Source organism: Streptomyces sp. HM190 (assembly GCF_009857135.1).
Taxonomy (GTDB): domain Bacteria; phylum Actinomycetota; class Actinomycetes; order Streptomycetales; family Streptomycetaceae; genus Streptomyces; species Streptomyces heilongjiangensis.
In genome coordinates this window covers 6941257-7056599 of record NZ_CP047318.1, presented here as the reverse complement: position 1 = coordinate 7056599, position 115343 = coordinate 6941257, and the positions used below count along the sequence as shown (strand labels likewise).

Sequence of the window (115343 nt, the reverse complement as noted above, 5' to 3'; positions counted from 1 at the left end):
CGCCGCGGAGGCGGGCGGGCAGAGGTCGTACGCCCTGGTCGACGCGGTGCCCGCACCCCCCGTCGCCGTTCCCGCACCCTAGGAGCCCACCCGTGGACCGTCACCCGATGTCCGATGCCGAGGCGGCGCTCGGCGCCGAGCTGGGCGCCGTACGCCCCGAGCTGACACGGCCGTACGCGGAGGCGCTCCCCGGCGCGCGGGCGGCTGTGCTGGCGCGGCTGTGGCGGGGCCTCGTGCACGAGCCGCTGCCGTGGGTGGCGCGCCGGGAGGCGGCCGGGGGTGACGGCGTCACGCTCCTCCTGGCGGACGGCCGCCGGCTGCACGGCCCGGCGGTGGACCCGTACGCCACGGACGTGCCGGTGGAGCGGGTGTGGCTGGACGGGCGGCCCTACGACCGTCCGGCGCGGCTGATGAGCGCGCTGGCGGTCCCGCACAGCGCGGCCTTCGCCGGTGAACTCGACCACAGCGCGGCCTCGTTGGCGCTGTCGCGGGCCGGACGCCCGGAGCGGGCGGCGGAACCGGTGACGAGCCGGGAGTGGGAGCAGTCGGTGGTGGACGGGCACCCCTTCCACCCCAACTGCCGGTCCCGGCCCGGGTTCTCGGCGGCCGATCAGCTCGCCTACGGGCCCGAGCACCGGCAGGTCGTGCCGCTGGGGCTGGCGCCCGTGGACGGGGCGCTGGTGGTCGGGGAGTGGCCGGAGCGGTTCCGGGACGGCGGCCGGGTGCTGGCGCCGGTCCATCCGTGGCAGGCGGCGCACGTGCTCAAGTGTCCTCCGGGCGAGGTGGTGGAGGCGCATCCGCTGATGTCGCTGCGCACCCTCGCCCTCGTGGACGGCGGGGCGCATGTGAAGACGGCGTTGAGCGCGCGACTGACGTCCTCGGTGCGGGACATCTCGGCCTACTCGATCGAGACGTCGGCGATCGTGTCGGACTTCATGGCGGAGGTCGCCTCCCGCTCGGACGGTCTGCTGCACGTGACGCGGACGCTCGGCGCGGTCACCGCCGGTTCCCCGGATCTGGCGGCGGTGCTGCGGGAGTCACCGGAGCGGTACGCGGACACGGCCGGCGGTGAGCGGGTCGTCCCGGTGGCCGCCCTGGCGTCGACCGGGCTGCCCCGGTCGCCCTCGTGGCTGGCGGAGTTCAGCCGACTCGCGCTCACGGTCTGCCTCCGGCTGCTCGACCTGGGGGTGGCCCTGGAGGCGCACGGCCAGAACCTCCTGGTGGTGCTCTCGGCGTCGGATGCCCCCGTGCGGCTCGTCTACCGCGACCTCGCCGACATCCGCGTGAGCCCGGCCCGGCTGACCCGGCACGGGATCGCGGCGCCCGCGCTGACCGGCCGCATCGTCACGGACGACGAGACCACCCTGCGGCGCAAGCTGTTCGGCGCACTGATCACGGGCACGCTCGGGGCGACGGCGGGTTCGACGCCCGTGCTGCGCGAGGCGCTCGCCGCCGCCGTGCGGGACGTCCCGCCGACCGCCGATCTGGCCACGCTGACGGAGGGGCCGGTACCGACGAAGGCGTTGACGCTGATGCGTCTTTCGCCGGAGCGGCCGGGTGACATCTGGGCGGAGCTGCCGACCCCGCTGCGGTGAGGCACGTCCGGCCCACCGCGTACGGGACGCGCCGCCCGGCCCGGTACGGGACGCGCCGCCCGGCACCGTGCGGGGCCCGTCGCTCGGCGCGTCGACGCGCCGGTGGCCAGGTCGACACCCCCCGCACGCGGGGCGGTCGGTGGCGCGCGGCGGGCGCCGTCGTCCGGTGGGTGAACGGGCGGTCTCGTTTTGAAGCGCGGACCCTCCGATCAATAGGATCCGCCGATGATCACAAGACAACGGCTGGCAGCAGGGGTGTTCGTCCTGCTCGCCGCCCTGACGGCCGGGATCGCCGTCCCGTCGACGGCCGTCGCCGACGAGACCACGGCCACCGCGCCCAAGGTCAACCTCCTGCTGGACGTCAGCGGTTCGATGCGTGCGAAGGACATCGACGGGCAGTCCCGGATGTCCGCGGCGAAGCAGGCGTTCAACGAGGTACTGGACGCCACGCCCGAGGAGGTCCAGCTCGGCATCCGCACGCTGGGCGCCAACTACCCGGGCGACGACCGCAAGACGGGCTGCAAGGACACCGCGCAGCTGTACCCGGTGGGCCCGCTGGACCGCACCGAGGCGAAGACGGCCGTCGCCACGCTCACCCCGACCGGCTGGACCCCGATCGGCCCCGCGCTGCTGAAGGCGGCCGACGACCTGGAGGGCGGCGAGGGCACCAAGCGCATCGTCCTGATCAGCGACGGCGAGGACACCTGCGCCCCGCTCGACCCGTGCGAGGTGGCCCGCGAGATCGCGGCGAAGGGCATCGGCCTGACCATCGACACGCTCGGCCTGGTGCCGAGCGCCAAGCTGCGCGTCCAGCTCAGCTGTATCGCCGAGGCGACCGGCGGCACGTACACCTCGATCGAGCACCGCGACGAACTCACCGACCGGGTCAACCAGTTGGTGGACCGCGCGGCCGACCCGGTGGTCGTGCCGAAGGCCGTCGAGGGCACCGACGCGTGCGCCGGGGCGCCCACGCTCACCTCCGGGCTGTTCACCGACCGCGAGGAGTTCAACCAGCAGCGCTGGTACCGCGTGGACGTGAAGCCGGGCCAGGAGCTGCGGGCCTCGGTGAGCGTCGCGGCGGACCGTGACGTCAACCCGCACTACGGGGTGCTGCTGCGCGCGGTCACCGTCAAGAACCGCGAGATCGTACGCGGCGAGGCGGCCGGCAACGGCCGTACCGACGTCATCTCGACGGGTCTGCGCTATCCGAAGGCGGAGGCCGAGGACGAGGAGGACGAGGACACCGCCGAGACCGTGTGCCTGCAGGTGACCCACTCCTACGCGCCGGCCGGCGGGGTGAAGGCCACGCCCGGTCTGCCGCTGGAGATCACCGTCGACGTGGTGGACGGTCCGGACCAGGCCACGGACGTGGCGTCCTTCGGTCTCGGCCGCGGCTGGTGGCTGCTCGGTGTGCTGGTGCTCGTCGGGTTCCTGGCGGGTGTGCTGTGGGGCTGGCTGTCGCGCTGGCGGGTCGCGGTCTGGAGGACCAACTGATGCGGATCACTCGTGTGTGGGGCGCCGCCCTGCTGATGCTGGCCCTGGCCGTCTCCCCGGCGGCCGCGGACTCCTCCCCCTCCGCGAGCCCGTCGGAGAGCGGTGACGCGCCCACCGAGGCGGGCACCTCCTTCCGCACGGCGGCGGAGTTCGAGCAGGGGATGACCGCGACGGCGAGCGCCTCGACCGGCGACTACCTGTACTGGTCGTTCCCGGCGGACGCCGGCGGGCGCCCCACCGTGCGGGCGACGGTGAAGCTGCCGGAGGCGGCCGGGTCCGCCTCGACGTGGCAGGTCGACGTGTACGACGGGCTGCGGCGCCGCCAGGCCTGCCAGTACGGGGCACAGACGCGCACGGCCGACGCGGGGGCGGCCTCCGTGGAGCTGTCCTGCACGCTGCGCACGGTCCGCGCCTGGTCGGAGCAGTGGTCCGACGACCCGCTGCCGGGCACGTACTACGTCCGGCTGACGACGACGCGGCTGGCCACGGGCGACCTCGGACTGCCGGTGGGGGTCGAGGTGCGCGCCGAGTCCAAGGACATCGGCGGTGCCGCGGCGGTCGACGGCTCACTGGCGCAGCCGCTCGTGCCGGGCATCGCGGTGACCTCGGAGCAGGACGACGAGGACTCCTCGGCCGAGGCCGTGCTGTCCTCCCTCGAACCCGACGACGGCTGGGCGTCGGGCTGGTGGAGCGACCGCTGGGTGTGGACCGCGCTCGGCGCGGTGCTCGCCGCCCTCGCGGGCATCGGCGGCTACTCCCTCACCCGGGGCTCGGGCCGCCCGACGCGGGTGCCCCCGCCGGGCGCCTGACACTCCCGCGAGGGCCCGCCGAACCCTCCCGGTCCGGCGGGCCCTCGGCGTTCACGGGCCCTCACCCCTCCCGCAGTTCCTTCGCCAGGGCCCCCTCCCCCGACACCTCGACCCGGCCCGCCCGTACGGCGTCCAGGAGGGTCAGTTCGCCCCTGCGCACCGCCTCGCAGGTCTCCTCGTCCAGGGTCAGCCGGGCGTCCGGCTCGCCCGGCGCGGGGCCGTCGCCGTACACCGGTCCGTCCTCGGCGCCGGTCCACAGGTGGAACGTCCCCTCCTCCAGGCGGACTTCGGCGAGACCGGCGGCGCGGCCGTCGAGGTGCCGCAGGAGCGGCAGGGCGGACCAGTGCGCCCGTACGGCGTCCGTCGGCCGGCGCTCCCCCAGCGCGTCCTCGCCCCACTCCCCCAGCGCCTGCAGCACCGGGAGCAGATCCCGTCCGCGGCCGGTGAGTTCGTAGACGTACGCGGCGCCCGGCGGCGGCAGCCGGCGCCGGGTCGACAGACCGTCACGCTCCATGTCCTTCAGCCGTGAGGCGAGGACGTCCGTGCTGACGCCGGGCAGGTCCGCGTGCAGGTCCGTGTAGCGGCGCGGCCCGGCGAGCAGTTCGCGCACGATCAGCAGGGTCCAGCGGTCACCGACGAGGTCGAGCGCCCGGGCGGCGGAGCAGTACTGGTCGTAGCTTCGGCGTGGTGACATGCGACGCAGTCTAGACATGTCGTTGGACTTTCCAAGCGCCTACTTGGTAAAACCAAGCAACACACCGAACCGGAGGGCGAGAGCGCATGGAGTTCCGGCAGTCGAGCAAGCTCAGCGAGGTCTGTTACGAGATCCGCGGCCCCGTGATCGAGCACGCGAACGCGCTGGAGGAGGCGGGCCACAGCGTGCTGCGCCTGAACACCGGCAACCCCGCGCTCTTCGGCTTCGAGGCGCCGGAGGAGATCCTCCAGGACATGATCCGGATGCTGCCGCAGGCCCACGGCTACACGGACTCGCGCGGCGTCCTCTCCGCCCGCCGCGCGGTCGCCCAGCGCTACCAGACCCTCGGCCTGGCGGTGGACGTCGACGACGTCTTCCTCGGCAACGGCGTCTCCGAGCTGGTGTCGATGGCCGTCCAGGCGCTGATCGAGGACGGCGACGAGATCCTCGTCCCCGCGCCCGACTTCCCGCTCTGGACCGCCGTGACGACCCTCGCCGGCGGCAAGGCGGTGCACTACCTGTGCGACGAGCAGGCCGACTGGTACCCGGACCTCGACGACATGGCGTCGAAGATCACCGACCGCACCAGGGCCGTCGTCATCATCAACCCCAACAACCCCACCGGCGCGGTCTACCCCAAGGAGATCGTCGAGGGCATCCTCGACCTCGCCCGCCGCCACGGCCTGATGGTGTTCGCCGACGAGATCTACGACCAGATCCTGTACGACGACGCCGTGCACCACTCGGCCGCCGCGCTCGCCCCCGACCTGGTCGTCCTCACCTTCTGCGGCCTGTCCAAGACGTACCGCGTGGCGGGCTTCCGCTCCGGCTGGCTGGTCGTCACCGGCCCCAGGCAGCACGCCCGCGACTACCTGGAGGGCCTGACGATGCTGGCCTCCATGCGGCTGTGCGCCAACGCCCCCGCCCAGTACGCGATCCAGGCCGCGCTCGGCGGCCGCCAGTCCATCCGGGACCTGACCGCTGCGGGCGGGCGGCTGCACGAACAGCGGAACGTGGCCTGGGAGAAGCTCAACGAGATCCCCGGCGTGTCGTGTGTGAAGCCCAAGGGGGCGCTGTACGCGTTCCCGCGCCTGGACCCCAAGGTCCACAAGATCCACGACGACGAGAAGTTCGTCCTCGACCTGCTGCTGCGCGAGAAGATCCAGGTCGTCCAGGGCACGGGCTTCAACTGGCCCGCCCCCGACCACTTCCGCATCCTCACCCTGCCCCACGCGGACGACCTGGACGCGGCGATCAGCCGTATCGGACGGTTCCTGAGCGGCTACCGGCAATAGCAGGGAAGCGGCGCCGCCGTGCTCCCCGGGGGCGCGCCTCGGCGCCCGCCGTGCCGCGACTCCTCAACGGCACACCGGCTCGGCTCCCGCGGACCGGCGCCTTCCGGGGGCTAGGCGAGCCGGAGTTCGAGGAACCGGGGCGGTGGGCTCGTAGCCTGTGGGACATGGGTGATCTTTTTCTTGTGCGGCACGGGGAGACCGAGTGGTCGGTGTCCGGGCAGCACACCAGCTGGACGGACCTCCCGCTGACCGACCGGGGGCGGGAACAGGCGCGCGGCCTGGCCCCGCTGCTGACCTCGCACCGGATCGGGGCCGTGTTCGTCAGCCCCATGAAGCGGGCCCGCCAGACCGCCGAGCTGGCCGGACTGCAGGGGGCGCAGGTCGACGCGGACCTCTCCGAGTGGGACTACGGTGCGTACGAGGGGGTGACGACCCAGGAGATCCACCGGACGCGGCCCGACTGGTTCCTGTTCACCGACGGGGTGGCACCGGGACCGCCCGAGCACCCCGGGGAGGGACCCGAGGACGTCGGGGCGCGCGCCGACCGGATACTGGCGAAGGCACACGCGGCGCTCGGCAACACGGAGGGCTGTGTGGTGCTCGTGGCGCACGGCCATTTCCTCCGCGTCCTCACCGCACGCTACCTCGGACTGCCCGCGTCCGCGGGGGCGCTGTTCCAGCTCGCCACGGGCACGGTCTGCCGGCTCGGCACGGAGCACGGCCGTCCGGTGCTCGCGGCGTGGAATGTCAGACCCTCCTCGTAGGCTTCGAAGTCCCCGAGTGGGCTCACGCCGTCCCCGCGTGACGGCGCTCCTCGGCGAAGGGAGACCCGTCGTGGCCCGACCGCCGACCGCCGTCCAGCGGCGGATCATCGACGCCGCCGAGCCCGTGACCGGACGGCTCACGGGTACGCCGGCCCAGTTGGCGGCGCTGGTGAAGCGAGGGCTGGCGTTCCGCCACCCGCGCCCACCGCACGATCACTTCCTGACCCCGGCCGGACACCGCGTGCGGGAGGCCGGTCCGCCCGCGGCGACCCCGGCCCCGGCTCGGCCCGAGCCCGGCGCGTCGGGCGCCTTCGCGGCCCGGGTGGGCGGCGAGGAGGGCGCCGGGGACGGCCCGGCACGGGCCCGTGAGGTGCACAGCGCCTGGCAGGGACTGCTGGAACTGCGGCGGATGACGAACCCGGACGGCGCCACCGACCTCCCCTGCGGCTGGGAGCGCGCGCACCTCGTACGGGCCGCCGCGCTCGCCCTCGAAGCGGCGGGCCACCGCCCGGCGGGCCCGGAGGCGGAACGGGGCGGCTACCGGGTGCGGACCACCCCGCAGCCCGAGGCCGTCGCCGTGCACGAGCCGGACACGGGGGCCCTGCGCGACTGCGCCGAGACCCTTCGGCGGGCGGGCTGGCAGCCCAGCGAGCACACGGACCCGCGGACGCGGGAGCGGTATCTGCTGGCCTCCCCCAGGAAGGTGTGACCGGGCGGGGCCGGACCGCCGCCCCGCAATGAGCAAGCGCTCAGTAAGCTTGCGTCCGTCCTGTTCGCCGCTGAGGCAGTCGAGGGGTAGTCGTGTCCGAGCCGTTTTCCGTCCCGGTGACCGTCCGGGGATACGAGACCGACGTACAGGGGCACCTCAACCAGAGCGTGTACCTCCAGTACGGGGAGCACGCGCGCTGGTCGCTGCTCCAGGCCGCCGGGATCCGTCAGGCCGATCTGATGGCGAGGGGCGTCGGCCCCGTCGCGCTGGAGACGACGATCCGCTACCGGCGCGAGCTGCTCGCCGGTGACGAGGTCGAGGTGACGTGCGTCTTCTTCTGGGGCGAGGGCAGGACCTTCCGGATCGAGCAGACGATCCGCAGGACCGACGGCACGGTGGCCGCCGAGATCACCGGTGTGGGCGGCCTGATGGACCTCACGGCGCGCAAGCTGGTCGCCGACCCGGGTGCGTACTTCAGGGAACTGGCGGACGACCCAGCGCTGTTCGGGCTGTGAGCCCGGCCCGGGGCCCGGCCGGAGCGTGACCGTCGTCCGGCCGGCCGGCGCGCGGCCGCGGGGCGCATCCGCAGACGGCCACGACCACGGTCGGCGCGGACGGTGACACCCCGGACCGACCGTGGTCGTGGCCGCCGCGTACGTCGCCCGCAGGTCCGTTCACGGCTGGTTCTCCCCCTTGTGGCCGTGTGTCGGTGCGGAAGGACCGGTTCGGTGGGTATTCCTGCCACGGCGTACCCCCACTCGCACCCGGAGACACCATGCCGCTCGCCCGCCGTGCCCTTCTCGCCGCCTTCGCCGCCGGTTCGGCGGGGGCGGCGGTCGCGTGCTCCCCCGCCCGCGCGACGCCCTCGGACGACGCGCCCGGCGCGGACGGGCCGGGGGACACGGCGGCTACGGCGGCGGCCCGGCGGCTGCTGCCGGACCACTGGCGGCAGATCACGTTCGCCGGGGGGACCGAGCGGGACACCTTCCACCTCGCGGGCGGCACCGGGCGGATCACCGTCACCGGCGACACCCCGGCGACCCGGCTCACGGGTCTGAACTGGTACCTGCGGCACGTCGCGTACGCCGAGATCAACTGGGCGGGCGAGCAGACCGACCTCCCCCGCGCCCTGCCGGGTCTCGACGGCACCGTCACCCGGCGCGCGAACGTCCCCCACCGCTTCGCCCTGAACGACACCAACGACGGCTACACGGGCGCCTACCTCGACTGGTCCTACTGGGAGCGCGAGCTGGACGTGCTGGCCCTGCACGGTTACAACGAGATCTTCGTCCAGGCCGGCGCGGACGCGCTGTATCACCGGGTGTTCCAGGAGTTCGGGTACGGGGAGGAGGAGCTGCGGGCGTGGATCCCGGGCCCCGCGCACCAGCCATGGTGGCTGCTGCAGAACCTGTCGGCGTTCCCCTCCCCCGTCTCCCGGCAGCTCCTCGACGCCCGCGCGGCGCTCGGCCGCCGGATCGCCGACCGGGTGCGCGAGCTGGGCATGACCCCGGTGTTCCCCGGCTACTTCGGCACGGTCCCGCCGGGCTTCGCCGAGCGTGTGCCGGGGGCGCGGACGGTCCCGCAGGGCACGTGGATGGGGTTCGCCCGCCCCGACTGGCTGGACCCGCGCACGGACGCCTTCGCGCGGGTCGCGGCGGCCTTCTACCGCACGCAGGACCAGTTGTTCGGCGGGGCGTCGACCCTGTACAAGATGGACCTGCTGCACGAGGGCGGCGACCCCGGCGACGTGCCCGTGGCCGACGCGGCGAAGGGCGTCGAGCGGGCGCTGCGGCGGTCCCACCCCGACGCCACCTGGGTGATCCTCGGCTGGCAGCACAACCCGCCGCGCGCCCTCGTCGACGCCGTCGACAAGGAGCACATGCTCGTCGTCGACGGCCTCTCCGACCGTTTCCCCACGGTCACCGACCGCGAGGCCGACTGGGGCGGCACCCCGTACGCGTTCGGCTCGATCTGGAACTTCGGCGGCCACACCGCCCTCGGCGCCAACACCCGCGACTGGGCGGAGCTGTACGAGAAGTGGCGCACCGAGCCCGGCAGCGCGCTGCGCGGGATCGCGCTGCTGCCGGAGGCCGCGGACAACAACCCGGCGGCGTTCGCCCTCTTCTCCGAACTCGCCTGGCGCGAGGGCGAGCTGGACCTGAGAACCTGGTTCGCCGACTGGGCGCACGCGCGCTACGGCGCCCGCGACCCGCATGCCGAGGCGGCCTGGGACATCCTGCGCCGCACCGTCTACGGCACCACGCGCGCCGACGGGTGGAGCGAGGGCGCCGACGGCCTGTTCGGTGCGCGTCCGGCGCTCACCGTCGTCCGGGCGGCCCGCTGGTCGCCCAAGCAGCTCCGGTACGCGGCGGCGGACCTGGAACCCGCGCTGGGTGAACTGCTGCGTGTGCGGGCCGGGTTGCGCACCTCGTCCGCCTACCGGCGGGACCTCCTCGACGTGGCCCGGCAGACCCTGTCCAACCGCAGCCGCGTCCTGCTGCCGCGGATCAAGGAGGCGTACGACGCACGGGACGCGGCCCTGCTGAAGGAGCTGGCCGAGGTCTGGCTGTGCCTGATGGAGCTGCTGGACCGGCTGCTGGCCACCGACTCCCGGCATCTGCTGGGCCGTTGGGTCGCGGACGCGCGCGCCTGGGGGGCGGACGACGCCGAGCGGGAGCGGCTGGCGTACGACAACCTGTCGCTGCTGACCGTGTGGGGCACCCGCGCGGGCGCGGACGCGGGGCTGCGGGACTACGCGAACCGGGAGTGGGCGGGCCTGGTCGGCGGACTGTACCGGCTGCGCTGGTCGACGTACTTCGAGGAACTGCGGGCCGCGCTCGCCGCGGGGCGGGCGCCGGGGAAGATCGACTGGTTCGCCCTGGAGGACGGCTGGATCCGTGACCCGGGGCCGCTCGCCACCGAGCCGGCCGGGGACACGTACACGGTGGCCACACAGGTGTGGGAGCGGCTCACGGCACTCTCCTGAGAGGCCGGACGGCCACCCGCCCAGGCCCGGCCCGTGTGCCGAGGTCCGGCCGCCGTCGACGGGCGCGCCGTCGGGGCCCGGGGCCGCACGGCCGACCGCACCGTTCCGGGGCGCACCGCCGGGGGTGCGCCCCGGAGACGGGCGCCGCGGACCCCGCTCGGGTCCACGGCGTCCGGCCGAGGGCCGTCCCCCTCGGCCGGAGTCCGGCGCCGTACGCGCGGGCGTGGCTGCCGCCGCGGCGTCGGCGCGGGGTGACGGGGTCAGTGCCCGGCCGCGATCCGGGCCAGTCGGCGGGCCTCGTCCCGTGTCGAGCGGGCGATCGCGTCCTCGTCCACGTGCAGCAGGCGGCCGTCCTCCACGACGGCCCGGCCGCCCACCAGCGACAGGGTCACCGGGGCCGCCGCGCCGAGGACCAGGGCGGCCACCGGGTCGGCGATGGAGGCGTGGGCGAGGGTGTCCAGCTTCCACAGGACCAGGTCGGCGAGCTTGCCCGGCTCCAGGGAGCCGATCTCGGCGGCCCGGCCGAGGACCTGGGCGCCGCCGTAGGTGCCAAGGCGCAGCGCCTGGCGGGCGGTGAGGGCGGCTTCGCGGTGGGGGCCGAGCCGGTTGACGAGGAGCGCGTTGCGCAGCTCGGTGTGGAGTTCGCCGGACTCGTTGGAGGCGGTGCCGTCGACGCCCAGGCCGACCGGGACGCCGGCCGCCAGCATGTCGGGGACGCGGGCGATACCGGCGGCGAGGCGGGCGTTGGAGGACGGGCAGTGGGCGACTCCGGTCCGGGTGCGGGCGAAGGCGTCGATGTCGGAGTCGTTCATGTGGACGCAGTGCGCCATCCACACGTCCTCGCCGAGCCAGCCCGTGGACTCGAAGTAGTCGGTGGGGCCCATGCCGAACAGCTCGTGGCAGAACTTCTCCTCCTCGACCGTCTCCGAGCCGTGCGTGTGCAGCCGCACCCCGAGGCGGCGGGCCAACTCGGCTCCCTGCTTGAGCAGTTCGGTCGAGACGGAGAACGGCGAGCAGGGGGCGACGGCCACCTGGGTCATGGCGCCGAAGGAGGCGTCGTGGTGGGCGCGCACGGTCGCCTCGGTGGCGGCGAGCGCCCCGTCGAGAGTCTCGACGGCGAAGTCCGGGGGCAGTCCGCCGTCCTTCTCGCTGCGGTCCATGGAGCCGCGGGCGAGGGTGAAGCGGACGCCGGTCTCGCGGGCCGCCCGGATGATGGAGCCCGACAGGTCGCCGGAGCCCTTCGGGAAGACGTAGTGGTGGTCCATCGCGGTCGTGACTCCGCCGCGGGCCATCATCGCGAGGGAGCCCCGGGCCGCCGCGTACGTCATCTGCTCGTCGATGCGGGCCCAGGTCGGGTAGAGCGCGACGAGCCAGTCGAAGAGGTTGTGGTCGGTGGCGAGGCCCCGGGTGATCCACTGGTAGAAGTGGTGGTGGGTGTTGACCAGGCCGGGGGTCACCAGATGTCCGGTGGCGTCGATCCGGCGGACGACGTCCGTCAGGCCCTCGGGTGCCGGGCCCGCGCCGACCGACTCGATCACGTCGTCCGCGACGACCACGTGGCCCGACGCGTGCTCGGTGTCCCGCGCGTCCACGGTCGCGATCGCCGCGTTCTCGATGACGATGCGCTGTGCCATCGTTGTTCGTCCCAACTCCCGGTGTACGGTCCGGGTCCGCGTCAGAGGTTGGTGAGATCGGCCGGGATGCGTGCCTCGGCGCCGTCCCGCAGGACGGTCGCCTCGATGAGGCCGTAGGGCCGGTCGGCGGCGAAGTACACGGCTCCGTCGGCGGTGTCGTTCTCCAGGCCGAACGGGCCGAGGTCGACCAGGAAGTGGTGCTTGTTCGGCAGGGAGAAGCGGACCTCGTCGATCTCACCGCGGTGGTCGATGATCCGGGCGCCCATCGCGTAGAGGGTCTGCTGGAGCGACAGGGAGTACGTCTCCGCGAAGGCCTCCAGCATGTGCCGCTTGACCTGCTCGTACGACGTGTCCCAGGCGGGCGCCGGCTGCTCGTCGTCGGTCCAGTTGAACCGCCAGCGGCCGGAGACGTCGGTGGCGAGGATGCGGTCGTGCGCCTCGGGGAGGGTCGTGTACCTGTCCTTGACGTAGCCCCAGAACTCGGAGTGGGTCGAGTTCATGACGGTGAGGTCCTTGAGGCCGGAGACGACCTCCCACGCCGAGCCGTCGTAGGTGATCTGCGCGAGCCGTGTCTCCCGGCCCGCGCGGACGAACGAGTGCGCGCCCTTCCCGGAGTGCGCGATGCGCTCCCAGGAGTACTCCTCGATGCGTATGCGGGCCCGGTGGATGGCCGGCTGGGAGGTCACGAAGTGCCGGGCGAGATGGATGCCGAACTGTTCGGCGGACTCGATGCCGTGCTCCTTGGCGAAGGCGTACACCGTGTTCTTGGTGGTGTCCGTCGGCAGGACGTGCGCGTTGGAGCCGGAGAGGTGGACCTCGTCCATGTCGCCGGAGAGGGCCACGGAGACGTTCAGGTCCTTGATGTGGTGGGTGGCGCCGTCCCGCGTGATGCGTACGACGCGGTTCTCGGCCTTGCCGTACTGGTTCTGTCCAAGGATGGGCATGGGTGCTAACTCCCTCGGTATACGGAGTAGCCGAACGGGTTGAGCAGCAGCGGTACGTGGTAGTGCTCGCCGGCTTCGACGGCGAACGTGATGACCACCTCGGGGAAGAACACACCGCTGTCCCGATGCGCGGGGGCGTCCTGCTGTGTCTCGGCTCGCTTGGTCTCGAAGTACGGCTCCACGGCGAAGTCGAGCCGTACGTGGGTCGTCCCTTCCGGCAGCGCCGGGAGGTCCCTGCACCGGCCGTCGGTGTCGGTCGCGGAACCGCCGAGGGCCCGCCAGTCGGCGTCGCGTCCCTCACGGGCGGCGAGGCGGACGGCGACCCCGGGGGCGGGGCGGCCGACGCTGGTGTCCAGGACGTGCGTGGACACGGAGGCCGTGGTGCTGGTGCTCATGCTGCTCTCAGTCCTCTTCGACCAGTCGGGTCAGGCGGATGCGGTTGATCTTGCCCAGTTCGACGCGGACGATCTCCCGTTCCTCCTCCGGGGTGTTGCCGATGCGCTCGGCGACCGCGTCGCGCATCTGCTCGCCGGTGCGGCCGGTGGCGCAGATCAGGAAGACATGGCCGAACTTCTCCTGGTACGCCAGGTTCAGGTCGAGCATCTCGGCCCTGAGCGCGTCGGAGGCGCCGGCCATGCCGCGCTGTTCCCGGGCGGAGGTCGCGTCGCCCGGCGTGGGTCGGCCGATCGGCGGGTGTCCGGCCATCGCCTCCGCCAGGTCCCCGGCGGTCAGCTCGGCCATGGCGGCGTCACTGGCGGCGAGGAGGTCGCCGACGGTGGCGTAGGGGCGGCCGGCCAGGAGTCTGCGCCCCCACTCCGCCGAGGCGCACGCCTCGTGGAGCGCGGCGACGGCGGCTTGCCTCTCCAGGGTGTTGAACCGGGCGAGGCCGGGCGCCGAGGAACGCGAACTCACAGGAGCCTCCGTGGCCGTGGTGCTGGACTGGCTACGGCAAGCTAACGCCCCGCGACGACACCGCGTCAACAGTTTGTTGAAAAGACGCGGGGCGTACGGGAGTCGACGGAACCGCCCGTCAACGCCCCTTGGCCGCGTTCTCCCTGTTCAGGTAGTTGTAGACGGTGAAGCGGCTGACGCCGAGCGCGCTCGCGACGGTCTCCACGCCGTGCCGCACCGAGAACGCGCCGCGTGCCTCCAGCGTCCGCACGATCTCCTGCTTGGCCTTCCGGTCGAGGTCGGCGAGGGGCCTGCCGTGCCCCCGCTCCAGCGCGGCGAGGATGTGGTCCAGCGACTCGGCGAGCTGCGGCAGCCGGACGGCCACGACGTCGGCCCCCTGCCAGGACAGCACGACGTCGTCGGGGCCGGCCTCGCCCGGCGGCAGCATGACCCCGCCCATGGCGTCGACCAGCGGCTTGACGGCCGCGACGAAGGGGTCGTTCCCGGTGGCGGTCACCCCTGCTCCTCCCCCACCACGTTGACCTGGAGCGAGACCCGGGTGGCGCCCGCCGCCAGGGCCCGGCGCAGCAGGGCGTCGACCGCCGTGAGGACGGCGTCGGAGCCGCCCTCGGCGGTGTTGCCGAAGGGGCCCACGTCGACCGCGTCCAGCGCGGCGGCCTCGATGACGTCGCGGGCGACCACCGCGTGCCGGGGCGGCTCGTCCAGGTCGAACGGCTCGGTGGTGAACTCCACTCGCAATCGCACTACGCCCCCATGACCTCGGACCCGACCCGCGCGCTCTGTCGTCACACCGATGGTGTGCCCCAGTCGCTCGGACACGACCTTAACGGCGACCGGGGCGCGCCGAGGGACGCACGCGTCGGGTGGTGAGCCCGGCGAAACGCCGCCGGGGTCCTTCGCGGCCCTCCCGGAACCGGTCACCATTCCCCCTCATGGACATCCTGCTCGTAGCCAGCGCGCTCGACAGCCTCTCCCAGCGGGTGCACGCGGAACTGTCCGACCGGGGTCACCGGGTCGACGCCGTGCCGGCCTCGCACGGCGCCGACGCGGCCCTGGCCGCCGTCCGCGCGGCGCGCCCGGACCTGGTCGTCGCGCCGATGCTGAGGACGGCGCTGCCCGAGGAGGTGTGGCGCGAGCACACCTGCCTCGTCGTGCACCCGGGACCGCCCGGCGACCGCGGCCGGTCCTCACCGGACCGGGCGATCACCGAGGGCGCGACCCGGTGGGGTGTGACGGTGCTCCGGGCGGAGGCGGGGATGGACGCCGGTGACGTCTGGGCCGCCGAGTCCTTCCCGGTGCCTGAGGTCGGCAGGAGCGACCTGTACCGGGGCGAGGCAGCCGACGCCGCCTCGGCCGCCGTCCTGCCGGCCGTGCGGCGGTACGCCGACGGGTCGTCCAAGCCGCGGCCGCAGAGCGATCCCGGGACCGCGAAGGCCGCGGCCCGGCGGGCGGACGAGGAGCGGCGGCCGCTCGCGAAGTACCGGCGGGCCCAACTCGCCCGGATGCACGCCGTCTTCTTCGACCCGCACGCCCCGTACCACGCCCTGCGCTCGGCGTTCGTCCGCAAGCTCCCGCACGGCTCCGTCCGCCCCCTGGCGACGGGAGGCGTGCGATGACCGCGCGGCTGCTGGTGGCGGGCGTCGGCAACATCTTCCTCGGGGACGACGCCTTCGGCCCGGAGGTGATCCGCGCCCTGGAGGGGCGTCCGCTGCCGCCCGGGGCGCGGGTGCGGGACTTCGGCATCCGCGGCATGGACCTCGCCTACGAACTGCTCGGCGGCTACGACACCGCCGTCCTCGTCGACGCCTCCGCGCGCGGCCACCGCCCCGGCACCCTGTCGCTGATCGAACCGGACCTCCCCGACCGGGCCGCCGGCGGCCCCCCGCCGGAGGCGCACGGCATGGACCCGGCGAAGGTCCTGGCCCTGGCCGCCCACCTCGGTGACGAGCCGCTCCCCCGCGTCCTCGTCCTCGCCTGCGAGCCGGAGGCGCTGCCGCAGGCCGACGAGGACATCGCCCCCGGTGTCAGCGCGACGGTGCGCGAGGCTGTCGCGCGCGCCGTCACCGCGCTTCACACGGTGGTCCCGGCGCTGCTCGCCGACCCGGCGGCGACACCTGCGCTGACGCGGGCCGCGATGCCCGGTTGAGCCGCCCGGAGGAATCCGGGGGCCCGCCCGCGGCCCGTCTCCCCCGCCCGGCGGCCGGGGGCGCGCAGGATCGGCAGCGGTCCGACGCACCCGAGAACCGCGAGGAGCAGTGCCCATGTGCGAGTCCGTGGACGACGTGACCCAGGCCGTCCTGGCGAAGAACGACGGGCTGGCCGCGAGCCTGCGCGACGACCTCACCGGCCGCGGGGTGACCGTGGTCAACCTGCTGTCCAGCCCGGGCAGCGGCAAGACCGAACTGCTCGGCAGGGTGCTGGCCCGGGCTGTGGAGCGGGGCGTCCCGGTGGCCGCGCTCACCGCGGACCTGGCGACCGAGAACGACGCCCGTCGGCTCGCCCGCTCGGGGGCACCGGTGAAGCAGCTGCTGACCGACGGACTGTGTCACCTGGAGGCCCGGCAGCTGCGCGGCCACCTGGAGAGCTGGCTGCCCGCGGACACCTCGCTGCTGTTCGTGGAGAACGTCGGCAACCTCGTCTGCCCGGCCTCCTACGACCTCGGGGAGAGCCTGCGGATCGTCCTGATGGCGGTGACGGAGGGCGAGGACAAGCCGCTGAAGTACCCCACGGCCTTCGGCTCCGCCCATCTCGTCGTGCTGACCAAGTCCGACCTCGCCGAGCCCGCCGGCTTCGACGGGTCCGCCTTCCTCGCCCACGTCCAGCGGGTCAACCCGGGGGTGGAAGTGGTGCGGTCGTGCGCCCGCGACGGCGAGGGCGTCGACGCCGTCCTGGAGCGGGTGCTCGCCGTGCGGGACGGGGCGCCCGTCCACCGGCCTCCGCTGGCGCCGCGTCCGCACCACCACGAGGACGCCGCACCCGGCCTCGCGGCCGGCCGCGTCTCGTGACGGCGCCCGCCACCCGCGCCCCGCACGGGACCGGCGGCACCAGTGGCACCGACGGCACCTCGACGGTGCGCCGGCGCGTCACCGTGCGCGGAACGGTGCAGGGCGTGGGCTTCCGTCCCTTCGTCCACCGTCTGGCCACCGACCTGGAACTGGCCGGGTTCGTCGGCAACACGGCGGACGGCGTGCTCATCGAGGTGGAGGGCCCGCCGGACGGCATCGCCCGCTTCTGCGACCGGCTGGCCGCCGAGCCGCCGCCGCTGGCCGCCGTCACCGCCGTCGGCGTCGAGGAACTGGCCGCCACCGGCGCCGACGACGCCTTCACGATCCGTTCCACCGACCGCTCCCCGGGCCGCACCCAACTCCCTGCGGACGTCGCGACCTGCGCGGACTGCCTGCGGGAGCTGGCCGACCCGGCCGACCGCAGGCACCGGCACCCCTTCGTCACCTGCACCCACTGCGGTCCCCGCTTCACCATCGCCACCGGGATGCCCTACGACCGGGCCGTCACCACCATGGCCGGCTTCCCCCTGTGCCCGGCCTGCGCCCGCGAGTACGGCGACCCCGGCGACCGCCGCTTCCACGCCCAGCCCGTCGCCTGCCCCGACTGCGGGCCCCGGCTGCGGCTGGTGCCCGCGCCGGGCGGCGGCGCCCGGCCCGCCCTCGGCGCCGACGCCCTCGCGGCGGCCCGCGCGCTGCTGGCCGACGGCCGGATCGTCGCCGTCAAGGGCCTCGGCGGCTACCACCTGGCGTGCGACGCGACCGACGCGGCGGCCGTCGACACGCTGCGCGCCCGCAAGGCACGCGGCGGCAAACCGTTCGCGGTGATGTGCGCGGACCTCGATACGGTACGGCGGATCGCCGACGTCTCCGCGGCCGAGGCGGGGGCGCTCACCGGCCCCCGGCGTCCCATCGTCCTGCTGCGCCCGCGCGCGGACCGGCCGGTCCTCGCATCCGGTGTCGGACCCGGCAGCCCGCACCTCGGCGTGATGCTGCCGTACACCCCGCTGCACACGCTGCTGTTCGGGCTGCCCGGCGATCCGCCGGGCCCGCGCGTGCTGGTGATGACGAGCGGCAACCGCTCGGGGGAACCGATCGTCACGGACGACGACGAGGCGCTGACCCGGCTGGCGGGGCTCGCGGACGCTTGGCTCGCCCATGACCGGGCTGTCGCCGCGCCCTGCGACGACTCCCTGCTGCGGGTGCGCCCCGACGGCACCGAGCAGGTGCTGCGCCGCTCCCGCGGGTACGTGCCCCGCCCGCTGCGGCTGCCGGTCCCGGTGCGGCCCGCGCTCGCGGTGGGCGGCGACCTGAAGAACGCCCTGTGCCTCGGCGAGGGCGACCAGGCGTGGTTCGGCCCCCACATCGGCGACATGGGCGACCTGACCACGCTGGACGCGGCCGGGCGGGCGGAGAGGCGGATGCGGGACCTGACCGGCGTCAGCCCCGAGCTGGTCGCCGCGGACCGGCACCCCGGCTACCACTCCGCGCGGTGGGCCGCGCGGCTGGCCGGGGGCAGGCCCGTGCTGGTCCAGCACCACCACGCGCACATCGCCTCCGCGATGGCCGAGCACGGCCTGGACGGCACGACGCCCGTCATCGGTGTCGCGTTCGACGGCACGGGCTACGGCGACGACGGCACCGTCTGGGGCGGTGAGATCCTGCTCGCCGACTACGCCGGCCAGCGGCGCCTCGCCCGACTGGCCCCGGCCCCGCTGCCCGGCGGCGACGCGGGCGTGGCGAACCCCTGCCGCCTCGCGCTGGCCCGGCTGTGGGCGGCGGGCCTGCCGTGGGACCCCTCCCTGCCCTGCACGACCGCCTGCACTTCTGGAGAACTCCAGCTGCTGGAACGGCAGCTGACGCGCGGTCTGGCCTGTGTGGCGACCTCCAGCATGGGCCGTCTCTTCGACGCCGTGTCGTCCCTCGCCGGTGTGTGCCACCGGGCCGGGTACGAGGCGCAGGCCGCCCTGGAGCTGGAGGCCGCGGCGGCCTCGGCCTGGGACGCGGACACCTCGGCGTACGCCTTCGGCCTCGGTGACGGTGTGTGGGACCCCGCACCCGTACTGCGGGCGCTCGTCGCCGATCTGCGCCGGGGCACGCCGCCCGCCGTGCTCGCGGCGCGCTTCCACCGGGGTGTCGCGCGGGCCGTCGTGGAGTGGTGCGGACGGGCCCGCCGGGACACCGGTCTCGCCGTCGTCGCCCTGAGCGGCGGCGTCTTCGCCAACGCCCTGCTGGAGGAGGAGTGCGCGCGGCTGCTGGCCGGGGCCGGCTTCACGGTGCTGCGGCACGGCGAGGTCCCGCCGAACGACGGCGGGCTGGCCCTCGGCCAGCTGGTGGTCGCGGCTCACCGACGACAAGAGGAGTGACCCATGTGTTTGGCAGTGCCCGGCAAGGTCGTGTCCATCGACGACGGCGCCGACCCCCGTACCGGGCTGATCGACTTCGGCGGTGTGCAGAAGCAGGCGTGCCTGGAGTACGTGCCCGAGGTGCGCGTCGGTGAGTACGTCATCGTGCACGTCGGGTTCGCGCTCCAGCGGCTGGACGAGGAGTCGGCCCTGGCCTCCTTGAAGCTGTTCGAGGAACTGGGGCTGCTGGAGGAGGAGTTCGGCGACGCCTGGGAGCAGGCGGCGAAGGAGGCGGGAACCCAGTGAAGTACATCGACGAGTTCAACGACCCCGCTCTGGCACGGCGGCTGCTGGACGAGATCCGTGCCACCGTCACCCGGCCGTGGGCCCTGATGGAGGTGTGCGGCGGGCAGACCCACTCGATCGTCCGGCACGGCATCGACCGTCTGCTGCCCGACGAGGTGGAGCTGATCCACGGGCCCGGCTGCCCCGTGTGCGTCACACCGCTGGAGGTCATCGACAAGGCGCTGGAGATCGCCGCGCGCCCCGGAGTGATCTTCTGCTCCTTCGGCGACATGCTCCGGGTGCCCGGCACCGACCGGGACCTGTTCCGGGTCAAGGGCGGGGGCGGCGACGTCCGCGTGGTGTACTCGCCGCTCGACGCGCTGGAGCTGGCCCGCCGCCACCCGGACCGGGAGGTGGTGTTCTTCGCCATCGGCTTCGAGACCACGGCGCCCGCCAACGCGATGGCCGTGCACCAGGCGCGCCGTCTGGGCCTGAGCAACTTCAGCCTGCTGGTGTCGCACGTACGGGTGCCCCCGGCCGTCGAGGCCATCATGACGGCGCCCGCCTGCCGGGTGCAGGGCTTCCTGGCGGCCGGGCACGTGTGCAGCGTGATGGGCACGGCCGAGTACCCCGAGCTCGCCGAGCGGTACGGCGTCCCGATCGTGGTGACCGGCTTCGAACCGCTGGACATCCTGGAGGGCATCCGCCGCGCGGTCCGCCAACTGGAGCGCGGCGAGCACCGGGTGGAGAACGCCTACGCGCGTGCCGTGCGCGACGAGGGCAACCCGGCCGCCGTCCGCATGATCGAGGAGGTGTTCGAGGTCACCGACCGCAGCTGGCGGGGCATCGGACGCATCCCCGCGAGTGGCTGGCGGCTGACCGACGCGTTCCGCGCGTTCGACGCCGAGCACCGCTTCGACGTCACCGGGATCCGCACCGAGGAGCCGGCCGAGTGCCGCAGCGGCGAGGTGCTGCAAGGGCTGATCAAGCCCACGGAGTGCGCCGCGTTCGGCACCACCTGCACCCCGCGCAACCCGCTCGGCGCCACCATGGTGTCCAGCGAGGGCGCCTGTGCGGCGTACTACCTGTACCGCCGCATGAACGACGGCCCGACACCGCAGGCCGCTCCGGTCGCGCGGGAGGAGATGAACCCCGTTGCCTGAACGAGCCGATGTGATCGACCCCGCCCAGTGGACCTGCCCCGCCCCGCTGCGCGACCAGCCGGTCGTCGTCATGGGGCACGGCGGCGGGGGCGCGCTGTCGGCGGAACTGGTGGAGCAGGTCTTCGCCCCCGCCTACGGCAACGCCGTCCTCGCCTCGCTCGCCGACTCCGCCGTCCTCGAACTGGGCGGCGCGCGGCTGGCGTTCTCCACCGACTCCTACGTGGTCCGGCCGCTGTTCTTCCCGGGTGGCTGTCTGGGTGACCTCGCGGTCAACGGCACCGTCAACGACCTGGCGATGAGCGGTGCCCGTCCCGCATACCTGTCCGCGGCCTTCGTGCTGGAGGAGGGCGTGGAGCTGGCGGTGGTGGACCGGATCGCCCGCGCCCTGGGTGCGGCGGCCGACACCGCCGGCGTGGTCGTCGCCACGGGGGACACCAAGGTGGTGGAGTCCGGGCACGGCGACGGCGTGTACGTCACCACCGCCGGGGTGGGTCTCGTCCCGGACGGTGTGGACATCCGGCCGCAGCGGGCGCGGCCCGGCGACGCGGTCATCGTCAGCGGACCGATCGGTCTGCACGGGGTGGCCGTCATGAGCGTGCGCGAGGGGCTGGAGTTCGGGGTGGACGTCGCCAGCGACACGGCGCCGCTCGCGGACCTGGTCGCGGCGATGCTCGCCGTCTGCCCCGACGTCCATGTGCTGCGCGACCCCACCCGGGGCGGTCTCGCGGCGTCCCTGAACGAGATCGCCCGTGCCTCCGGGACCGGGGTGCGGCTCCGGGAGCGCGCGATTCCGGTGCCGGACGCCGTGGCCAACGCCTGCGGCTTCCTCGGGCTCGACCCGCTCTACGTCGCCAACGAGGGCCGCCTGGTGGCCTTCGTGCCGCCGTCGGCGGCGGAGGAGGTGCTGGCCGCGATGCGCGCCCATCCGCAGGGGACCGGGGCCACGCTGATCGGCGAGTGCGTCGCCGACCATCCGGGGATGGTCGTGGTCGCCACCGGCCTCGGCGGCACGCGGGTGCTGGACCTGCCGCTCGGCGAGCAGTTGCCGCGCATCTGCTGAGAGGGACGACAGCGCCCGAGGGCCCCGCCGGTGCCGGCGGGGCCCTGCCGGTGCCGGCGGGGCCCTCGGGCTAGTGCCGCGACGGGCGAACGTCGCCTGCCGCGGCACTAGGGCGTGTATCGAATGTGCTGGTCACAGCCATTCATTGATGGCCGCTACGAGGACGGTCGCCTCGTAGCGGACCGCGAGCTTGTCGTACCTCGTGGCCACGGCCCGGTGCCTTTTGAGGCGGTTGATGCCGCACTCGACCGCGTGCCGAGCCTTGTAGTCCTGCGGGTCGAACTTCGGCGGTCGGCCGCCGCGCGAGCCGCGTTTCTTGCGGTTGCGGGCCTGGTCGGCCTTGTCCGGGATGGTGCAGCGGATCCTGCGCTGCCGCAGGTAAGCGCGGTTCTTCCGGGAGGCGTACGCCTTGTCGGCGCGCACACGATCGGGCCGGGTGCGCGGCCTGCCTGGGCCAAGACGCGGGACGCGGATCTTGTTCAGGACAGGCTCGAACTGCGGGGAGTCGCCCCGCTGGCCGGCCGTGATCACGATGGACATGGGCTTCTGGCCTTGTTCGACGGCCAGGTGCAGCTTGGTGGTCAGGCCACCGCGCGAGCGGCCGAGGCCGTGGTCGTCGGGCTCGACGCCGACGCCGCCGGGCGGCTCCTTCTGCAGCTCCCCTTTTTCCTTGCCCCGGCGGCGTGCTGGTGGGCCCGACACACCGTGGAGTCGACGTTGATGTCCCAGGTGATCAGCTCTTTCGCGTCGGCCCGGGCCTGGAGCGCGGTGAAGATCCGATGCCAGGTGCCGTCCCGCTGCCACCGCCGGAACAAGTCGTACGCCCGGCCCCACGGCCCGTACTCGGCGGGCAGGTCCCGCCACGGAACGCCAGTACGGACCCGGAACCGTATGCCGTCGATCAGCTGCCGCCTGGCCCACGTCGGCGGCCGTCCGGGCTTCTTGCCCTTCGGCAACAGCGGTTCCAGCACCGCCCATTGCGCGTCCGTCAGATCTCCACGTGCCACGAAGCAAGATCATCTCACGTTCAAGATCCACTTTCGACACACACCCTAGGGGGAGGCCGGCTCGATCGCGGTGATCTCCAGTTCCCGGCCGCTGCGCAGCTCGGTGGAGGGCCGGTCGCAGCGCGGGCACCAGAAGAACGGCGGCATGCCCACCGCGAACTCCTCGGCGCACGGCCCGCACCAGGCCTGTGCGGGGACCTGCTCGACCTGGAGCCGGGCCCCGGCGAGGGCGGTGCCGTCACGGGCCACCTCGAAGGCGAAGCCGAGGGCGTCGGGAACGACGCCCGCCAGCTCCCCGACCCGGACGGTCACCGCCGAGACGGCGTCCGTGCCGTCCGCGCGGGCCATGTCACCGGCCCGTTCGATGATCGCGGTCGCGATCGACAGTTCGTGCACGGCCGGCTCACGGATAGCGGCGGCCGGCGCGGAAGCCGCCGGCCATCCGCCAGATCCGCGCCTCGCGCCGCAGGCTGGGCAGCTCCCACAGGAGCAGCACCAGGGCGAGGCCGCCGACCAGGGCGGCCTCGGCCATCAGGACCCGCTGTCCGGTCATCCCGCCGCGTCCGCGGGGGGCGTCGGGCGTTCGTTCACACGTGTACCTCTTCATTGCGGCGACTCCCTGCTGTCTCATCCCGGTGAGATGTTCGGCATGGTCTCCGCGAGGGTGTCATGCCGCTTCCAGTGGATCCCGGTGGAACGGCGCGCGTCGGCGGTGCCGTCCTCGTGGTGTCCCTGCTGGTCCTTGTACGGTCCCCGGTTGCCCTGGTGCATGCCGGTGATGTGGCGGGGCGTGTCGGGCCTGGCCTGGGCCCGGCCCACTCTGATGCTGCCCATGGTGTTCTCCTTCCTCGCCTCCGGTTCCGCGGAGTGCGTGGTCATGGCCGCTCGGTGAGGTCCTCGAAGAACTCCTCGACGGCCGGCCAGACCCGGCCCCCGCCGGACAGGCCGCGCCATTCGCGGCGTACGACGGCGACCATCCGGTAGCAGTCGTCGATCGGCACGATCCAGTGGTGGTCGAGGCCGTGGACGGTGTTCACGAGGAGGGCCTCCACGTCGGGTTCCATGCCGGCGAGCTGTGGACAGGTCCGGGTCAGTTGTGCCCAGGCCGAGGCGTCCACCTCCCACCGCATGGCGCCCGCGGGGCTCGGCCCCTCGGCGGTGACCGTGCCGTCCGTCCGGGGCACGAAGAACACCAGCCCGACCGGCACGCCCAGGACGGTGGTGTCCAGGTGGGGCAGCCGCTCCCGGCGCCGGGGCACGAGCCGGTGGTGGCCGTCCGCCGCCTTGGCGTCGGCGAACAGCACCGAGCAGGGGCCGCACACGCAGCGCACCTGAGCCTGACCGGTGTCGTAGAGGTGGGCGTGCTCGTCGGCGACCGGTGCGGCGCACAGGTCGCACAGTTCCGCCCCGGCCGCCGCGGTGCTGTCGGCCGAGGACCGGATGAGGCGGGCCAGCGCGCCCTCGGTGGTCATGGGGCGTCCCGGCGCTTGAGCGTGGTCAGCGGCACGAACGCGGGGGCCGGGGCCTGCGGCACCGGTTCCACCGCCGTCAGCTCGGGGGCCATGGCGAGCACCGCCTCGCGGACGGCGTCGCTCACGTCGCCACCGCCGCCTCCGCCGCCGCACCCGGATCCGCAGCCGCCGCCCGACGTCAGCCGCACCCGGGCGACGTCCCCATCGACGCCGGCCCATTCGACGTCGCCGCCGCGTTCCCGCACGGCGGGCCGCAGGCGTTCGACGGCGCGGGCCGCCCGCTGCTCGGGGGGCTCGGGGTGGATGTCGTGCAGCACCAGCAGGTGGCCCAGCAGTTCGTCGTCGGTGAGGCGCGCGGCGAGCGGGGCGTCGGCGTGGTCCAGGACGCGGGCCAGGGCCTCGCCGTAGACCTCGGTGAGCAGCCGTACCGCGTCGGTCGCCGCGCGCGCGGCGGGGCCGGGCGCGGACTCGACCTCCTCCAGCAGCGCGTCGAGCCGGGCCAGCCGGGCCTCGACGTCGGGGCCCGCGAGGCGCGCGGGGGCGGTGGCCTCAGCCATGGTTCGCCCCGTACGTCGGCGAGTGCAGCGTGGTCAGCGTCTTGCCCTTGCCGACGTACATGTGCACGCCGCACGGCAGACAGGGGTCGAAGCTGCGCACGGTGCGCATGATGTCGATGCCCTTGAAGTCGTCGGGCCCGTTCTCCTCGAAGATCGGCTGGCCCTGGACGGCGTCCTCGTACGGGCCGGGGGTGCCGAACTTGTCGCGGGGGCTGGCGTTCCACGGGGTGGGCGGGTACGGGTGGTAGTTGGCGATCTTCTTGTCCTTGATCACCAGGTGGTGGGAGAGGACGCCGCGCACCGCCTCGTGGAAACCGCAGCCGATCGCCTCGTCGGGCACCTCGAAGTTCTCGAACACCTTGGTCTCGCCGGCCCGCACCAGCCCCATGGCCTCCTCCAGGAACTGCAGGGCCATCGCGGCCGCGTAGGCGACGAAGTAGGGCCGGGCGCGGTCGCGTTCGATGGTGTTGCTCCACTGCGGGATGCGCCACTCGAAGGTGGTCTCCGGGAGCTTCTCGCCCTTGGGCAGGGAGATGCGCACGCTGTGGCCGGTGGCCTTGACGTACGGGGTGTCGACGATGCCGCTGAGCGCGGTCGACCACAGGCGGGCGAGGGGGCCGCCGCCGGTGTCGAGGGCTAGGTGGTCGCCGGTGCGCGGGTCGAGCCAGCGGGGGCTCATGACCCAGCTGTACTTGTCGTCGAAGTCCCGCTTCTGCGGCACCGGGACGGTGGTCTGGTTCCACGGGTGGCGCATGTCGACGGGGTTGCCGAGCGGGTCGTGGGTGACGAACGGCTTCTCGCCCACCCAGTCCTCGTAGTACGAGCTGCCCAGCATGATGCGCAGGCCGAGGTTGATGTCGATGAGGTTGTTGGTGACGAGTTCGCCGTCGACGACGATGCCCGGGGTGACGTACATCTGCTTGCCCCAGGTGTTCATCGTCTCGTAGCGGTAGTCGACGGTCATGGGGTCCTGGAAGGCGCCCCAGCAGCCCAGCAGGACGCGGCGGCGGCCGACCTCCTCGTAGCCGGGCAACGCCTCGTAGAAGAAGTCGAAGACGTCGTCGTTCATGGCGACGGCCTTCTTCACGAAGTCGATGACCCGCATGAGGCGGCTGAGGTAGTCGGTGAAGGTGGTCGGCTGCGGCATCGTGCCGACGCCGCCCGGGTACAGCGTGGAGGGGTGGACGTGCCGCCCCTCCATCAGGCAGAACATCTCGCGGGTGATGCGGCTGACCTTCAGGGCCTCCTTGTAGACCTCGCCCTCGAAGGGGTTGAAGGCCCGCATGATGTCGGCGATCGTGCGGTAGCCGTGGACGTCGCCGCGCGGGGCCGAGGTGCTCTCGGCGCGGGCCAGCACACCCGGGTTGGTGGACTTGACCATCGCCTCGCAGAAGTCCACGAAGACCAGGTTGTCCTGGAAGATCGTGTGGTCGAAGATGTACTCCGCCGCCTCGCCGAGGTTGACGATGTAGTCGGCCAGCGGGGGCGGCTTGACGCCGTAGGCCATCTGCTGGGCGTAGTCGGAGCAGGTGGTGTGGTTGTCGCCGCAGATGCCGCAGATCCGGGACGTGATGAAGCCCGCGTCGCGGGGGTCCTTGCCCTTCATGAACACCGAGTAGCCGCGGAACAGCGACGAGGTGCTGTGGCATTCCACGACTTCCCTGTTGGCGAAGTCGATCTTCGTGTAGATGCCCAGGTTCCCGATGATCCGGGTGATGGGATCCCAGGACATGTCCACGAGTTGTGGCGGCTTGCGCTCGGTGGGCCGGGCCTCGGTGGTGGTCATGTGCGGTGCTGCCCCTCGCTGTCGGCGTGGTGTGGGTGGGGGGTGGGGTGGGTGCTGGGGGTGGGGTCGTGTGGGGGTGGGGTGGGTGCCGGGGAGGTCGGGGGTGGTCGGCCCGTGGCGGCAGGCACCCGCCGCGCCCGGTGTCAGGGGCGGTAGCGCGGGTTGTAGCCGCTGGTCAGCTTGCGCTTGTTGTGGCGCCACCTGGGCTCGTGGTTCACCAGTTCGTTGGTCATGCCGCGCAGCCGGCGGATGACCGCGCCGTACGGCTTGATGACCAGCGACGACAGGGTGCCGCCCGGCGGCTCGTCCATGAACGGCATGAACGCGTCGGGGAAGCCCGGCATGGTGCAGCCGATGCAGATGCCGCCGACGTTCGGGCACCCGCCGATGCCGGCCATCCAGCCGCGCTTGGGCACGTTGCAGTTGACCACGGGCCCCCAACAACCGGTCTTCACCAGGCACTTGGGTGAGTTGTAGTCCTTGGCGAAGCCGGCCTGCTCGTAGTACGAGCCCCGGTCGCAGCCCTCGTGGACCGTCTTGCCGAACAGCCACTGCGGGCGCAGCATGTGGTCCAGCGGGGGCGGGGGCGCGGAACCGGCCGCGTGGTAGAGGACCCAGACCAGGGTCTCCATGAAGTTCTCCGGCTGGATGGGGCAGCCGGGCACGTTGACCACGGGCAGCCCGCCCTGGGAGGTGTAGTCCCAGCCAAGGTAGTCGGCGAGGCCCATGCAGCCGGTGGGGTTGCCGGACATCGCGTGGATGCCACCGAAGGTGGCGCAGGTGCCGGCGGCGACCACCGCCCATGCCTTGGGGGCGAGTTGGTCGATCCACCAGTTGAGGGTCTGCGGCTCGCCGGTCTCCGGGTCGTTGCCGAAGGACGTCCAGTAGCCGTCGCCCTCGATGATGTTCTGGTTGGGGATCGAGCCCTCGATGACGAGGATGAAGGGGGCCAGGTCGCCGCGTGCCGCCGCCCGGTAGGGGGCGAGGAAGTCCTCGCCGCCGAGGCTGGGGGACAGCACCTTGTTGACGAGGTTCACCTTCGGCAGGCCGGGGATCAGCCCGAGGACCACGTCCTCGATGGAGGGCTGGTCGGCGGCGGTCAGCGAGACGGTGTCGCCGTCGCAGCTCATGCCCTCGGAGATCCACAGGATCGTGATCTCGTCGAAGCCCTCGCGGTCCTCGCCGCGGCCGGGTTCGTCGCTGACGTCGGTGGTACTGCTGCTGGTGGTCATGTCATCGGCCTCCGCTGCGGTGGGTCTCGGAGTCGGTCGTCGTGTGCCGCGCCGGAGCTGCGGCGGGAGCCGGTTGCGACGGCTCGTCCGGGGATGCGGCGGGCTCCAGTGGTTCGAGCTCGTCGGGCCGGAAGTAGAGGAAGCGGCCGTACCAGGTGTGGAGTTCGGATGCGGGGTCGTCGTCGAGGGTGACGGCGAGATGCACGCTGCCGTCGACGTCGTGGAAGACGGCGGCCACCTCCGCGGTGCGCCCGGCCAGGAACATGTCCTGGGCGTCGGCGCTCCTGCGGGGCCGCAGCCGTACGCGGCTGCCGCCGCCGACGGAGACCCCGTCGACGAGCACGGTCTCGGTGGTCGGCGAGAGCCCGTCGTCGGCCCCCTCCTGCCACCAGACGGGCCGCTCGGACGCCGAGGCCACCGGGGTGGCGGCGGGGGGCGGCATCGGCGTGGCCGGGGGCGGGGCGACGGGAGCGGCGGCCGGGGCGGGACCGGCAGGCGCCGGTGGCGGGGTCGGCCCGGCAGACGCCGCGGCCGGATTCGGGCCGACAGGCCAGGCGGCCGGGGTCCCGCCGGGAGGCGCGGCGGCCGGGTTCAGGCCGGCAGACAGGGCGGTCGGCGCCGGACCGGCGGACGCTGCCGCCGGGGGCGGGCCGAAGGGCGCGGTGGCCGACGCCGGACCCGCAGACGCGGCGCCCGAGGGCGAACCGACAGGCACGGCGGTCAGCGCCGCACCCGCAGGCACGGCGGTCGCCGCCGGACCGGCGGACGCTGCCGCCGGGGGCGGGCCGAAGGGCGCGGTGGCCGACGCCGGACCCGCAGACGCGGCGCCCGAGGGCGAACCGACAGGCACGGCGGTCAGCGCCGCACCCGCAGGCACGGCGGTCAGCGCCGCACCCGCAGGCACGGCGGTCGCCGCCGGACCGGCGGACGCTGCCGCCGGGGGCGGGCCGAAGGGCGCGGTGGCCGGGGTCAGGGAGCGGACCGCGCCGTGGAGGCGGGCGAAGATCTCCGGGGGCATGGTGTCGACCCGGTCGAGGATCGCGGCGGCCCGCGGGTCGGTGGCGCGTGCCTCCCGTTTCTCCTCGTCGGTCAGCAGCATGGTGCGCAGTGTGAGGATCTCGTCGATCTCCGCCGCGTCGTGCAGGTCTCCCGGGCTCTCCGGGGCCACCTGGGGGTGGTCGGGCAGGATGATCGGCGCGGAGAGCACGACGGGGCCGGCGGGCGGCTCGTCGGCGAGGACCGGGAACGTGAACTCGTTGCGGCAGGCCCGCGCCTGGTCGGCCAGGTCCGCCGGCGGGTCGATCAGCGACACGAACTCCACGCCGTCACCACCGATGAGCGTGTGCGTGGCGACGAGCGCCCGGCGCAGCGCCTCGTCGCGCGGGGCCCGCGGCTCCAGGGCGCCGACGGCGTTCGCGGTGCGCACGCGGAGCCGGAACACATCGTCCGCGAGCCGCTCGGCCGTCAGCGCGACGCTCGCCCTGACCTCCTCGCGGCGGCGCACCACCCGCCCGGCGCGGCCCGGCAGCGGTTCGACGTCCTCACCGGCCGCCGCCTCCACCGGGACCGTGCGCTCGCCGCGCAGCAGGTCTGCCAGCGGGACGACGATGTCGGCCTCGCGCGGAACGGCCTCGTCGAACGTCAGATGGACGGTGCCGTCATCGGTCCGCAGCGACGGGACGGGGCGGTGGCCGCCGTCGGGGCCGGCCTGCTCGATCTGCTTGTGCTGCGTCTGCAGGTGACGGAGCCTCACCCGGACGGTGGCGCCGGGTCGCCGGACACGCAGCAGGACCTCGGTCCGCTGGTACCAGGAGTCGGCGGAGCCGGACACACCGGGGACGACCGGGCCGTCCGCCTCCACCCACGGCCGGGGGAACAGCACCCCGAACTGCCAGCGGACGCGGTTCTTCGCGGAGGACCGCCGGTAGGGGTACAGGAGGTAGCCCTCGTAAAGGACGGCGTCGGCGACGGCGGTGATCTGCCCGAACACGCCGCGGGACGGGTCCGTCGGCAGGCCGGTGTCCATGCCCGCGGCCGGGCCCACCGTGCCGCTGTCGACCGGTCCGTACGCCATCGCGCCCTCCTTCTGCTCGTGTGCCGGCTCATCCCTTCCACCACCGTCACACCGCTCACGCTCTCCCGCCTCCTCCGGCGGAGCGCGCTGAGCCGTTCGAGGGGCCTCCGGCGCGCCGGCTTCCGCGCCCTCTTGACAGGCCCGGACCATGAACGGCAGTCTTCCGTTAAGCAGAAATCAGATTCCACTATACGGAATCACGGGAGAGCGCTACTCGTACGCGGCACGGAAGGGAGCGTCTGAGGCCCCATGGGATTCGCAGCGCAGCGCTTCAACGTCAACCTGTCGATCCTCTTCACGGAACTCCCGCTCCTGGAGCGCCCCGCGGCAGCCGCCGCGGCCGGCTTCACGGAGGTCGAACTGTGGTGGCCCTGGGTCGACTCCCCCACCCCCGGGCAGGCGGAACTGGACGCCCTCAGGCACGCGCTCGACGACGCCGGTGTCCGGTTGACGGGGCTCAACTTCTACGCCGGCCGGCTGCCGGGCCCGGACCGCGGCGCCCTGTCGATCCCCGGCGAGGAGTCGGAGCGGTTCCGCGCCAACGTCGACGTGGTCGCCGACTTCGCGCGGTCGGTGGGCTGCACCGCCCTCAACGCCCTGTACGGCAACCGCGTCGAGGGCGTGGACCCCGCCGAGCAGGACGCGCTCGCGCTGGAGAACCTGGTCCTCGCCGCGCGGGCCGCCGACCGGGTCGGCGCGATCCTGCTGGTCGAGGCCCTCAACAGGGTGGAGTCACCGCTCTGCCCGCTGGTCTCGGCGCCCGCCGCGGTCGATGTCGTCGACAAGGTCAACCGGGCCTCCGGCCTCGGCAACGCCCGTTTCCTGATGGACCTCTACCACCTGTCCATGAACGGCGAGGACCTGCCGTCGGTGATCGAGCGGTACACCGACCGGACGGGCCATGTGCAGATCGCCGACAACCCCGGCCGGGGCGCACCGGGCACGGGCTCCCTCCCTCTGGCCGACCTCCTGGACCAGCTCGCCGAGGCGGGTTACGAGGGCCGGGTCGGCCTGGAGTACAAGCCGGGCGACCGGCCGAGCGCCGAGGCGTTCGCGTGGCTTCCCCGAGAGGCCCGCGCGGCGCACTGAGCGCCACCGACCAGACGGAGCAGAGCAGTCAGAGAGGCACCCTCATCATGCGCAGCAGTCTTCCCAAGGTCGCCTGGATAGGACTCGGCATCATGGGCTCCCCCATGTCCGAGAACCTGATCAAGGCGGGTTACGACGTCACGGGCCACACCCTGGAGCAGGACAAACTCGACCGGCTGACGGCGGCCGGCGGCACCGCGGCGGCCTCCGTCGCGGAGGCCGTGCGGGACGCCGACGTCGTCATCACGATGGTGCCCGCGTCACCGCAGGTCGAGGCGGTCGCGTACGGCCCCGAGGGCATCCTGGAGAACGCGCGCGCCGGGACCCTGCTGATCGACATGTCGTCCATCACCCCGCAGACCTCGATCGACCTGGCGAGGGCGGCGCAGGACAAGGGCATCCGTGTCCTCGACGCGCCCGTGTCCGGTGGCGAGGCCGGGGCCGTGGAGGCCGTGCTGTCCATCATGGTCGGCGGTGAGCAGGCCGACTTCGCCGAGGCCCGGCCGCTCTTCGAGGCGCTCGGCAGGACCATCGTGCTGTGCGGCCCGCACGGCTGCGGACAGACCGTGAAGGCCGCGAACCAGCTGATCGTCGCCGTGAACATCGAGGCGTGCGCCGAGGCCGTGGTCTTCCTGGAGAAGTCCGGGGTGGACCTTGGGGCCGCGCTGGACGTCCTCGACGGCGGGCTCGCCGGCTCGACCGTACTGACCCGCAAGAAGGACAACTTCCTGAACCGGGACTTCACGCCGGGCTTCCGGATCGACCTGCACCACAAGGACATGGGCATCGTCACCGACGCCGCCCGCAGCGTCGGTGCCGCGCTCCCCGTCGGCGCCGTGGTGGCCCAACTGGTGGCGTCGCTGCGCGCGCAGGGCGACGGGGGCCTGGACCACTCGGCCCTGCTGAGGGCCGTGGAACGCCTCTCGGGCACCCCGCTCTGAGATCGGAGCCTCCCCCCTGTTCTCCCCCTCCGCAAACTTCCGGTCCGCGGCGGCGCCGACATCTGTCCTGTCGCGCCCAGGCACCGCCGCGGACCGGAACCCCGACGCAACCGAGGAAACCGCCGAAACCGACGTTCTCGATGAACTCTCCGAACTCGCCGAACCACTGGACTGCGTCCGGTTCCTGATCGCCCAGCAGGGAGGTCTGGCACGGACGCACCGCCCGCGCATCGCGCCGGACCACCGGGATGAGGGGTCGTCCGGTCCGGCGCGCGCGGGCAGGGCGAGGACCGCGGCGGCGTGCACGCCAGTGCGGTGGCGCAAGGCGTGGGCCCCCGTCTCGACGTGAGGGACGCCGGGCCGGCACCGTCGTGCGCCGCCGCGGTCCCCGTCGCCCCCCTCCCGGCCACAGGACCGGTGGCAACGGCAGCGGCTCCCGTCGGGCCGACGAGGCCGCGCACCGCAGGCTCGCACCGGGCGACGAGGTCGACATCCCGCTGATACGGGGCGACGGCGCCCTGCACATCCTCGATGTGAAACGCTCGACGGGCCTCAGGCACCCCTGATCGTCCGCCACCGCGGTGCCTGGGCGCCCGGGGCTGAGGTGCACACAGCGGTGGGCCGGGCCGTCGACTACCTGGTCGGGCTGGACGAGGACCGCCACCGCATCCGCGAGGAGTCCGGCATCGGGACCCGCCGGGCCGGCGCCCTCGTGCTCGTCGGCCCCCCGCGTCGCGCCCCGAGGTGCCCGAGGGGACGAACCGGCCGCCCACGATCCGGTGCCGGCCCTCCAGGGCCCGCCCGCTGGAGATCCCGCTTCGAGGCGTCGGAGTCCTCGACCACCGCGCGCAGCTCGTCGAGTCCGGCGGCGCGACGACGCCACGACGCGACTCGGCCGCCCGGATGACGAGTCGGCCGTTGCGGTCGGCCGCGAGCAGGGTCAGCGCCTCCGGCGAGACGGCGACGTCCCGGGCGGCGAGGGCGGGATTCCCGATGCCGACGCGGCCGTCCGTCCCGGAGGACGCGTTCCAGCCCCAGTGCCGTCTCGGCCCGGCCGCGCGGGATCACCCAGCGGCCCGGCCCGTCCTCGGGCGCCTCCTTGAACAGGGTGTTCTCCCCCTGGGCGTGGAAGCGGTCCAGGAACTCCGCCATGCTCACCCCCGGACGCGTCCGTCCCCGACTGTCTACGCAAGGGGGCGTAGCGCGGCTACGGAACCCTCAAATCAACCTCTGAACCACTGTCGAAGGGCTTCAACTACCCCTGGCTGCGGGCACATCCTCGACACACGAGGCCCGCCGGCACGGGGGCGGCGGGCCTCGACGGGGAGAGAGTTCCGTCGTGGGTACGGGGGAACGCGCCCTCGCGGGCACGGGGGGGGACCGAGGGGTCCGCGGGATCGCGGGTTCCGCGAACGGGGGACACGGGGGTTCGCGGGACCAGGGGAAACGGGGGGCACGGGGGAAGCGGGGACCGTGCGGCGGTGTGGCAAAGCGGCTCGCGTCATGCGAGGCCACACCGGCGCACGGCCCCCGTCCCGTTCGGGACGAGCCCTCCGATCAGACCTTCAGCGTCCTGATCGACGTCGGCGCGTGCCACGGCTCGGTCGCGAGTTCCTCGAACTCCACGACGGCGCCGATGTCGTTCGTCGTGGACATCGCGATGTCGGTGACCCGTTCCAGGATCGCCTCGACGACCACCGGCACCCGGTACTCCGCCGCGAGCTTCTTCGCCTCCTCGAAGGCGGCTCCCAGGTCGGCCGGGTCGGTCACCCGGATCGCCTTGCAGCCGAGGCCCTCGGCGACCTTGACGTGGTCGACGCCGTAGCCGCCCAGCTCGGGCGAGTTGACGTTCTCGAACTCCAGGTTGACCTGGAAGTCCATGTCGAAGGCGCGCTGAGCCTGCCGGATGAGGCCCAGGTAGGAGTTGTTCACCAGCACGTGGACGTACGGGATCCTGTGCTGCGCCCCGACGGCCAGCTCCTCGATCATGAACTGGAAGTCGTAGTCGCCGGAGAGGGCGACGACGGACGCCTCCGGGTCGGCCTTGGCGACGCCGAGCGCGGCGGGGACGGTCCAGCCGAGCGGGCCCGCCTGGCCGCAGTTGATCCAGTGGCGCGGCCGGTGGACGTGCAGCAGTTGGGCGCCGGCGATCTGGGAGAGGCCGATGGTGGTGACGTACCGGGTCTCGGGGCCGAAGGCCCTGTTCATCTCCTCGTAGACGCGCTGCGGCTTGATCGGGACGTCGTCGAAGTGCGTACGGCGCTGGAGGCGGGCCCTGCGGTCCTGCGTCTCGGCGGCCCACGCGGAGCGGTCGGGCAGCCGGCCCTCCGCCTTCAGCTCCCGCGCCACCCGGACGAAGAGGTCCAGCGCGGCCCCGGCGTCCGAGGCGATGCCGTAGTCGGGGGCGAAGATCCTGCCGATCTGGGTGGGTTCGACGTCGACGTGGACGAACGTGCGCCCGGCCGTGTAGACGTCCAGCCGCCCGGTGTGCCGGTTGGCCCAGCGGTTGCCGATGCCGAGGACGAAGTCGGAGGCGAGGAAGGTGGCGTTGCCGTAGCGGTGCGAGGTCTGCAGGCCGACCATGCCGGCGTTCAGCTCGTGGTCGTCGGGCAGGACGCCCCAGCCCATGAGGGTGGGAACGACCGGCACGCCGGTCACCTCGGCGAACTCGACGAGCAGTGCGCTCGCGTCGGCGTTGATGACGCCGCCGCCCGCGACGATCAGCGGCCGCTCGGCGGCGTTGAGCATCCCCATCGCCTTCTCGATCTGGGCGCGGGTCGCGGCCGGCTTGTAGACGGGCAACGGCTCGTACGTGTCGGGGTCGAACTCGATCTCGGTGAGCTGCACGTCGACCGGCAGGTCGATGAGGACCGGTCCGGGGCGACCGGAGCGCATCAGGTGGAACGCCTGCTGGAAGACGCCCGGGACCTGCGCCCCCTCCAGGACGGTCACCGCCATCTTGGTGACCGGGCGGGCGATGGAGGCGATGTCGACCGCCTGGAAGTCCTCCTTGTGGATCACGGCGGTGGGTGCCTGGCCGGTGACGCAGAGGATGGGGACGGAGTCCCCGGTGGCGGAGTAGAGCCCGGTGATCATGTCGGTGCCGGCGGGCCCGGAGGTGCCGACGCAGACCCCGATGTTGCCGGCGTGGGTGCGGGTGTAGCCCTCGGCCATGTGCGCGGCGCCCTCGACGTGCCGGGCGAGGGTGTGGTGGATGCCGCCTGCTGCCTCCAGGGCGGCGTAGAAGGGGTTGATCGCGGCGCCGGGGACCCCGAACGCGTCGCTGACGCCCTCGCGCTTGAGGATCTCGACTGCCGCGCGGGCAGCGGTCATACGAGCCATTGCGTACTCCTGCTTCAGCTGCCGGACTCGCGCTCCCGTCGCGCCCCGCCGCGAGCACTTCCGTTGGCCTCGTTTTCCGTATTTCGGAAACTGGTTTCTGCTATATGGAAGCAATGTAGGAGCCGGGGTGGAGGCAGTCAAGGGCGGGACCGCCGAATCTCCCGGGCCCGTCGTCGTGTTCCCCTGCCGGCCCGCCCCCGGCTGGAGGACGATGAGGGGACTGTGCGACGGGACCCGGTGAACTCGGTGGTGGGGTGGGACATGAGCGGGACCATGGCGGTGCGATGCACGGAATGCGGCCGGGAGCACGAGTACGCCGCGCCCGCCTACCCCTGCGCGTGCGGCACCCCGGTCGCACCGCCCCTGAACCGGCGCGCCGCCCCCACCCGCGTCACCCACCGCACCTGGGAGGGCGACTGGGTCACCGTCCGCTGCGGGAGCTGTGGACGCGCGGACCAGTGGCCCCACCCGGAGCTGGGCTGCTCCTGCGGGACCGTGCTGCGCGTGCCCGTCATCTCCGCCGCCCGGCCGCCGACCACCGGGGGAGGTGACCCGGGCGAACCGCCCGTGGCGGAGCCCACCGCGTCACGTGCCGCGTTCCGGCCCGTCACCATCCGCACCGCGCGCGACGCGGTCACCACCGTCGCCCGCTATCTGCGCTGGCTGGGCCACCAGGACATCCGCCGGGCCGACCAGCGGCAGCCGCACGGCATCGGGCTCGCCGCGCGGGGCGTCGTGGTGCGGGTGCATCCGCTGGTCGAACCGGCCTCGCCCCGTGACGTCGAATGCCTGTGGCTGACCGCGATGGCCGCGTCCTGCGACGGTGTCTGCTTCTCGCTCGCCGGATACACGGACGACGCCCGTGACCGCGCCGACGGCCTGGGCGTCGCCCTGTTCGTCCTGGACCTCACGGGCACCCCGCAGCCGGTGAACGCGGCGGCGGTGGGGCTGGTCGCGACCGGCGCGGGGAGGTGACCGGCGGCAGCCGCGGCGGTTCCGCACGCGGCGCCGGACGCCGGGCCCCGTCCGGGCCCGCGCGCGAGCACCGGCGCGGGGCCCGGCCCCGGAGGCCGCCTACTCGGCCGCGTACCGCTCCCGCAGTTCGATCTTGCGGACCTTCCCCGACACCGTCATCGGGAAGGAGTCCAGGATGCGCAGCGCGCTCGGGATCTTGTAGTGCGCCAACTGCCCCTCGCAGAAGGCCCGCAGTTCCTCCAGCGTGGGCGGCCGCTCGGGGTCGCGGGGGATGACGCAGGCGAGGACCTCCTCGCCGTACCGTTCGTGCGGCAGGCCGACCACCTGGACGTCGGCGATCCCCGGGTGGCCGTACAGGAACTCCTCGATCTCCCGCGGGTAGATGTTCTCGCCGCCCCGGATGATCATGTCCTTGATCCGGCCGACGATCTCGACGTACCCGTCCTCACGCATCACCGCGAGATCCCCGGTGTGCATCCACCGGCCCGCGTCGACGGCCTCGGCGGTCTTCTCCGGCTCCTCCCAGTAGCCGAGCATCACGCTGTAGCCGCGGGTGCACAGCTCGCCCGACGTGCCCCGCGGCAGGGTGACCCCGGTGGCCGGGTCGACGATCTTCACCTCGATGTGCGGGAGGACCCGGCCGACGGTGCCGGTGCGGTGCTCCAGGTCGTCGTCGCGCCGGGTCTGGGTGGAGACGGGCGACGTCTCGGTCATGCCGTAGCAGATCGACACCTCGGCCATGTGCATGTCGGCGACGACCCGCTTCATCACCTCCACCGGGCAGGGCGAGCCCGCCATGATGCCGGTGCGCAGGGACGACAGGTCGTACGACGCGAAGTCGGGGAGGTTCAGCTCCGCGATGAACATCGTCGGCACGCCGTACAGGGACGTGCAGCGCTCCCGCTGGACGGCGTCCAGGGTGGCCCTCGGGTCGAAGGACGGGGCCGGGATGACGACGCAGGCGCCGTGCGAGGTGGCGGCCAGGTTGCCCATGACCATGCCGAAGCAGTGGTAGAAGGGGACCGGCACGCACACCCGGTCCTGCTCGGTGTAGGCGATCGACTCGCCCACGAAGTAGCCGTTGTTGAGGATGTTGTGGTGGGAGAGGGTCGCTCCCTTGGGGAAGCCCGTGGTGCCCGACGTGTACTGGATGTTGATCGGGTCGTCGCAGGACAGCTCCTCGAACGCGACGGGCGTGCCCCGTGCGATCAGCGCGTCCCAGCCCGGGTCGCCGATGTACACGGTCTCCCGCAGCCGCGGGCAGTTCCCGCGCACCTGCTCCACCATCGCCCGGTAGTCACTCGTCCGGTGGGTGAGCGAGGCGAACAGCAGCGAGACACCGGCCTGGTTGAGGACGTACTCGACCTCGTGGGTGCGGTAGGCCGGGTTGATGTTCACCATGATCGCGCCGATGCGCGCGGTGGCGTACTGGACGAGCACCCACTCCGGGCAGTTGACCGCCCAGATCCCCACCCGGTCGCCCTTGGCGACGCCGCTCGCGACCATCCCGTACGCCAGCCGGTCGACGTCCGCCGCGAACCGGGCGTAGGTCCAGCGCCGCCCGGACGGCACGTCGACGAGCACCTCGCGCTCCGGCCAGGCGGCCACCGCGCGGTCGAGGTTGGCGCCGATCGTGTCGCCGAGGAGGGCCGTGCCGCTCGTGCCGTGCGCGTACGACGACGTGCCCGCCGGGCCGCCGCGCCCGCTCACCGGAAGTCCTCCTCGCGGTACTCGGCGTCCGAGCCCTCGGCGGTGGCCTCGCGCAGCTCGATCCGGCGGATCTTGCCCGACACGGTCTTCGGCAGGTCGGCGAACTCCAGCCGCCGCACGCGCTTGTACGGGGCGAGGACGGACCGGGAGTGCTCGAAGAGGATCTTCGCGGTGTCCGGGCCCGGCTCCCAGCCCGCCGCCAGCACGATGTACGCCTTCGGCACGGCGAGCCGCAGCGCGTCCGGCGCGGGCACGACGGCCGCCTCCGCCACCGCCTCGTGCTCCAGCAGGGCGCTCTCCAGCTCGAACGGGCTGATCTTGTAGTCGCTCGCCTTGAACACGTCGTCGGCGCGGCCCACGTAGGTGATGTAGCCGTCCTGGTCGCGGGAGCCGATGTCGCCGGTGCGGTAGTAGCCGCCCGCCATGGCCTCCGCGGTGCGGTCGGGGTCGCCGTGGTAGCCGGTCATCACGCCCACGGGGCGGTCGGACAGGTCGAGCGCGATCTCACCCTCGTCGACGTCGGGGGCACCCGAGACGGGGTCGAGGAGGACGACCTTGTAACCGGGGCTGGGGCGGCCCATCGAGCCGGTCTTCAGCTGCTGGCCGGGGCTGTTGGAGACCTGCACGGCGGTCTCGGTCTGGCCGAAGCCGTCCCGGATGGTGACCCCCCAGGCCCGCCGCACCTGCTCGATGACCTCGGGGTTCAGCGGCTCGCCCGCGGCGACGACCTCGCGGGGCGGGGTGCGCAGCTGGGTGAGGTCGGCCTGGATCAGCATCCGCCACACGGTGGGCGGGGCGCAGAAGCTGGTGACGCCCGCGCGTTCCATCTCCGACAGCAGACGGCCCGCGTCGAAGCGGGTGTAGTTGTGGATGAAGACGGTGGCCTCCGCGTTCCACGGGGCGAACAGGTTGGACCAGGCGTGCTTGGCCCAGCCGGGCGAGGAGATGTTGAGGTGGACGTCGCCCGGTTGCAGGCCGATCCAGTACATCGTCGCCAAGTGGCCCACGGGGTACGACACATGGGTGTGCTCGACCAGCTTCGGCTGGGCGGTGGTGCCCGAGGTGAAGTACAGCATCAGCGGGTCGGAGGCGTTGGTCTCGCCGTCCGGTGTGAAGGCGGCGGGGGCGTCGCCCGCGTCCTCGTAGGGCCGCCAGCCGTCCGCGGCGCCGCCCACCGCGATCCGGGTGTAGCGGCCGGGAACCTCGTCGAACTTGGCGGTGTCCTCGGCCCGCGCGATCACATGCCGGACGCGGCCCCGCTCGACGCGGTCGCGCAGGTCGGCGGGGCCGAGCAGCGGGGTGGCGGGGATGACGACGGCGCGCAGCTTCATCGCGGCGAGGGCGGTCTCCCACAGCTCGACCTGGTTGCCGAGCATGACGAGGACGCGGTGGTCGGCCCGTACGCCCTGGGCGCGCAGCCAGTTCGCGACGCGGGAGGAGCGCTCGGACATCTCGGCGAAGGTCAGCCGGGTCTCGGTGCCGTCCTCCTCGACGATGTGCAGGGCCGTGCGGTCGTTCCCGCGTGCGATCTCGTCGAACCAGTCGAGGGCCCAGTTGAAGAAGTCGGGGCGCGGCCACCTGAAGCCCTTGCAGGCCGTGTCGTAGTCCTCGCGGTGGGCCAGCAGGAAGTCCCTGGCCGCCCGGAACTCCTCCGTGGCGCTCGTCCTCGCCGACATGTGTCCTCCTCATTGCCGGACCGTCGCCTGACATCGTGTAATGCGTGATACGCGTCTCACCACCCCCGAACGGGGGTGCGCCGCGGGGAAAGGGCGTGTTCGTGGCAGTGGATTCCTTCGGTTCCGTCGATCCTGCGTCATCCGGTTCGGCGGACATGCGCGCCGCGCTGAACCGTTTACGGCTGGTCACCGGGCTGCCGCTGGCCTTCGCCGGGCTGGTCGAACTCGGCCCCGGGCACCTGCGCATCAGCGAACTCCAGGGCAACCGGACGACCTCGCTCAGCGGGCTGTCCGTGCACTCCGGGAACGGGCTGGGCGGCAAGGCGGTGGCGCTGGCCCGCCCCTGCTGGGTGACCGACTACTCCTCGTCCCGGCAGATCAGCCACGAGTACGACGCCGCCGTCGCCGCCGAGGGCATCCGCTCGGTCCTCGCCGTCCCCGTCGTCGTACGGCGCGAGGTGCGCGGAGTGCTGTACGGCGCCCTGCGCGCGCCCCAGCCGCTGGGCGACCGCACGGTCGGGGCGGCCATGGAGGCCGCGCGGGACCTGGAGCAGGCCCTGGTGGTGCGGGACGAGGCCCGCGATCTGCTGGCGGCGGCCCGGCCCCCGGAGGACGGGGCGCCGGGGGCGTGGGAGGAGGTCCGCGAGGCGCATGTGGCGCTGCGCGCGCTGGCCCCGCGCATCGACGACCCGGAGCTGCGGCAGGAGCTCCTGCGGGTGTGCGGCCGGCTGGCCGGTGCCGCCGCCGCGGACACCGCCGGCGCCGACCCGGCCGCCCCGAAGCCCGGTCCGCGGGTCGCCCTCACCCCCCGCGAGCTGGACGTGCTGTCCTGCGTGGCGCTCGGCGCGACCAACGCGGCCACCGCCGGCCGCCTCGGTCTGCGCCCCGAGACGGTCAAGGGCTACCTGCGCTCCGCCATGCGCAAGCTGGAGGCCCACACCCGCCTGGAGGCGGTGGTGGCGGCCCGCCGGGCGGGGCTGCTGCCGTAGGACTCCGCCGGGCGCCCGCCACGCGCCGGGACCGAGGGAGGATGCGTGCGGGAGCGGCGTCCGCCGTCGGCCCGCACGGGCGGACGGAAGCCGCTGCCGGCCCTTGCCGGGCCGAACCGGGTCGTTCATGGGCGGCGTACGTCGGTCCGCACGCGATCAGGGACGGGCCGAGCCGTGAGGGACCGGCCGGGCAGTCAGGGACGGGCGGTGAGGGACGGGCCGGGCGACGGCTCGGGATTCATGTTTCGGGCGTGTGAAATTCCTTATGCCGTACCCTTCCTGTTATTTCCCTCACCACGCTGCGTTCCGAAATTCAAGGACTGGTTGCCTAATATTGGCCCGGACACACACAGAGGGGAGCGGTGGCCCGTGCATCGGGACTTCAAGGAGCCTGGGAGACCCCGCCCCGACCTGGTCATAGGCAGGGAGGAGCTGTTCACCGCGGCGCGGGAGCAGCTCGCGCGCGGCGGCAGCGTCCTCGTGCACGGCTCGGCAGGTATCGGGAAATCGACCGTCCTGCGCGCGCTGGCCGCTGAATACGACACCACGGCCCGCACCGTCCTGCGGTGCTCGGCCACCGAGTCCGAGTCTCACCTGCCGTTCCTCGCCCTGACCGATCTGCTGGGCCTCGTCGTCGACGAGGTCTCCGACCAGCTGCCCGCCCCCCAGCGCACCGCGCTGGAGTCCGCGCTCACCGGACGTGGCGAGTCCACCCTCCAGCGTGACGGCCTGGCCCTGCGCCTCGCCGTCCTGTCGGCGCTGCGCGCCCTGGCCGCCAAGGGCCCCGTCCTGATCGTCGCGGACGACCTGCAGTGGCTGGATCCGGCCAGTGTCGAGCTGCTCGGCTTCGCCGCCCGCCGCCTGGGCGAGATGCCGGTGCGCATGCTGTGCGCGGTCCGCACCTCGACGGACCCCCAGGGCCACGAGCAGGACAGGTATCTACGCGCGTCCCCGCCGGACACCCTGGCCCTCCGGGTCACACCGCTGTCCCGGGCCCACGTCGCCGAGCTGCTGGAGAACCGCGGCTACACCGGTCTGCCCCGCTCCACCGTGCGGGACATCCACCGCACCAGCGGCGGCAACCCCCTGTTCGCGCTGGAGCTGGGCCGGGCCCTCGCCGACAGCCCCACCCCGCCCCGTCCCGGGGAGCCGCTGCCGGTGCCGACCTCGCTGCGGACCCTCGTGCTGAACCGGCTGGACATGCTCCCGGCGGAGGCCCGGCGCACCCTGCTCGTCGCCAGCGCCGGTGCCCGGCCCACCCTGGCGCTCCTGCGCGCCGCCGGGCGGGAGGATGCCGAGGCGGAGACCGCGCGGGCCGTCGAGCTGGGCCTGCTGGCACCGGAGCGGGAGAGCCCCGGCGTGCGCTTCGCACACCCCCTGGTCTCGGCCGCGCTGTACGCGGAGGCCACCGCCCAGGAGCGGCGGGCCGCCCACGCCGCGCTGTCCACGGCCGCCGTCGATCCCATCGAGCGGGCCCGGCATCTGGCCCTGTCCACCACCGGCGCCGATCCGCAGGTCGCCGCCCGGCTCGGCGAGGCCGCCGCGGTGGCCCGGGACCGGGGCGCGCCCTCGGTCGCCGCCGAGTTGGGGCTGCTCGCGGCCCGGCACACCCCCGCCGACGCGGCGCCGTCGTCGGACGAGCGGCGGCTCCAGGCCGCTGAGGACGCGCTGACCGCCGGCGAGAACGACCTCGCCCGGGACATCGCCCGCGAGGTGCTGGGCCGGGCCACCGAGCCCGCCGAGCGCGTCCGCGCCTGGATGGTGGTGATCGAGGCGGCCGGCCAGTCGATCGCCGAGGTCGACGCCGTGTACCCGCAGGCCCTCGCCGACGCGGGCGACGACCCCCGGCTGCTCGCCCTGGTCCACTACCAGCTGGCCTGGCGGGCGCTGGTCATCGACGGCGACTTCGCGGCGGGCCGCGCGGAGGCCGCGTGCTCCGCGGAACTGGCCGCGCGGGCCGGGGACCGGCGCACCGAGCTGCTCGCGCTCGCCCACCAGGCGCAGGTCGAGACGTTGATGGGGCACCCGGACGCGCCCGCGACGATCAAGAAGGCGCTGAAGGAACCGCAGGACCCGAAGCTGGCCTGCCACCACAACGGCGCGGGCGCGACCCGCTTCCGCTGGCTGATGATGAGCGACCAGTTCGGCGACGCCCGGGCCACGGCCACCGCGCTGCTGCGCGAGGTGCGGCGTCGCGGCATGGTCGAGAGCGAGGTGCACTACGTGCGCTTCCTCGCCGAGATCGAACTGCGCACCGGGCACTGCGGCCGGGCCCTCGACCTCGCCCGCGAGGGCTACGGGCTCGCCCGCGACTCCGGTATCGGCGAGGGCGCCTCCGCCATGCTCACCTCGCTCGCCGAGGCCGCCGGCGGCGACGTGGAACGGGCGCAGGCACTGGCCCGGGAGGCCGCCGAGCACGCCGAGCAGGACGGCGACCTGATGTACCTCTCGCGTGCCCTGGGCGCGCTCGGCCACGCCCAGTTGGTGGCCGGGGACGCGGCCGGCACCGTGCGGTCGCTGCGCCGGGTGCGGGAGTTGGAGGAGGGGCTCGGGGTCACCGACCCGGCCCGTGGCCGCTGGCAGGCCGATCTCGCCGAGGCCCTGGTGCGGGTCGGGGAGATCGCCGAGGCGCAGGACGTCATCGACGTCACCCGGCAGCGGGCGATGCGCCTGGGCCGCGAGAGCATCCTCGCCGTCCTGGACCGGGCCGAGGCCCTCGTGCGGGCGGCGCAGGGTGACCACGACGCCGCCGTGCGGCAGTTGACCTCGGCTCAGGACCGGCTGGCCAGGCTGGGCTGCGGACTGGAGGAGGCGCGGGCCTCGTACGCCCTGGCGCGTCTGCGGGCCATGCCCCAGTCCCTCGGTGTCCCTGCGCGGCCAGGGGTGGCCCCCGTGCCCGGTCCCGCCGCGTACGACGAGGCGGCCCGGCTGTTCCGCCGCTGCCGTGCCCTGCCGTGGCTGCGTCAGGTCGAGCAGGTCGCGGCCGCCCCGGCGCCCGTGCCGCAGCCCGCGATCGCCCCGTCGGCGCTGGACGCCCTCGCCGGGCTCGCGGCGACGGAACGGCAGGTCGCCGAGCTGGTGATGGAGGGCGCCACCAACCGGGAGATCGCCGGGAAGCTGTACATCAGCGTGAAGACGGTCGAGGCGACACTCACCCGCGTCTACCGGAAGCTGGGAATCCGGTCGCGGGTGGACATCGTGCGACTGGCGGCGGGACACCGTACGAACTGACCTCCCCGGGACCGGTGGACGACCCCTCCCGGGGACCCGTGTGCGAAGGTTTCACGTCGACCCTGGCGCGCCCCTGCCCAGGCGGGGCTCCGGCCTGCCACCGGCCAGGGTCCTTCCGGCTCCAGCCTAGGCTCACACCGGGGCCCGGGTCATCGAGGGTTTTCCCTCCCCAACTCCCTTAGGGGGATCCCCCATTGGGGCCCGTTCACGCGGGGTCATACGTTGGGCGCCGTGCCGCACGCCAGGGCACAAGGACCGGCCCACCGTCCCCGCTCGGCTCCCCCGGGCGGGGGCGGTACCCGCGGGTCTCCGTACTCCGCCCCCCACCCACGTGTCCCCCACCGGCAGCTCCCTCCCCCACGAGGAGACCCATGTTCGGGTTCGACCGCCAGGAAGACGATCGTCGCCGCCGCGGCGACCGCCGCGGCCTTCGCGGTCGCCCTGCCGACCGCTCCCGGTGCGGGCACCGTTCCTCGGGCCGTCATGGGGGGTACGACCACCACCCCGAGCGCGTGCCCGTACGTCACGCGGATCACGAGCGCCTCGCAGCGCCCGTTGCGCGGCGGCACCCTGCGGACCGCGGTGGGTCCGGTTCCCGCGGCTCCGCCCTCGGGGCGAGCGACATGGTGTGCGCCGGTCACAGGTCCGGCGGCCTGGACACCTGCCAGGGCGACAGCGGCGGTTCCCTGATGATCTGGGGCGTCCTGGCAGGTATGACTTCTTGGTGTCACGGCTGCGCCGACGCGCGGTACCCCGGTGTCCGCACCCGGCTGACCACCTCCTCCGGCACAGTGGCCGCGCAGGGCGGCCCCGGAGCGGAGCAGGCCGGCCCATGAGCTCCTGAGGCACGTCCTCAGGTGATGCCAGGGGGCGTTGCGAACCTGCCACGAGCGGTTCGCAGCGCCCCCTCTCCACGTCCCCGGTCGGCTCAGTTCGCGACGGTGTCGAAGCGGATGTCGTACGCGTCGCCGCCGGTGTCGTCGGCTGCGCCGGGCAGTGTCCGCAGGGTGCGCTCGGCCTCCGCGACGAGGTCGGTCCGCTGCTCCGCGGTGAGACGGACGAAGGGCTCCAGGACGAGGGCGGGCCCGTCGAACGTCCAGATCCCCGCGAGGAACCCGTCGACGAGGAAGGTGCGGTACGCCTGATTGCCCTGCCAGCTGCGGCCCTTGAGGTCGGGCGGGACGACGCGGGAGCGGTCGGCGTGCGAGAGGAGCAGGTTGTCGAACTCGGGCAGCAGACGGGGCGGGGCCGGGGTCCGCGGGTCGGGGCGGGGCGCGTCGGGCAGGTCGAAGAGTTCGACGCCGTTCTCGTCGCGGAAGGTGATCAGCTCCGGGCGCAGCCGTTCGAACGCGGCGCGCAGGCGGGTGAGCCCGGCCCAGGTCTGCATGTCCTTGACGGAGGCGGGCCCGAACGCGGCGAGATAGCGGCGTACGACGGTCTCGGGCGCCGGGGCGGGTGCGGCGGGGCGACCCAGCCAGTGCTCGGCGGTGGTCAGCGCGACCTGGCCGCTCCGGCCCCACAGCCCGCGCGGGGTGACCTGGACCAGCGGCAGCCGGCAGCGGGCGGCGACGCCGAGGGCGAACGGATCGGCGTCGGGCCACTCGACGAGCAGGGCCTCGCGCAGCTGCTTGAGGGTGCGGGGCTCGTCCTCCACCAGCTCCCGCGCGAGGGCGGTGAGCCGGTCGAGGTCGACGCCGACGAGGCCCGCGCGGAACTGGTGCAGTTCCCGTTCGCGGGCGGGCTGTACGAGGGGCCGCAGGGTGAGGCAGTCCTCGGCGGTGTGGGTGTGGATGGTGGAGCGCATCGTGACGATCCGGACGACGGCGCGCTCCGCCATCAGCGCCGACAGCTGCTCGGGGGCGAAGCCCTCCAGCCGGGCGGCGAGGGCGTAGTACGGCGGTTTGACGTTCTGCGCCTGGAGCCCGAGCAGCTGCTCGACGGCACGGCTCACCGGCAGCTCGGCGACGGGGGCACGGCGCAGCAGCAGCTGCCGGGCGAGGGTGGCGCGGTTGAGGGCGCGGGTGCCGAGCAGGGGTGCGGTCGAGGTCGGCTTCTTCGTCATGGGCCACACGCTAACGACCCTTGCGGACAGGTTCTGTCCTCGACGCCCCAGCGGTATCGGAACGCCGGGGCCCGGCACACGGTTTGCCCCGGATATCCTGCTCGAAGATCACATAGACAGATGTGCGACTCCGGAGGCGAACCGATGGCCGAACGACGTGCCCGCCCAGCCTCGAAGAGCACCAGGGGACCGGCCTGGCGCCGCGCGCTGACCCCGCCCGCACCGCCGGCGGGCCGACCCCCGGCGCCCCGCCCCGGGCCGGCGGAACCGGAGCGGCAGGAGCGGCCGGACCGGGCCGCCAGTGTCGTGCGGGCGGTCCTGTACGAGGACGGCGTACGCGTCGCGGCACCCGCGACCCTCGCCGAGACCTACCGCGCGCTGCGGGAGGCTCCCGCGGGCATGGCGTGGATCGGGCTGGCCCGCCCCACCGAGGGGGAACTGCTGTCGCTGGCCTCGGAGTTCGACCTCCACCCGCTCGCCGTCGAGGACGCGATGGAGGCGCATCAGCGTCCCAAGCTGGAGCGCTACGGCGACACCCTCTTCGTCGTGCTGCGCGCGGCCCGCTATCTCGACGCCTCCGAGGAGGTCGACTTCGGCGAGCTGCACGTGTTCGTGGGCCCGGACTTCGTCATCACGGTCCGCCATGGCGCGGCGCCGGACCTTTCGGCGGTGCGCCGCCGCATGGAGGAGGCACCGGAACTGCTGAGGCTGGGCCCGGAGGCGGTGCTGTACGCCATCCTCGACGCGGTGGTGGACGACTACGTGCCGGTCGTCGCCGGCGTGCAGAACGACATCGACGAGATCGAGACCGAGGTGTTCCGGGGCGACCCGGAGGTGTCCCGCCGCATCTACGAACTCTCCCGCGAGGTCGTCGAGTTCCAGCGCGCCACCCGCCCGCTGGTCGGGATGCTGCACGGGCTCATGGCCGGTTTCACCAAGTACGAGACCGACGACGAACTCCAGAGCTACCTCCGGGACGTCGCCGACCACGTCACCCACACCAGCGAACGCGTCGACGGCTTCCGCCAGGCCCTCACGGACATCCTCACGGTGAACGCGACGCTGGTGACCCAGCAGCAGAACGCGGAGATGCGGGCCCTGGCGGAGGCGGGCTTCGAACAGAACGAGGAGATCAAGAAGATCTCCTCGTGGGCGGCGATCCTCTTCGCCCCGACACTGGTCGGGACGGTCTACGGCATGAACTTCACGCACATGCCGGAGCTGCACTGGGTGTTCGGATACCCGTTCGCGATCGCCCTGATGGGGGTGGTGTGCACGAGTCTGTACGTCATCTTCAAGCGGCGGGACTGGCTCTGAGTGCGTCCTGCCGAGCTCAGTACGACCTTTCGTCAGCCGTGAGAACACCACCCGTCCCCGCAGGCGCCCTGCACGCCGGCAGCCTGGAGCCATGCCTGCGATCGTTACCGTGCTGACGGATGCGCCTTCCCGAAGTCCACGACGAGAGTGTCACTGGGCCAGGTGTGCCAGCGCCAATGAACTGGGTCAAGAGGAGAACCGGCCGCCGATTCCCTATGACTTCAGAGGCCAGAGCGCCGCACCTGCCGACCATGTCGTCGGCGCTCAACCTGCAGGGCCACGGCCACCTGCTCGGCCGTCAGGCCGTACGGGGCGCCGCGAACACGTCCGGGTCACGTGGCACGGTGGAGTTCCACGAAGGAACGGCTGTCGGCGCGCCAACGGCCGGTGAGGATCCAGCCGGCGGTGTCGGCCGCGCGGAGCAGGGCGGTCGCGCCGACCCGGGCCCAGGGGAAGGGGCGGCCGTGGTGGCCGTGGGCGTCCTCCACGCGGACGGTGAGTCGCTGGTCCACGTCGTCGTCGGCCGCCTCGGCCAGGAGACGGCCACCGGGGCGGACGACGTCGTGCAGGCGGGCGAGCAGCGCCGAGGGGTCGCCCCCGATGCCGACGTTGCCGTCCATCAGGAGGACGGTGCCCCAGCGGCCCTCACCGGGCAGTCGGTCGAAGACGGAGCGGCGCAGGGCGGTTCCGCCGTGGTGCCGGGTTCGGGCCACGGCGGCGGGGCTGACGTCCACGCCGAGGGCGGTGACCCCGCGGGAGGACAGGGCGGCCACCAGGCGGCCCGGTCCACAGCCGACATCGAGGACGGGGCCCGCGCAACGGCCCAGTACGTCGGTGTCGGCGGCGTCCGGGGCGGCGCACCAGCGCTCCACCTCCAGCGGAATCAGCTCTGCCTCCCCGTGGGCGCGCGGTCCCAGGCGGCGCAGGTACAGGGGGCCGCGCCCCGCGCGCAGGGCCTGTGTGTAGGGGTCGTCCGTCCAGGGCTCGCCCGGCGCCGTGGACGTAGCGAACCGGTCGGCGGACGGCGGGGGCACGATGAGGCGGCCGGGCAGCGGGGCGCCGGTCTGCGGCGGGAACGCCGGGTCGCTTCGTCCGTGCGGCTCTACGGCGGTGTCCGTGCCGAGGGCGCCGCTCACCGGGCCACCTCCGCGAGGGAGTGCAGGACGGTGGCGAAGGCCGATCCGGAAGGACACACACGGGCCACCGAGGCGGCGTCGGAGGCGGTGTCGACGTCCCGCAGCAGCGGCAGGTCACGGACCGTCAGACCCGCCTCGACGAGTCTGCGCCGCTGGATCGCGCCGGTGCGGTGGGTGGACATCGGGACGCCCCGGACGAGAGGGCCGGCCTCGGAGGGGTCGGCGAGGCCGAGGGCCCAGAAGCCGCCGTCGACGGCCGGACCGAACCATGCGTCGTGGCCGCCCCCGCCGACCAGCGCCAGCATGTCGGCCGTGAGCTGCGGGGTGTCCATGCCGACCAGCAGGGCGGGCCCGTCGTCGCAGACGGCGAAGGCGCCCGCGATCCGCTCGTCCAGCCCTCCGGCCACCTGCGGGACGACGTCGAAGCCCGGCGGCAGCCAGGGGCCCGGTGTTCCGTCGAGGACGAGCACCCGGCGCCGGGCCGGAACCCGCAGCGCGGTGCGGAGGGTGTCGGCGAGGGCGGCTTCGGCGAGGGCCGACGCCTCGTGGGGCGTGTAGGGCGGCGTGAGCCGGGTCTTGACGCGGCCGGGCACCGGTTCCTTGGCGATGATCAGCACGGTGGGCGCCGCAGTGACGGCGGTCATCGCGCGCCCCCCGCGACCCGGGCGTCCGGGCCGGTGGAGTGCCGGTCGGCGGCGGTCGGCGGTTCGGCGAGAACGGCACGCATGTCACGGACCGCCTGCCAGGTGCCCCGCCAGGTACCGGTGACCTTCGAGCGGCCCGCGCGCGGGTGGTACGGCACGTCCGTCTCCCGTACGCGCCAGCCGGCGTCGGCGGCACGCACCACCATCTGCAGCGGGTAGCCGGAGCGCCGGTCGCTCAGGCCCAGCCCCAGCAGCGCCTCTCGGCGGGCCGCGCGCATCGGGCCCAGGTCGCGCAGGCGCAGCCCGGTACGGCGGCGGACCAGCCGGGCCAGTTCGACGTTGGCGAGCCGGGCGTGCAGGGGCCAGGCGCCGAGCGCGGTGGGCCGGCGCCGGCCCAGCACCAGGTCGGCGGAGCCGTCGAGGACGGGTCCGGCGACGACCGGCAACAGGCGAGGGTCGAGGGAGGCGTCGCAGTCGCAGAAGCAGACCACGTCGGCCGTGGCGGCGGACAGCCCGGCGTGACAGGCCGCGCCGAAGCCGCGCCGCGGCTCGTGCACCACGGACGCCCCGTGGGCACGGGCGATGTCGGGAGAACCGTCGGTGGAGCCGTTGTCGACGACGATCGCGCGCCAGCCGGGCGGGATCCGGTGCAGCACCCAGGGCAGCGCTTCGGCCTCGTCGAGGCAGGGCAGCACGACATCCACGGAAGGAGGGGTTGTCTCGGTCACCCCACCGAGCCTACGAACACCGAGCGGACAAAAGGGACGTGACATCCTTACGGATCACTGACATCGCCGTTCCTTACGGATCGCTGACGTCCGCGGCCGCCCTCCCCGGGCGAGGGGACGCCGGTGCGAGACTCGGTCGTGTGAAACGCGTACTTGTCGTGGACGACGATCCCACCGTCTCCGAGGTCGTCGCGGGGTACCTGCACCGGGCGGGCTTCGCCGTCGACGTCGCCGCCGACGGGCCGACCGGCGTGGCGACGGCCGCCGCCCGGTCACCCGACCTGGTGGTGCTGGACCTGATGCTGCCCGGAATGGACGGGCTGGAGGTCTGCCGCCGGATACGCGCGCACGGACCGCTGCCGGTGATCATGCTGACCGCGCGCGGGGACGAGGAGGATCGTATCCTCGGCCTGGAGGTCGGAGCGGACGACTATGTCACCAAGCCCTTCAGCCCGCGCGAACTGGTGCTGCGCGTGGAGTCGGTGCTCCGCCGCGCCGGCAGCCTGGCCGCCACCCGGACCGAGCCCTCGGCGCCCCGGCTGCGCAGCGGTCCGCTCGCCCTGGACCCCACCGCACGACGCGCCACCCGCAGCGGTACCGAACTCGCGCTGACCACACGGGAGTTCGATCTGCTGGAGTTCTTCCTGCGGCACCCGGGCCGGGCGACGAGCCGTGAGGAACTCATGCGGCAGGTCTGGGGCTGGGAGTTCGGCGACCTGTCGACCGTGACGGTGCACGTCCGGCGGCTCCGGGAGAAGGTCGAGGACGACCCTGCCCGGCCCTGCCTCATCAACACCGTCTGGGGTGTCGGGTACCGCTTCGACCCTCCCCCGTCGGACGGCCCGCACGGGAGAGGAGCCGACGGTGATCGGTGACACTCTGCTCATCGCCCTGTACGCGGCTGTCGGCGCGGCAGCCGCCGGGCTGACCGGCGCGGCGGCGCTGCGGCTGCTCCGCGACCGGTCGGTCGCCCTGTCGCTGGCCGTCGTCGCGGCCGTCACGGTCGCCGCGATGCTGGCCGGGACGATGCTGGTGTCCTGGGCGATGTTCCTGTCGGAGCACGACCTGTGGGTGGTGACGATGGTCTGCGTCATGGCCGCCGTCGTCTCCTTCGCGGTCGCCCTGCTGCTGGGCCGCAGTGTCGTCCGGGGAAGCCGGGCCCTCGCGGAGGCCACCCGTGCTCTCGGTGACGACGGCAGCTTCGTCCCGCCCACCACCGCGCTCACCGCGGAACTCGCCGAGCTGAGCCGTCAGCTGGCCGCGACCAGCGCCAGGCTGGCGGCGTCCCGGGAGCGGGAGCAGGCGCTGGAGGCGTCCCGTCGTGAGCTGGTGGCCTGGATCTCCCACGACCTGCGCACTCCGCTGGCCGGGCTGCAGGCGATGACCGAGGCCCTGGAGGACGGCATGGTCGACAACCCGCACGTCTACCACGGCCGCATCCGGACCGAGGTCGGGCGGATGAGCGAGATGGTCAGCGACCTCTTCGAACTGTCCCGCATCCAGGCCGGCGTGCTCGCCCTGAGTACGACCCGCATGTCGGTCTACGACCTGGTCGGCGACGCCATCGCGGGTGCCGACGCCCTGGCCCGGGAACACGGCGTGCGCCTGGTGGGCGCCGGGGTGGAGCAGGTGCCCGTCGAGGTGGACGGCCGCGAGATGTCCCGCGTCCTGGTCAACCTGCTCGTCAACGCCATCCGCCGCACTCCGGCCGACGGCACCGTGGCGATCTCCGCCCGTCGGGAGGCGGACCGTGTCGTGCTGGCGGTGACCGACGGCTGCGGCGGCATCGCCCCCGAGGACCTGCCCCGGGTGTTCGACACGGGCTGGCGCGGCACCGATGCCCGGACCCCGCCCGCCGGAGCCGGACTGGGCCTGGCCATCGTGCGCGGCATCGTCGAGGCCCACCGAGGGCACGCGGCCGTGTCCAACGTGCCGGGCGGCTGCCGGTTCGAGGTGCATCTGCCCGCGGCGGTCTGAGGGGGGAGCGAACGAGCCGCGCTCGTACGGAAGGAAGCCGAGGCAGCGGACCGGCCGGGAAGCCCCGGCCGGTCCTTTCGCCGCGCGCCGCGTGCCGCGTGCCGCGCGCGGCGGGCCTGCGACTCGGCGTCGGCCCACACCGATCTCTCCCTGCGCGGATCCGGCTGATCCGGCCCCACGCCGGTCCGGCCCGCTGGGGTGCCGCCACGCACGCGCAGCGGGGGACGGCGTGAGGTGGCCGTGACGTGGCGGACGTCGCCGGGCCGGACCCCCCGTCCGCCCGTCCGCCCGTCCGCCCGTCCGCCCGTCCGCCCGTCCGCCCGTCCGCCCGCGAAAGATGACGAAACCCTGACGTACGCGGCCGGCCCGGCCCCGGCGGGCGCTCTCCGGCTTACCGTTCCCGTGTGAACCGTGATCTCCGCAGTGACCTGCGCGGCGACACCAGGACCGGCCCGCGCCGCGAACCCGGCCGCGACCTCCGCCGCGACCTGTACGCCGTCGCGGGCGCCGCAGTGCTCGTGCTGACGGCCGCGCTGGTCGGTGTCGCCATCAAGCGGTCGAAGGACGTCCTCCACGTCGGCTGGCCGCCCCTGTACGCCGACTGGCTTCCCCACGTCGGCCCCGGCACCCCGGCCGCGCTCGCCGTCGCGGTGGTCGTCGTCGTCCACGGCCCCGCCGTCGCCGCGCGCCTGCCCTGGCGCGCCCTGCTCCTCGCCTCCTGGGCCACCGCCACGGCGTGGACGTTCTCCCTGGCCCTCGTCGACGGCTGGCACCGGGGCATCGCCCGACGGCTGACCACCCGCTACGAGTACCTCCAGGTCATCGACCGCTTCCACGACATCCCCGCGACCCTGCGGGACTTCACGAACCACATCCTGCTCCACTCCCCCGACCACTGGCCCCCGCACGTCGCCGGACACCCCCCGGGCGCGACCCTCACCTTCGTCCTCCTCGACCGGATCGGGCTGGGCGGGGGCACCTGGGCGGGGGTGTGGGTCATCACCGTCGGGGCGACCGCGGCGGTCGCCGTCCTCGTCACCGCGCGGGCCCTGGCCGGCGAGGCCCTGGCCCGCCGGGCGGCGCCGTTCCTGGTACTCGCGCCGGCCGCGGTGTGGATGGGAACGTCGGCCGACGGTTACTTCGCGGCCGTCGCGGCGTGGTTCACGGCCCTCGTCGCCCTGGCGGTGACGGCACGCTCGACCCGCCGGTCGAGGGCCGCCGCGCTGGGCGCGGGCCTGCTGTTCGGCCTGACCTGCTATCTGTCGTACGGGCTCACGCTGTTCGCGGTCATCGGGACGGGCGTCCTCGTCCTCGGGCGGAACAGGCTCAGGGCGTTGCCCTTCCTGTGTGCGGGGGCGGCCGTCGTTCCGCTGGCGTTCATGCTCGCGGGCTTCGACTGGTGGGAGGCGTACCACCTGCTCGTCGAACGCTACTACCAAGGGGCGGGCGGGTTCCGGCCCTACGGCTACTGGGTGTGGGCGAACCTCGCCTGCACCGTGCTGGTGGTGGGTCCGGCCACGGTGGCGGGGCTGCGGCGGGCCGCGGCGGTACTGGTGCCGCGACGGGCAACGTTCGCCCCGTCGCGACGCCCGGCACGCACTCTCGCCGCACCGGGCACAAGCCCGAGTACATCCCGTACGAGGACGTGCGCCCGGCACGCCGGGAGCACACACCAAACGCCGCTCCTCGACGGGCAGACGTCACCTGCCGCGGCACTGGTGCCGGAGCGGGGGCGGCTCCGGCCGGTCCCCGGACGCGCGTCCTCGTCGTCCGTCCGGAACACGTCGTCGCACACCCCCGAAGCCCGCCTGGCCCTGCTGGTGTTCCTCGCCATCCTCGCGCTCCTCGTCGCCGACCTGTCGGGGATGAGCAAGGCGGAGACCGAACGGATCTGGCTGCCCTTCGCGGCGTGGCTGCTCGCGGCGGGAGCCCTTCTCCCCCGGCCCCGCACCTGGCTGGCCGCTCAGGCCGTACTCGCGCTGCTCCTCAACCATCTGCTCCTCACCGGCTGGTGAGGGCCCCGGCCGCCCGGCGCCCGGCTCGGCGTACGGCGGCCGGGGACGCGGGGCGCGGTGGACCAGGGGTCCTCCTGCCGGGGCCGTCAGGTGGCGGCCAGTTCCCTGAGCGCGATGTTGAGTTCGAGCACGTTGACGCGGGGCTGGTCGAGGAAGCCGAGTGTGCGGCCCCGGGTGTGGTCCTCGACCAGCTTCCGGACCTGCGGGACGGGCAGGCCGTTGGCCTCGGCGACCCGCTCGACCTGGATGCCCGCGTACGCGGGCGAGATGTCCGGGTCGATCGCGGAGGCCGAACCGGTGACCGCGTCGGCCGGCACCGCGGACGCGGCGACGCCGTTGAACGCGGCGACCTGCCGCTTCGCCGCCTTCACGTCCTTGACCAGGGTCGGGTCGCTGGCGCCGAGCTGACCGGAGCCGGTGGCCAGCGGGTCGTACCCGCTGTGGGAGGGGCGCCCTTGGAACCACCGGGGGTCGGGCCTGTCGGTGCCCGGCAGGTTCCAGCTCTGCCCGATCAGCCTGGAGCCGACCTCCTTGCCGTCGACCTCGACCATCGAGCCGTTCGCCCTGTCGTGGAACGCGGCCTGTCCGACGCCGGTCACGACCAGCGGATAGACGACACCGGTCACCACGGTGAGGACGAGCAGCATGCGCAGCGCGGCCCACAGGATCCGCGCGGTGTTCACCACAGAAGTGTTCATGTCCTTCACCACGTTCTCAGGGAGTCACAGACCGGGAATCAGCGACGAGATGAGCACGTCGATGAGCTTGATGCCGAGGAACGGGGCGATGAGTCCGCCCAGTCCGTAGATGCCGAGGTTGCGGCGGAGCATCCGGTCCGCGCTCATCGGCCGGTACCGCACACCGCGCAGGGCGAGCGGCACGAGGGCGATGATGATCAGTGCGTTGAAGACGACGGCGGAGAGGATCGCCGACTCCGGCGAGGCCAGACCCATGATGTTGAGCTTGTCCAGGGACGGGTAGGCGACGGCGAACATCGCCGGGATGATCGCGAAGTACTTCGCGACGTCGTTGGCGATGGAGAAGGTCGTGAGCGCGCCCCGGGTGATGAGGAGTTGCTTGCCGATCTCGACGATCTCGATGAGCTTGGTCGGGTTGGAGTCGAGGTCGACCATGTTGCCGGCCTCCTTCGCGGCCGACGTGCCGGTGTTCATCGCCACGCCGACGTCCGCCTGCGCGAGCGCCGGGGCGTCGTTCGTACCGTCACCGGTCATCGCGACCAGCTTCCCGCCCGCCTGCTCCCGCTTGATGAGGGCCATCTTGTCCTCGGGCGTGGCCTCCGCGAGGAAGTCGTCCACGCCGGCCTCGTCCGCGATCGCCTTGGCGGTGAGCGGGTTGTCACCGGTGATCATGATCGTCTTGATGCCCATGCGGCGCAGTTCCGCGAACCGCTCCCGCATGCCGTCCTTGACGACGTCCTTGAGGTGGATGACACCGAGGACACGGGCACCCCGGTCGTCGTGGACCGCGACCAGCAGCGGCGTGCCGCCCGCCTCGGAGATCCGGCTCGCGACCGTGTCCGCGTCCTCCGCGACCGTGCCGCCCCGCTCCCGCACCCAGGCGACGACCGAACCGGCCGCGCCCTTGCGGATCCTTCGCCCGTCGACGTCCACGCCGGACATCCGGGTCTGCGCGGTGAAGGCGATCCACTCGGCGCCCGCCAGTTCGCCCTGGTGGCGTTCGCGCAGCCCGTACGCCTCCTTCGCGAGGACGACGACGGAGCGGCCCTCGGGCGTCTCGTCGGCGAGGGACGACAGTTGGGCGGCGTCGGCGACCTCGGCGGCCGTCACACCACGCACCGGCACGAACTCCGACGCCTGCCGGTTGCCCAGCGTGATCGTGCCCGTCTTGTCGAGCAGGAGCGTCGACACGTCGCCGGCGGCCTCGACCGCCCGGCCGGACATGGCCAGCACGTTGCGCTGGACCAGCCGGTCCATGCCCGCGATGCCGATGGCCGACAGCAGCGCGCCGATCGTGGTCGGGATCAGACAGACCAGCAGAGCCGTCAGCACGATCATCGAGGTCTGTCTGTCGGCGCCCGCGTAGATCGCGAACGGCTTCAGCGTCACCACCGCGAGCAGGAACACGATGGTCAGGGACGCGAGCAGGATGTTCAGCGCGATCTCGTTCGGCGTCTTCTGGCGGGCCGCGCCCTCGACCAGGTTGATCATGCGGTCGATGAAGGTCTCGCCGGGCTTGGTGGTGATCCTGATGACGACGCGGTCGGACAGCACCTTCGTCCCGCCCGTGACGGCGCTGCGGTCGCCGCCGGACTCCCGGATGACGGGGGCCGACTCCCCGGTGATCGCGGACTCGTCGACGGAGGCGACGCCCTCGACGACGTCACCGTCGCCGGGGATGATGTCGCCGGCCTCGCAGACGACGAGGTCGCCGACGCGCAGTCCGGTGCCCGGTACGCGCTCCTCGGTCTCCCCGGCGAGCCGCCGGGCGACGGTGTCGGTCTTGGCCCTGCGCAGGGTGTCGGCCTGCGCCTTGCCGCGGCCCTCGGCGACCGCCTCCGCCAGGTTGGCGAAGACGACGGTCAGCCACAGCCAGGCCGTGATGGTCCAGCCGAACCAGTCGCCCGGGTCCCTGACCGCGAGCACGGTGGTGACCACCGAGCCGACCAGCACCACGAACATCACGGGCGACTTGATCATCACCCGCGGATCGAGCTTGCGCAGGGCGTCCGGCAGGGACCGCGCCAGCTGCCCGGGGTCGAACAGCCCGGCTCCGAGGCGCCCGTCGGGGTGCCGGTGCGCGGTGGGTGCGTCGGGGTGCGGTGCCCGGCTCGGGGTGACCGTGGACATCGGGTCCTCTTGCCTCGTGGTGTCGGTGGTCATGTCGCCAGCCCTTCGGCGAGCGGGCCCAGCGCGAGCGCCGGGAAGAACGTCAGACCGGTGATGATCATGATGGCTCCGACCAGCAGGCCCGTGAACAGGGGCTTCTCCGTGCGGAGAGTGCCCGCCGTGTCCGGGACCGGCTTCTGCCCGGCGAGCGAACCCGCCAGCGCCAGCACGAACACCATCGGCAGGAACCGGCCGAGCGCCATGCACAGGCCGAGCATCGTGTTGTGGTACTCCGTGTTCGCGGCGAACCCGGCGAAGGCGGAGCCGTTGTTGTTGGACGCGGACGTGTAGGCGTACAGGACCTCGGAGAAGCCGTGCGCCCCGGTGTTCGTCATCGACGACTCGCCCGTGCCCAGCGCCATCGCCAGCGCTGTGCCGATCAGCACCAGGGCCGGGGTGACGAGGATGTAGCAGGCGGCGAGCTTGATCTCGCGGGTGCCGATCTTCTTGCCCAGGTACTCGGGGGTGCGCCCGACCATCAGACCGGCGATGAACACCGCGATGACCGCCATGATCAGCATGCCGTAGAGGCCGGAGCCGACCCCGCCGGGCGCGATCTCGCCCAGCATCATGCCGAGCAGCAGCACACCGCCGGACAGCCCCTGGAAGGAGTCGTGGAAGGAGTTGACCGAGCCGGTCGAGGTCATCGTCGTGGAGACCGCGAACAGGGAGGACGGGCCTTCGCCGAAGCGCTGTTCCTTGCCCTCCGTCGAACCGCCCGCGATCTGCGAGGCGGTGCCCGGATGGGCGAACTCGACCCAGGTCACCGCGACCACGGCCAGGAGCCAGATGATCCCCATCGCCGCGACGATCGCGTAGCCCTGCCTGACGTTGCCGACCATCCTGCCGAAGGTGCGCGGCAGCGAGAACGGGATCACCAGCAGCAGGAAGATCTCCAGCAGGTTGGTGAAGCCGTTGGGGTTTTCGAACGGGTGGGCGGAGTTGGCGTTGAAGAAGCCGCCTCCGTTCGTCCCAAGGTTCTTGATGGCCTCCTGGGAGGCCACGGCGCCGGGACTGACGTCCTGCTTGTCGCCGGTGAGGGTGGTGAGGGTGTGGATGTCGCCGAAGTTCTGGACGGCGCCGGCCGCGATCAGCAGGACCGCCGCGACCACGGAGATCGGCAGCAGGACGCGGACGACGCCGCGTACCAGGTCGGTCCAGAAGTTCCCCAGGTCGCCGGTGCGGGACCGGGCGAAGCCGCGTACGAGGGCGACGGCGACGGCCATGCCGACGGCCGCCGACACGAAGTTCTGCACGGCCAGTCCGGCGGTCTGGGTGACATGGCTCATGGCCGTCTCACCCGCGTACGACTGCCAGTTGGTGTTCGACACGAACGACACGGCCGTGTTGAACGCCTGGTCCGGGGTGATCGCCTTGAAGCCGAGCGACAGCGGCAGCTTGTCCTGGACGCGCTGGAGGACGTACAGGAACAGGACACTCACCGCGGAGAAGGCGAGGACCCCGCGGAGGTACGCGGGCCAGCGCATCTCCGCGTCCGGGTTCGCGCCGACCGCGCGGTAGATCCACTGCTCGACGCGCAGATGCCTCTTGGAGGAGTAGACGGCGGCCATGTGGTCGCCGAGGGGACGGTGCACCAGGGCGAGCGCGCCGACGAGCGCGGTCACCAGGAGCACGTCGGCGAGGACGGGACTCATGGGCGTGCTCAGAACCTCTCCGGGAAGATCAGGGCGAGGACGAGATAGCCCAGCAGGGCGACGGCCACGATCAGGCCGACGATGTTCTCGGCGGTCACAGCTTCGTCACCCCCTTGGCGACGAGAGCCACGAGGGCGAATACCGCGATCGTGGTGACAACGAAGGCCACGTCGGCCATCGCAAGCTCCTCGAAGAGGTTCGAACAGGAACGGACCTTTCGAGGAAACCTCGCCACCGGACGGTTTCGGCCACCCTTGACGCCTTCCTGACGGCAACCCCGGCGCCCTTGACGCACTCCATACGACGCGGCCCCGACCGCCCCGTTCGGCTCGCCCGGCGGCGTTCGTACGGGACTGCGGACGCGCGCGGGCCAGGTCAGAGGGGCTTCTCGGGCCAGTCCAGCAGGCGCGCCCCGATGACCGCGGTCTGCAGGGCGTAGCGGTGGACCGGATCGGAGGGGTCGGCGCCGGTGAGCTTGTGGATGCGTGCCAGGCGGTAGGTGAAGGCGCGCACGCTCAGCGACAGCCGCCGGGCGGCCTCCGCGGAGACGCAGCCGGAGTCGAAGTAGGCCGTGAGGGTGTCGAGGAGCGGCTGGGCGCCGCCGCGGGCCTGGCGCAGGGGGCCGAGCGCGCTGTCCACCAGGTCGGCCATGGCCTGCCGGTCACGGGTGAGGACGGGGTAGACGAGGAGGTCGGCGGCGCGCAGCACGGGATCGTCGAGTTCCAGGCGTTCGGCCAGGTCGAGGGCGTTCAGGGCCTCCTCGTACGACTGGACGACGCCCGCCGGGCCGGTGTGCGGGCGGCCGATGCCCACCTGACCGCCGCCGGTCGCGGCGAACGCCTGCTTGGCGAAGTACGCGAGGACGTCGTCCTGGTCGCCCGGGGCGACGCAGACCAGTCGGCCGTCCTTGGTGGTGAGCAGGACGCTGCGGTCGCCGAACCGGCCTATCAGGGCGCGCTCCACCTCCCGGAGCACCGGGTCGCCCTCCTCGTAGGCGGCCGTGCCGCGGGCCACGGCGACGGCGTGCTCGTAGGAGAGTCTCAGCCCGTAGCGTTCCGCGCGCTGCGCGAGGCGGCCCAGGTCGCTGCGGCCGTACAGCAGGTCGTCGACGAATTCCCGGCGGGCGGCCTCCTCCTTGCGCACGGCGTGCCGCTGGGCGCGTTCGTACCCTTCCGCGAACGCGTCCAGGGCCTGCGCGGCGGCGGACAGCACGTCGTCCGCGGACGCGCCGCTCGCGGTGGGCCAGTGTGCCCGGGTGGCCGCCAGGTGGGCGCCGACCAGGGCGCGCAGCCCGATCCCGGCGTCGGCGGCCTGCTCGCCCAGGGCACGGCGCGAAACCAGCTCCTCCCGGGAGAGCCGGCGGCCCGTCGCCGAGGCGTCGGCGAGGATGACGGCGTATCCCTCCAGGTACGCCTCGTATCCCTGCAGCCGTTCGGACGCTTCCCGTCCCGCCGCCATGCGGATCCCCCTGATCGAGCGTGCTCTTGACGTCTTATTGACGCGCGGTCGCAGGAGCGTACTCCGACCCGCGCCGGTACCGCTGCCTGCCCCCGGCAAGGAGGCGTGGGAGGGAACGGGCCGGCCGGGGCGTGTTGCGAAAGGAGCGTCGTCTGCCCGAAGGGCAGGCCCGGCGGCGTCCGGTGCGTGCGCTCGCACGGCGGAGGGTCGCCCCGACACCGGTGGTACCGGGGCGGTCCCGACAACGCGGCGAGCGTGCGTGCCGGACGCCGCCGGGCGGACGGGACTTTCGCAACCCGCCCCAGGGGTGCGCGGCGTCGACGCGATCGGTTCCGGCGTGCCGCTCAGGCGGCCCGGCGGTGGGTGCGGAACTCCGGGGCGGCGTCCTGGAGAAGGACATGGTCGGATTCATGGGGGCGGGGGCGGCGCAGCAGGCGAGTGACGGCCCAGGTCGCGCACCACGCGGTCGGGGAAGCCGTGGCGAGGACGGCGAGCCCGGTCAGCGCGCGCGACGGGCCCGAGGAAGCCAGTGGCTCCAGGGCGGCGACGGCGCCGAGGCTCACGGCCCAGGCGAAGCCCGTCCACAGCGAGAACGCGGCCGCGACGGGGACACCGCCGAGCCCCAGCGCGCCGAGGTCGACGTCCCCGTCGAAGGTGCGGGGGTCTGCGGCGCCCACCGCGACCAGCAGCCAGAAGCCCAGGGACGCCAGCAGGGGGACGGTGAACAGGAAGGTCGGAAAGCCTGTGGCGGCCTCCAGGAACGTGCGCATGGCCAACCCCCCGATTCGCCGTGTCACGCGACGGCCTCGGCGGCCGGATGCCGGACACCTTCCGGTGCCCGGCATCGAGATCTCCGTCGCATGCTTCCCTCACCCCCATCCTGGCGGCGTGGACATGCCGTTCGCATTGCCGCATCCCGGCAGTCTTGACCGGGTCGTCCATGCCGGTGCCTCGCCAAGAACGTCCACAGCCGCATGGTCCTCGGCGGCCGGGCCCGGGAACAGGCTCGCAGGAAGCGTGCGTCACACTCCCTTCAGGACCCGGTCCAGTGCCGCCCTGCCCGCGGGCCCCCAGTGCGGCTTGCCGCCGGGGAGGCCCCGGTCCCCGTTGCGGCCCATGAGCATCAGGAACAGGCTCTTCATGGCGGCCAGCCCGCGGGCGCGCCGGATCGCCGCCTCGTCCGCGTCGGCGTACGTGTCGAAGAACCGTGCGGCCGTGCCCGCCGGCAGCAGCACCCACGCGGCGGCGAGGTCCCACGCCGGGTCGCCGGCGCACAGGGCGCCGAAGTCGACGACGCCCGAGAGCGTTCCGTCGGAGACGACGACGTTCGCGGGGTGGAGGTCGCCGTGCACCCACACCGGCGGGCCCTCCCAGGGGCGGGCCGCGGCGGCGTCGTCCCAGACGGCCCGGACGTCGGCGGCGACGTCGGCGGGAAGGCCGTCGGGGACGACGGCCCGGATGAAGTTCTCGAAGCCGTCCGCGCAGTCCCGGGGATGGGCACCGAAGCCGGTGGAGACCGGTGCCTCGGCGGGCGCCTGACGGTGGAGCGCCCGGAGGAAGCCCGCCAGCGTGTCGGCCGCGTGCTCGCCGCGGTTGATCGGGCCGAGGTCCCCCGGCTCGCCGGGCACCCACGTCATCACGGTCCAGTGCTTGGGGAAGCGCGCGGACGGTTCGCCCCACCGCACCGGGAGCGGTACCGGAAGCGGTAGGCGGGGAGCCAGCACGGGCAGCCAGCGGCGCTCCTTCAGCAGGAGCTCCGGGGTGGGGTCCATGCACTGCATGCGCACGGCCAACTCCTCCCCGAGGCGCCACATCCGGTTGCCCCAGCCGCCCGGCACCTCACGGAGCGTCAGCCCCGCGAGGTCCGGATGCTGCTCCCGCAGCAGGTCGCGGACCAGACCGGCGGTGATCTCGCTCTCGGCGCCGGCCTCGGTCGCGGTCCTGGTGCCGGTCTCGGTGTCGGTCTCGGTGTGGGTGTGGGCGTCGGTCATACGCCGCCACAGTACTGACGGTCCGTCCGGTGCCCGCTCCTCGTCGTCCCCACCGGCTCCCCTACGAGAGGGTGCCGACGATCCGTCCCCGGACGTCGGCCCGTCCCGCGGGGCGGCTGTTCGGCTAAGGGATCACCACTCCGGCACCGTTGTCGCCGCTCAGGTTCGCGCCGAACCATGCCTTCGGCGCCGGGGCGCCGAGGTCCGTCGGGTTCTCCGCGACCGACTTCGCGGCGGTCACGCCGGAGGTCGCGCCGCGCAGCAGCCACACCGCGCCGCCGTTGGCGACGCTTCCCAGGTTCTCGCCCGGCGCACCCACGACGAGGTCCGCCCTGCCGTCACCGGTCATGTCGAGCAACCGCAGCGCCGCGCCGAACACGTCGCCGGACTCCGCGACCCCCGGCACTCCCGTCGTGTCCTGGTGGAACGCCTGCGCGCCCTTGCCGGTGAGCCCGCCCTTGGCGCCCTTGAGCAGCACCACCGCGCCGGCCCTGGACTTGGAGCCGATCGCCTCGCCGGGGACGCCGACGGCCAGGTCGGGGTATCCGTCGCCGTTCGCGTCGCCCGCGTGCAGGCGTCCGCCGAACTGGTCGCCCTTCTCGCTCACGCCGGGTACGCCCGCCGTGTTCTGGGTGATGGTCTGCGTACGGGTCTGGCTGGGGCCGGACGCGGAACCGTAGGAGATCCTGACGGTGCCCGGGTCCTCCTCGGTGCCCTCGGTGTCGCCGTTCGGGAAGACGCGGGTGGCGAGGTCGGCGTAACCGTCGCGGTCGAAGTCGGCGACGGCGGTGCCGGCCGCGGAGTTCAGCCGCCGCGGGACGGTGGACAGCCCGGCCTTCGAGCCGAGCCACAGCTTGCCGCCCTCGGCGTGGTTCTCGTAGACGTAGAACGTCGCGAGATCGTCGACGCCGTCGCCGTTGAAGTCGCCCGTCGCGGTGGAGTTGATGGAGTTGTCGGTGCTGTACACCTGCACCTGCTGCGCGCGGGCGGGGACGCCGTCGCGGCCGAAGGGGCCGTAGAGGACGTCGTGGAAGTCGTACTCGCTCCCGTTGCCCATGAACAGGTCCGTGTGGCCGTCGCCGTCGAAGTCGCCCGCGGTGATGTCGTCGCCGACCTGGGCGTTCGCCGGTGCGCCGACGCGGACGGCGCCCTCACCGGACAGGCCGGTCCTGCGGCCCCACAGGACGGTCACCGATCCGTTGACGTTGTCCTCCGGCCGGTAGTCGCGGGCGACCACGGCCAGGTCGGTCAGGCCGTCGCCGTCCAGGTCTCGGGAGATCATCGCGTAGCCGAAGACGTGGTTGTCGCCCGAGGCACCGGGCACGCCGGCGGTGTCCTGGGTGATGACCGTGGTCCGCTCGGGGTCGAGGCCCTGCGGGGAGCCGTAGGTGACCGCGACGTAGCCGGCGAGGGCATGCCCGCCGACCTTCGCTCCCGGTGCGGCGACGGCGACATCCTGGTGGCCGTCGCCGTTGAAGTCCTCGCGCACGGTGGCGACGCCGTCCTTCGCGGACGCGGTGCCCGCGACGAGCGGCACGGCGAACGAGCCGATCAGGGCGGCGGCCACGGCGGCCGATACGGCAGGTCGGCGGATTCCCACTGCTCCTCCTCAAGGCGCGAGCGACATCGAGACGCCTCGCACGGGGGTGACTCACCTCCAAGACACATGGAAACAGTGGATGGTTGTGCGAGGGCGCCCGGGTGAAGCGGGCACGACGCCCCGGTGCGGAGAGGACGGCTCCGAGAGCCTTCCGACGCCGTCGACGCGGTCGGTGTCGTCCGAGCACGGACTGGGCGCCGGCCGCGCCCCGCACCGCCCGGCGCCGCGGAGGCACCGCCCGGCATCGCGGAGGACCCGCCCGGTGCCGCCGGGCCGGACGGCAGAAGGGCTCCCGCGAGTCACGTCCTCGCGGGAGCCCTTCCTCCTGCCGCCTGCACATGAAGGTTGAGAAGACGATCACGAGCAGGACGTCGGTGCGGGCGCCGTCACGGTCACGGCGCCGACGGTCAGGGGGCGAGCAGCAGACTGTCGCCGCGCTCCTTGGCCGCGGCGTAACGGCGGGCGACGTCCTGCCAGTTGACGACGGCCCACATCGCGTCGATGAAGTCGACCTTCTGGTTCTTGTACTGCAGGTAGAAGGCGTGCTCCCAGGCGTCGAAGACCAGGATCGGGGTGGAGCCCTGGCCGACGTTGCCCTGGTGGTCGTAGACCTGCTCGACGATGAGGCGGCCGCTGAGCGGCTCGTACGCGAGCACGCCCCAGCCGGAGCCCTGCGTCGTCGCCGACGCCTTGGTCATCTGCGCCTTGAACGCGGCGAACGAGCCGAAGGACTCGGCGATGGCGTCCGCCAGCTCACCCACGCCATCCTTCTCCAGCGGCTCGCCGCCGCCGTCACCGGTCATGTTGTGCCAGTAGATCGAGTGCAGGATGTGGCCGGACAGGTGGAAGGCCAGGTTCTTCTCCAGGCCGTTGATCGAGCCCCACTGCTCCTTGTCCCGCGCCTCCGCCAGCTGCTCCAGCGTGTCGTTCGCGCCCTTGACGTACGCGGCGTGGTGCTTGTCGTGGTGCAGCTCGATGATCTGCGGGTTGATGACCGGTTCGAGCGCCGCGTAGTCGTAGGGAAGCTCCGGGAGCGTGTACACCGCCATGTCCAACATCCTCCGACACTATTGCAATCAATGTGCAACTGCACGCTATCAGCAACAGAGGCGGGCCGCCGATCATGCGCGGGTCCCAGGGACTGTCGTCAGGCGTGCGGGACGCCGCCCGGCCCGGGTCGGGGATGGATGGCGTCGCCGTGACCGTCCGGGTCGCCACGCCCCCACAGGGACAGCGCGGACGTGAGGCCCACCGCGCGGCGGACGCCTTCGTCCGGGCCGCCGATGAGCCGGACGGTCGCGCCCACCGCCCCCGCGTCGATCGACAGGGCGGCCGGGACGGGCGGTCGGGGCTGCTCGAACACGACCGCCAACGGCAGGAAGTGCGGCCCGACGACCACCGCGACCAGCGGCGGGAGGAGCACCGGCACGCCGAGGTGGCGGCAGAGCAGGACGACGGCGACGCTCAGCAGCCGCTGGAGGGCGCTGACCCGGTCGAACCACCGGCGAACGGTCGGCCGGGAACGGCCCCCTGCCGGCGCCGGGAGGAAGCGGCGGGCGACCGGCATCAGCCCCACCTTGACGACACCGCCGACACCGATCAGCACCGGCCGCGTCCGGCCGCCCCACGGGCTGGTGCCCAGCAGCCACCAACGAACCTGGGCAACGCGAGAAACCCCACCCCGGACTTGAACATGCCCAGGCCGCCGGGCGGAGGCGCCGCGCGCCGCCCCGGCCTTTCCGCTCGGCGCCCGGCGCCGGGCTCACTTCCCGTACGCCTGCTTCCAGCGGGCCCGGTGCCGGGAGTCGCCCTGTCCGCGGCCGTTCACGGCGCTCAGCGACAGCAGGGAGGTCCCGTTGTTCCACAGCCCCAGGTGGTCGCGGTGCACGGCGAGGATGCCGTGCCGGGTCGCGAACCTCTCGGAGGGGCCGCTGAACCGCGTCGTCGTGACGAACACGGCCAGGTCGGCGCCGAAGTGCACCTTCGCGCCGAGGAGGTCGCGCAGTTCGCGGCTGGCGATCGTGCTGGTGGGCTTGTACCGCTTGCACTGGATCACCATGCTCCGGCCGTCCGGGAGTCGGGCGACGACGTCCGCGCCGTTGTCGTTCGCTCCGCCCACCCTGCGCACGTCCGTGCATCCGTCGCGCCGGCAGAGGCCGGCGACCAGTTCCTCGAACTCGGTCCCGGTCATCGCGTCGACCTCGGCGAGCGTCCGGTGCCCCGCCCTCACCGCCTCTTCCCGCCGCCAGCGGCGATCCCGTGCGCGCAGGAGCCGGTCCGTGCGCCACCACCACCAGCCGGCCGCGCTGAGCCCACCGAGCACCACGACCGCCGTGACGTACGGCCACACCCGCGACCAGAACAGCACGAGCAGGGCTCCCGCCAGGCAGCCACCGGCGGTGATCGACTTCAGCCGCGCCGCCCGCCTGCGGCGAGCGGTCGCACCCCGTCCGCGCGCAGCCACGATCACGCCCTCCCCGTGTCGCCGTGCCGTGCAGGGCAGTCTCAGCGGCGTCGCACGGCGCCGAAAGGGCGCAAGGCGGCCATGGCCGGATCCTGGCGCGCCCTCAGCCGGGTCGGGAGCCGGCGCGCGGTTTCGTCCGGCAGACGGGCAGGGCGGTTGGGCGTGCCCGGCGTCTCAGCCGGCCGCCACGAAGAGTTTCCGCAGCGGGGGAGCGCACCTCCCACTCGGTGCGCTCCCCCGCGCGCAGACGTACGACGACGCCGGGTGCGAGGTCGACGCTCTCCCCGGTCTCGAAGCGCACGGTCGCGTCGCCCTCCAGGACGACGAAGACCTCGTCGACCTCGACGTCACGCACGGTCCCGACCGTGAGGGCCCACACCCCGAACTCCGTGCCGCCTAGGACGTGTTGCGAAAGTGGCGTCGTCTGCCCGAAGGGCAGGCCCGGCGGCGTCCGGTGCGTGCGCTCGCACGGCGGAGGGTCGCCCCGATACCGGTGGTATCGCGGCGATCCCGACAACGCGGCGAGCGTGCGCACCGGACGCCGCCGGGCAGACGGGACCTTCGGAACCAGCCCTACTAGGGCGTGTATCGAATGTGCTGGTCACAGCCATTCATTGATGGCCGCTACGAGTACGGTCGCCTCGTAGCGGACCGCGAGCTTGTCGTACCTCGTGGCCACGGCCCGGTGCCTTTTGAGGCGGTTGATGCCGCACTCGACCGCGTGCCGAGCCTTGTAGTCCTGCGGGTCGAACTTCGGCGGTCGGCCGCCGCGCGAGCCGCGTTTCTTGCGGTTGCGGGCCTGGTCGGCCTTGTCCGGGATGGTGCAGCGGATCCTGCGCTGCCGCAGGTAAGCGCGGTTCTTCCGGGAGGCGTACGCCTTGTCGGCGCGCACACGATCGGGCCGGGTGCGCGGCCTGCCTGGGCCAAGACGCGGGACGCGGATCTTGTTCAGGACAGGCTCGAACTGCGGGGAGTCGCCCCGCTGGCCGGCCGTGATCACGATGGACATGGGCTTCTGGCCTTGTTCGACGGCCAGGTGCAGCTTGGTGGTCAGGCCACCGCGCGAGCGGCCGAGGCCGTGGTCGTCGGGCTCGACGCCGACGCCGCCGGGCGGCTCCTTCTGCAGCTCCCCTTTTTCCTTGCCCCGGCGGCGTGCTGGTGGGCCCGACACACCGTGGAGTCGACGTTGATGTCCCAGGTGATCAGCTCTTTCGCGTCGGCCCGGGCCTGGAGCGCGGTGAAGATCCGATGCCAGGTGCCGTCCCGCTGCCACCGCCGGAACAAGTCGTACGCCCGGCCCCACGGCCCGTACTCGGCGGGCAGGTCCCGCCACGGAACGCCAGTACGGACCCGGAACCGTATGCCGTCGATCAGCTGCCGCCTGGCCCACGTCGGCGGCCGTCCGGGCTTCTTGCCCTTCGGCAACAGCGGTTCCAGCACCGCCCATTGCGCGTCCGTCAGATCTCCACGTGCCACGAAGCAAGATCATCTCACGTTCAAGATCCACTTTCGACACACACCCTAGGTCCCCCAGCGTCCGGGCGGCCGCGGCCGGGCGTCCCGCGAGCACGTCCTCCTCCTTCAGCGGCAGGGGTTCGAGCTCCACCTCGTGCGCGTCGACGCAGCGTTCGCTCACGGCACCCTCCTCGGTTCACGGTCTGTCGGCCCCCGTCGATCACGCCCGTCCCCGGGTCACGACGGCGAGCCCGGCGGCCGGGGGACGGTGACGCCCCCGGCCGCCGAGCAGCGCTTCGAGCGTCAGCGACCTCAGGAGGGGGTGACGGCGTCGTGCGCCCGGTCGCGGCGCAGGCGGTCGCGGAGCAGGGCGACACCCAGGACGCCCACGGCCACCAGGGTGGACAGGACCACCTGGTCGCGGCCGCCGCCGTCCGCGGTGTCGGTGAGCATGTAGCACAGGACGAACGTGATCATCGCGATGGTGGCCCAGGTCAGATACGGGTAGAGCCACATCCTGACGACCAGCCGGTCCGGCGTCTCCCGCTGGATGATCCTGCGCATCCGCAGCTGGGAGAAGCAGATCACCAGCCAGACGAACAGGGCGATCGCACCGGAGGAGTTGAGCAGGAACTGGAAGACCGTGTCCGGCCACAGGTAGTTGAAGGCGACCGCCACGAAGCCGAAGACCACCGAGGCCAGGATCGCCGCCCGCGGCACACCGCGGCCGGTGGTGCGGGCGAACGGGACCGGCGCGTCGCCGCGGCGGCCGAGCGAGAACGCCATCCGGGACGCCGTGTACAGGCCCGAGTTGAGGCAGGACAGCACCGAGGTGAGCACGATCGCGTTCATGATCTGGCCGGCGTGCGGGATGCCGATGGAGTTCAGCGCGGCCACGTACGAGCCGTCCTTGAGGATCGCCGGGTCGTCCCAGCGCAGCAGCGACACCACGACCAGGATGGAGCCCAGGTAGAACACCGCGATCCGCCAGATCACGCTGTTGGTGGCCTTGGTGACCGCGGCCCGCGGGTTCTCGGTCTCACCGGCGGCGAGGGTGACGATCTCACTGCCCATGAAGGAGAAGACGACCATCAGGATGCCCGTGAGGATCGCCCCTGGCCCGTGGGGCAGGAACCCGCCGTGCGCGGTGAGGTTGGACAGGCCCGTCGCCGGGTGGTCCGAGCCGGGCAGCAGGCCGAAGACGGCGAGCCCGCCGACCACGATGAACGCGGCGATGGCGACGACCTTGATCCCGGCGAACCAGAACTCGAACTCGCCGTAGGAGCCGACCGAGCCGAGGTTGGTCGCGGTGAGCACGACCATGACGATCAGTGCCCAGCCCCACTGCGGGACCGCGGGGATCCACCCGGTGAGGATCTTGGCGCCGGCGGTCGCCTCCACGGCGAGCACCACCACCCAGAAGAACCAGTACAGCCAGCCGATGGTGAAGCCGGCCCAGCGGCCGAGCGCCCGGTCGGCGTACGCGGAGAACGAGCCGGAGGTGGGGTTGGCGGCCGCCATCTCGCCCAGCATCCGCATCACGAGGACGACGAGGGCGCCGACGAGGGCGTACGAGATCAGGATTCCGGGGCCCGCGGCGGCGATGCCCGAGCCGGAGCCGACGAACAGGCCGGCGCCGATGACACCACCGATCGCGATCATCGACAGGTGGCGGTCCTTGAGCCCGGCCCGCAGGCCGGATCCTTCGGGAGCGCCGTCCGCGCTGGTCGCCCGATCGAGGGTGGGGACGGGGGGACGTGTGGTCATCTCGACATCCAGAGGCAGATGGGGACGAGGGAGGGTTCCGCGGGAGCGGCCGGGTTCGCCGCACGGGTTCCGCGGGGCGGGCGTGGGAGGTGCCGGGTGAGGGGCGGGTGGCGATCACGGTCGTGGGGAGGGCATGGTGGACCGCGGCCCCTGACCCGGTGGCTGCCGGACCGGTCGTACCGGCGGCGGTCAGGAAAATAGTTCAGCACGATCTAAAAAAACAAGGGGTCCCGTCGCCGGGTGGCCGGCGCCCGTGCACGTCCCCCCGGGGGCGCGGCACCCTCGTACGCCCGGCCCGCGCGCACCGCACAGAGGTCCGGCGACACCTCCCCCGGAGCCCGAATTCCCTGCTCAGGGGCGTGATCACATGACCGTCGACCCGACCACCGGCGCCGCTCCGCGGGAGACCGTGGACAGGCCGTCGGGCGGGTCTTGTTTAACTGTTCACCTTGCTCTAATTTTCTCTGCATCGATCCGCCACCGTGCCCTCCCCTGCCGACGTCCCCTCGCCCTGGGAGCACCGATGCACCGCACCACGACCCCGTCGCGGGAACCTCCCGCGCCCCCACGGAGCAGGTCCCGCGCCGGGCCCCGGCCGCGATCAGCAGGCCGTTAGGGTGGCGCCGTGGTGAACGCAGCGGGCAAGTTCGGGCCCTACAACCAGCCGGGCCTCGCTCCTACGGCCCCGGCCACCGGTGTGGGACACACCCGTGTGCTGCCCCTCGGGGGCCGGAGCGGATCCGATCTCGTCCGGTCGCGGATCGCGCTGCGGATCCGACTGCGCGTGCTGCGTCCCGGTGACCGGCTGCCGGACGCCGGTGTCCTCGCCGAGGAGCTGGGGATCAGTGAGATCACCGTGCGCCGGGCACTGGAGGGCATGTGCCAGGACGGTCTGCTCGACCGCAGGCGCGGCCGGGCCGGCGGAACCTTCGTCGCGCAGGGCTGGGACACCGTCGTCGCCCTGTTGCACGACACCGAGGAGGCGGCCTCGCTGGACGCCTTCCACCTGCTGCTGGAGTGCGGCCTCGTGGCGCACGGCGCGGGCGAGGTGCCGGACGAGCGACTGGACGGACTGCGCGCCCTGGTGGCGGACATGGAGAGGACGGACGACCCGGAGCACCTGGCCGAGCTGGAGACCCGCTTCCACCTGGACCTCGCGGAGGTGCTCGGCGGTCCCGGGATCCGCGATTTCGCCGCCGACCTGCTCGGCCGCCTGTGCCTGCTGCTGCCCGCGCCACGGCCCGAGGCGGTGCGGGAGCGGAACGGCTGTCACACCGCGCTCCTCACCGAACTGGCGCGGGGCGCGACCGACCGGGCCGTGCGGGCGGTGAAGGCGCACCAGCGTTCCGGGCACGGCTGACACCCGGTCCCCGCCAGCCCGACCGTCCCGTCGCCGACAGCCCGCGCACCCACCACGCCACACCACCGCACGAGGAGTAGCCGCCATGCCCCACCCCGGAGCCGGTCCGCTGTCCCCGCCGGGCCCCGCCGACGGCGCGCCCCAGCGGCTGCGCGGCGGCGTCCTCGGCATGGCGGACATCGCCGCCGCCACCATGGCCAACGTCGGTCCGGCCATGAGTTTCTTCTTCGGCTTCGCCTTCCTCGCCACCACCGCGGGCGTGGCGTCGCCGCTGACCATCGCGGCGGCGGGCGTCGCCGTGGCGCTCCTCGGCAACACGCTGGCGGAGTTCTCCCGGGCGCACCCGTCGGCGGGCAGCTTCATCACGTTCGTCGGCCGGACGTTCGGGCCGGTCAGCGCGGTGACCACGGCGCTGCTGGCGGCGGTGGGCTACATCATCGCGATGGCCGGCGTCGTCTCGATCTCCGGTGGGTTCGTGCAGATCACCCTGCACCACTACACCGGCGTGGACCTGCCGTGGATCATCTGGACGCTGCTGCTCACCGGGCTGGCGGTGGTGCTGATGCTGCGCGGGGTGGTGGTCTCCACGAAGTGGGCCGGCTACTTCTTCGGCGCCGAGATGCTCGTGCTGGTCGTGGTCTCGGTGGCGGCGCTGGTCGAGCACCGGGGCGCGCTGTCCTTCGACCCGTTCCTGCCCAGCCGCATCAGCGACGGATTCAAGGGGCTGGCGGCGGGCTTCCCGCTGGCGGTGTACCTGTTCATCGGCTGGGAGAACTCGGCGGCGCTCGCCGAGGAGACGGAGAACCCGCGGCGCAACGTCGGCCGCGCGGTGTTCTCCTCCGTCGCCATCATGACGGTGAGCTACATCCTCTTCGCCTACGCCACCGTGACCGGATTCGGCTACGACGTGAACGCGCTCGGCGACTCCCGGATCCCCTTCATCGAGGTGGCCGACGACACCCTCGGCGCCCTGGCGTTCCTCGCCTACCTCGGCGGTCTGACCTCCACCCTCGGCGTGCTGATCGCGGGCATCAACTCCCAGGCCCGTCTCGTGTTCAACGCCGGCCGGGAGGGCCTGCTGCCGTCCTTCTTCGGCTATGTGCACCCCACCCGGCGCACCCCGAACAACGCGATCGTCACCTTCACCGCCGTCGCGCTGCTGATCATCGGCGGCTGGGGCCTCGGCCATCTGCTGGGGCCGGGCGGCGGCCCGATGAACCCGGTGGTCTTCTTCACCGAGTCCTCGACGCTGGGCGCCATCCTGATCCTGCTGGTGTACCTGGCGTCCAACATCGCGCTGCCGCTGTACTACCGCAGATACCGCCCCCAGGAGTTCCGGGTGGTACGGCACCTGCTGCTGCCCGCGGTCGGCACGGTCGCCATCCTGGTGCCGCTCTACTACCTCGCCAAGCCCGGCCAGCCCGCGCCGTACAACTGGTTCCCGTACGCGGCGATCGCCACGCTGCTCGCCGCCGTCGGCTACGCGACCCTCCTGGTGCGCCGCGACCCGGCCCTCGCCGAACGCGTCGGCTCGATCGTCGCCGACGCGGACTGAGCGACGCGGCCGCGACGCCCCCGGGCAGCGCCCTGGTCGCCGCCGCCACACACGGGTGACGCCGCGTCACCCGCTGAGTGCGGCGGCGGTGACGTGTCCGACGGCGGCGGCCGCGACCGGGCTGCTCGGCGCCGCCTGCGTCAGCGGGCGGGGGCCAGGAGCTGGGTGGCGGCCAGCCGTGCGTACAGCGCGTCCTCGGCCACCAGTTCCTCGTGGGTGCCGACGGCGCGGACCCGTCCGGCCTCCATCACGACGATCCGCTCGGCATCCGTCACCGTCGACAGGCGGTGGGCCACCACCAGCACGGTGGTCTCCCGCGCCACCTCCGCGAGGACGTCCCGCAGCGCCAGCTCGTTGACGGCGTCGAGCTGCGACGTCGCCTCGTCCAGGAGGAGCAGGCGGGGCCTGCGCAGCAGCGCGCGGGCGACGGCCACGCGCTGCCGCTCACCGCCCGACAGCTTCGAACCGCGGTGTCCGACCGGGGTGTCGAGGCCGTGGGGCAGACGCTCGACGAGGGCGTCGAGCCTCGTCCGGGCCAGGACGTCACCGATGTCGTCGTCGCTCGCGCCGGGCGCCGCGAAGACCAGGTTCTCGCGGAGCGTGCCGGCCAGCACCGGGGCGTCCTGCTCGACGTACCCGATCGCGGCCCGCAGCCGGGGCAGCGACCAGTGCCGTACGTCCTCGCCGTCGACGAGCACCCGACCGCCGGTGACCTCGTGGAACCGCTCGATGAGCGCGAACACCGTCGACTTGCCCGCCCCCGACGGCCCCACGAAGGCCGTCGTCCCGGCGCCCGGCACCTCGAAGGTCACCCGGTGATGGACGTAGGGCTGTCCGGGCCGGTAGCGGAAGGACACGTCCTCGAAGCGGACCGACGCCGGGCCCGGCACCGCCGCCGCCCGCCGGGGCGGGGCGTCCTGCCGCCCGGAGACCGGCTCCGTCGCCAGGCGTTCCACGGCCGCGATCCGGGAGACGGCGGCCGACCCCTCCTGGTAGGAGGACACGGCGTCGACCAGCCGCGACACCGGCTCCATCAGGTAGAAGAGGTACAGCAGGAAGGCGATGAGGGTGGAGACCGGGATCTGCCCTGACGCCACGCGCGCCCCGCCGACCGCGAGCACCGCGAGGAAGGCCAGCTGGACGGCGAGTTCGTCGGCCGAGCCCGCCGCGGACTCCCACTTCGCGCTCCGCACGCCGTGCCGCCAGGCCCGCCGCGCCGCCGCCTCCACCCGGGCGGTCTCCCGTCCCTCGGCACCGGACGCCTTCACCGTGCGGAACGCCCCGAAGGCCCGCTCCAGCGCGACGGAGATCTCACCGACGGCCCGCTGGGACCGTTCGGTGGCCCGCGCGATCCGCGGCATCACCAGCGCGAGGGCCGCGCCGACCAGCACGACCACGCCGAGGGTCACGCCGAGCAGCACGGCGTCCAGGAACGCCATCATCACGACCGCAGCGACGAGGGCGACCGTGCCCGTGGCCGCGGAGACCACCGCCTGCGTGCTGACCGCCCGCAGCAGCGTCGTGTCCGAGGTGACGCGGGACATCAGATCACCCGGCGGGATCCGCTCCCACTCCGCGATCCGCAGCCGCAACAGCCGCCCCACCACGGTGCGTCGAGCGGCCAGGACCACCGACTCCGCCGTCCGCTCCAGCACGTACGCGCCGAACGCCTCGACCGCGGTGCCCACCACCACGAGCACGGTGAGCCCGATCAGGATGCCGGTGATCGTCCCGCCGGAGGCCATCCGGTCCACCAGCGCCTTCGTGGCCAGCGGCTGCAGCAGCGCCCCGGCGGCCCCCACCAGGGCGCACAGCAGGCCGAGCACGACGGCCCACCGGTGGGGGCGGACGTACGCGTACAGCGCCCTGACCGTCTCCCGGGCGGACAGCGACGTCTCGGGGGACTCCTCCGTCGTCGGAGCGGATGCGGTGTTCACCGGGTTCCCTTCCTCGGCGGTCCGTGGCGGACCGGGGGTGCTCGTGCGGCGGCTCAGCGGACGAGCCCGGCCGTCCCCGAGGCGAGGGCGTGCACCAGCGCCTCGGGGACCTCCGGGCGGACGACGACCAGGACGACGGTGCCCGCCGCCAGCGCCAGACCGAGGAACTCCAGGAAGTCGCCCCGGCGGGGGACGACGTCACGGCCGGGTACGTCGGCCGCCGAGGCGAGGGGGGTGTCGGGCTCCTCGGGCCGCGCACGGTGTGTCATGCCCCCAGCCTGGAAGCCCGGCCCGCGCACACCCATCCGGCACCCGTCGGGTCGACCCCCGCCGAGTGGCTGGAGGAGGTCGTCTTCGGGTCGCACAGGGGCCGGGGCGGAAGCCCGGGAAACGCGGCTGCCGGGTCGCGGTCCGGTCGGGTAGCGTGCCGGACATGTCGAGTCCCGAGTCGGATGACGCGGGGGCTTTCGGTCACGCCGTCAGCCCCCTGCCCCACTGAACCCCTCACCCGTCGTCGTACCGCGCCACGCGGTGGGACGAGGGTGCGCCGGGGGCCGGCCGCGGTGACGAGAAGACCCTCTCGTGCCTCTCCTCACCCGGAGCCACTCGATGCCTCTACCCCTGTATCTGCTCGCCATGGCGGTCTTCGCCATGGGCACCTCGGAGTTCCTGCTCGCCGGTCTCCTGCCGGACATCGCCTCCGATCTAGGCGTCCCGGTCGGGACGGCGGGCACCCTCACGTCGGCCTTCGCGGTCGGCATGGTCGTCGGCGCTCCCCTGGTGGCCGCGCTCACCCGCGACCGGCCCCCGCGCTCCGGCCTCTTCTGGTTCGTCCTCGTCTTCGCGGGCGCTCATGTCGTGGGCGCCCTCACCACGAGCTTCGCCGTCCTGTTCGTCACCCGGGTCGTCGCCGCGGTCGCGAACGCGGGGTTCCTCGCCGTCGCTCTGACGGCCGCCGCCGCGCTGGTCCCGCCCGACCGGAAGGGACGCGCGACGGCCGTGCTGCTGTCGGGCACGACGGTGGCCACGGTCGCCGGTGTCCCCGGCGGGGCGCTGCTCGGCGCGTCGCTCGGCTGGCGGGCCCCGTTCTGGGCGGTCGCCGCGCTCTGTCTGCCCGCGGCCCTCGGCATCCTGAAGGGGATCCCCGCGGGGCGCGACGGCGACGGGACGGCCGGCCGGCCCTCCCTCCGCACCGAACTGTCCCGGCTGACCCGGCCACGGCTGCTCCTGGTGATGCTGCTGGGCGCGCTGGTGAACGCGGCGACGTTCGGCGCCCTCACCTTCCTCGCCCTCGTGGTGACCGGCACCGCCGGGCTGGGCGCGTGGTGGGTCTCCGTCGCCCTGATGCTCTTCGGCGCCGGCGCCTTCGTGGGCGTGACCGTCGCCGGCCGGCTCTCCGACCGGCGTCCCAGGCACGTCCTCGCGGTCGGCGGGCCGTTGCTGCTCCTCGGCTGGGCGGCCCTGGCGCTGCTGGCGGAGGAGCCGGTCGCGCTGTTCGTCCTCGTGTGCGTGCAGGGCGCCCTGTCGTTCGCGGTGGGCGGCACGCTGATCGCACGCGTCCTGCACGAGGCGTCGGGAGCCCCGACCATGGCCGGCTCGTACGCGACGGCGGCGCTCAACGTCGGCGCCGCCGCCGGTCCCGTCGTCGCCGCTGCCGCCCTCGGCAGCCGGGCCGGGGTCCTCGGGCCGATCTGGGCGAGTGGGCTTCTGGTGGCGGTCGCGCTGCTCGTCGCCGCGCCGGCCGCGCTCCCCCTCCGGGCCCCCGTCGCGGCCCGCCGGGGCACGGAGGAGCGGGCGTGATCGGCCCTACGGGAGCGTGTTCGCGGGCCGGGGGAGCGCGATGCCGAGGCGCTCCGCCAGTTCGGCGGCGGTGACGCCGTACGTCTGCCGGATCCGTACCCCCTCGGGGCCGACGTCGAAGACCCCGCAGTCCGTGTAGACGCGGCTGACGCAGCCGACGCCGGTGAGCGGATAGGTGCAGCGGGGCACCAGCTTCGGCTCACCGGAGCGCGTGAACAGCGTCATCATCACGTAGACGTCCTTGGCGCCGATGGCGAGGTCCATGGCGCCGCCGACGGCGGGGATGGCGTCGGGCTCCCCGGTGTGCCAGTTGGCGAGGTCGCCGTCGAACGCGACCTGGTACGCCCCGAGCACGCACACGTCGAGGTGGCCGCCGCGCATCATCGCGAAGGAGTCGGCGTGGTGGAAGTACGCCGCGCCCGGCAGTTCGGTCACCGGGACCTTGCCGGCGTTGGTCAGGTCGGGGTCGACGACGTCTCCCTCGGCCTTCGGCCCCATGTTGAGCATGCCGTTCTCGGTGTGCAGCACCACACCGGAGCCGGCCGGCAGATGGTCGGCGATCTTGGTGGGCTGGCCGATCCCGAGGTTGACGAAGGCGCCCGCCGGGATGTCGCGTGCGATGACGGCGGCCAGTTCGTCCATCGACAGCCGGTGGTCGGCGCCGACCGGCGGCGCGGCGTCCGGCGTGGTCGTCGGTGTGGTGGTCATCGCGCCCCCTGCACGGTGTAGTGACGGGCCTCGACCTGGACGATCCGGTCGACGTAGATGGACGGGGTGGCCACGGCCTCGGGGTCGAGCTGCCCGGCCTCGACGACCTCATCGACCTGGACGATGGTGGTCGTCGCGGCGGTGGCCATGACCGGTCCGAAGTTCCGGGCGGTCTTCCGGTAGACGAGGTTGCCCATCGTGTCCGCGCGGTGGGCACCGATCAGCGCGTAGTCGCCCTTGATCGGGTACTCCAGCAGGTACTTCCGGCCGTCGATCTCCCGCTCCTCCTTGCCCTCGGCCAGCGGGGTGCCGACCCCGGTCGGGCAGTAGAACGCGCCGATGCCGGCACCGGCCGCGCGCATCCGCTCGGCGAGATTGCCCTGCGGCACGACCTCCAGTTCGACCTTCCCCGCGCGGTAGAGGTCGTCGAAGACCCAGGAGTCGGCCTGGCGCGGGAAGGAGCAGAGCACCTTGCGCACCCGGCCCGCGGCGAGGAGCGCGGCGAGCCCGACGTCGCCGTTGCCGGCGTTGTTGGACACGACGGTGAGGTCCTTCGCGCCCTGCCGGATGAGCGCGTCGATCAGGTCGAACGGCATGCCGGCCAGGCCGAAGCCGCCCACGAGCACCGTGGAGCCGTCCTCGATGCCGGCGACCGCCTCGTCGGCGCTCCGCAGGATCTCCGCCCTGCTCATGCCCTCACCCCCGTCACGGCGCAGTTCTCCAGGACGACGGCCAGACCCTGGCCGACCCCGATGCAGATCGCGGCGACGCCGTAGCGCTGCCCCGTCTCCCGCAGCACCTTGGCCAGTGTGCCGAGGACACGGCCGCCCGAGGCACCCAGGGGGTGACCGATGGCGATGGCTCCGCCCTTCTGGTTGACGACGGCGGGGTCGACCTTCCACGCGTCGAGGCAGGCGAGGGACTGCACGGCGAACGCCTCGTTGATCTCGACCGCGCCCACCTGGTCCCAGCCGATCCCGGCGCGGGCCAGCGCCCGGTTCGCCGCCTCGACCGGCGCGTAGCCGAAGTCCTGCGGCTCCAGCGCCATCACCCCGCGCCCGGCGATCCGGGCGACCGGGTCGGCGCCGATGGCCGCCGCGGCCGTCTCGCTGCCGATCAGCACCGCCGAGGCACCGTCGTTGAGCGGGCTCGCGTTGCCCGCGGTGATGGTGCCGCCCTGCTCCGGGGTGCGGAACACCGGCTTGAGCCCGGCGAGCACCTCCGGGGTGGAGCCGGCGCGGATGCCCTCGTCACGGGTGAGGTCGACGCCCTCGACGGGCGCCACCAGGCCGTCGTAGAAGCCCGACTCCCAGGCCGCGTGGGCGAGCCGGTGGGAGCGGGCGGCGAACGCGTCCTGCCGTTCGCGGGTGATGCCGAAGCGTTCCCGGAGCCGCTCGTTGGCCTCGCCGAGGCTGACCGTCCACTCCTTCGGCATGCGCGGGTTGACCAGCCGCCAGCCGAGCGTCGTCGAGACCGCGGTGACGTCGCCGGCCGGGAACCCCTTCGCCGGCTTGGGCAGCACCCAGGGGGCGCGCGTCATCGACTCCACGCCGCCGGTCAGCACCACCTCGGCGTCGCCGGACTCGACCAGCCGGCTGGCCGTCATCGCCGCGTCGAGGCTGGACCCGCACAGCCGGTTGACCGTGCTGCCCGGCACGCTCACCGGGAGCCCGGCGAGCAGCGCGGCCATCCGGCCGACGTTGCGGTTCTCCTCGCCGGCGCCGTTGGCGTTGCCCCACACCACGTCGTCGATCGCGGCCGGGTCGAGTCCGGGCACCGTCGCGAGCGTCGAGGTGATCGCGGCGGCGGCGAGGTCGTCGGGGCGGACACCGGCCAGCGCGCCGTTGAAGCGGCCGAACGGCGTCCGCGTCGCGGCGTAGATGAAAGCACTCATGGCAGGGACGCTAATCCAGCCCCGCGATATTCTGAAGTACGCATATCCGACCCGATTGATAGGGACGACATATGGATCTGCGGCACCTGAGGTACTTCGTGGCGGTGGCCGAGGAGCGTCACTTCGGGCGGGCCGCCGAGCGGCTCCACATGGCCCAGCCGCCGCTCTCCCAGCAGATCCGGCAACTGGAGGCCGAGCTGGGTGTCGAGCTGCTCCGCCGCACCACCCGCCGGGTGGACCTCACCGAGGCCGGCCGCGCCTATCTCGCGCGGGCGCGGGCGATCCTCGCCGACGTCGACGAGGCCGGTCACCACGCCCGGCGCGTCGCCGCCGGGACGGTGGGGCACCTCGCGATCGGGTGCGTGGGCTCGGCGACGTACAGCCTCCTGCCCGCGCTCTCGCGGCGGCTCTCGGAGGCGCTGCCCGGTGTCGACTTCTCCTTCCGCGGCGAGATGCTCGCGCCCGACCAGGTCGAGGCGCTGCGCACCGGCGCGATCGACGTCGCGCTGCTGCGCCCGCCGTCGACGGATCCCTCGCTCACCGTGCACGCCCTGCGCCGGGACCGGCTCGTCGTCGCCGTGCCGGTCGACCATCCGCTCGCCCGCCGGAAGCGGCTGCGGGTGGCGGACCTGGCCGGGACCGACCTGATCGTGCACTCCGCCGACCGCCGGTCGGTGATGTACGACGTCGTGATGGCCCTCCTGCGCGGCGCCGGGGTCGAGCCGCACGTCCGGCACGAGGTCGGCGAGACGTCGACGCTGGTCACGCTGGTGGCCGGGGGCCTCGGCGTCGCGGTCGTACCGGAGCCGGTGACCGCGCTGGCGCTCGACGGCGTCGCGTACCTGCCCCTGACCGGGTCCGACGCGCGCGTGGACCTGGCGGTCGCGCACCGCGCCGATCGCGCCGAGCCGCACCTGGAACGCACGGTGGGGATCATCCGGGCGGCGTTCTGAGGGGACCCGTACGCGCGGCCGGGGCCCCTACCCGGGGTGAGGCGTCCGGGGGTGGCCCGTGCAGGCCGCGTCGGGGTGGGTGCGGGGCAGGAGGAAGGCGGTCGACCGTGCCGGACCAGGCGTCCGGCACGGTCGCCACGCACAGCTGCGCCGCGGAGCGGTCGCCGCCGGTCGCGACGGCCGTGGGGGGCCGCCGTCCACCGGAGGCAGACGGCCACCGCCCCCGCCCCGGCGGTCACCCCGAGGGGGCCACGCCGTCGCCGCCCCCGTTACGCGCGGACGCGTCGGAGGGATGAAGGGCTCACAGGGCGAGGCTCATCAGGACGGCGTCCCGGTCGTCGCCGGGGGCGATGCGCAGCGCGCCGGGCCAGCGGCCGACCTCCTCCCAGCCCACCTTGCGGTAGAAGTCCTCCAGCCCCAGCCCGCCGCGGGTGGACAACTGCAGGCGCTCCAGGCCCATCTCGTCCCGTGCGATGTCACGGACGCGGTGCATCAGCCCGGCGCCGATGCCGAGGCCCCGGAAGCGCGGACGGGTCTGGACGTGGTTGACCGTGCCGCAGTGCGCGCCGAGCGGGTGCGGTTCGCGGCGGAGGATCAGCCAGCCGGCGAGCGAGCCGCCGGCGGTCGCGACGAGGAGCCTGCCGCGCCCGGGATGCAGGGTGCCGACGAGGCCGTCGACGACGGGCGCGACGTCGTGCGTGCTCACCGGCAGCGGGGGGAACTCCTCGGCGAGGACCGCGCCGCCCGCGTTGGCCACGTCCTCCCAGCAGTCGGTGAGTTCCTCGCGCAGCTTCGGGGTGACGTCGTCGGGGCGGGTGAACTGCGCGAACCGAGGGGATCTCTGCACCGTCATGTCCGTCAGCGTGGCAGAACGACCGGCGCCGCGCGGCTGAAGCGGCTGAAGCGCGGGTGGGACGCGAGGAGGATGCACGTGAGGGCGCGGCGAGGGTGCGCGTGGGGTCGCGGCGAGGGTGTGCAGGGGCGTCGCCCGAGGGCGGGGCGTCCCTCCGCGGCGGCCGTGGATATGCTCGCCGTCCGGCGCCCGGACCCGGCCGGGAGTCACCGCGGCCCGCTTCCCGGCGCCGACGCCCGCAGGACAGCCGCAGGACGACCGAAGGCAGCGAGAAGAGCACCGTGACCACGTACGACTACGAGAAGGACGGGGCCGAGATCTACCGCCGGTCCTTCGCCACCATCCGCGCGGAGGCCGACCTCGCGGGCCTGCCCGCCGACGTGAGCCGGGTCGCCGTGCGGATGATCCACGCCTGCGGCATGGTCGACCTCGTACGGGACCTGGCGTACTCACCGCGGGTGGTGGCCCGCGCCCGCGAGGCGCTGCGCGCCGGGGCACCCGTGTTCACCGACGTCCGGATGGTGGCGAGCGGCGTGACCCGCGGGCGGCTGCCCGCCGGCAACGACGTGGTGTGCACCCTCGCCGATCCCGCCGTCCCCGCACTGGCGGCGAAGCTCGGCACCACGCGCAGTGCCGCCGCGCTCGAACTGTGGCGGGATCGGCTGGAGGGCTCGGTCGTCGCCGTCGGCAACGCGCCGACCGCCCTGTTCCGCCTCCTGGAGATGATCGAGGAGGGCGCGCCCCGGCCCGCCGCCGTCATCGGCGTCCCGGTCGGCTTCGTCGGCGCCGCCGAGTCGAAGGACGCGCTGGCCGCGAACGCCTCGGGCCTGGAGTACCTCGTCGTCCGCGGCCGTCGCGGCGGCAGCGCCATCGCCGCCGCCGCGCTCAACGCGCTCGCGTGCGAGGAGGAGTGAGCGGAACGGGGCAGGCTCCGGTCAGCGGCCCGTGAGGTGGTCCTCGATCCAGCGGGCCGCCGTCTCGGGGTCCGTCGCCACGGGCACGCCCTCGGGCACCGGGGGTCGGCGGACCACGACCACGGGCAGGCCGGCCTCGCGCGCGGCGGTGAGCTTCGGCGCGGTGGCCGCTCCCCCGCTGTCCTTCGTCACGAGCACGTCGACGCGGTGGCGGCGCAGCAGTGCCCGCTCCCCGTCGAGGGTGAAGGGCCCCCGGTCCAGGAGGACCTCCGTGCGGGGCGGGTGCGGGGCGTCGGGCGGCTCCACGGACCGTACGAGGAACCACAGCTCGTCGAGGCCGGCGAAGGCGGCCAGGCCGAGGCGCCCGGTGGTGAGGAACACCCGCCGGCCGAGCGCGGGCAGCAGCGTCGCGGCGTCCGCCAGGGACGCGGCCTCGTGCCAGTCGTCGCCGTCCGCCGGGACCCAGCCGGGGCGGCGCAGGGCGAGCAGGGGAACATGGGCGTCGGCGGCGGCCCGCGCCGCGTGGAAACTCATGGTCCCGGCGAAAGGGTGGGTGGCGTCGATGAGCGCGTCCACCCGGTGCTGCCGCAGCCACGCGGTGAGGCCCTCGGCTCCGCCGAAGCCGCCGACGCGGACCTCGCCCGGGGGCAGCCGCGGGCCGGTGACCCGCCCGGCGAGGGAGCTGGTCAGCGTCAGGCCGGGCAGGCCGTGGAGGAGTCCGGCGAGGCGGCGGGCCTCCGCGGTTCCGCCGAGTATCAGTACGTGCATGGGGGTCCGGGTCCGTTGGTGAACAGCAGTGACGAGCAGCGCGCCGCCGGGTCGGCCGGTACGGCGAAGGGCGGTCGCGCGGCCCAACTCAAGCACACCGGGCTGCGGCCCGGCTGGACCACCGGTGCCTGCGCGACGGCGGCGACGACGGCCGCGTACACCGCCCTGCTGACCGGGGAGTTCCCCGACCCGGTGACGATCACCCTGCCGAAGGGGCAGACCCCGTCGTTCGCGCTCGCCGCCGAGGAGCTGACGGACGCGCACGCCATGGCGGGTGTCGTGAAGGACGCGGGCGACGACCCGGACGTCACCCATGGCGCGCTGGTCCGGGCCACGGTACGGCGGCTGCCCGCCGGGGCGGGGGTCGTCTTCCGGGCCGGCCCCGGTGTCGGCACGGTGACCCGGCCCGGCCTGCCGCTGCCCGTCGGCGAACCGGCCGTGAACCCCGTGCCCCGCCGGATGATGCGCGAGCACGTCGCCGAGGTCGCGGAACGGTACGGGGGCAGCGGCGACGTCGAGATCACCGTCTCCGTCGACCACGGCGAGGAGATCGCCCGCTCCACCTGGAACCCCCGGCTCGGCATCCTGGGCGGTCTGTCCATCCTCGGCACCACCGGGATCGTGGTGCCGTACTCCTGCTCCGCGTGGATCGACTCCATCCGGCGGGGCGTGGACGTGGCACGGGCGGCGGGCCGGACCCATGTCGCCGGGTGCACGGGATCCACGTCGGAGCGGACGGTCGTCGCCGAGTACGGGCTCCCCGAGGACGCGCTGCTGGACATGGGCGACTTCGCCGGCGCGGTCCTGAAGTACGTCCGCCGCCACCCGGTCGACCGTCTGACGATCTGCGGCGGCTTCGCCAAGCTCTCCAAACTCGCCGCCGGCCACCTCGACCTGCACTCCGGCCGCTCCCAGGTCGACACGGGCCTCCTCGCCGAGCTGGCCCGGCGGGGCGGCGCCGACGCGGCCCTGGCGGCGGAGGTGGCCGCCGCCAACACCGGGCTCGCCGCGCTCCAGCTGTGCGCGGCGGCCGGCGTACCGCTGGGCGACCTGGTGGCGACGGCGGCCCGCGACGAGGCCCTGAGGGTCCTGCGCGGGGCCCCGGTCGCCGTCGACGTCATCTGCGTCGACCGGGCGGGCACGGTGGTGGGGCGCAGCACGGTCGCCTGAGGCGCGGGCCGTCGCCGAGGAGGACGGGCGGCACGTGGGGCCGGAGTCCGTCGAGGAGCTCCCTGAGGAGTACCCCGCGGCGGACCGGAACTGCCGCCGCCCGCAGCCGGGGGAAGGCCTCCCCTAGGGTCCCGTCGGCGCCACGTGCAGCCGGAACCCGGCGACCTCGTGGGCGGGCCAGGAGCGGGCGTACTCGGGCGGGGGGCCGTCCCCCGCCACGAGAGTGGCGACCGGGACGCGTTCGGCGGTGCGCAGGATGCCGGCGCGGGTGATGTTGGCGTTGTTGCCGCGGACGGCGGCGGAGGAGCAGCCGGCGTAGAACCCGATGGGGATGGCGTTGTCGCCGGTGAGCAGGCACGGCGGCCGTACGCCCAGCCGGTGGAGGCCGGCGGCGACCCGGTCCCAGTCGCGGCGCGCGGCGGTGGTGCGGTCCACGGTCTGTGTCAGCACCGAGTACTGCACCCCGAGGTGCGCGACGAGTGCCAGCGCCACGAGGGTCCCCGCCACCGGCCGCCACGCCCCGCCCGGCCCGGTGACGAGGCTGAGGAGGCCGTCGGCGAGGGGGATCGCGAGCAGGGCGTACGCGGGCAGCAGGAAGCGGGGCGCGGCGTAGCCGATGAAGAAGAGGTAGGGCAGGGCGGCGGTCGTGGCGCAGGCCAGCAGGACCAGTGTGGGCGCCCCGCGTCGGGCCCGGACGGCCACGGCCGCCCCGACCGCGGCGAGCACGGGCAGGGCGAACCACCAGGCGTACATCATCACGGGCGGCAGGTCCCCGGTGCAGGGGCGGCACAGCGTGCGCCCCACGAGGCTGCGCAGCTGGTCGTCGACGGCGATGTTCCAGCCGAGGCCGCCCTGGATGCGTGAGGCGTCGTCCAGCCGCCGGGCCAGCCCTCCGTAACGGAGGTAGGCCTCGACGACCCAGGCGCCCGCGCCGGTGCCGAGTCCCACCGCCATCGCCGCCGACAGCCGGGGCAGGCGCCACCCGCGCGCCACGGCGGGCAGGAGCAGCAACGGCACGCAGACCCACACGGCGTCCGTGGGCCGCATCCAGGCCATCAGCGCGCTGCCGGCGGCGGCGCCCCAGAGCGTCGTACGGCCGACCGGGCGCACCCGCGGCGCTGTGCGCGCCGCCCGTGCCCGCAGGAAGCATCCCGTCGTGACCAGCGCTCCGACGGCGACCCAGTAGTTGGGCATGGCCTGCGGGCCGTAGAAGAGGGTCACCCACAAGGTGGCGAACACCGCGCCCGCGAGCGCCAGCACCCGCACGGGGAACAGCCCGCGCCACACGCGCAGCCCGCAGTAGAGCCCCGCGCCGGACAGCACCGCCAGATAGACCCGCAGGAGCTCGGTGGACGACGACCACGCGGCGACCGGCGCGACCAGCAGCGGAACCCCGCGCGCGCGGGGTGCGCTGAAGAACGCGGCCGGGGCGTGCGGGCTGACCTGGCTCACGTACACCGACTCGTCCCAGCCCAGCCCCATCCCCGGGGGGACGAGGACGAGTTGGGCGAGCGTGAACGCGCCCGCCACGACGGCCAGCGGGACGAGGACCGGTGGCGCGGCGGGCGGCGCGGTGACGCGTGCGACGAGCGGCGGGGCGTTGGAGGTGATGCGCATGACCCATCCCGGTGGCACGAGACGACGGAGAGCCCAAGAGCCGAAGATCCTCTTGACCGACGAAAGGATCAGTCACCGCACGGGACCCTCCGGGCACGCCTCACCGCCCGGCGGACGGCATCACCCGGCTGCGCTGCGGGACATCACCCGGCTGCCCCGCACGACATCCCCCGGCTGCCCCCCGACGCCATCACCCCGCCGACCCGAAGGGCTTCCCCCGGCCCACCCGAGGGGCCTCCCCCCGGCCGACCCGAGGGGCTTCCCCCGGCCGACCCGAGGGGCTTCCCCCGGCCGACCCGAAGGGCTCCGCCCCCGACCCGAAGGGCTTCGCCCGGCCGGCCCGGACCACGCGGAGTACACCGCCCGCGGCGATCCGCCGGGCGGTGATACGCATCACTCACGACTCGTCACCCTCCGTACTAGCCCGAGCGGGTGATCATGTCGTCTGCCTGGTGCCCGGCATGACGGAACGACGGCAGCGGCACAGTACGGGCACGGGCCCCCTACACCCTGGCGCTCACCTTCGCACCACGTTTTCCTCGCTCCTCAGGCGCCCCATGGCCTGGTGCACTACCTTGGGGCCTGACCAGCCGAGCGGCCCACGCATACCCATTAATCGCCACACCTCGCCAGAACGGCTGAGCAACTACTAGGAGCGGGGCCTCCCTTGCGCGATGCTGGGGGGTCCCGCACTCCAGTCCACAGTCGCTGGCAACGGGAGGGCATCGGGTGGTCAAGACAGTGAAGACGCCGTCCAGTGGACGAGCGATCACCTATGAGACATGGGGTGATCCCGACTCACACCCGGTGTTTCTGCTGCACGGAACACCCGGCAGCCGCCTGGGGCCCCGCCCCCGCACCTTCGACCTCCACAAGCTGGGCATCCGCCTGATCGCCTACGACCGACCGGGATACGGCGGCTCCGAACGTCATCCCGGCCGCAGGGTCGTCGACGCCGCCGACGACATCAACACCATCGCACAGGACCTGGACCTCAAGAAGTACTCGGTCGTCGGCAGATCCGGCGGCGCACCCCACGCGCTGGCCTGTGCGGCACGCAATCTCGGCAGCCAGGTGGCGAGTGCGGCGGCGCTGGTCTCCCTCGCCCCTCCGGACGCCGACGACGGCCTCGACTGGCGTGAGGGCATGTCCGAGTCCAATGTGTCGACCTACGACCTGCTGGACGCCCACGCGCCCGACGTGACCGCGCTGGGCTCCCTGCTGGCCCGCAACGCGGAGACGATCCGCCGGGATCCCGCGCTGTTCCTCGCGTCGCTCCGTGAGGAGATGCCGGACGAGGACCGGGTCGTCGTCGAGAACGCGGGCATCCGGCGGCAGTTGCTGCTGAACTACCTCTCCGCGGTGGGCAACGGAGAGCAGGGGGAGGGACCGCGCGCACAGCCGCCGGCCCCCACGGGGTGGGTGGACGACCTGGTGGCGTTCCGCATGCACTGGGGGTTCGACCTCAAGGAGATCGACGGGACGGTGCCCGTGATGCTGTGGCACGGTGAACGCGACATCTTCGCCCCCGTCTCCCACTTCCGCTGGCTCGCCAGGAAGATCCCCACGGCGAAAGCGGTGCTGCAGCCGTCCGTGGCCCACTTCGCGGCACTGCCGGCCCTGCCCCAGGTCCTGGCCTGGGTGCGCGACGAGGCAGCCTGACACCACCGGACTCGCACGGCCGCCGCACCCCGCACGGGCAGGACCCGTTCACCGCGCCGCCGGCGGCCGGAACGGTGGTCACCACGACATCCCACCGTCACGACCGCCGGCCCGGCGAGGCGGTCACAGTACTGGGGCGTGTTTCGAAAGTTGCGTCGTCTCCCCGAAGGGCAGGCCCGGCGGCGTGCCGTGCACGTGATCGCACGGCGGAGGGTCGCCCCGATACCGGTGGTGTCGGGGCGACCCCAGACAACGCGGCGAGCGTGCGTGCCGGACGCCGCAGGGCAGACGGGACTTTCGCAACACGCCACAGTGCTGTCCCGTGATCCCCGGCGGGCGCACGACGCCGGCTACGGCACCTCGCCGCGTTGTCGGAACGCCCTCATACATCCAGTATGCGGACGCTCCGCCGCCTTGCGATGCACCGCATCCGACGCCGTGCGCTGATCCACCGCGGATTACGGGGCAGCCCTTAGATCGGGTGCGGCTCCATGTCCAGGCAGCTGAGGTTCCAGGACTGGAGGGTCAGTACCCGGGGGTGTTCGGTGCCGATCCGCTTGACGAGTGCCGCCAACGTGTCGTTGTGCTGCTTGCGGGCCTCGTCGGCGCGGCCCAGATGGCTCAGGATCACCGCGAGGTTCCCCGCACACGTCAACGTCGACGGATGAGTCGGGTCCAGCACCTCCTTGAGCAGGTCGTACGCCTCGACGCTGACCTTGCGGGCCTCTTCCCAGTTGCCCAACGCCGCCTGCGCGACCGCCAGATTGGCATGGCAGATCAGGACGAAGGGGTGGTGCTCGCCGTTGAGCTGGGCGAACCTCTGCCGGGCCAGACGCAGCAGGTCCCTGGCCTCGGCCGCCGCCTCAGGACGCGGGGACGCGCTGTCGTCCAGCAGCAGGACCGCGTAGTTGACCGAGCAGGCGATGGTGTGGGAGTGCATCTCCCCCAGGGTGTCCCTCAGGTCCTGCAGAGCCCGGCGGATCAGCGCCAGCCCCTCGTCGACCCGGCCCTGCGCGGCCAGGTCACCGGCCAGACCCATCTCCAGCACCAACCGCTCCGAGGTGGACCCCTTCTCCCCCTCGGGTGTGCTGCGCAGCACGTGGCGGACGAGTTCCTCCGCCTCCGCGGCCTTTCCCGCACGCCTCAGTGAACCGGCCAGGCCCTTGGCCGTGTTCAGCACCGTCGGCGAGCCCTGCGTGAGACGCGGGTTGCGCAGACAGCGCTCGTAGGCGCGGCTCAGCAGCGTGACCGACTCCTCGTAGTCGCCGCAGTCACGCAGGTCCCGGCCCAGGTTCACCGCCGACTCGATGGTCAGGGGGTGGTCGTGGAGCTGGATCGCCTCACGCAGTTCCAGCGTCCTGCGGTCCAGGGCGCGGGCCCTCTTGTACTCCCCGGACAACCGCAGGGCGACAGCGAGGTTGTTGGCGGCGCTCAGGGTCCGCGCGTGGTCCTCACCGTAGATCAACTCATAGCGCTGGTAGGTCTCCTCGTCGTAGCGCAGCGCTTCCGACAGCCGGCCGAGACCCCGCAGGTCGGCGGCGATGCTGCTGGTCGTCATCAGGATGTGCTGGTCGTCCACGTCGTCGAGCACGTCGAGCTGCCGCTCCAGAACCTCCTGGTCCAGCGCGAGCGACTCCTCGTACCTGCCCTGCGCGCGGAGAATGTTGGCGATCTGGAAGCGCATGTGCAGCGTCCAGCGTTCGTCGACCGCGCCCTCGTTGGACCACGCGGCGACCCGCCTCTGGCTGTACTCCATCGCCAGGCTCAGCTCGCCCCGGCGGCGCAGCTGGCGGACCCGGTCCACGAACAGTTCCTTGATGCCCTCGTCCGGGGAGGTCTCGGCCCACGGGGTGCCCAGATGCGGCCAGATGATCCGGTAGTTCTCCCAGGTGTTGGGGTTCTCGGGATCGTCACCGCTGGGCCTGGCGGCGATCAGTGAGCGGTAGACGACCTCCTGCGCCGCCTCTCGCTCCTCCTCGGTCATCTCCTTGCGCATGGCCGCCTGCATCATCCGGTGCACCGTGACGCTCCGCGCCTTGCGGTCGACGGTGACCAGCGAGAACCGGCTCAGCTCCTTGTACGCGCGCGAGACCGTACGGACACCGCCGAGGGCACGGGAGACCTCGAACCCCTCCAGCAGGTCCATGGAGATCGGCTCGGCGCTGTAGTACGAGCAGATCTGCAGGAGCTTCACCGCTGGGGGGAACTTCTCCCTCAGCTGCCCGAGCGCGAACTCCCAGGTGTTCTTGACGACCTCCCCGACCGTCTTGTCATCGGGGTCGCCGGCGGCCTGGGGCTGGATCTGCTTGATGTAGTCGCGTACGTCGGCCCTGGTCTGCTCGATGAACGCGGTCGCCCGTTCGATGGCGATCGGCAGGTCGCCCAGGGCGTCCGCGATCTGGTCGGCCTCCGCCCAACTGCAGTCGGGCAGCCGGCTGTGCACGTGGGCGATGCTCTCGTGCCGCTCGAAGACGGGCACGTCGATGGTGTCCACGAACCGCCCCCAGCCCTCGGCGCGCTGGCTCGTGACCAGGATGTGGCCGCGCCGGCCGTCCATCATGAACTCGGGCAGATGGTCGGGCTCCGGGACGTTGTCCAGGATCAGCAGCCAACTGTCCTGGCTGTCGCCGTTGTTGAGGAACTTGGCGACGGCCTCACCGGTGTCCGTCGGGTTGGTGCGCTCCTGCAGTCCGAGATGCTCGGCCAGACCCGCGTACCGCTCCACCGCCAGCATCTTCTGCTCGGCCTGGATGTGCCACACGACGTCGTAGTCGCTCTTGTAACGGTAGGCGAACTCCTGGGCCAGCAGGGTCTTGCCCACCCCGCCCATCCCCTTCAGGACCAGGGCCCGCGCATCGCCCTTCCAGAGCTTCTCCCGGATGCCCTCCAGCAGCTCCGTACGGCCGGTGAAGGACTCCGTGCGCAGCGGCACGCCGAAGACGCGGGGCTCCGTCCGCGGGAAACGCGGCAGCTTCGGCTCGGCGCCCGCGAAGTGGTTGCGGGCGAGCGACTCCCCGCCCCTGCCGAACCAGGTCAGCAGGGCCGCGCGGCCGGTCTCGCCGTTGCTGCAGCGCGTCATGTCGGCGAGCTGCTCCCGGAAGGGGGGCTCCAGCGACACCTGCCGGTCGACCTGCATGGAGACCAGCTGGTGGGTGCGTCGGTCGCTCTCCGCGTAGACCGCCTCCCAGGTGGCGCGGTACCGGGACGACCTCATGTAGTCCTCGGAGAAGATGATGAGCGTGTAGGAGGCCGCCTCCACACCGCGCTCGATCTCCTCCCGCGCCTGGCCGCCGTCGGTCGGGTTCTCCTGCGCCATGTGGACCTTGAATCCGGCCTGTTCGAGGACCGCGCCCGCCCAGTTGGCCCAGCTCCGGTCCTGGGGCACGAAGCTCAGGTACACGTCGGAGATGCGCGGCGGGCGGTGCCGGGTGTACCGGTCGAGGGTCTTGCGGCGCACCGACTCCTCGATGCGGGGCATGGAGTCGACCTGGCCGTCGGTGATGACCGCCGTGAGCCTCTCGTAGGCGGAGAGCAGGCTCTTGGGGTCGCCCGGCTGCTCACGGAACGGAGCGAGCGTCTCCTCGTAGGAGTAGATGGGGCGGTAGGGGATCTCCACGCTGCCCCAGTAGTCCTCCGGGTCCCGTTCGGGGATGTGCTTGCGCACGATCCGGTCGAAGCGGTACTGGATCTGGCCCCGGGCCGCGTCCAGCCGGTCCGCCTCCGCGTTCTCCACCCGCATGGGGACCGGCAGGATCCGGATGTCCCGGTTGCCGTACAGCATGCCGTCGATGCGTTCGGCGACACCGGCCGCGCCCTCGATGCTCTGACTGCTCGGGGTGAAGCAGGTGACCACGGTGTGCGGGAGGTTGACCGTGCAGATGTCCGAGATGTCGTTGAGGCCGGTACGGCTGTCGATGAGGACGTAGTCGAAGTTCTCCATGAACTCGCGCTTCAGCCCGTCGAGGAACCTCGTGGCGAGCGGGCCCTCCATGAAGTGCTTCCAGTCGAACTGCGAGAACGCCGCGAGATAGCCCTGGTTCTTCGTGCCGGCCGGCAGATAGTAGAGGTGTCCGCCCTCGGGGAAGTCCCAGTCGACCTGGACGATGCAGCTGTTGAGCGTGATGCCGTCGGAGGCCCCCAGGTCGACCACGGCGGGGTACGCCGGCCCCGGGTCGCCCTGGTGCGCGGACTCACCGGCGCCGCTCTGCGCCGAGACCATGAAGTGCGTCGACCGGCTGACCAGTTCCAGCACTCCGGGCGTCTCCCTAAGCTGCCTCTCGCTCAGGAAGGGATGCAGGAAGCGGTCCAGCCCCGGAGCGTCGAGGTCCCAGTCGACCACCAGCACCCGGTTGCCGGCGGAGGCGAGGATCCACGCCGTGTTGGCGAGCGCCATCGTCCTTCCCGTACCGCCCTTGTACGAGTAGAACGTGATGATCCTGCGCGCGTCCTCGCCGCTCATGGCCTGCCCTCCACGCGACGTCCGTCGCTCGATGACCCGTCGTCCCGGCCGCCGTCGGGCCGTCGGGGCAGGTCCGGCCCGGATTCCGGATCACCCCGGACGACCCCGCCACTCCGGGACAATTGCGAATGAATGTACCGCAAGTAGCGGATCTTGGTGGCCACGGCCAACTCGCTGAACCAGCGCGTGAAGACGTCGGCTCCCGCCAGTCCTCGCACCGCTTCCTGCTCGCCGGCTCGCCCCTCGCTGAGGAAGCGCGGAAAGTGCGCCGCCAACAGGCCGCGCAGCCGATCGGACTGTTCCTTCGTCTGCGCGTCGTCGCCGGACAGCGTACTCAGCACCGCGGTCCATGGCCGCCGCACCCGGTCGAACTCCCGTGCTTGGTATGCCATTTGGGTGTTCTCCAGCGCCCACGGGTCGACCACGACGATCCACGGGGCGGTCGGCAGTTGCGTGCTGTGCAGCTCCGCCTGGATCTTGTGGAAGGGGACCACAGTGGGCTCGAAGCCGAGGTTCCGGGCCGTGGCCTTCATCTGGTCGACCAGCGGGCCCACGGCCGGGCCGTAGGGCCGCCAGTCGGCGACTGTGGGGCCGTACAGGACGTCGTCCCTGCCGACGGGTAACTGCGTCTCGGTCGGGGCGAGCACGGTGACGTACAGCGGCGAGGCGAAGGGCGGGTCCGCGAAGGCGTCGTCCAGCCCGGCCAGCGTCATGGGCCGCACCGGGTTCCGGCCGCCGGACACGTCCGACGGCCGGGGCACCCTCGCGGCCAGATCGACGATGCGCCGGGCGAGCCAGTCGGTCACCTGGGCGACCCGGGTCGCCGCCTGCTCGTCCTCGGGGTCCGACCTCTCCGCCAGGTCGAGTCGCTGGTCGAGCAGCCGGTGCAGCCCCTGCCGGGCGTAGTCCTCCGCCGCCTCTCCGATGCCCTCGGGCTCATCGGGATACTGGTCCTTGACCCGTTGGGGCAGCGCGGTCGGCGAGTACGGCGTCCACAGCACCGGCAGGATGTTCGGCCGTACGCCCTGCGTGGCGCCGTCGGTGACGGCCGTCCACTGCCGTCCGCACTGAGGGTTGCTGAAGTACCTTTTGGAATACAGCGGAACGAAGACCCGGCAGTCGAAGAGCGCGTTGATCGCATGCTCGCTGGACGTTCCCGGCCGCTCGACGAATCCGGCCTCGTCGAGGGGCACGTCGGCGTGACGGGCCACGTCCGCGCACAGTTCGTCGAAGAACTGGAAGACCAGGCGATTGGGGTCCTGCGACGCGTCCCGGTGCCGGGGAGCAGGAACCCGCGCATAGCTCATGAAGAACATCGGCATCCTGCTATTCCCCCTCGAAGACGTTCCGGAGGTCCTTGAACAGCTCCACGTCACACGGTGCGAGGCTGGTCTGCTGAGCCACTTTCACGATCATCTCGGCGAGCGACCACACCGAACTGCGGTACATGCCGCGGCGACCTGCCTGTTTGAAGCCGTAGAGCCCGGCCTGCAGATAGGGCTTACCCAGATGCGGGATGGCGTACTGCACCTTCGCCGCCACGGGCGGCATGGTCAGGTGCTGCTCCCCCACCCACAGGACCGGGACGATCGCGTTGCCCGTGTACGGCCGGGTCCGCAGCTGCTCCTCCTGCCGCCGCGCGAAGGCGTCCCATTCCTTGCCGCACCATTCCCGGGTGAAGTACCGGGTGTTGTAGATCGGCACGAAGACCCGGCAGGTGGCCAGAGCGTGCTTGATCCGGTTCTCCCAGTCGACACCGGTGTCCATTCTCTGGTCCAGGAACCCCGGTGATTCCTCTCCGTCGTGATCGGTCAACTGCATGATGTTGCTGCATAACAGCGTGTAGAACTCCTCCAGTGCCAGATCCGACGAGTCCTTCTTCGCTCGGGCACCCTTGTAGGGCGTCCGCGCGTAACTCATGAAGAACACATACGGATCGGAGGAATCCGACGACTGCGTCGTCTGAGAAGCCGCCTGAACCATGGACTCGCCTTTCCCTCCCCCGTCGCGCCCAACCTCGGGTCTCCCAGGACCCCGAGTCTCCCGGTCCGGAATTCCTCCGGACCCATTGGAACGCGAGAACCACTGCCGGTGCCAGGGGTGGGGCCGGAGCAAGTTGTACCGGACACCGGTGCCGGGAAAGGAAGTTGGCCGACCATTACACCGCGACCGGCCCGGTCTCGGCCACACCGCCCAGTGCTTCCGCCTCGCTCCGCAGCCCTCTGACGAAGCGGCGGCCCAGGGCGGTCAGGGAGCCCGTTTCGGCCACGGCGTCGAGGGCGTCAAGGACAGCCGTGCGCCACTTGTCGGCCTCCGGACGGGACCGCTCGTGCAGGGCGGCACCGACGTCCTCGGCGCCGCGGCGGCACCTGATCCGCCAGATGTCGGCGACCGCGAGATGGGCGTACGCCCCCTGGACGAGGGCGTCGAGGGGACGGAGGTCGGGGCGCCACAACACGCGGTAGCGGCGGTCGTCGAGACCGTCGAGGAGGTCGAACATGTCCAGCATCGCGCCGAGTTTGACGTGCTGGTACTCGTGGATGATCAGCATCGCCAGGTCCTCGGCAGTGCGGGGCAGGGCGATGCCCACCGCCCCGAAGGCGTGCCGGGAGGTGGCGCTCACGTCGTCGCCGGACGGATCGGGGGCGAGCGGGGTGATCGTGACGAGCCCGGCGGCGATGCCCCGGGCGTAGTGCGGGTACGCGCCGCGGATCAGCTGCCAGGCCTCCGCGAACATCTCCTCCCAGCGTCGGACCTCAGCCTCGGGCAGTCTGGGCAGGGGCCGGTACCGGTAACAGTCGCGCGAGGGGTCCACGTCGTCCAGGGCCACCTCCAGGCCGTCCGCGCGCAGTTGGCGCACCGGCTGCCAGACCGTGCCCGGGGGTGGCCGTTCGTGCCCCAGGGCCCGGCCTCCCACGACGACCGTCGCGTCGGAGGCCGTCACCGTGACCGTCCCGGCCCGGTGGTCGGGGCTGTCGGCACCGACCAACAGCCGTCCCAGGCCGGGCAGATGGACCTCCGGGCCCTCGGGACCGTGCCGCAGCGGCACCGGCAGGGTCAGCCGGCCCCCGGTACGGGCGACCGCGGACAGGGCGGCCTCGGCCGGGTGCCCGTCGGCTCCGCGGAGCGACTGTCCACAGGCGAGGGCCCACACGCGCAGATACGGCTCGGACAGCAGGACGTCCAGCGCGGCGGTGGGCAGGGCGAGGACCGCCTCCCAGCCGGCCTCGGATCCCGTGCCGACGTCCGCGCGGCGGGCGGCGGCCAGCAACGCCCGGCGCTGGCTGTTCTGCGCCGCCGCGAGGGACCGTACGGCGGCGGCGCCGCCGTGTCCCGCGGCGAGTTCGTCGAAGTGGGTCCATGTCAGGCCGTGCCAGCCGTGGCGGACGTCGGTCTCGTCGCGCTCGGCGGCCTGGACGTACTCGATGATCTTCAGCAGGTCGGCGCAGTACACCGAGGGGTTGTCGAAGCCGTTGGCCGCCCGGTGGCGGTGTCCGTAGAGGCCGCCGCCGCAGACGGAGACGACCGGGCAGGCACGGCACTGGGCGCTCAGCCCGTCCAGGCCGGCCCGCCGGGCCTGGATGCCCCGGTGGGCGGCGGCCTCCTCCAGGCGATGGGTGTCGATGTGCATACCCGTCCCGGGGGCGCCCGGATAGGCCGTCTTGAGCCAGTCGGCCTGCTCGATGGCGCCGTCCGTCTCGACCACCAGCAGGTCGGAGCTGCCCAGGCCGAGTGCCTCGGTGAGGCTGCCACGGCCGCGCGTCAACCGGCTGATCGACTCGAACATCCGGATGCGCATCGGCATGCCGTCGGCGGTCCACTGCTTGTGCACCGCGATCAGCCAGTCCGCGTAGTCGGTGTCGCCGCCGGGGCGAGGGGGCGGGTGCTCCCAGGTGGCGTGCGGCAGCAGGAAGTCCACGGCGGGTGGGCTCAGCTCGGCCAGCGCGCGGTAGACGTCCACCGGGTCGTTCTCGACGTCGATGGTGCAGAGCAGACCGCCGAAGGCACCGCGGTGGGCCGGGGCCCTCAGGAGGCGGACCGCGCGCACCGCGTCCCGGTGGGAGCCGGAGCCGTCGCGCCGGACGCGGTGGCGGTCGTTGGACCTCTGGTCGCCGTCGAGGGAGACGCTGGCGACGATGGACTGCTCCACCAGCATCGCGCAGAACTCGTCGTCCAGGCGCAGGCCGTTGGTCTGCATCCGCAGGTCCAGTTCGGCCACGCCGTGCAGTGCGGAGCGCAGCGTGCGGGCGAAGCGCCGCAGCCGTTCCCGTCCGGCGAGCAGGGGCTCGCCCCCGTGCAGGACGACGTGTACGCGGGTGAGGTGGTGGGCGGAGGCGTGCTCCGCGATCCGGTCGGCCGTGCGCCGGAACGTCTCGTCCGACATGGTGACCGGACGCCTCAGCCAGCTCTGGTCGGCGTGCTGGTAGACGTAGCAGTGGTCGCACGCCAGGTCGCAACGGCTGTGCACCTTGATCACGAACTGACGGAAGGGCCGCGTCGCCGCGATCACCGGTACGGTCCCGTGGGGATTCCGGCCGACCCGGTCAGAGCGACGACTGGAAGGCGGCCACCGGTTCTCCGCCTCCCCCGAGCATCCTTGCCAGAGCCGAGTCTTGGGCGGACTCCGGTACCTCAGCCAGCGAGGTGTCGTGCAAGTCCCTGACGACGCTCGTGGCGAAAGGCTGCTCGTAGCTGTCCATAGGCGTCTCCTCGGCGTACGGCTCCGGACGGCACACCTCATGGTGACGGCCCGGTAACCGAACAGCAAGGCGATCGCCAGCCAAGTGCTGCTCAAGAAGCCGTAGGGGGGATCCGTCGGCAGCGCGGAACGAAGGGGTGCCTGATCCTTCCGCGCGCTCCCGACGAGGGCTCGCGGACCCCGTCAAGCGCTGCCGTCGGCAGGGGGCGGGCCGGGGTCCGTCACGCTCGGGACGCACGGCGCGGGTGCAGCGGACGCGCCGGAGGACGACGACCGCGCCTCCACAGGCCGAAATTGACTGCTCTTCACACCAGGTCGCGGAACGGCCGGTCAGCGAGGGAGCGGGGCCACGCCGACGGTGTGGCCCCCTCGCCGTCGCACGGCCTCACGGCCGCCCTCGTCAGGCCGCCCCGTCCTTCGCCGCAGCCGCCGGAGCCGTCAGGTCCTTCTCCTCGGGGAGTTCGTCCACGTCCACCCCGCGCACCTGGGCCAGTTCGTGCTTGAGGGCCGCGAGTTCCGTGCCGCCCGCCATGTGGTTGGTGAGTTCCTCCAGGGTGACCTGGTCGCGGGCGGCGGAGAGTTCCATGGTGCCGAGGCGCAGGACGCTGAAGTGGTCGCCGACCATGTAGGCGTGGTGCGGGTTGTGGGTGATGAAGATGACGCCGAGGCCGCGGTCGCGGGCGGCGGCGATGTACTTCAGGACCACACCGGACTGCTTCACGCCGAGGGCGGCGGTGGGCTCGTCGAGGATGAGGACGCGGGCGCCGAAGTAGACGGCGCGGGCGATCGCGACGCACTGGCGCTGGCCGCCGGAGAGCGTGCCGATGGGCTGCTCCAGGTCGTCCAGGACGATGCCCATGTTGCGCAGCTCGGCGTCCGCGGTCCGCTTCATCTTCTCGATGTCGAGGCGGCGGATCGGCCAGGGACCCTTCGTCATCTCCGAGCCGAGGAAGAAGTTCCGCCACACCGGCATCAGGGGGACCGTGGCCAGGTCCTGGTAGACGGTCGCGATGCCGGCGTCCAGTGCCTCGCGGGGGGTGGTGAAGCGGACCGGCGCGCCGTCGACCAGGAACTCGCCCTCGGTGTGCTGGTGCAGACCCGAGATGATCTTGATCAGGGTGGACTTGCCGGCGCCGTTGTCGCCCAGGACGCAGGTGACCTTGCCGGGGTGGACGGCCAGGTCCACTCCGTGCAGGGCGCGGACGTTGCCGTACGCCTTGCCCGCGCCGCGCAGTTCCACCACCGGGGTGTCGGTGGCGGGGGTCGCGTCGGACGGGGCGGCGGTCGGGTTCGTGGGTGTCATGGGGTGGTTCACCTCCGGGTCGCCTGGCGGCGGACCCACAAGTTGACGAGGGCGGCGATCAGGAGCATCACGCCGAGGAATGCCTTGAACCAGTCGGGGTTCCAGTTGGCGTAGACGATGCCCTGGTTGACCATGCCGAAGATGAAGGCGCCGATGACGGGGCCGATCGCCGAGCCGTAGCCGCCGGTGAGCAGGCAGCCGCCGATCACCGCCGCGATGATGTACAGGAACTCGTTGCCCACGCCCTCGTTGGACTGCACCGTGTTGAACGAGAACAGCAGGTGCATGCCCACGAACCAGGCCCCGGCGCCCACGCCCATGAAGAGGGCCACCTTGGTGAAGTTCACGGGCACGCCGACGGCCCGCGCACTGTCCTGGCTGCCACCGACCGCGAAGATCCAGTTGCCGAACCTGGTGCGCAGCAGCAGCCAGGTGGCGATCGCCGCGAACACCAGCCAGTAGAAGATCGTGATCTTGAAGTCGACGCCGCCGATGGTCACCTCGGAGGCGAAGACGCTCTTGGCCTGGTCGAAGCCGTCCATGTCGGCGATCGAGTCGGAGGCCACGTTGCCGGTGAAGATCTTCGTCACGGCCAGGTTGGAGCCCTGGAGGATCAGGAAGGAACCCAGCGTCACCAGGAAGCTCGGCAGGCCGGTCTTGATCAGCAGCCAGCCGTTGAACGCGCCCACCGCCAGCGACACGGCCAGCGCGACGAACACGCCCGTCCACACGTTCACCGTCAGCTGGAAGCTGAGGATCGCGGCGGTCAGGGCGGAGGTGGTGACCGCGACACCGGCGGACAGGTCGAACTCCCCGCCGATCATCAGCAACGCCACCGGCAGCGCCATGATGCCCATGACGGACGCCTGGTAGAGCACCGTCGCCAGCGATCCGGCCTCGCGGAAGGAGGGGGCGACGGCGAAGAAGAAGACGTACACACCGATCGCGGCGATCAGCGCGCCGACCTCGGGGCGGGCCAACAGGCGTCGGCCCAGGGAACGTTCGACGGTACGGCCGTCCTTCTGGGCGGCCGGCGGAGCCGGCGGCGAGGGGGAGCTCGCCGCCGGTGCCGTTGCTTGGGTCATTCAGATCACCGGGTGCCCTTCGCGGCGTACTTGGCGATCGTGTCGACGTTGGCCTTGTCCACGAAGGCCGGGCCCGTCAGGACCGGCTGCTCGCCGCCGCCGCTGTAGTTGCCGTTGTTCTTGTAGAGCCACAGGGAGTCGATCGCCAGGTAGCCCTGGAGGTAGGGCTGCTGGTCGACGGCGAACTCGATGTCGCCCGCCTTGATGGCGTCCGTCAGCTCCTTGTTCAGGTCGAACGTGGCGACCTTCGCCTTGCTGCTCGCGTCGTCGACCGACTGCACGGAGGTCAGGGCGATGGGCGCGCCCAGCGTGACGACCTCGTCGATCGAGGAGTCCTGCTTGAGCTTGGCCGTGATGGTGGACTTCACGGAGGGCATGTCCGTGCCGTTGACGTAGAGGTTCTCGGTCTTGCCCTTGAAGGTCTTCTTCACCCCGGCGCAGCGCGCTTCGAGGGAGACGTTGCCCTGCTCGTGGATCACGCAGACCGCGTGCTTGGCGCCGGTCTCGTTGAGCTTCTTGCCGAAGGCCTCGCCGGAGACGGTCTCGTCCTGGCCGAAGAAGGAGAGCAGCCCCTGCTCCTTCCACACGTCCATGCCGGAGTTCAGGCCGACGACGGGGATGCCGGCCTTCTCCGCCTTGGCGATGACGTCCTTCATCGCGTCGGGCTTGGCGAGGGTGACGGCGATGCCGTCGACCTTCTGGTCGATGGCGTTCTGGACGAGGTTGGCCTGGTTCGCCGCGTTCGGGTCGTTCGAGTAGACCAGCTTGACGTTGTCCTTGTCGGCGGCCGTCTGGGCGCCCTTGCGGACGATGTCCCAGAAGGTGTCGCCCTGCCCGGCGTGGGTCACCAGCGCCACGGTCATCCGCGGCGTGTTGGCCTTGCCAGCGGAGGCGTCCGCCCCACCCTCCTCGGCCTCCTTGCCGCCGGAGCTGCTGGAGCATCCGGCTATGAACATCGCGGAGGCCGCGGCCACGGCGACGAAGGGAGCCACTCTGCGTGAGCGGGGCTGAAACGTGCGGTCCATCTTTCCTGCACCTCACTGTGCGACAGGGGGAAAGGGAACGGGACAGCGTCGGGCGGTGCACCCGCGCGGACCCGGACCTGAAGTCCGGATCATTCTGCCGGTAGGCCTGCTGCGCTGTTTCGTTGGGACGGGATCAAACCCCTGGCACACCCCGCTGTCAAGACTTTGTTAAGACATTATTTCACGAGCAGGTCCGAATGTCAGTACAAACTATTGACAGTGGCTCACTCGGGGCCCTACACCTGAGGTACCTCCGGTCCCCGTGCACGCGCATCCCCAGGCGCGCCCCGGGGCGCCGGCCGGCCCGCATCCCCCGCCCGAGGAGCGCCGCGCATGCCCGAGTCCGCCGAGTCCTTCGACCTCATCACCATGGGGCGCATCGGAGTGGATCTGTATCCGCTGCAGACCGGTGTGCCGCTCGCCCGCGTCGAGTCCTTCGGCAAGTTCCTCGGCGGGTCCGCCGCGAACGTCGCGGTGGCCGCGGCCCGGCTCGGCGACACGTCCGCCGTGATCACACGGACGGGAGACGACCCCTTCGGCGTGTTCCTGCACGAGGCCCTCGCGGAGTTCGGCGTCGACGACCGGTTCGTCACGCCCGTCGCCGGCCTCCCCACGCCGATCACGTTCTGCGAGATCTTCCCGCCGGACGACTTCCCGCTCTACTTCTACCGGCGCCCCAAGGCCCCCGACCTGGAGATCCACACCGACGAGCTGGACTTCTTCGCCGTCCGTGCGGCCCGCGTCTTCTGGATCACCGGCACCGGACTGAGCGAGGAGCCCAGCCGCTCCGCCACGTTCGCCGCGCTCAAGGCCCGCGACAGGGCCGGCACCACCGTGTTCGACCTGGACTGGCGCCCCTTGTTCTGGCAGGACCCCGAGACCGCCCGCCCGTACTACGCCGAGGCCCTGCGGCACTCCACGGTCGCCGTCGGCAACCTCGACGAGTGCGAGGTCGCCACCGGTGTCCGGGAACCCCGGGCCTGCGCGGAGGCGCTGCTGGAGGCGGGGGTGGAACTGGCCGTCGTCAAGCAGGGCCCCAAGGGGGTGCTCGCCGTCCACCGCGACGGCACGGTCGCCGAGGTGCCGCCGGTGCCGGTCGAGGTCGTCAACGGCCTCGGCGCGGGCGACGCGTTCGGCGGCTCCCTCTGCCACGGGCTGCTGCGCGGCTGGGACCTGGAGCGGATCATGCGGTACGCCAACGCCGCCGGCGCGCTCGTCGCCTCCCGCCTCGCCTGCTCCTCGGCGATGCCGACGGCAGGGGAGGTGGAGGAGTTGCTGAGAGCCGGATGACGCCGCGGCTCGGACGGCCGGTCCGTCGTTTCCCGGCGGGAGGGGCGGGCTGCTCGCGCCCGCGCGACGCAGCCGCGTGTGCCACCGCCCCGCGCCCCGGAGAAGCGACCGGGCCGCGCCCCTGGCCTCTTGCGGAAGGGCCGCGTGCCCGTCCCTCCAGGGCCGCGGGGAACTGCGCGAGAAGCCCCACACCGCCCGCACCCGCCCACGAACACCCACCCCCGAGCCATCAGGCGCCCCGGGGGCCGAGGGGGCACGCGCCCCTGGAACGGAGCCCCACGTGACCATCCGCATCCCCGACCTCGCCGCGGTGCGCGCACGCCACCCGGAGGCCGTCGCCGAAGCCGCGGCGCGCCGTGTCCGCCGCCCGCTGATCGGCGACAGCGGCCGTCTGATGATCGTCGCCGCCGACCACCCGGCGCGCGGCGCCCTCGGCGTCGGCGGCGACCCCCTCGCCATGGCGGACCGGGCCGATCTCCTCCGGCGCCTGTGCACCGCGCTGTCACGGCCCGGCGTGGACGGCGTGCTCGCCACCGCCGACATCCTGGAGGACCTGCTGCTCCTGGGCGTCCTGGAGAACAAGGTCGTCATGGGCTCCCTCAACCGCGGCGGGCTCGCCGGGGCGTCCTTCGAGATGGACGACCGCTTCACCGGCCACCGCCCCCAGGACATCGAGCGCCTCCGTTTCGACGCGGGCAAACTGCTGCTGCGCGTCGACTACGACGACCCCGGTTCCCTGCGGACGCTCCACTCCACCGCCCGCGCGGTCGACGACATGGCGGCGCGCCGACTGCCGCTGTTCGTCGAGCCGTTCCTCTCGCGCCGTGTGGACGGCCGGGTCCGCAACGACCTGAGCGCCGAGGCCGTCACCCGTTCCGTCGCCATCGCGGCGGGCCTCGGCGGCACGTCCGCGTACACCTGGCTGAAGCTGCCCGTCACCGATGACGCCGACGCCATGGGCGAGGTCCTGGAGACCTCGACCCTGCCCGTCGTCCTGCTCGGCGGCGAGGTGGGGAAGGATCAGGACGGCGCGTACGAGAAGTGGCGCAAGGCCCTGCGGCTGCCCACCGTGCAGGGCCTGGTCGTGGGCCGTTCCCTGCTCTACCCCGCCGAGGGCAGCGTGGAGACCGCCGTCGACACGGCGGTCGGGCTGCTCTGAGCCCCCCGGACACCGAACCGCCACGGCACCCGAACCTGATCCCGCACCCGCAAACCCGAGCCCGGAAACCCGAGCCCGCCGGCACGAGCCGAGCAACCTGACTCGCGCCAGGCCCCCGAACAACCCGACCCTTCGTCCCAGTGAGGTCCCGATGACCACCCCCTCCACCCGCCGGCTGACCGTCGCCCAGGCGCTGGTGCGGTTCCTGTCCGTGCAGTACACCGAGCGCGACGGCGTACGCCACCGGCTGATCGCCGGGACCTGGGGCATCTTCGGCCACGGCAACGTCGCGGGGGTCGGCCAGGCGCTGCTGGAGGCCGGCGAGGAGACGATGCCGTTCCACCAGGGGCGCAACGAGCAGTCCATGGTGCACGCGGCCGTCGGGTACGCCCGTCAGCTGAACCGGCTCTCCGCGCAGGCGGTCACCACCTCCATCGGGCCCGGCGCCACCAACCTCGTCACCGGCGCCGCCCTCGCCACGATCAACCGGCTGCCCGTCCTGCTCCTGCCCGGCGACTACTTCGCGACCCGCACCGCCGACCCGCTGCTCCAGCAGCTGGAGCACCCCACCGAGGCCGATGTGTCGGTGAACGACACCCTGCGGCCGGTCTCCCGCTTCTTCGACCGGGTCACCCGCCCCGAGGCGCTGATCCCGGCCGCCCTGAACGCCGTGCGGGTCCTCGCCGACCCCGTCGAGACCGGCGCCGTCACCCTCGCCCTGCCGCAGGACGTGCAGGCGGAGGCGTACGACTGGCCGGAGGAGTTCTTCGCGGAGCGCGTCTGGCGGGTGCGGCGGCCCGCGCCCGACCCGGTGGAGCTGGCCGCGGCGGTCCGGGCGATCCGCGCGGCGCGGCGGCCGCTCCTCGTCGCGGGCGGCGGCGTCCACCACAGCGAGGCGGAGGCGGCCCTCAAGGCGCTGGTGGAGGCCACCGGCATCCCGGTCGCGTCCACGCAGGCGGGCAAGGGCTCGCTGCGCCACGACCACCCGGCCGACCTCGGCGGCATCGGGCACACCGGCACCGCCGTCTGCGACGACATCGCCCGCACCGCCGATCTGGTCATCGGCGTCGGCACCCGCTACACCGACTTCACCACCGCCTCCCACACCCTCTTCCAGGTCCCCGACGTCCGCTTCGTCAACCTCAACATCGCCGCGTACGACGCCCACAAGCTGGCCGCCCGGACCGTGGTCTGCGACGCGCGGTCGGGTCTGGAGGCGCTCACGGAGGCGCTCGCCGGTCACCGTGTGGAGGAGGCGTACGAGGCCGAGTACCGGGCGGGCAAGGAGCGCTGGGAGCAGGTGGTGCGGGCCGCGTACGCCCCGGCCGACGAGCACGCCGTGCCGACGCAGACCCAGCTGCTGGGCGCCCTGGACGCGGTCGTCGGGGAGGACGACGTCGTCATCAACGCGGCCGGTTCGCTCCCCGGCGACCTGCACAAGCTGTGGCGGGCCCGCAGCCCCCGCCAGTACCACCTGGAGTACGGCTACTCCTGCATGGGCTACGAGATCCCCGCCGCGATCGGCGTCCAGCAGGCGGCGCCCGGCACGGCCGTGTGGGCGCTGGTCGGCGACGGCACGTATCTGATGATGCCGACGGAGATCGTCACCGCCGTCCAGGAAGGACTGCCCGTCAACCTGGTGCTCGTCCAGAACCACGGCTACGCCTCCATCGGCGGGCTGTCGGAGTCGGTGGGCGCCGAGCGGTTCGGCACCGCCTACCGCCACCGCGTCGCCGACGGCACCTTCACCGGCGCCCCGCTGCCGGTGGACCTGGCCGCCAACGCCGCCAGCCTCGGCATGGACGTCATCCGCGCCAAGACCGTGCGGGAGCTGCGCGACGCCCTGGCCGCGGCCCGCGCCTCGGACCGGCCGACCTGCGTGTACGTGGAGACCGACCCCACGCCCACGGCTCCCCCGGCGGAAGCCTGGTGGGACGTCCCGGTGGCGCAGACCGCCGCCCGCCCGGCCGCGGTCGAGGCCCGCGCGGCGTACGACCGGGAGGTCGCCGCCCGGCGCCGGCACCTCCACCCGGGGACATGAGCGGCACGGCCCGCCGCCGGTCCGGGAGCCGGGCGGCTCCCGGACCGGCGGACGCCGTGCTTGTCAGGACAACGCAATGACAGGGCTTCCTGTCATCCGGACGGGCGGTTACTCTCGGACCGTGACCAGCGCGACCACAGGGAGTACGGAGAAGCTCGACCTCAGTGTCGACCGGAGCAGCCCGGTGCCGCTGTACTACCAGCTGGCCCGGCAGCTGGAGTCCGCCATCGAGCACGGGGCACTGGGCCCGGGCAGCCTGCTGGGCAACGAGATCGAGCTGGCGGGCCGCCTCGGCCTGTCCCGGCCGACGGTGCGGCAGGCCATCCAGTCGCTCGTCGACAAGGGCCTGCTGGTGCGCCGCCGGGGTGTGGGCACGCAGGTCGTGCACAGCCAGGTCAGGCGTCCGCTGGAGCTGAGCAGTCTCTACGACGACCTGGAGGCGGCGGGCCAGCAGCCCACGACCCAGGTGCTGCTGAGCGAGATCCGGCCGGCCTCCGCCGAGGTCGCGGCGGCCCTGGGCCTCGCCGAGGGCGCGGAGGTCCACCTCGTCGAACGGCTCCGCCTCACCCACGGCCAGCCGGTGGCGTTCCTCTCCAACCACGTCCCGGCGGGCCTGCTGGACCTCGACACCGAGCGGCTGGAGGCGACGGGCCTGTACCGGATGATGCGCACCGCCGGCATCACCCTGCACAGCGCCCACCAGACGGTCGGCGCCCGGATCGCCGCCCCCGAGGAGGCCGAGCGGCTCGGCGAGCCCGAGGGGGCCGCCGTCCTCACCATGCAGCGCACGGCGTACGACGACACGGGCCGGGCCGTCGAGTACGGCAGCCACATCTACAGGGCCTCGCGCTACTCCTTCGACTTCCAGCTGCTCGTCCGCGGCTGACGCCCGGCGAAGGGCCCCGCGGCACCACGGCCCGCCTCGGCCCGGCTCCCAGAAACGCAGGTCAAGCGGCTAGACCTACGGGAGTACTACATTGGGCAGCGGAGACTGAAATCCCGCCGGCATCAGCGCCCCGGGGATCCGGACCCCGCCCGATCTCCCGCAGGCCGCCGCTCGCAAGGGAGAACCCGCCGTGAAGACCCGTCGCATCCGCCGCATCGGCCTCGGTGTCGTCAGTGCTCTCGCCGTCATCGTGCTCGGCGCGTGCGGCGGCTCGGGGACCGGCAGCGGCACGGTGGTGGGCGTCGACTACCCGCGCTCGGACTCCGACTTCTGGAACGCGTTCATGAAGTACACCCCCGGGTTCGCCGAGGAACTCGGGCTGAGGCTGAAGACCACCAACTCGCGCAACGACGTCGCCAAGCTCACCACCAACTCGCAGAGCCTCATCATCCACGGGGTGAAGGGCGTGGCCATGGCCCCCCAGAACACCGCCGCGACCACCCCCGTCCTGCGGCAGCTCGCCGCGCAGAAGATCCCCGTGGTCACCCTGGACACCCGTCCCGACACCGGCGACGTCTACATGGTGGTGCGCGCCGACAACCGCGCGTACGGGGAGAAGGCCTGCCGGTTCCTCGGCGCCAAGCTCCACGGCGAGGGCAAGGCCGTCATGCTGGAGGGGGACCTCGCCTCCGTCAACGGCCGCGACCGCACCGAGGGGTTCAACGCGTGCATGAAGGAGCACTATCCCCGGATCAAGGTCTTCGGGGAGAGGACGAACTGGGACGGGGCGGTCGCGGCGCAGAAACTGCAGGCGATTCTTACGGCTCACCCTGACATCAAGGGCGTCTACATGCAGTCCGGCCTGGCGCTCTCCGGCACCCTCCAGGTGCTCAAGCAGCAGGGCGTACTGGTCGGCCGGCACGACCACAGGCATGTGTTCGTGGTGTCCAACGACGGCACACCCAGGGAACTCAGGGCGATCGCCAAAGGCCAGATCGACGCCACGGTCTCCCAGCCCGCCGACCTCTATGCCAAGTACGCCCTCTACTACCTTCAGGCGGCGATCGAGGGCAGGACGTTCAAGCCCGGCGGGACGGACCACGACAGCACGATCGTGCGGATCCGCGACGGTGTGCTGGAGGACCAGCTCTCCGCACCCCTGGTGACCGCGGACGGCGCCACCTACGGCGGGGTGCCCAGCGTCAGGAGCGACGCCCCGTCCCTGTGGGCCAACAACCTCGACTGATCCCGCCCGGCGCGGGCGCTTCCACCTGCGCTCCCCTCGGCGCGCGCCTCAGGCCGGTGGCCGGTTCAGAGAGTCACCCACGCCCCGGACTCGGCGGAGCGGCTCATGGCGTCCAGGGCGGTGGCGCTGTGCACGGCGTCGTCCAGGGTGGCGCCGTGCGGGGTGCCCTCGGCGATGGAGCGCAGGAAGTGGTGGGCCTCGATGACCTTGAGGTCGTCGTAGCCCATGGCGTTGGCGGAGCCCGGCTGGAACGCCGCGTACGCGCCGTGGCCCGGGCCGACGAAGACGGTGCTGACGGACTGGTCCTGGTAGGCGGTGCCCCGGCTGACGCCCAGCTCGCCCATGCGGCGGAAGTCCCACAGGACGGCGCCCTTGGTGCCGTGGACCTCGAAGCCGTAGGTGTTCTGCTCGCCGACGGCGACCCGGCTGGCCTCCAGGACACCCCGGGCGCCGGAGGCGAAGCGGAGCAGGCAGCCCACGTAGTCCTCGTTCTCGACGGGGCCGAGGTCCCCGCCGGTGGCGCGGGTGTGCCCGGCGGTGGCGCCCGTGGGGCGGGCCCGTTCCGGCACGAAGATCGCGGTGTCGGCGGTGAGGGCGGTGATCTCGCCGAGGAGGAAACGGGCCAGGTCGACGCCGTGCGAGGCGAGGTCGCCGAGGACGCCGCTGCCGCCGCGCTCGCGCTCGTACCGCCAGGTCAGGGCGGACTCGGGGTGGGCGGCGTAGTCGCTGAAGAGGCGGACGCGGACATGGGTGACGGTGCCGATCTCCCCGGCGGCGATCAGTTCGCGGGCGTGGGCGACGGCGGGGGCGTTGCGGTAGTTGAAGCCGACGGTGCCCTGGACGCCGGCCCGGGCGACCGCGTCGGCGACGGCACGGGCGTCGGCGGCGGTGAGCCCGACGGGCTTCTCGATCCAGATGTGCTTGCCGGCCTCGGCCATGGCGACGCCGATCTCGCGGTGCAGGAAGTTCGGCGCGGTGATGCTCACGGCGTGCACGCGCGGGTCGGCGGCGACCTCGCGCCAGTCCCGGGCGGTCGTCGCGAACCCGAACCGCTCGGCGGCCTCCTCGGCGCGACCGGGCACGTCCTCGACGACGGTGACCAGCTCGGGGCGTACGGCAAGCTGCGGGAAGTGGTGCGGCACGCGGGCGTACGCCTGGGTGTGCACCCGTCCCATCCAGCCGAACCCCACGACGGCGACACCGAGCGCACTCACCATGACTGCCCCTCTTCGGACTCACCGGACCGGCTTTGGACCGTTCCAGAACGTACGCCGCTCACCTTGGGGGCGATCCTCCAAGCCTGTCAAGCCCTTTGACAAGGACGCCCGCCCTGTGGAACGGTCCACACCATGAGACCTCCGACGATCCGCGATGTCGCCGAGCGCGCCGGCGTGTCGAAGTCCTTGGTCTCGCTGGTGCTGCGCGGTTCCGAGCAGGTGCGCCCCGAGAAGCGGGAGGCCGTGCTGGCGGCCGTGGACGAGCTGGGCTACCGGCCGAACGCGGCGGCGCGCAGCCTGAGCGAACGCCGCACCCGGACGGTCGGCGTCCTCCTGAACGACATGCGCAACCCCTGGTTCGTGGAACTGCTGGACGGTCTGAACTCCCGGCTGCACGACAACGGTCTGCGCATGCTGCTGGCCGACGGCCACCTCAACCGGCGGCTCGGGGAGGACCTCACCCGGACCTTCACCGAACTACGGGTGGACGGCCTGATCGCGGTCGGCACCCTGCCCCCGTCGCAGGCTCTGCGCTCGGCGGCCGCACAGGTGCCCACCGTGGTCGCCGGGGCCCGTGAGCCGACGCTCCCCCATGTCGACGTCGTCGCGGGCGACGACCAGTCGGGCGCGCGGCTCGCCACCGAGCACCTCATCGCGCTCGGCCACCGCCGGATCGGGCACATCGCGGGGGACGGCGTGGTCGGCGCGCTGCGCCGCCGCAGCTTCGAGACGGTCATGCGTGAGCACGGCCTGACCGACCTGGCGGCCGTCGAACGCGGCGACCTGACGGAGGAGGGCGGCTACCGCGCCACGGTCCGGCTGCTCAGCGCCCCCGAACGCCCTACCGCCATCGTGGCGTTCAACGACATGTCCTGCGTCGGCGCCCTCTCCGCGGCCGAGGAGCTGGGTCTGCGGGTGCCGCGCGACCTGTCCCTCGTCGGCTACGACAACACCTATGTCTCCCGGCTGCGTCATCTGTGGCTCACCACTGTGGACAACGCCAGCCACGACGTCGGCCGCCGCGCCGCCCAGTGCCTCCTGGACCGCATCGCGGACCCCACCCGCCCGGCCCAGGTGGTCCTGACGACCCCGACGCTGGAGATCCGCGGCACGACGGGACCGCCGGCGGGGAGTTGACCCGCGGCGACCTCACGCGGTCGCGTCGAGCGGGTGGGCCCCCGCGGCCAGCAGCAGTGCCGCCGTCTCCGGGTGCGGGCCGCGCTCCGCCCAGTACAGCGGGGGGCGACCCGTGCCGTGGTCCTCGTGGAGATTGGGGTCGGCGCCGTGCGCGAGGAGTTCGCGCACGGTGTCCGTGTGGCCCCAGCAGGCGGCCGCGCACAGCGGCGTGCCTTCCGTGCCGTGTCCGCTCTCGGCGTCGGGCGGGGCGCCGGCGGCCAGCAGCCGGCGGACCGTGTCGGCCGCCCCGTGCACGGACGCCGCGTACAGCGGCGTCGTGCCGTCGGCGTCCGCCGTGACGGGGCAGGCACCGGCCCGGAGCAGCGCGTCGACGGCGGCGGTGTCACCGACCGACGCGGCCCGGACGAGACGTTCGGACTGCTTCTTCTGCCGCCTTCTGTTCACTGCTCCCCAGTCCTGCGCCGTGCGTCCTGCGCCGTGCGTCCTGCGCGACGAGTTCCGGGCCTCAGCCCATCACACGCCCTCCTGGGGGGCGACCTCTTTTCCTCGCGTTCCCGTCACTTCGGTTGCCCCCGCTGCCCCCGTTGCCCCGGTCGGCCCGGTGGCCCCGCGCTCTCCGCGTACGTCGATCGCGGTGAGGGCGAGGGCGAGCAGACCGGGGACGAGGAACGCGAGCGGCAGCAGCATCCACGCGCACAGGGCGGCCGTCAGCACGGCCAGCACCACCAGCGCGCTGCCGCCCGGGTCGCGCACGGCGTCGTGGGCGGCCCCGCGCACCGCGGCCGGCCAGTCGACGGCGGACTCGTGTCGGGCGCAGGCGCGCAGGCCGACCACGGCGGCGCAGACGCCGACGGCGGCGACCACCAGCCCGAGGGCCGGGCCGCCGGGCAGGCCCGCGGGGACCAGCGCCAGGTCGACGAGGAGGAGGGCGAGACCGGCGAGGGTGACGAGCCCGGCGGCGACGTCACCGGACCGCAGCCGTCGCCGCAGCCCGCCGAGGAACCGCCGGGCGGTCACCGGCCGCCCGTCCCGTACGCCCCGCAGCACCTCGCACGCCGTGGACAGCGCGGCGGGCACCGTCAGCAGCGGCAGGCTCACCACCGCCACGGCGACACCGACGCTCAGCACGTCGGCGAACAGCGACATCCTCGGTCCGAGGATCTCGCCGGGCTCCCGGTCGGTCCGCATCGCGCTCACCCCTTGATCCCCGAGTTGGCCATGCCCTCCACCAGGAACCGCTGGAAGGCCAGGAAGAACAGCACGATCGGCAGCAGCGCGATGACCGACATGGCGAACATCGGGCCGAACGCCGAGGTGCTCGACGCGTCCACGAACGACCTGAGCGCCAGCGTCAGCGTGAACTTCTCCGGGGAGAAGAGGTAGATCAGCTGGGTGAAGAAGTCGTTCCAGGTCCAGATGAACGTGAAGATGGCGGTGGTGATCAGGGCCGGGCGGGTCAGCGGCAGGATCACCAGGAAGAAGCTTCGGAACGGTCCACAGCCGTCGATCCGGGCCGCCTCCTCCAGTTCCCTCGGCAGTCCGCGCATGAACTGCACGATGAGGAAGACGAAGAACGCCTCGGTGGCCAGGAACTTCGGCAGGATCAGCGGCCAGTAGGTGTTCACCATGCCGAGCTGGTTGAAGATGATGTACTGCGGGATCAGCACCGCGTGGTGCGGCAGCATGATCGTCGCGATCATGAAGGCGAAGAGCGGTCCACGGAAGCGGAAACGCAGGCGTGCGAAGGCGTACGCCGCGAGGGAGCAGGACAGGACGTTCCCGATGACCGCGCCGGACGCGATCAGCAGGGAGTTGCCGAGCAGTCGGCCGACCGAGACGTCGTTGACGCCGTCCAGGGCCGTCTCGTAGTTGGACCATTCCAGACGGCCGGGCAGCAGGTCGAGGCTCGCGATGACCTCGTCCGCCGGTTTCACCGACGTCGCGAGGAGCCAGGCCAGCGGGTAGAGCATGACCAGCAGCGCGGCCAGGCACGCGGCGTGCAGGGCGACGCGCCGCCGGGCGAAGGGCCTGCGTGCGGTGGTGGCCGCCGTGGTCGTGGTGGCCGGCGTGGTCGTGGTCGTGGTCATCGGTCCCCCTCGGAGGCGTAGAAGACCCAGGAGCGGGACGTCCGGAACAGCACGGCGGTGACCACGCCGATGGCGAGCAGCAGGACCCAGGCCATGGCGGAGGCGTAACCCATGTGGGAGGCGACGAAGCCGCGGTCGTAGAGGTAGAGCGTGTAGAAGAGGGTGGAGTCGGCGGGGCCGCCCTTGCCCGCGCTGATCGCGAAGGCGGGGGTGAAGACCTGGAAGGCCTGGATGGTCTGGAGGACCAGGTTGAAGAAGATCACCGGTGACAGCATCGGCACGGTGATCGACAGGAACTGGCGCCACCGCCCGGCGCCGTCGACCTCGGCGGCCTCGTACAGCTCGCCGGGGATCTGCTGGAGTCCGGCGAGGAAGATGACCATCGGGGCGCCGAACTGCCACACCGTCAGCAGGGCCACCGCGAGCAGCGCCCAGCCGGGCTGGTTGACCCAGCCACCGGTGCCGAGCAGGTAGTCGACCGTACCGCCGTCGTTGAAGATCGCCCGCCAGACGAGGGCGATGGACATGGAGGCGCCGAGGAGGGACGGGGCGTAGAACGCGGACCGGTAGAAGGCCTTGCCGTGCCGCATGTTCTTCAGGGCCAGTGCCACGACGAGGGCGAGGGCCAGTTGCAGGGGCACGGCGATGGCGACGTACGTCAGGGTCGCCCCGACCGAACGCCAGTAGCGGGGGTCCTCGGTGAACATCTGCGTGTAGTTGCGCAGGCCCACCCAGCTGGGCGCGTCGAACAGGTCGTAGTCGGTGAAGGAGAGGTAGAGCGACACGGCCATCGGGAGCAGGGTCAGGACGCAGGCGCCGAGCACCCACGGTGACAGGAACACCCAGGCGGCGCCCTCGCGTCGGGGCCTGCGGGCGGGCCGGGCGGGCGGTGCGGCGCCCTCGCCGCGTACGGTCGTCGGCGTGTGGGGGGTGGTCATGACCTCAGCTCCGCCTTCGCCTCGGTGACGTAGTCCTCGGCGGCCTCCCGGGGGGACATCCGCTCGTACGACACCTGGTCGTAGTCGCGCTGGAAGGTGGTCTGCAGGGCGCTGTCGCCGGAGGGTGGCGCCTGGGGCGGCGCCTTCAACTCGCCCTCCAGGGAAGCCTGGTAGTCGTAGATGGTCCGGTCGAAGTCCTTGAGGTCGGGGGCGATCTCCTCGCGGAGGGTCTCGTTGACGGGGATGCCGCGGGTGGCGCCGAGGATCTTCGCGGCCCCGGGGTCGTTCAGCATGAAGTCGACGAGCCGGACGGACTCCTCGGGGTGACTCGTGTCGGCGGCCACACCCAGGAACATCGACGGCTTGAAGTACTGGCCCGGTGTGCCGTCCTCGCCCGAGGGCATCGGCGCGAGGGCGACCTCGCCGTCGGGGAGGAGGCCGAGGTAGCCGCCGGCGGGCGCGTCCCAGTTGTTGTCGGAGAGGGCCCTGCCGCGGCCGAGCGGGGTGTTCTCCACCGTGCCGTCGAGCTGGGTGGTCTCCTCGGCGGGCGAGACGGCGCCCTCCCGGCGGAGCCGGTCGGTGAACGTCCAGTAGCGGGTCAGGTCGTCGGCGGTGAAGCCGAGTCGCCGGTCCTCGGTGTAGAGGGCCTTGCCGCGGCCGCGCAGCCAGACCTCGAAGGCGTCCTCGCTCCAGCCGGGGTCCGTCCCGCCCGGCCTGCCGGTCCTGCGTGCCAGCTCCCGCATGGTGTCGGCCCAGTCTTTCCAGGTCCAGCCCTCTTGGGGCGGGGCGACCCCGGCGGCCTTCCACTGCTTCGCGTCGTACACGACGGTCTCGGTGCCGCGGGCCTGCGGGATCGCGAACTGCCTGCCGTCGACCTTCCCGGTGGCGAGGAGTCCCGTGTCGAACGCGTCGGTGTCGAGGGCGGCCCGCTGCTCGGCGAAGTCCAGCAGGACGCCCCCGGAGGCGTACTGGTCGATCATGCGGTAGTCGAGCTGCATGACGTCGGGGGCGTCGCCGCCGGCGGCCTGGGTGGCCAGCTTCTGCTTGTAGGCGTCGTAGCCGGAGAACGAGGTCTGCACCTCGACGCCGGGGTGCTTCTTCTCGAAGAGGTCGACGGCCTGCTGGGTTCTCGCCGCCCGGTCGGGGTTGCCCCACCAGGTGTAGCGCAGGACGACCCGGCCGTCGCCGCCCGGCTCCGGTGGGTCCGAGCAGCCGCCGAGCACCGCGCACAGAGCGAGGACCACGGCCGTCGCGGAGGACTTCCCCGTCCTGTTTCCGGGCATGAGTGGGTCACCTCTTTCACGAGAAAGCGCTTCCACCCCCCGCACGAGACCCTAGGGAAGGTCCGGATGTCACAACAAGACCCCTGCACCGCCTCCGTGGGAAGCCGCCGTGCCGCCGTCGTCGGACTCGGCGCGCGCGCACGGATGTTCACCGAGGCGCTGACGGGCCCCTTCGCGGACCGGATCGATCTCGTCGGCCTCTGCGACACCAACGCGCACCGCATGGCCGTCCACAACACCTGGATCGCCGCCGACCACCCCGGCCGCGCACCCGTACCCGCCTACGCCGCCGCGGAGTTCGAGGAGATGCTGCGCCGCGAGCGGGTCGACCTGGTGGTGGTGTGCGGTGTGGACCGCTCCCACGACCACTACATCGTGCGGGCGCTGGAGGCGGGCTGCGACGTCGTCACCGAGAAACCGATGACCACCGACGCCGAGCGCGCCCGCCGCGTGCTGGACGCGCGCCGCCGGACGGGCCGCGAGGTGCGGGTCGCCTTCAACTACCGCTACAACCCTGTGCACTCGGCGATACGGGAACTGCTCGCGAGCGGTGAGATCGGCGAGGTCGGCTCGGTGCACTTCGAGTGGCTGCTCGATCTGCGGCACGGCGCCGACTACTTCCGCCGCTGGCACCGCGACAGGGCGAACTCGGGCGGGCTGCTGGTCCACAAGTCGACCCACCACTTCGACCTGGTCAACTGGTGGCTCGGCACCCGCCCCGAGACCGTCTTCGCCCAGGGCGGCCTGTTCTTCTACGGCGACGAGGCGGGCAGGCGCCGGGGTCTCGCCCGCGACTACGACCGCGCCCACGGCTCCCCCGCCGCCGAGGGCGACCCCTTCGCGCTGCACCTCGAGGACTCCCCGGTCCTCAGCGCGCTCTACCTGGACGCCGAGCGGGAGGACGGCTACCACCGCGACCGGAACGTCTTCGGGCCCGGCGTCACCATCGAGGACGACATGGCGGTCCTCGTGCGCTACGCGTCCGGGGCGACCCTGACGTACCACCTGACGGCGTACGCGCCCTGGGAGGGCTACCGCATCGCCTTCAACGGCAGCGAGGGCCGTCTGGAGCTGCTGGTGGAGGAGTCGACGTGGACCCGCCCGCACGTCCGGGTCACCGGGGCGAGCCCCGTCCTGCACGGCGCGGAGACCGCCGACGAGGCGGGACGGACCGAGCTGCTCGTACGCCGGTTCTGGGAGCGGCCGCGTGCGGTGGAGGTCGCGACGGGCGAGGGCGGGCACGGCGGCGGGGACGTACGGATGCTGGCCGACCTGTTCGGGGACCGCGCCCCCGACGCGCTGGGCCGCGCGGCGGACGCGGTGGACGGGGCGAGGTCCCTGGTGACGGGCCTGGCGGCGAACCGGTCGCTGGAAACGGGGGCGCCGGTGGCCGCGCGGGAGGTGCTGGACGTGTGAGCCGGCGGGGAGCGTGGGGCCTCCCCCGTGCCGTGGGGGACGTCACCAGACGAGGTCGAGGGACTCCGGGGAGCGGTGGATGAGGGTCGGCCGCATGACGACGCGCTGGTCGTCCGCGAGGCGCAGACCGGGGAGCCGGCGGGTCAGTAGTTCGAGGGTGATGCGGAGTTGTTCGCGGGCGAGTGTGGAGCCGGGGCAGGCCTGGACGCCGAGGCCGAAGGACAGGTGGCGGGCGGCGGCGGTGCGGGTGATGTCGAAGTCGTCGGGGCCGGGGTGGCGGGAGGCGTCGCGGTTGGCTCCGCCGAAGGCGAGGAACAGCGGCGATCCGGCGGGCAGTTCGGTGCCCGCGAGGGTGACCGCTCGGGTGGTGACCCGGCGGAAGCCCTGCAGGGCGGTGTCGTACCGGGCGGCCTCCTCGACGGCGGCCGGGACGCGGTCGGGGCGCTCGCACAGCACCTTCCACTGGCGGGGGTGGCGCAGCAGGTGCAGCAGGGTCGTGCCGATGAGGGCCGTGGTCGTCAGGTGCCCGGCGAGGAGCAGGTTCTGCAGATGGGCCACCAGCTCGTGGCGTTGGCCGAGCGTCAGCTCGCCGTCGCCCGGCCCGGCGACGGAGGTGATGAGTTCGGTGGCCAGGTCCTCACGAGGGTCGGCACGGCGGGCGCGGACGAACGCGTCGACACGGTGGGACATCGCCACCACGTCCTCGGCGGCGGCGATCTGCTCGGCCTGCGGCAGGGGCCGGAAGAGCAGTTCTGCGAGCCGGTGGCCTCCGTGCACCAGGGCCGGTACGTCCGCCGGGTCGAACCCGACGAGGCGCCCGATGACGTCGCCGGGCAGCTTCCCGGCGTAGGCGGCCATCAGCTCGACCCGGCCGTCCTTCGCGAAGCCGTCGACGAGCGCGGCGGCCCGCTCGGCGGCGTACGGGAGGACGGCGCCGACCCGCGCGGGCGACAGGCCGCGCAGGAGGGGCGCCCGCAGCGCCTGGTGCGTGGCCCCGTCCGCGGTCACGACGACCTGCCGCCCGCCGAAGCCCGCGGCGAGCACGGTCAGCGCGGCGGGCGCGGGCATCACGTCGGGGCGCAGCGCGTTGGCCGACGAGAAGTCCTCCGGCCGCCGCAGCACCTCCCGCACGTCCGCGTCCCGGGCCACCAGCCACGAGTCCAGCTCCGGCACATACGTGAGGCCCGCCGCCGCCCGCGCCCGCGCGTAGTGCGGATACGGATCCCGCTGCAACTCGTCGAGCCTGACATGCAGTTCACGGTCCACGGGTGCACCTTCCGGCCGGGGCGGGGCGTGCGGACGGGGTCATGCTGCCGTACCCGGGGCGGGCGGCGGTAGACGGTGGGCCGACCGGAGAGCGCCACGGTCGCGGCGGCTCCGCCCAGCGCGCCCATGGGGGCGACCACGGAGTCGCGCACGGTCTCACGTCGGTGGACACGCAGTCACGACCGGACGACTGGAACGGGCCGGGACGAGACGAGACGAGACGGGACGGGACGGGACGAGACGAGACGGGCCGGGGCAGTGGACCGGATCACGCCCGGAGCGGCCCTGTGCTCGTCGCGTGGGAGAACGTGCCGGAGGGTGGGGGGGTCGGTGCGTCCGCCGTGTCCTCGCATGTTCACCTACGATCGGCTCGTGGTCCTCTTCGTCCTCGAACGTCTCTCCCGTCTTCCCGTCGACGTGGCCTGGCAGCGCCTCACCGACTGGCCGCGCCACGCCGACGTGGTCCCGCTGACCCGGATCACCGTCCGCACCCCTCCCCCGACCGCCGAGGGGACGGTCTTCGTCGCCCGCAGCGGTGTCGGCCCCCTCGCCTTCGACGACCCGATGGAGGTGGTGGTGTGGCAGCCGCCGGAGGAGGGGCGGGCCGGGCTGTGCCGGCTCGTCAAGCGCGGGTCCCTCGTCAGGGGGTGGGCCGAGATCGAGGTTCACCCGTACGACGAGCCCCACGCCGAGAGAGGGCGGGGGGA

99 protein-coding genes and 1 pseudogene (1 of these 100 running past the window's edge) are annotated in these 115343 nt (G+C 73.0%); 40 read left to right on the top strand and 60 right to left on the bottom strand.

All coding sequences use genetic code 11. The annotated features are described in order from the left end of the window. Window positions 1–107 precede the first annotated feature (107 nt). The 3 genes from GSY65_RS30180 to GSY65_RS30170 all read left to right on the top strand — a co-directional run bounded on the left by GSY65_RS30180 (window position 108) and on the right by GSY65_RS30170 (window position 3898). Entirely contained in the window at window positions 108–1595 is a 1488-nt protein-coding gene (locus tag GSY65_RS30180) for an IucA/IucC family protein (protein WP_236580117.1), read from the top strand. Between the two features lie 225 nt (window positions 1596–1820). Next, entirely contained in the window at window positions 1821–3089 is a 1269-nt protein-coding gene (locus GSY65_RS30175; RefSeq protein WP_159774549.1) for a VWA domain-containing protein, read from the top strand. After that, window positions 3089–3898, top strand: a complete 810-nt coding sequence (locus tag GSY65_RS30170; RefSeq protein WP_159774547.1) for a hypothetical protein — start codon at window positions 3089–3091, stop codon at window positions 3896–3898. Before GSY65_RS30175 ends, GSY65_RS30170 begins: the two co-directional genes overlap by 1 nt. A gap of 61 nt (window positions 3899–3959) precedes the next feature. On the opposite strand, the gene GSY65_RS30165 is transcribed toward GSY65_RS30170, so the two are convergent. Next, on the bottom strand, window positions 3960–4592 hold the full coding sequence (locus GSY65_RS30165) for a winged helix-turn-helix transcriptional regulator (RefSeq protein WP_159774545.1): 633 nt from the start codon (window positions 4590–4592) through the stop codon (window positions 3960–3962). 86 nt (window positions 4593–4678) lie between these two features. On the opposite strand from GSY65_RS30165, the gene GSY65_RS30160 reads away from it, so the two are divergent. The 5 genes from GSY65_RS30160 to GSY65_RS30140 all read left to right on the top strand — a co-directional run bounded on the left by GSY65_RS30160 (window position 4679) and on the right by GSY65_RS30140 (window position 10346). Continuing rightward, window positions 4679–5887 (top strand): pyridoxal phosphate-dependent aminotransferase, encoded by a 1209-nt coding sequence (locus GSY65_RS30160; protein ID WP_159774543.1) that lies wholly within the window; start codon window positions 4679–4681, stop codon window positions 5885–5887. Window positions 5888–6051: 164 nt separating this feature from the next. Further along, on the top strand, window positions 6052–6651 hold the full coding sequence (locus tag GSY65_RS30155; RefSeq protein WP_159774541.1) for a histidine phosphatase family protein: 600 nt from the start codon (window positions 6052–6054) through the stop codon (window positions 6649–6651). A 70-nt stretch (window positions 6652–6721) separates the two neighbouring features. After that, a complete protein-coding gene (locus GSY65_RS30150; protein ID WP_159774539.1) occupies window positions 6722–7360 on the top strand; it encodes a hypothetical protein in 639 nt (212 codons plus the stop codon). Window positions 7361–7452: 92 nt separating this feature from the next. Then, window positions 7453–7875, top strand: a complete 423-nt coding sequence (locus tag GSY65_RS30145) for an acyl-CoA thioesterase (protein WP_159774537.1) — start codon at window positions 7453–7455, stop codon at window positions 7873–7875. 260 nt (window positions 7876–8135) lie between these two features. Beyond that, the gene (locus GSY65_RS30140) at window positions 8136–10346 is read left to right on the top strand and encodes an alpha-N-acetylglucosaminidase (RefSeq protein WP_159774535.1); all 2211 of its coding nucleotides are present in this window, start codon (window positions 8136–8138) and stop codon (window positions 10344–10346) included. Between the two features lie 260 nt (window positions 10347–10606). Here the strand turns inward: GSY65_RS30140 and GSY65_RS30135 are convergent, their stop codons facing one another. The 6 genes from GSY65_RS30135 to GSY65_RS30110 all read right to left on the bottom strand — a co-directional run bounded on the left by GSY65_RS30135 (window position 10607) and on the right by GSY65_RS30110 (window position 14580). Continuing rightward, window positions 10607–11980, bottom strand: coding sequence for an 8-oxoguanine deaminase (locus GSY65_RS30135; RefSeq protein WP_159774533.1), 1374 nt, complete (start codon window positions 11978–11980; stop codon window positions 10607–10609). Window positions 11981–12021: 41 nt separating this feature from the next. Then, window positions 12022–12924 carry a factor-independent urate hydroxylase gene (gene pucL / locus GSY65_RS30130; protein ID WP_159774531.1) on the bottom strand — a complete coding sequence of 301 codons (903 nt, stop codon included), beginning with the start codon at window positions 12922–12924 and terminating at the stop codon, window positions 12022–12024. Window positions 12925–12929: 5 nt separating this feature from the next. Beyond that, window positions 12930–13319, bottom strand: a complete 390-nt coding sequence (uraH, locus tag GSY65_RS30125) for a hydroxyisourate hydrolase (protein WP_159774529.1) — start codon at window positions 13317–13319, stop codon at window positions 12930–12932. Window positions 13320–13326: 7 nt separating this feature from the next. Continuing rightward, a complete protein-coding gene (gene uraD / locus GSY65_RS30120) occupies window positions 13327–13836 on the bottom strand; it encodes a 2-oxo-4-hydroxy-4-carboxy-5-ureidoimidazoline decarboxylase (protein WP_159774527.1) in 510 nt (169 codons plus the stop codon). A gap of 118 nt (window positions 13837–13954) precedes the next feature. Continuing rightward, complete coding sequence (locus GSY65_RS30115) at window positions 13955–14275, bottom strand: helix-turn-helix domain-containing protein (protein ID WP_443043308.1); 321 nt, start codon at window positions 14273–14275, stop codon at window positions 13955–13957. Between the two features lie 53 nt (window positions 14276–14328). After that, window positions 14329–14580: a hypothetical protein gene (locus GSY65_RS30110; RefSeq protein WP_159774523.1), complete on the bottom strand. Its 252-nt coding sequence runs from the start codon at window positions 14578–14580 to the stop codon at window positions 14329–14331. A gap of 119 nt (window positions 14581–14699) precedes the next feature. On the opposite strand from GSY65_RS30110, the pseudogene GSY65_RS30105 reads away from it, so the two are divergent. The 7 genes and pseudogenes from GSY65_RS30105 to hypE all read left to right on the top strand — a co-directional run. Next, window positions 14700–15263, top strand: a pseudogene (locus tag GSY65_RS30105) (formyltransferase family protein); the annotation flags it as partial. Between the two features lie 185 nt (window positions 15264–15448). Then, window positions 15449–15982: a hydrogenase maturation protease gene (locus GSY65_RS30100; protein WP_236580116.1), complete on the top strand. Its 534-nt coding sequence runs from the start codon at window positions 15449–15451 to the stop codon at window positions 15980–15982. A gap of 115 nt (window positions 15983–16097) precedes the next feature. After that, complete coding sequence (hypB, locus tag GSY65_RS30095; protein WP_159774521.1) at window positions 16098–16841, top strand: hydrogenase nickel incorporation protein HypB; 744 nt, start codon at window positions 16098–16100, stop codon at window positions 16839–16841. Further along, window positions 16838–19204 carry a carbamoyltransferase HypF gene (hypF, locus tag GSY65_RS30090; protein ID WP_443043269.1) on the top strand — a complete coding sequence of 789 codons (2367 nt, stop codon included), beginning with the start codon at window positions 16838–16840 and terminating at the stop codon, window positions 19202–19204. The genes hypB and hypF overlap by 4 nt, the downstream gene beginning before the upstream one ends. A 3-nt stretch (window positions 19205–19207) precedes the next feature. Then, a complete protein-coding gene (locus GSY65_RS30085; protein WP_159774519.1) occupies window positions 19208–19489 on the top strand; it encodes a HypC/HybG/HupF family hydrogenase formation chaperone in 282 nt (93 codons plus the stop codon). Further along, window positions 19486–20631: a hydrogenase formation protein HypD gene (gene hypD / locus GSY65_RS30080; RefSeq protein ID WP_159774517.1), complete on the top strand. Its 1146-nt coding sequence runs from the start codon at window positions 19486–19488 to the stop codon at window positions 20629–20631. Before GSY65_RS30085 ends, hypD begins: the two co-directional genes overlap by 4 nt. Next, window positions 20624–21691: a hydrogenase expression/formation protein HypE gene (hypE, locus tag GSY65_RS30075; protein WP_159774515.1), complete on the top strand. Its 1068-nt coding sequence runs from the start codon at window positions 20624–20626 to the stop codon at window positions 21689–21691. The genes hypD and hypE overlap by 8 nt, the downstream gene beginning before the upstream one ends. Window positions 21692–21823: 132 nt before the next feature. Here the strand turns inward: hypE and GSY65_RS30070 are convergent. The 9 genes from GSY65_RS30070 to GSY65_RS34135 form a co-directional block, all read right to left on the bottom strand. Continuing rightward, a protein-coding gene (locus GSY65_RS30070; protein WP_443043178.1) for an IS5 family transposase occupies window positions 21824–22698 on the bottom strand; the annotation gives its coding sequence in 2 pieces (ribosomal slippage) (window positions 21824–22306 and window positions 22309–22698; 873 coding nt in all). 45 nt (window positions 22699–22743) lie between these two features. Further along, window positions 22744–23094, bottom strand: a complete 351-nt coding sequence (gene hypA / locus GSY65_RS30065) for a hydrogenase maturation nickel metallochaperone HypA (RefSeq protein WP_159774513.1) — start codon at window positions 23092–23094, stop codon at window positions 22744–22746. Window positions 23095–23101: 7 nt separating this feature from the next. Beyond that, complete coding sequence (locus tag GSY65_RS33415; RefSeq protein WP_201452717.1) at window positions 23102–23251, bottom strand: hypothetical protein; 150 nt, start codon at window positions 23249–23251, stop codon at window positions 23102–23104. Between the two features lie 74 nt (window positions 23252–23325). Further along, a complete protein-coding gene (locus GSY65_RS30060; protein ID WP_159774511.1) occupies window positions 23326–23532 on the bottom strand; it encodes a hypothetical protein in 207 nt (68 codons plus the stop codon). 41 nt (window positions 23533–23573) lie between these two features. After that, window positions 23574–24170 carry a DUF5947 family protein gene (locus tag GSY65_RS30055; protein ID WP_159774509.1) on the bottom strand — a complete coding sequence of 199 codons (597 nt, stop codon included), beginning with the start codon at window positions 24168–24170 and terminating at the stop codon, window positions 23574–23576. Continuing rightward, complete coding sequence (locus tag GSY65_RS30050; protein ID WP_159774507.1) at window positions 24167–24727, bottom strand: NifU family protein; 561 nt, start codon at window positions 24725–24727, stop codon at window positions 24167–24169. The genes GSY65_RS30055 and GSY65_RS30050 overlap by 4 nt, the downstream gene beginning before the upstream one ends. Then, window positions 24720–26513, bottom strand: coding sequence for a nickel-dependent hydrogenase large subunit (locus tag GSY65_RS30045; protein WP_159774505.1), 1794 nt, complete (start codon window positions 26511–26513; stop codon window positions 24720–24722). The genes GSY65_RS30050 and GSY65_RS30045 overlap by 8 nt, the downstream gene beginning before the upstream one ends. A gap of 143 nt (window positions 26514–26656) precedes the next feature. Beyond that, entirely contained in the window at window positions 26657–27745 is a 1089-nt protein-coding gene (locus tag GSY65_RS30040) for a hydrogenase expression protein HypE (protein WP_159774503.1), read from the bottom strand. A 1-nt stretch (window position 27746) separates the two neighbouring features. Beyond that, entirely contained in the window at window positions 27747–29819 is a 2073-nt protein-coding gene (locus GSY65_RS34135; RefSeq protein WP_443043268.1) for a hypothetical protein, read from the bottom strand. A gap of 249 nt (window positions 29820–30068) precedes the next feature. On the opposite strand from GSY65_RS34135, the gene GSY65_RS30025 reads away from it, so the two are divergent. Continuing rightward, window positions 30069–30908 (top strand): TIM barrel protein, encoded by an 840-nt coding sequence (locus tag GSY65_RS30025; protein ID WP_159774501.1) that lies wholly within the window; start codon window positions 30069–30071, stop codon window positions 30906–30908. A 47-nt stretch (window positions 30909–30955) separates the two neighbouring features. Beyond that, window positions 30956–31849, top strand: coding sequence for a 2-hydroxy-3-oxopropionate reductase (locus GSY65_RS30020; RefSeq protein ID WP_159774499.1), 894 nt, complete (start codon window positions 30956–30958; stop codon window positions 31847–31849). A 1557-nt stretch (window positions 31850–33406) separates the two neighbouring features. Here the strand turns inward: GSY65_RS30020 and gcl are convergent. Next, complete coding sequence (gene gcl, locus GSY65_RS30015; RefSeq protein ID WP_159774497.1) at window positions 33407–35191, bottom strand: glyoxylate carboligase; 1785 nt, start codon at window positions 35189–35191, stop codon at window positions 33407–33409. 261 nt (window positions 35192–35452) lie between these two features. Here gcl and GSY65_RS30010 point away from each other — a divergent pair, with 261 nt between their 5' ends. After that, the gene (locus GSY65_RS30010) at window positions 35453–36166 is read left to right on the top strand and encodes a hypothetical protein (RefSeq protein ID WP_201452716.1); all 714 of its coding nucleotides are present in this window, start codon (window positions 35453–35455) and stop codon (window positions 36164–36166) included. 99 nt (window positions 36167–36265) lie between these two features. Here GSY65_RS30010 and GSY65_RS30005 read toward each other — a convergent pair whose 3' ends face one another. Continuing rightward, on the bottom strand, window positions 36266–37876 hold the full coding sequence (locus tag GSY65_RS30005; protein ID WP_159774495.1) for an AMP-binding protein: 1611 nt from the start codon (window positions 37874–37876) through the stop codon (window positions 36266–36268). Next, the gene (locus GSY65_RS30000) at window positions 37873–39552 is read right to left on the bottom strand and encodes an AMP-binding protein (RefSeq protein ID WP_159774493.1); all 1680 of its coding nucleotides are present in this window, start codon (window positions 39550–39552) and stop codon (window positions 37873–37875) included. Before GSY65_RS30000 ends, GSY65_RS30005 begins: the two co-directional genes overlap by 4 nt. Before the next feature lie 155 nt (window positions 39553–39707). Between GSY65_RS30000 and GSY65_RS29995 the strand changes: the two genes are divergently transcribed. The 3 genes from GSY65_RS29995 (at window position 39708) to GSY65_RS29985 (ending at window position 44608) form a co-directional block, all read left to right on the top strand. Continuing rightward, window positions 39708–40541: a helix-turn-helix transcriptional regulator gene (locus GSY65_RS29995; RefSeq protein WP_159774491.1), complete on the top strand. Its 834-nt coding sequence runs from the start codon at window positions 39708–39710 to the stop codon at window positions 40539–40541. 369 nt (window positions 40542–40910) lie between these two features. Then, window positions 40911–43772 carry a helix-turn-helix transcriptional regulator gene (locus GSY65_RS29990; protein WP_159774489.1) on the top strand — a complete coding sequence of 954 codons (2862 nt, stop codon included), beginning with the start codon at window positions 40911–40913 and terminating at the stop codon, window positions 43770–43772. Window positions 43773–44143: 371 nt separating this feature from the next. Continuing rightward, window positions 44144–44608 (top strand): trypsin-like serine protease, encoded by a 465-nt coding sequence (locus GSY65_RS29985; RefSeq protein WP_443043267.1) that lies wholly within the window; start codon window positions 44144–44146, stop codon window positions 44606–44608. Window positions 44609–44700: 92 nt separating this feature from the next. On the opposite strand, the gene GSY65_RS29980 is transcribed toward GSY65_RS29985, so the two are convergent. Then, window positions 44701–45834: a winged helix DNA-binding domain-containing protein gene (locus tag GSY65_RS29980; protein ID WP_159774487.1), complete on the bottom strand. Its 1134-nt coding sequence runs from the start codon at window positions 45832–45834 to the stop codon at window positions 44701–44703. A 144-nt stretch (window positions 45835–45978) separates the two neighbouring features. Between GSY65_RS29980 and GSY65_RS29975 the strand changes: the two genes are divergently transcribed. Beyond that, on the top strand, window positions 45979–47151 hold the full coding sequence (locus GSY65_RS29975; RefSeq protein ID WP_201452715.1) for a magnesium and cobalt transport protein CorA: 1173 nt from the start codon (window positions 45979–45981) through the stop codon (window positions 47149–47151). 332 nt (window positions 47152–47483) lie between these two features. On the opposite strand, the gene GSY65_RS29970 is transcribed toward GSY65_RS29975, so the two are convergent. The 3 genes from GSY65_RS29970 to GSY65_RS29960 are packed head-to-tail and all read right to left on the bottom strand — an operon-like array spanning window position 47484 to window position 49704. After that, window positions 47484–48287 (bottom strand): class I SAM-dependent methyltransferase, encoded by an 804-nt coding sequence (locus GSY65_RS29970; RefSeq protein WP_443043266.1) that lies wholly within the window; start codon window positions 48285–48287, stop codon window positions 47484–47486. Then, on the bottom strand, window positions 48284–48931 hold the full coding sequence (locus tag GSY65_RS29965) for a TIGR04282 family arsenosugar biosynthesis glycosyltransferase (protein ID WP_159774485.1): 648 nt from the start codon (window positions 48929–48931) through the stop codon (window positions 48284–48286). The genes GSY65_RS29970 and GSY65_RS29965 overlap by 4 nt, the downstream gene beginning before the upstream one ends. Next, on the bottom strand, window positions 48928–49704 hold the full coding sequence (locus tag GSY65_RS29960) for a glycosyltransferase family 2 protein (RefSeq protein WP_443043265.1): 777 nt from the start codon (window positions 49702–49704) through the stop codon (window positions 48928–48930). The genes GSY65_RS29965 and GSY65_RS29960 overlap by 4 nt, the downstream gene beginning before the upstream one ends. A gap of 95 nt (window positions 49705–49799) precedes the next feature. On the opposite strand from GSY65_RS29960, the gene GSY65_RS29955 reads away from it, so the two are divergent. The 3 genes from GSY65_RS29955 (at window position 49800) to GSY65_RS29945 (ending at window position 53651) form a co-directional block, all read left to right on the top strand. Further along, window positions 49800–50534, top strand: coding sequence for a response regulator transcription factor (locus GSY65_RS29955; protein WP_159774481.1), 735 nt, complete (start codon window positions 49800–49802; stop codon window positions 50532–50534). Then, a complete protein-coding gene (locus GSY65_RS29950) occupies window positions 50524–51636 on the top strand; it encodes a sensor histidine kinase (RefSeq protein ID WP_236580115.1) in 1113 nt (370 codons plus the stop codon). Before GSY65_RS29955 ends, GSY65_RS29950 begins: the two co-directional genes overlap by 11 nt. A 428-nt stretch (window positions 51637–52064) precedes the next feature. Then, entirely contained in the window at window positions 52065–53651 is a 1587-nt protein-coding gene (locus tag GSY65_RS29945) for a hypothetical protein (RefSeq protein ID WP_159776524.1), read from the top strand. An 86-nt stretch (window positions 53652–53737) separates the two neighbouring features. Here GSY65_RS29945 and kdpC read toward each other — a convergent pair whose 3' ends face one another. The 14 genes from kdpC to GSY65_RS29870 form a co-directional block, all read right to left on the bottom strand. Further along, complete coding sequence (kdpC, locus tag GSY65_RS29940; RefSeq protein WP_159774479.1) at window positions 53738–54349, bottom strand: potassium-transporting ATPase subunit KdpC; 612 nt, start codon at window positions 54347–54349, stop codon at window positions 53738–53740. Window positions 54350–54373: 24 nt separating this feature from the next. After that, on the bottom strand, window positions 54374–56512 hold the full coding sequence (gene kdpB / locus GSY65_RS29935) for a potassium-transporting ATPase subunit KdpB (RefSeq protein WP_201452714.1): 2139 nt from the start codon (window positions 56510–56512) through the stop codon (window positions 54374–54376). After that, on the bottom strand, window positions 56509–58173 hold the full coding sequence (gene kdpA / locus GSY65_RS29930) for a potassium-transporting ATPase subunit KdpA (protein WP_159774477.1): 1665 nt from the start codon (window positions 58171–58173) through the stop codon (window positions 56509–56511). The genes kdpB and kdpA overlap by 4 nt, the downstream gene beginning before the upstream one ends. Before the next feature lie 8 nt (window positions 58174–58181). Beyond that, on the bottom strand, window positions 58182–58271 hold the full coding sequence (gene kdpF / locus GSY65_RS29925) for a K(+)-transporting ATPase subunit F (RefSeq protein WP_037659531.1): 90 nt from the start codon (window positions 58269–58271) through the stop codon (window positions 58182–58184). 277 nt (window positions 58272–58548) lie between these two features. Next, window positions 58549–59631, bottom strand: coding sequence for a PucR family transcriptional regulator (locus tag GSY65_RS29915; protein ID WP_159774473.1), 1083 nt, complete (start codon window positions 59629–59631; stop codon window positions 58549–58551). A 344-nt stretch (window positions 59632–59975) separates the two neighbouring features. Further along, window positions 59976–60401, bottom strand: coding sequence for a hypothetical protein (locus GSY65_RS29910; RefSeq protein WP_159774471.1), 426 nt, complete (start codon window positions 60399–60401; stop codon window positions 59976–59978). Between the two features lie 252 nt (window positions 60402–60653). Further along, window positions 60654–61622, bottom strand: coding sequence for a phosphotransferase (locus GSY65_RS29905; protein WP_159774469.1), 969 nt, complete (start codon window positions 61620–61622; stop codon window positions 60654–60656). Between the two features lie 124 nt (window positions 61623–61746). Beyond that, entirely contained in the window at window positions 61747–63222 is a 1476-nt protein-coding gene (locus GSY65_RS29900; protein WP_159774467.1) for an FG-GAP and VCBS repeat-containing protein, read from the bottom strand. A 407-nt stretch (window positions 63223–63629) separates the two neighbouring features. Continuing rightward, window positions 63630–64271, bottom strand: a complete 642-nt coding sequence (locus GSY65_RS29895; protein WP_159774465.1) for a superoxide dismutase — start codon at window positions 64269–64271, stop codon at window positions 63630–63632. A 98-nt stretch (window positions 64272–64369) separates the two neighbouring features. Further along, window positions 64370–64828, bottom strand: coding sequence for a hypothetical protein (locus GSY65_RS29890; protein WP_201452713.1), 459 nt, complete (start codon window positions 64826–64828; stop codon window positions 64370–64372). A 156-nt stretch (window positions 64829–64984) separates the two neighbouring features. Continuing rightward, window positions 64985–65686 (bottom strand): restriction endonuclease, encoded by a 702-nt coding sequence (locus GSY65_RS29885; RefSeq protein WP_236580114.1) that lies wholly within the window; start codon window positions 65684–65686, stop codon window positions 64985–64987. A gap of 103 nt (window positions 65687–65789) precedes the next feature. Next, window positions 65790–66221: a cupin domain-containing protein gene (locus tag GSY65_RS34580; protein WP_328707521.1), complete on the bottom strand. Its 432-nt coding sequence runs from the start codon at window positions 66219–66221 to the stop codon at window positions 65790–65792. A 66-nt stretch (window positions 66222–66287) separates the two neighbouring features. Further along, a protein-coding gene (locus GSY65_RS29875; RefSeq protein WP_443043178.1) for an IS5 family transposase occupies window positions 66288–67162 on the bottom strand; the annotation gives its coding sequence in 2 pieces (ribosomal slippage) (window positions 66288–66770 and window positions 66773–67162; 873 coding nt in all). A gap of 291 nt (window positions 67163–67453) precedes the next feature. Then, the gene (locus GSY65_RS29870; RefSeq protein ID WP_201452711.1) at window positions 67454–68908 is read right to left on the bottom strand and encodes an amino acid permease; all 1455 of its coding nucleotides are present in this window, start codon (window positions 68906–68908) and stop codon (window positions 67454–67456) included. A 625-nt stretch (window positions 68909–69533) separates the two neighbouring features. Here GSY65_RS29870 and GSY65_RS29865 point away from each other — a divergent pair. Together GSY65_RS29865 and GSY65_RS29860 are read left to right on the top strand one after the other, a co-directional pair. After that, the gene (locus tag GSY65_RS29865) at window positions 69534–70268 is read left to right on the top strand and encodes a FadR/GntR family transcriptional regulator (RefSeq protein WP_159774463.1); all 735 of its coding nucleotides are present in this window, start codon (window positions 69534–69536) and stop codon (window positions 70266–70268) included. Between the two features lie 85 nt (window positions 70269–70353). Further along, window positions 70354–71823: an APC family permease gene (locus GSY65_RS29860; RefSeq protein WP_159774461.1), complete on the top strand. Its 1470-nt coding sequence runs from the start codon at window positions 70354–70356 to the stop codon at window positions 71821–71823. Window positions 71824–71963: 140 nt separating this feature from the next. On the opposite strand, the gene GSY65_RS29855 is transcribed toward GSY65_RS29860, so the two are convergent. Together GSY65_RS29855 and GSY65_RS29850 are read right to left on the bottom strand one after the other, a co-directional pair. Continuing rightward, on the bottom strand, window positions 71964–73760 hold the full coding sequence (locus GSY65_RS29855) for an ABC transporter ATP-binding protein (RefSeq protein ID WP_159774459.1): 1797 nt from the start codon (window positions 73758–73760) through the stop codon (window positions 71964–71966). Window positions 73761–73813: 53 nt separating this feature from the next. After that, window positions 73814–74029: a hypothetical protein gene (locus GSY65_RS29850; RefSeq protein ID WP_159774457.1), complete on the bottom strand. Its 216-nt coding sequence runs from the start codon at window positions 74027–74029 to the stop codon at window positions 73814–73816. A gap of 340 nt (window positions 74030–74369) precedes the next feature. Here GSY65_RS29850 and GSY65_RS29845 point away from each other — a divergent pair, with 340 nt between their 5' ends. Next, on the top strand, window positions 74370–75560 hold the full coding sequence (locus tag GSY65_RS29845) for a Cmx/CmrA family chloramphenicol efflux MFS transporter (protein WP_159774455.1): 1191 nt from the start codon (window positions 74370–74372) through the stop codon (window positions 75558–75560). A 6-nt stretch (window positions 75561–75566) separates the two neighbouring features. On the opposite strand, the gene GSY65_RS29840 is transcribed toward GSY65_RS29845, so the two are convergent. Genes GSY65_RS29840 through GSY65_RS29830 form a run of 3 tightly spaced genes read right to left on the bottom strand, consistent with a single transcriptional unit; the run spans window position 75567 to window position 78162 of the window. Then, the gene (locus tag GSY65_RS29840) at window positions 75567–76268 is read right to left on the bottom strand and encodes a 3-oxoacid CoA-transferase subunit B (protein ID WP_159774453.1); all 702 of its coding nucleotides are present in this window, start codon (window positions 76266–76268) and stop codon (window positions 75567–75569) included. Continuing rightward, window positions 76265–76960, bottom strand: a complete 696-nt coding sequence (locus GSY65_RS29835) for a 3-oxoacid CoA-transferase subunit A (protein ID WP_159774452.1) — start codon at window positions 76958–76960, stop codon at window positions 76265–76267. The genes GSY65_RS29840 and GSY65_RS29835 overlap by 4 nt, the downstream gene beginning before the upstream one ends. After that, window positions 76957–78162: a thiolase family protein gene (locus tag GSY65_RS29830; RefSeq protein ID WP_159774450.1), complete on the bottom strand. Its 1206-nt coding sequence runs from the start codon at window positions 78160–78162 to the stop codon at window positions 76957–76959. The genes GSY65_RS29835 and GSY65_RS29830 overlap by 4 nt, the downstream gene beginning before the upstream one ends. 71 nt (window positions 78163–78233) lie before the next feature. Here GSY65_RS29830 and GSY65_RS29825 point away from each other — a divergent pair, with 71 nt between their 5' ends. Next, complete coding sequence (locus GSY65_RS29825; protein ID WP_159774448.1) at window positions 78234–79115, top strand: LysR substrate-binding domain-containing protein; 882 nt, start codon at window positions 78234–78236, stop codon at window positions 79113–79115. A gap of 301 nt (window positions 79116–79416) precedes the next feature. Here the strand turns inward: GSY65_RS29825 and GSY65_RS29820 are convergent, their stop codons facing one another. Next, window positions 79417–79968 (bottom strand): GNAT family N-acetyltransferase, encoded by a 552-nt coding sequence (locus tag GSY65_RS29820; RefSeq protein WP_159774446.1) that lies wholly within the window; start codon window positions 79966–79968, stop codon window positions 79417–79419. A 281-nt stretch (window positions 79969–80249) separates the two neighbouring features. Here GSY65_RS29820 and GSY65_RS29815 point away from each other — a divergent pair, with 281 nt between their 5' ends. Beyond that, window positions 80250–80882 carry a precorrin-8X methylmutase gene (locus tag GSY65_RS29815; RefSeq protein ID WP_159774444.1) on the top strand — a complete coding sequence of 211 codons (633 nt, stop codon included), beginning with the start codon at window positions 80250–80252 and terminating at the stop codon, window positions 80880–80882. A gap of 21 nt (window positions 80883–80903) precedes the next feature. On the opposite strand, the gene GSY65_RS29810 is transcribed toward GSY65_RS29815, so the two are convergent. Next, on the bottom strand, window positions 80904–81650 hold the full coding sequence (locus GSY65_RS29810) for a cobalt-precorrin-6A reductase (protein WP_159774443.1): 747 nt from the start codon (window positions 81648–81650) through the stop codon (window positions 80904–80906). An 18-nt stretch (window positions 81651–81668) separates the two neighbouring features. On the opposite strand from GSY65_RS29810, the gene GSY65_RS29805 reads away from it, so the two are divergent. Further along, window positions 81669–82820, top strand: coding sequence for a cobalt-precorrin-5B (C(1))-methyltransferase (locus GSY65_RS29805; protein WP_159774441.1), 1152 nt, complete (start codon window positions 81669–81671; stop codon window positions 82818–82820). Window positions 82821–82943: 123 nt separating this feature from the next. Here GSY65_RS29805 and GSY65_RS29800 read toward each other — a convergent pair whose 3' ends face one another. Beyond that, window positions 82944–84437, bottom strand: a complete 1494-nt coding sequence (locus GSY65_RS29800; protein WP_443043264.1) for a hypothetical protein — start codon at window positions 84435–84437, stop codon at window positions 82944–82946. Between the two features lie 729 nt (window positions 84438–85166). Between GSY65_RS29800 and GSY65_RS29795 the strand changes: the two genes are divergently transcribed. Next, window positions 85167–86099, top strand: a complete 933-nt coding sequence (locus GSY65_RS29795; protein ID WP_159774439.1) for an alpha/beta fold hydrolase — start codon at window positions 85167–85169, stop codon at window positions 86097–86099. A 472-nt stretch (window positions 86100–86571) separates the two neighbouring features. Here GSY65_RS29795 and fxsT read toward each other — a convergent pair whose 3' ends face one another. From fxsT to GSY65_RS29755, 8 genes are all read right to left on the bottom strand, one after another. Continuing rightward, window positions 86572–90558, bottom strand: a complete 3987-nt coding sequence (gene fxsT / locus GSY65_RS29790; protein WP_159774437.1) for an FxSxx-COOH system tetratricopeptide repeat protein — start codon at window positions 90556–90558, stop codon at window positions 86572–86574. Next, the gene (gene fsxC, locus GSY65_RS29785; protein ID WP_159774435.1) at window positions 90555–91880 is read right to left on the bottom strand and encodes an FxsC protein; all 1326 of its coding nucleotides are present in this window, start codon (window positions 91878–91880) and stop codon (window positions 90555–90557) included. Before fsxC ends, fxsT begins: the two co-directional genes overlap by 4 nt. Before the next feature lie 4 nt (window positions 91881–91884). Next, window positions 91885–92478 carry a TIR-like protein FxsC gene (locus GSY65_RS29780; RefSeq protein ID WP_236580112.1) on the bottom strand — a complete coding sequence of 198 codons (594 nt, stop codon included), beginning with the start codon at window positions 92476–92478 and terminating at the stop codon, window positions 91885–91887. 238 nt (window positions 92479–92716) lie between these two features. Continuing rightward, window positions 92717–95068, bottom strand: coding sequence for an FxsB family cyclophane-forming radical SAM/SPASM peptide maturase (locus tag GSY65_RS29775; protein WP_159774431.1), 2352 nt, complete (start codon window positions 95066–95068; stop codon window positions 92717–92719). Between the two features lie 34 nt (window positions 95069–95102). Then, complete coding sequence (gene fxsA / locus GSY65_RS29770; protein ID WP_159774429.1) at window positions 95103–95258, bottom strand: FxSxx-COOH cyclophane-containing RiPP peptide; 156 nt, start codon at window positions 95256–95258, stop codon at window positions 95103–95105. 399 nt (window positions 95259–95657) lie between these two features. Beyond that, window positions 95658–96560: an ATP-binding cassette domain-containing protein gene (locus tag GSY65_RS29765; protein WP_159774427.1), complete on the bottom strand. Its 903-nt coding sequence runs from the start codon at window positions 96558–96560 to the stop codon at window positions 95658–95660. Window positions 96561–96568: 8 nt separating this feature from the next. Further along, window positions 96569–97645 carry an ABC transporter permease gene (locus GSY65_RS29760; protein ID WP_159774425.1) on the bottom strand — a complete coding sequence of 359 codons (1077 nt, stop codon included), beginning with the start codon at window positions 97643–97645 and terminating at the stop codon, window positions 96569–96571. A 5-nt stretch (window positions 97646–97650) separates the two neighbouring features. Next, complete coding sequence (locus GSY65_RS29755) at window positions 97651–98670, bottom strand: sugar ABC transporter substrate-binding protein (protein ID WP_159774423.1); 1020 nt, start codon at window positions 98668–98670, stop codon at window positions 97651–97653. Window positions 98671–99003: 333 nt separating this feature from the next. On the opposite strand from GSY65_RS29755, the gene iolC reads away from it, so the two are divergent. The 5 genes from iolC to GSY65_RS29730 all read left to right on the top strand — a co-directional run bounded on the left by iolC (window position 99004) and on the right by GSY65_RS29730 (window position 105292). After that, the gene (gene iolC / locus GSY65_RS29750; RefSeq protein ID WP_159774421.1) at window positions 99004–99960 is read left to right on the top strand and encodes a 5-dehydro-2-deoxygluconokinase; all 957 of its coding nucleotides are present in this window, start codon (window positions 99004–99006) and stop codon (window positions 99958–99960) included. A 280-nt stretch (window positions 99961–100240) separates the two neighbouring features. Then, the gene (locus GSY65_RS29745; RefSeq protein WP_159774419.1) at window positions 100241–101119 is read left to right on the top strand and encodes a Cgl0159 family (beta/alpha)8-fold protein; all 879 of its coding nucleotides are present in this window, start codon (window positions 100241–100243) and stop codon (window positions 101117–101119) included. A 151-nt stretch (window positions 101120–101270) separates the two neighbouring features. Then, window positions 101271–103160, top strand: coding sequence for a 3D-(3,5/4)-trihydroxycyclohexane-1,2-dione acylhydrolase (decyclizing) (iolD, locus tag GSY65_RS29740; protein WP_159774417.1), 1890 nt, complete (start codon window positions 101271–101273; stop codon window positions 103158–103160). A 76-nt stretch (window positions 103161–103236) separates the two neighbouring features. Then, window positions 103237–104046, top strand: coding sequence for a GntR family transcriptional regulator (locus GSY65_RS29735; RefSeq protein ID WP_443043263.1), 810 nt, complete (start codon window positions 103237–103239; stop codon window positions 104044–104046). Window positions 104047–104236: 190 nt separating this feature from the next. Beyond that, window positions 104237–105292 carry a sugar ABC transporter substrate-binding protein gene (locus GSY65_RS29730; protein WP_159774413.1) on the top strand — a complete coding sequence of 352 codons (1056 nt, stop codon included), beginning with the start codon at window positions 104237–104239 and terminating at the stop codon, window positions 105290–105292. A gap of 65 nt (window positions 105293–105357) precedes the next feature. Here GSY65_RS29730 and GSY65_RS29725 read toward each other — a convergent pair whose 3' ends face one another. Then, window positions 105358–106509 carry a Gfo/Idh/MocA family protein gene (locus GSY65_RS29725; protein WP_159774411.1) on the bottom strand — a complete coding sequence of 384 codons (1152 nt, stop codon included), beginning with the start codon at window positions 106507–106509 and terminating at the stop codon, window positions 105358–105360. Between the two features lie 132 nt (window positions 106510–106641). On the opposite strand from GSY65_RS29725, the gene GSY65_RS29720 reads away from it, so the two are divergent. Further along, window positions 106642–107646, top strand: coding sequence for a LacI family DNA-binding transcriptional regulator (locus GSY65_RS29720; RefSeq protein ID WP_159774409.1), 1005 nt, complete (start codon window positions 106642–106644; stop codon window positions 107644–107646). A gap of 12 nt (window positions 107647–107658) precedes the next feature. Here the strand turns inward: GSY65_RS29720 and GSY65_RS29715 are convergent, their stop codons facing one another. The 5 genes from GSY65_RS29715 to GSY65_RS29695 all read right to left on the bottom strand — a co-directional run bounded on the left by GSY65_RS29715 (window position 107659) and on the right by GSY65_RS29695 (window position 111954). Then, entirely contained in the window at window positions 107659–108090 is a 432-nt protein-coding gene (locus GSY65_RS29715) for an ankyrin repeat domain-containing protein (protein ID WP_159774407.1), read from the bottom strand. Between the two features lie 69 nt (window positions 108091–108159). Next, the gene (locus tag GSY65_RS29710) at window positions 108160–108834 is read right to left on the bottom strand and encodes a hypothetical protein (protein WP_236580263.1); all 675 of its coding nucleotides are present in this window, start codon (window positions 108832–108834) and stop codon (window positions 108160–108162) included. Window positions 108835–108839: 5 nt separating this feature from the next. Next, window positions 108840–109733: a carbohydrate ABC transporter permease gene (locus GSY65_RS29705; RefSeq protein ID WP_201452710.1), complete on the bottom strand. Its 894-nt coding sequence runs from the start codon at window positions 109731–109733 to the stop codon at window positions 108840–108842. Further along, window positions 109730–110671 carry a carbohydrate ABC transporter permease gene (locus GSY65_RS29700; RefSeq protein WP_159774405.1) on the bottom strand — a complete coding sequence of 314 codons (942 nt, stop codon included), beginning with the start codon at window positions 110669–110671 and terminating at the stop codon, window positions 109730–109732. Before GSY65_RS29700 ends, GSY65_RS29705 begins: the two co-directional genes overlap by 4 nt. Continuing rightward, window positions 110668–111954: an ABC transporter substrate-binding protein gene (locus GSY65_RS29695; protein ID WP_159774403.1), complete on the bottom strand. Its 1287-nt coding sequence runs from the start codon at window positions 111952–111954 to the stop codon at window positions 110668–110670. Before GSY65_RS29695 ends, GSY65_RS29700 begins: the two co-directional genes overlap by 4 nt. A gap of 66 nt (window positions 111955–112020) precedes the next feature. On the opposite strand from GSY65_RS29695, the gene GSY65_RS29690 reads away from it, so the two are divergent. Further along, entirely contained in the window at window positions 112021–113370 is a 1350-nt protein-coding gene (locus tag GSY65_RS29690; RefSeq protein ID WP_159774401.1) for a Gfo/Idh/MocA family protein, read from the top strand. 42 nt (window positions 113371–113412) lie between these two features. On the opposite strand, the gene GSY65_RS29685 is transcribed toward GSY65_RS29690, so the two are convergent. Next, window positions 113413–114636: a cytochrome P450 gene (locus tag GSY65_RS29685; protein ID WP_159774399.1), complete on the bottom strand. Its 1224-nt coding sequence runs from the start codon at window positions 114634–114636 to the stop codon at window positions 113413–113415. Between the two features lie 372 nt (window positions 114637–115008). On the opposite strand from GSY65_RS29685, the gene GSY65_RS29680 reads away from it, so the two are divergent. Beyond that, window positions 115009–115343, top strand: the 5' portion of a protein-coding gene (locus GSY65_RS29680; protein WP_159776512.1) for an SRPBCC family protein. The gene runs 169 nt beyond the window's last position; the window shows 335 of its 504 coding nt (coding positions 1–335); the start codon lies at window positions 115009–115011; its stop codon lies beyond the right edge, outside the window.

Coding starts and splice junctions, on each gene's coding strand:
- GSY65_RS34135 (WP_443043268.1), bottom strand. CDS start 29,819: ATGGCGTACGGACCGGTCGACAGCGGCACGGTGGGCCCGGCCGCGGGC.
- GSY65_RS29700 (WP_159774405.1), bottom strand. CDS start 110,671: ATGACCACCCCCCACACGCCGACGACCGTACGCGGCGAGGGCGCCGCA.
- GSY65_RS29985 (WP_443043267.1), top strand. CDS start 44,144: ATGTTCGGGTTCGACCGCCAGGAAGACGATCGTCGCCGCCGCGGCGAC.
- fxsA (WP_159774429.1), bottom strand. CDS start 95,258: ATGGACAGCTACGAGCAGCCTTTCGCCACGAGCGTCGTCAGGGACTTG.
- GSY65_RS29695 (WP_159774403.1), bottom strand. CDS start 111,954: ATGCCCGGAAACAGGACGGGGAAGTCCTCCGCGACGGCCGTGGTCCTC.
- GSY65_RS29820 (WP_159774446.1), bottom strand. CDS start 79,968: ATGACGGTGCAGAGATCCCCTCGGTTCGCGCAGTTCACCCGCCCCGAC.
- GSY65_RS30040 (WP_159774503.1), bottom strand. CDS start 27,745: ATGACCACCAGCAGCAGTACCACCGACGTCAGCGACGAACCCGGCCGC.
- GSY65_RS29975 (WP_201452715.1), top strand. CDS start 45,979: ATGGCCGAACGACGTGCCCGCCCAGCCTCGAAGAGCACCAGGGGACCG.
- GSY65_RS29870 (WP_201452711.1), bottom strand. CDS start 68,908: ATGACCACACGTCCCCCCGTCCCCACCCTCGATCGGGCGACCAGCGCG.
- GSY65_RS30045 (WP_159774505.1), bottom strand. CDS start 26,513: ATGACCACCACCGAGGCCCGGCCCACCGAGCGCAAGCCGCCACAACTC.
- GSY65_RS29830 (WP_159774450.1), bottom strand. CDS start 78,162: ATGAGTGCTTTCATCTACGCCGCGACGCGGACGCCGTTCGGCCGCTTC.
- gcl (WP_159774497.1), bottom strand. CDS start 35,191: ATGGCTCGTATGACCGCTGCCCGCGCGGCAGTCGAGATCCTCAAGCGC.
- GSY65_RS30085 (WP_159774519.1), top strand. CDS start 19,208: ATGTGTTTGGCAGTGCCCGGCAAGGTCGTGTCCATCGACGACGGCGCC.
- GSY65_RS30060 (WP_159774511.1), bottom strand. CDS start 23,532: ATGGGCAGCATCAGAGTGGGCCGGGCCCAGGCCAGGCCCGACACGCCC.
- GSY65_RS30155 (WP_159774541.1), top strand. CDS start 6,052: ATGGGTGATCTTTTTCTTGTGCGGCACGGGGAGACCGAGTGGTCGGTG.
- GSY65_RS33415 (WP_201452717.1), bottom strand. CDS start 23,251: ATGACCGGACAGCGGGTCCTGATGGCCGAGGCCGCCCTGGTCGGCGGC.
- GSY65_RS29690 (WP_159774401.1), top strand. CDS start 112,021: ATGTCACAACAAGACCCCTGCACCGCCTCCGTGGGAAGCCGCCGTGCC.
- GSY65_RS30020 (WP_159774499.1), top strand. CDS start 30,956: ATGCGCAGCAGTCTTCCCAAGGTCGCCTGGATAGGACTCGGCATCATG.
- GSY65_RS29965 (WP_159774485.1), bottom strand. CDS start 48,931: ATGACCGCCGTCACTGCGGCGCCCACCGTGCTGATCATCGCCAAGGAA.
- pucL (WP_159774531.1), bottom strand. CDS start 12,924: ATGCCCATCCTTGGACAGAACCAGTACGGCAAGGCCGAGAACCGCGTC.
- fxsT (WP_159774437.1), bottom strand. CDS start 90,558: ATGAGCGGCGAGGACGCGCGCAGGATCATCACGTTCTACTCGTACAAG.
- GSY65_RS30025 (WP_159774501.1), top strand. CDS start 30,069: ATGGGATTCGCAGCGCAGCGCTTCAACGTCAACCTGTCGATCCTCTTC.
- GSY65_RS30160 (WP_159774543.1), top strand. CDS start 4,679: ATGGAGTTCCGGCAGTCGAGCAAGCTCAGCGAGGTCTGTTACGAGATC.
- GSY65_RS30100 (WP_236580116.1), top strand. CDS start 15,449: ATGACCGCGCGGCTGCTGGTGGCGGGCGTCGGCAACATCTTCCTCGGG.
- GSY65_RS29980 (WP_159774487.1), bottom strand. CDS start 45,834: ATGACGAAGAAGCCGACCTCGACCGCACCCCTGCTCGGCACCCGCGCC.
- GSY65_RS30135 (WP_159774533.1), bottom strand. CDS start 11,980: ATGGCACAGCGCATCGTCATCGAGAACGCGGCGATCGCGACCGTGGAC.
- iolC (WP_159774421.1), top strand. CDS start 99,004: ATGCCCGAGTCCGCCGAGTCCTTCGACCTCATCACCATGGGGCGCATC.
- GSY65_RS29840 (WP_159774453.1), bottom strand. CDS start 76,268: ATGACCACCACACCGACGACCACGCCGGACGCCGCGCCGCCGGTCGGC.
- GSY65_RS29810 (WP_159774443.1), bottom strand. CDS start 81,650: ATGCACGTACTGATACTCGGCGGAACCGCGGAGGCCCGCCGCCTCGCC.
- GSY65_RS29710 (WP_236580263.1), bottom strand. CDS start 108,834: ATGCGGACCGACCGGGAGCCCGGCGAGATCCTCGGACCGAGGATGTCG.
- GSY65_RS29780 (WP_236580112.1), bottom strand. CDS start 92,478: ATGAGTTACGCGCGGACGCCCTACAAGGGTGCCCGAGCGAAGAAGGAC.
- GSY65_RS29765 (WP_159774427.1), bottom strand. CDS start 96,560: ATGACACCCACGAACCCGACCGCCGCCCCGTCCGACGCGACCCCCGCC.
- GSY65_RS30055 (WP_159774509.1), bottom strand. CDS start 24,170: ATGACCACCGAGGGCGCGCTGGCCCGCCTCATCCGGTCCTCGGCCGAC.
- GSY65_RS30165 (WP_159774545.1), bottom strand. CDS start 4,592: ATGTCACCACGCCGAAGCTACGACCAGTACTGCTCCGCCGCCCGGGCG.
- GSY65_RS29850 (WP_159774457.1), bottom strand. CDS start 74,029: ATGACACACCGTGCGCGGCCCGAGGAGCCCGACACCCCCCTCGCCTCG.
- GSY65_RS29905 (WP_159774469.1), bottom strand. CDS start 61,622: ATGACCGACGCCCACACCCACACCGAGACCGACACCGAGACCGGCACC.
- GSY65_RS29705 (WP_201452710.1), bottom strand. CDS start 109,733: ATGACCACGACCACGACCACGCCGGCCACCACGACCACGGCGGCCACC.
- GSY65_RS29835 (WP_159774452.1), bottom strand. CDS start 76,960: ATGAGCAGGGCGGAGATCCTGCGGAGCGCCGACGAGGCGGTCGCCGGC.
- GSY65_RS29995 (WP_159774491.1), top strand. CDS start 39,708: ATGCGCGCCGCGCTGAACCGTTTACGGCTGGTCACCGGGCTGCCGCTG.
- fsxC (WP_159774435.1), bottom strand. CDS start 91,880: ATGCCGATGTTCTTCATGAGCTATGCGCGGGTTCCTGCTCCCCGGCAC.
- GSY65_RS29860 (WP_159774461.1), top strand. CDS start 70,354: ATGCCCCACCCCGGAGCCGGTCCGCTGTCCCCGCCGGGCCCCGCCGAC.
- GSY65_RS30010 (WP_201452716.1), top strand. CDS start 35,453: ATGAGCGGGACCATGGCGGTGCGATGCACGGAATGCGGCCGGGAGCAC.
- GSY65_RS29735 (WP_443043263.1), top strand. CDS start 103,237: ATGACAGGGCTTCCTGTCATCCGGACGGGCGGTTACTCTCGGACCGTG.
- GSY65_RS29755 (WP_159774423.1), bottom strand. CDS start 98,670: ATGGACCGCACGTTTCAGCCCCGCTCACGCAGAGTGGCTCCCTTCGTC.
- GSY65_RS29895 (WP_159774465.1), bottom strand. CDS start 64,271: ATGGCGGTGTACACGCTCCCGGAGCTTCCCTACGACTACGCGGCGCTC.
- kdpB (WP_201452714.1), bottom strand. CDS start 56,512: ATGACCACCGACACCACGAGGCAAGAGGACCCGATGTCCACGGTCACC.
- GSY65_RS30115 (WP_443043308.1), bottom strand. CDS start 14,275: ATGGGCGGGGTCATGCTGCCGCCGGGCGAGGCCGGCCCCGACGACGTC.
- GSY65_RS29800 (WP_443043264.1), bottom strand. CDS start 84,437: ATGCGCATCACCTCCAACGCCCCGCCGCTCGTCGCACGCGTCACCGCG.
- GSY65_RS30175 (WP_159774549.1), top strand. CDS start 1,821: ATGATCACAAGACAACGGCTGGCAGCAGGGGTGTTCGTCCTGCTCGCC.
- GSY65_RS29720 (WP_159774409.1), top strand. CDS start 106,642: ATGAGACCTCCGACGATCCGCGATGTCGCCGAGCGCGCCGGCGTGTCG.
- kdpA (WP_159774477.1), bottom strand. CDS start 58,173: ATGAGTCCCGTCCTCGCCGACGTGCTCCTGGTGACCGCGCTCGTCGGC.
- iolD (WP_159774417.1), top strand. CDS start 101,271: ATGACCACCCCCTCCACCCGCCGGCTGACCGTCGCCCAGGCGCTGGTG.
- GSY65_RS29845 (WP_159774455.1), top strand. CDS start 74,370: ATGCCTCTACCCCTGTATCTGCTCGCCATGGCGGTCTTCGCCATGGGC.
- uraH (WP_159774529.1), bottom strand. CDS start 13,319: ATGAGCACCAGCACCACGGCCTCCGTGTCCACGCACGTCCTGGACACC.
- GSY65_RS29910 (WP_159774471.1), bottom strand. CDS start 60,401: ATGCGCACGTTCCTGGAGGCCGCCACAGGCTTTCCGACCTTCCTGTTC.
- GSY65_RS29725 (WP_159774411.1), bottom strand. CDS start 106,509: ATGGTGAGTGCGCTCGGTGTCGCCGTCGTGGGGTTCGGCTGGATGGGA.
- hypB (WP_159774521.1), top strand. CDS start 16,098: ATGTGCGAGTCCGTGGACGACGTGACCCAGGCCGTCCTGGCGAAGAAC.
- kdpC (WP_159774479.1), bottom strand. CDS start 54,349: ATGAACACTTCTGTGGTGAACACCGCGCGGATCCTGTGGGCCGCGCTG.
- GSY65_RS29825 (WP_159774448.1), top strand. CDS start 78,234: ATGGATCTGCGGCACCTGAGGTACTTCGTGGCGGTGGCCGAGGAGCGT.
- GSY65_RS29760 (WP_159774425.1), bottom strand. CDS start 97,645: ATGACCCAAGCAACGGCACCGGCGGCGAGCTCCCCCTCGCCGCCGGCT.
- GSY65_RS30170 (WP_159774547.1), top strand. CDS start 3,089: ATGCGGATCACTCGTGTGTGGGGCGCCGCCCTGCTGATGCTGGCCCTG.
- GSY65_RS30050 (WP_159774507.1), bottom strand. CDS start 24,727: ATGGCTGAGGCCACCGCCCCCGCGCGCCTCGCGGGCCCCGACGTCGAG.
- GSY65_RS30000 (WP_159774493.1), bottom strand. CDS start 39,552: ATGTCGGCGAGGACGAGCGCCACGGAGGAGTTCCGGGCGGCCAGGGAC.
- GSY65_RS29915 (WP_159774473.1), bottom strand. CDS start 59,631: ATGGCGGCGGGACGGGAAGCGTCCGAACGGCTGCAGGGATACGAGGCG.
- GSY65_RS29960 (WP_443043265.1), bottom strand. CDS start 49,704: ATGTCACGTCCCTTTTGTCCGCTCGGTGTTCGTAGGCTCGGTGGGGTG.
- GSY65_RS30180 (WP_236580117.1), top strand. CDS start 108: ATGTCCGATGCCGAGGCGGCGCTCGGCGCCGAGCTGGGCGCCGTACGC.
- GSY65_RS30140 (WP_159774535.1), top strand. CDS start 8,136: ATGCCGCTCGCCCGCCGTGCCCTTCTCGCCGCCTTCGCCGCCGGTTCG.